Genomic DNA, 90,736 nt, shown 5'->3' on the forward strand with positions numbered 1-90,736 from the left:
ACGACAAAGCCGGCGTTGGCCGTGACCGCGTGCTGATCAAGATCGCCTCCACCTGGGAAGGCATCCGCGCCGCCGAGAAACTGGAAAAAGAAGGCATCCAGACCAACCTGACGCTGCTGTTCTCGTTTGCCCAGGCCGTGGCCTGTGCCGAAGCGGGTGTGTTTCTGATTTCGCCGTTCGTGGGCCGTATCTACGATTGGTACAAGAAGGCCAACGGCACCGACTACACCGGCTCCGAAGACCCGGGCGTGCAGTCGGTGACGCGCATCTACAACTACTACAAGGCTAACGGCTACAAGACCGTGGTGATGGGTGCGAGCTTCCGTAACCTCAGCCAGATCGAAGAGCTGGCCGGGTGTGACCGCCTGACCATCAGCCCGGACCTGCTGGAGAAGCTGGCAGCCGATGAAGGCAAGCTGGAGCGCAAGTTGGCGCCAGGCCACGCCGGTGAGGCGCGGGTGCATATGACTGAAGCGCAGTTCCGTTGGGAGTCCAACGAGGACGCGATGGCGACTGAGAAGCTGGCGGAGGGGATTCGTCAGTTTGCTCGGGACCAGGAGAAGCTGGAAGCGTTGTTGTCGGCCAAGCTGTAACGGCAGCTAGCGGCAAAAAGGGCGGCACCTGTGAGGGTGTCGCCCTTTTTTGTCTTTCGACCCTCTTGAGCCAGCCTCAGATCAACCTGTGGGAGCGGGCTTGCTCGCCAATGCGGTCTGCCAATGAATACATCTTTGGCTGAACCACCGCATTCGCGAGCAAGCCCGCTCCCACATTGGAATGTTATTGCAACTGGAGATCAGTGCCGCTCGAGGGCGTTGACGAGGTCGTGGAAGGCTTCGCGGTTGGACTCATTCAAGCCCATCAGGATCTTGTGCGCTTCCAGCACCTTGACCCGCACGACTTCCTCGGACTGGTCCTGGGACGGCAGGTCGGTGAGGCATTCCGGGCAGGGGATTGGGCGGTCAACGATGTTGAACACCTGGTCAAAGCCCATGGACTGCAACAGACGGGTGATATCTTCGTGGGTGGTGACCACGGTCGGCAACAGGCCGACCTTCTGCCGCGACAGAATGGACAACTTGGCCAACAGGCCCAGGGTGGTGCTATCGATGCTGCGCGTTTCGGTCAGGTCGATCACGATCGCCGAAAAGTTCAGCGCTGTGAAGATCCGCTCGATCGTCGCATCCAGGGCCGAACACAAGGTCAGGCGCACTTCACCGACAAATTTCAGGACGAAGGTCCCGTCTTGCTCGGCGAATTGGATTCTTCCGGTACTCATCAAAGATTCCTGCTCAACACCAATAGGGCGATATCATCCGGCATCTCCCCTAGCGTGGCCAATCCAAAAACCTGCCGCAGGCCATCCAGGCTGCCGCCCGCCGACTTGACCTTTTGGGGCAAGGCGGCTTCTTTCTCTTTGAGTGTAGGCTCTGGAAGAAGGTCCAGAATACCGTCGGACATCAGCGTCAGGCTGAAGGTCGGCGGCAGTTCCAGGATGTGGTCTTCGTAGGTGGCTTCGTTAAACAAGCCTACGGGCAGGCCACGCCCTTCCAGGTAGCGCACACTGTCAGGAGTGTACAAAACAGGCATCGGCAGGTGACCGCCAATACTGTAGGTCAAAAGACCGGTTTCTTCGTCGATCACGCCGCCGACCATCGTCACGTGCTTACCCAGCTTGCAGCTGATCAGGCCTCGGTTGATGTGGCCCAGCACCTCGGAGGGGGTGAACTCCGGCAAGGTGCCATTGCGCTTGGACTCAAACAACAGCCGTGTGGTCATGAACTTCAACAACACGGTGACAAACGCCGAAGACGCGCCGTGGCCGGATACGTCGGCCAGGTAGAACGCCACGCGGCGCTCATCGACGCGGAAATAGTCGACAAAATCACCCGAGAGGTACAACGACGGGATGATCTGGTGGGCAAACTTGAATTCGTCAATCGTCCAGGGGCTTACCGGCAGCATGTTCATCTGCACCTGGCGACCGGCGTTCTGGTCTTCCTGTAGCAGGTTCAGGCTGGCTTCGAGTTCGCGGTTGGCGGTCTCGAGCTTTTCGCGGTAGCGCTGGTTTTCCAGGAGCAGGCGTGCACGGTCCAGGGCGCGGCGCACCGAGTGCTCCAGCACGGCCAGGTCTTCCAGGGGCTTGATCAGGTAATCGGCGGCGCCCAGGCGCAAGGCTTCAACGGCATCGTTCATGACACCGGCACCGGACACGACAATCACTGGCGTTTGCGGGGCAAGGTCGGTCACCTGGCGAATCAGCTCCAGGCCGCCCATCTGAGGCATGCGCAGGTCGCAGATCACAAGGTCGGGCTTGTCGCGCTCGAATACCTGGAGACCCTGTTGGCCATTACTGGCCTGCAGGACGCTGAAGCCACTGTCTTCCAAGTAGGCCGCGAGGCTCGCGCGCACTACTTCGTCGTCATCGATTATCAGCAGCGTGGCACTGGTTTTTTGCATGTGGGCAAACGGCGCCAGAATTAGGTTGGCGTAGGCGGCTCGGCAATGGCCGGGCTCACGTACTGGATTCGCTTTCTAGCCTCTCTGTCCTACAAAGCATTGGGATTTGGCCCATGCACAACGGTAAAGCAGAGGTGCCCTTCTAAGGCGCAGACGGTACTCCCATCCGTGAGGGGTTTCAAGCTCATGCCGATGGTCGCCGGGCGTCTTTACACCACAAATCACCGGGAGTTATAAGAACCCTCACAACCACAACGCAAAGTAAGGATGGATGCTGTGAGCGAACACGAGCGCGACTACGCCGAAAAACGCGATTTCATCCGCATGCGAATAGATGCCGATGTGTCTTTGATCCATGCCGGGCAGGAGATTGCCGGTACCTGCGTGGACCTCTCCAGTTCCGGCATGCAGGTGCAGGCACCCCGCCAGTTCACTGTGGGCGACCTGCTGACCGTGCGCGTCGACTCAGAACACGCTGCCCTCAAAGGCCTTGAGGCCGATACAGAGGTGGTGTGGGCCAAGGCGGCCGGGGACGAGCAGCAACTAGGCTTGAAGATTTTGAAAATGCGCTGAAAAGCGCGCACAAAAAAGGCGACCCTATAAAGGTCGCCTTTTTCATTTCAAAACGTCACAGCTTAAAAGTCGTCGACGACCTTGCCGTCCTTGACCTTGAACTCGCGGTTCTGCAGGTAAGCGTTACGAATGAAGGTGTACTTGTCGCCGCTGATCAGCTTTTCGCTGTCGAGCAGGCTGGCGCGCACGTCGACGACGTTGAGGCCGAAGGTGCTGTTACGCCAGCCGATGTCGTTCATGTAGCGGTACGGTTGGGTGTAGCTGTCGACGTATTTGGACGGCGCATCACGCAAGGTGCTTGGGCCCAGCAACGGGATCATCACGTACGGGCCGCTGCCCACGCCCCAGTAACCCAGGGTCTGGCCGAAATCTTCATCGCTGCGCTGCAGCCCCATTTTGGTGCCGACGTCGATAAAGCCCAGTACGCCAAACGTGGTGTTGACCAACAGGCGGGCGGTGTCGACGCCTGCATTGTGCGGCTTGAGTTGCAGCACGTTGTTGGCCAGGTTGCCGACATCACCGATGTTGCGGAAGAAGTTGTGAACGCCGTCCTGCACAAATTGCGGGGTGACGAACTGATAGCCCTGGGCGAGGGGCTTGAGGGCGTAGGTGTCAACGGTGTCGTTGAAGGTGAAGATGGGGCGGTTGACGCTTTCCCATGGGTCATCTTCCGAGGCCGCTTGGGCTGCGAAAGGCGCTAACAGGATGGTGGCACACACCGATAGCTGAGCGAAGTACTGGCTCCAGCGCATAGCTTTTGCTCCTTGAATGGTCTGTCATGGGCGCTATGCCCTGAATAAGGCTGTCAGTATATGACGGAAGTGTCGATTTAGGCAGCTACCTGGAATCGTCTTACGGAAAATGCACAAAATTCCTACAAATATCGACAGTGTCATCCCCTTGTCATGCCGCCCCGATAGCGTTTCAGCTATTTCAGGGACGTTCAGATGCCACACGCCGAGATTGCCGTCGCCGCCGCCCCCTCGTTGACCGCCGTGTTATTTGGCCTGAGTGGCTGCCTGGTGGATTTTGGTTCCCTGGCGCGCACCGACTCACCTTGCGCCGGCGCCGAGGCCACACCGGGGGCGTTGAAAAGCCTGCGCAGCCTCAAAGAACAAGGCGTGCCCTGCGCCTGGCTGGATGAACTGCCGCCCTCGGTAACCACGCCACTGTGCGCCGGCCTGCCTGGCTGGCTCAAGGCCGCCTCGCCCTCCTCCATTCGCTGGCCCGCGCCCCACGCCTGCTGGCAAGCCTTGATGGAGTTGAACATCGAACGCCTGGAAGGCTGCGTACTGGTCAGCGGCGAGCCGCGCCTGCTGCAATCGGGCTTGAATGCCGGCTTGTGGACCATCGGCCTGGCCTCCTGCGGTTCGCTCTGCGGCCTGTCGCCCCAGCAATGGCAGGCGCTCACCGAGCAGCAACGCGAACACAAGCGTGGCAAGGCCACGGTGGCACTCTATGGCCTGGGCGTGCACTCGGTGATCGACCACCTCGGCGAACTCGGCACCTGCCTGGCCGACATCCGCCTGCGCCAGCTCAAGGGCGAGAAGCCCTGATCGAGATCATGCACAGTTGGCCCCAGTGGATTAATCTACAGGTCAGCCCGTAGACCTTTCACGGCGCGCCGCGGTCTATGCCAGTGCCTATCGATAAAAGGAAAGAACGTCATGCCTGATCGCAAAAAACTGGAAGAACAGGTCGAGATCCTGCGCGGGCAGTTGGAACAGGACCCGCCGCTGCCAGTGGAGAAACGCAAAGCACTGGAGGCGCTGATTGCCAAGTTCGAAATGCAACTTGAATTGGAACCGGCGACTCAGACACCCAGTATTTCCGACGATGTGAATCAAGCGGCCATAGAGTTTGATGCTGAACATCCAGTCATCTCTGGGACCTTGCGCAATATCATGACCACCCTGGCCAATATCGGCATCTAACCCAAACCCAAGCCAAACACAAAACCAAATGTGGGAGCGGGCTTGCTCGCGAATGCGGTGTATCAGTCAGTTCATGTGTAACTGACCCACCGCATTCGCGAGCAAGCCCGCTCCCACACAAGCCCCCGTCCACATTGGGATCTGGGTAAGGCTTACTGACGCGCCAGGCGCACGTTCAGGAACTGGGTATTTTCAGTGCTGCGGTACGGGTTGATATCCAACCCACCCCGGCGCACATACCGCGCATACACGGTCAACTTCTCCGGCTTGAGCAAGCGCTGCAAGTCCAGGAAGATCCGCTCCACACACTGCTCATGGAAGTCCGAGTGCTGGCGAAAGCTGACGATATATTCCAGCAGGCTGGCATGATCCAGCGCCGCACCGCGATATTCCACCACCACACTGCCCCAGTCAGGCTGGCTGGTCACCGGGCAGTTGGATTTGAGCAGGTGGCTGTGCACGCTCTCCTCCACCACGCGCGAGTCATCGCAACGCAGCAGTTCCGGGCGCGGGTGTTCGTAGCTGCTGACGTTGATATCCAGGTCGTCAATGCACACCCCCGGCAATGCCATCACGCCTTCGGCCTCGATATCGGCCAGGCTGCGAATGCGCACGTTCACGGGCTTGCCGGCCGCAAAGCTGAGGTCGGTGCGCAGGGTGGCTTCAAGGCTTTGCGTGTCGGCAAACGCGGTCTGGTTCAGCGAGTTGAGGTACAACTTGAACGACTTGGACTCGATGATGTTCGGCGAGTCGGCGGGAATGCTGAACTCACCGATGGCCACCACCGGCTTGCCGGAAGGCAACAACCAGGACAGTTCGAAGCAGTTCCAGAAATCCACGCCCTTGTACGGCAGGGTCTCGGCGCTCAGGCCCAGCTCGGCCCACTTGGCGGCGCGTGGAATCGGAAACAGCAACGAAGGCGTGTAGGTGGAGATGTATTCACTGGACTTGCCCAGCGGCGAATGTTCGGCTGCGGGATGCATGGCGGAAACCTGGCTAAATAAACCGCGCCAGTCTACCAGCCTTTGCCCCCGCCCTTAACAAACGCCTCACTCAACGGTCAGTTTGCCGACCATGCCCGCCTGATAATGCCCAGGCAGGTTGCAGGCGAACTCAAGGCCTGTGGCCTGCTTGAACGTCCAGGTCAGCTCGGCCGTCTTGCCCGGCTCCACCAGCACGCTGTTGGGATCGTCGTGCTTCATACCGCCCATGTCGCCATGGCCCATGGCGCTGTGGTCCATCTTGCCCATGCCAGTGGCGGTCAGCATGCCGCTGGCCTGCATCTGCATCATCTCTTTCTGGTGGGCGGCATGCATGGCCGCGTCGCCCAGGTTGAACTCATGCAGCAACTGGCCTTTGTTGACCAGCACGAAGCGCACGGTTTCACCGGCTTTGACGTCCAGGGACTTGGGCTCAAAGGCAATGTCCCGCAGCGTGACTTCAACGGTGCGCGTGGCTTTATCCGCCGGGGCCGGCTGGCCGAACGCGTAGGTGTGAGTCGCATCCGCCAGTGCATTGAAACTCAACGCCAGCAGGCAGCCCGCCAATAACAGGGGTGTACGCAACGCCATCTTTCACTCTCCACAATAGGTATCCAGCTTGGGCAACACTTTAAGATGGCCTCGCTGCCAGCCAGCTGACTGCTAGATTACAACTTTGTCAGCTTGCGCCCATACCCTGACGAGCACGGTATAAAGCCCAATGTTTTTTTGTAGGAGCGAGCTTGCTCGCGAAGGACTTAAGCACAACGCGTCAAGCCTGACAGCCCGCGTTACCGTTGGCGTTTTTCGCGAGCAAGCTCGCTCCTACATAGCCCCTATCAAGAGCCCGATATGAAACTGCTGATCGTCGAAGACCAACCCAAAACCGGTCATTACCTGCGCCAGGGCCTGACCGAGGCGGGTTTTACCACCGAGCTGGTGGCGGACGGCACCAGTGGCCAGCACTTGGCGCTGACGGGCGACTATGACTTGTTGATCCTCGATGTGATGCTGCCCGGCCGCGACGGCTGGCAAATCCTGCAGGCGGTGCGCAGTGCCGGCCTGGACATCCCGGTGCTGTTCCTCACCGCTCGCGATGCCGTCGAAGACCGAGTACATGGCCTGGAGCTGGGCGCCGACGATTACCTGGTCAAACCCTTCGCCTTTTCCGAACTGCTGGCGCGGGTGCGCACCTTGTTGCGCCGGGGCAGCAGCACGCCGCAGGACACCCTGTTGCAACTGGCCGACCTGAGCCTGGACTTGATCCGCCGCCGCGTCGAGCGCAGCGGTCAGCGCATTGACCTCACCGCCAAGGAGTTCGCCCTGCTGGAGCTGCTGCTACGCCGCCAGGGTGAAGTGCTGCCCAAGACGCTGATCGCCTCCCAGGTGTGGGACATGAATTTCGACAGCGACACCAACATCATCGAAGTCGCCATTCGCCGCCTGCGCCTGAAGGTCGACGACAATTTCCCCAACAAACTGATCCACACCGTGCGCGGCATGGGTTACGTGCTGGAGGAGCGGTTCACGTGATCAAGCGCCTGTCCCTGACCAGCCGCCTGGCGCTGCTGTTTGCCGCCTGCACGGCGGTGGTCTCGTTGATCGCCGGGGTGTTGTTCAACCGGGCCAGCGAGGCGCACTTCATGGAGCTGGACCAGCAACAGCTCGAAAGCAAACTGGTGGCCCTGCGCAGCACCTTGCAGGGTGTCGCCTCACCGGAAGACCTCGCCCAGCGCACCCCTCAACTGCGTGCCGAACTCGATCACCAGCCCGACCTCACCTTGCGCATCACCGGGGCGGGTCAACGTTGGCTGGACGGCGCGCCCAACCTTAGCTTGCCCCAGGCGCCCGGCCTGCATAGCCTGCAGCAGGCGGGCACCGACTACCGCGTCTTCATCGCGCCCTTGACGCCAAGCCAACTGGATTCGCCCCAGTTGACCCTGATCCTCGACATCACCCACCACCAGCACTTTCTGCAACGCATGCAACGCTTGATCTGGCTGACCGTCGGCCTCTCGGCGCTGGCCACTGCCCTGCTCGGCGCCTGGGCTGCGCGCAGTGGCTTGCGACCGCTGCGGCGCATGGGCGAAGTGGCCGCCAGCGTCTCCGCCCACTCCCTCACGCAACGCTTACCCCAAGAGCAAATGCCGGTGGAACTCGCGGAACTGGCCCAAGCCGTCAACGCTATGCTGGCGCGCCTGGACGACGCCTTTCAGCGCCTGTCCGCCTTCAGCGCGGATATCGCCCACGAACTGCGCACACCGCTGTCCAACCTGCTGACCCAGACCCAAGTCATCCTCACCCAACCGCGCCCGCTGGAGGATTACCGCGAGGCGCTGCACAGCAACCTCGAAGAGCTGCAATGGATGGCGCAACTGGTCAACGACATGCTGTACCTGGCCAAAGCTGACCACGGTTTGCTGATGCCCAGCCGAGAAGCGCTGGATTTGGGTGATGAGGTCGACGCACTGTTGGAATTTTTTACCCTGCTGGCGGAGGACGCGCAGGTGACGCTGGTGCGCGAAGGCACCGCCCAGACGATGGGCGATCGCGGCATGTTGCGCCGGGCCCTGTCGAACTTGCTGGATAACGCGCTGCGCTTTACCCCACCGGGCGGTGAAGTGCGGGTGCGGATCGAGAGTGGCGTGACACTGACGGTGGAGAACAGCGGGGAAGGCATTCCTGCGCCGTTATTGCCGCGGCTGTTTGACCGTTTCTACCGAGCCGATCCGTCCAGGCGTGCGGGCAGCAGTGAACATGCGGGGCTGGGGTTGGCGATTACCCAGTCGATTGTGCGGGCGCATGGCGGGAGGATTTATTGTGAGTCGCAGGCGGGCTGGACAAGGTTTGTGATTGAGTTGCCCAAGGGGGATTGATGCAAGCTGGGCCGGCCTCTTCGCGAGCAAGCCCGCTCCCACATTTAACCGCATTCCAAAGGGTGTACGCGGACAAATGTGGGAGCGGGCTTGCTCGCGAAAGCGGTTTTAAAGGTTACGAATACCTGAGCGCATGCGCCGGCTCAATCTTAGCCGCCCGATACGCCGGGTAAATCGTCGCCAAGAAACTCAACACAAACCCCGCCGAGCAAATCAGCAACACATCCCCACCTTGCAGCTCCGACGGCAGGTTGCTGACAAAGTACACATCCGAACTGAAGATATGCTGCCCGCTCACCCGCTCCAGCCAGCCCACCAGCTCACTCACGTTCAGCGCCGCAATCACCCCCAGCACGCCGCCGATCAAGGTGCCGACCACGCCAATCACGGTGCCCTGCACCATGAAGATCGCCATGATCTGCCGAGGTGTAGCGCCGATGGTACGCAGGATGGCGATGTCCGCGCCCTTGTCGTTTACCACCATGATCAAGGTGGCGATGATGTTGAACGCGGCCACGGCGACGATCATCAGCAACAGCAGGCCGATCATGGTCTTTTCCATTTTCATCGCGCTGAACAGACTGCCCTGGGTGTGGGTCCAGTCATCCGGCTTGTAAGCCGCGCCCAGGCTGGCGGCGATGTCCGCCGAGACTTTGGGCGCTGCATACAGGTCCTTCACCGCCAGGCGCACGCTTTGCACCTGATTGGGCTGCCAATGCTGGATTTCAGCGGCGTCGGCCATGTGGATCAGGGCCATGGAGCCATCCAGCTCGGCGCCAACCTTGAAAATGCCCACCACGTTCAGGCGCTGCATGCGCGGGGTGATACCGCCTGGGGCGCTGCTGAGTTCCGGCACGATCAGGGTCAGCTTGTCGCCCACGCTCAGGCGAAAGCGGCGTGCAGTGATATCACCGACCACCACCCCGAACTCACCAGGTTTGAGGTCGTCGAGTTTACCGCGCACGATGTGCTGGGCCACGATCGACACCTTGCCTTCCTGGGCCGGGTCGACGCCGCTGATTTCGATCGGCTGCATCGCGCCCTTATAGGAAAACATGCCATCCATCTGGGTGAAGGGCACGGCGGCGGTGACTTGCGGATTCTTCATCGCAGCGGCGGCCACCGGCTGCCAATCGTCAATCGGCTTTACGCCGACGATAGTGGCGTGGGGCACCATGCCGAGGATGCGCGAGCTCATTTCTCGCTGAAAGCCGTTCATCACCGAAAGCACCACGATCATCGCCAGTACGCCCAGGGCGAGGCCGATCATCGAGGTCATCGAGATAAACGAGACAAAACGGTTGCGGCGCTTGGCGCGGGTATAGCGCGTGCCGATAAAAATCGATAACGGTCTGAACATTCGCGGGCACCGTTGGAAAAATGAAAAAGCCCGGCCTCAAAAAACCGGGCTTGCAACAGGTCAGATAGCGACCAGATGACCTTCCTGCAAATGCAGTACGCGGTCCATCTGCCGGGCCATGCTCATATCATGGGTGACCACCAGGAACGCGGTGCGCATCTGGGTGCTCAACTCCAGCATCAAGTCCTTGATGCCCTGGGCGGTGTGGGAGTCGAGGTTGCCGGTCGGCTCGTCGAGCATCACCAGGCCGGGGTTGTTCACCAGGGCACGGGCAATCGCCACACGCTGGCGCTCACCGCCGGACAACTCCGCTGGCTTGTGCTCCAGGCGATGGCCCAGGCCGACGCGTTCGAGCAAGGCCGTGGCACGCTGGCGCGCTTCGGGAATTGCGGTTTTGCCGATCAACAGCGGCATGCACACGTTTTCCAGGGCGGTGAATTCCGGCAGCAAGTGGTGGAACTGGTACACAAAGCCCAACGAGCGGTTGCGCAGTTGGCCACGAGCCTTTTCATTCAAGGCCGACAGTTCTTCACCGGCCAGCCATACGCTGCCCTGGGACGGCGTATCGAGGCCGCCCAACAGGTTGAGCAAGGTACTTTTGCCGGAACCGGAACTGCCGACGATCGCCACGCGCTCGCCAGGGTGCAGTTCAAGCTGCAGGTTGGACAGCACCACCACCGACTCCGGGCCCTCCTCGTAGGATTTGCCCAGGTTGCGGCAGCTCAGGATTGCTTTTTCACTCATGCCCGATTCACTCATAACGTAATGCCTGTGCTGGCTGGGTACGTGCCGCGCGCCAGGCTGGATACAGGGTGGCAAGGAAGCTCAGGACCAACGCGGCGCCGCCCACCATCAGCACGTCCTGGGTTTGCACCTGGGACGGCAAGTAATCGATGAAGTAGACGTCGGCGTTGAGAAACTTGTGGCCGATCACCTTTTCAAGCAGGGCGATGGCGGCGCTGACGTTCAGCGCGGCCAGAATGCCCACCGCCGTGCCGATCAAGGTGCCGACCACGCCGATCACGGTGCCCTGCACCATGAAGATCGCCATGATCTGCCCCGGCGTGGCGCCCAACGTACGCAGGATGGCGATGTCGCCCTTCTTGTCGTTCACCACCATCACCAGCGTAGAGATGATGTTGAAGGCCGCCACGGCGACGATCAGCAACAACAACAGGCCGATCATGGCTTTTTCCATGCGGATGGCCTGATACAGGTTGCCGTGGGTGCGGGTCCAGTCGCGGGCGTAATACTCGGTCTCCCCCAGGTGCTGGGCAATTTCCCAGGCGCCGCGCGGGGCTTCGAACAGGTCGTTGAACTTCAGGCGCAGGCCCTGCACCTGGTCGGGCTGCCAGCGATGCAGGCGAGCCAGGTCGGTGAGGTTGGTCAGGCCGATGTAGCCGTCGATCTCGCCAGCGCCAACGTGAAAGGTGCCCACCACGGTAAAGCGCTTCATGCGCGGGAACATGCCGGCCGGGGTCACGGTGACTTCCGGGGCGACGAAGGTCAGCTTGTCGCCAACCCCCACGCCCAGCTTGGCCGCGGCCTTGTCACCGATGACAATGCCAAAGCTGCCAGGCGCCAGCGCGTCGAGCTTACCTTGCAGCATGAACTTATCGATGATCGAGACGTTGTGTTCCTGGGCCGGGTCGATGCCATTGAGCAGGATCTTCTGCACTTTGCCGTCGTTGGTCAGCAGCCCCTGCATCTGGGTAAACGGCGCGACCGCCACCACCTTGGGGTTCTGCTGGACCTTGGCGGCCAGGCTTTGCCAGTCATTGATCGGCGCATCGCCTTCAATGGTCGCGTGGGGCACCATGCCCAGCACGCGGGTGCGCATCTCATGATCGAAGCCATTCATCACCGACAGCACCACGATCATCACGACCACGCCCAGGGCGAGACCGATCATCGAGGTCAAGGAAATGAACGACACAAAATGATTGCGACGCTTTGCACGGGTATAACGCGTGCCGATAAATACGAAGAGAGGTCTGAACATGTCGGGGCTTGTTCGGAGGAAAAGAAGACGTCCCGGTGGCGGGGTCTGGTCAGCAGCTTTACACTCAGACCATTACCGTTACCTGGGGTTCGCCATGTCGACATTAGATGAAGAAGAGCGCCGCGAATACTACCGTATCGATGACATGATCGCACTTCAAATCAAACCCCTGTCTGGCCCCGACGCGGCGAGCAAGGAAGTGTTGCTGGATGATTCGCCGCTGTTCAATCTGCTCAGCGAACTGCACCTGAGCGAATTCGAAGCCCAGCACCTGCTGCGCCAGATCAACGAGAAAGACCGCAGCCTCGCGGCGTTCCTCAAAGTGCAGAACAAACGCCTGGACCTGCTCAGCCAGGTCATGGCCCGCGGTTTGCTGAACGAGGTAGGTGCGCCGCAACCGGTGATCCTCTCCGAAGGCGGCATCGACTTCCAGCACCCCACGCCGCTGGCCGCCGACACTCACCTGGCAGTCAAGCTGGTGCTGATGCCCCAGGCGCTCGGCCTGTTGCTGCGCGCGCGGGTGACCCATTGCGACCCCAAGGGCGACGGCTTTGATGTGGGCACGGAATTCGAGTCCATGACCGATGCCCAACGCCAACTGCTGGCGCGCTATATCCTGCAGAAACAGGCCCAGGAACGCCGCCTGGCGCGAGAACAAAGCGAAGACCTCTGAATGCGTATTCACGACGCCAGCCATCCTGGCGCAAAGGAGCAACTGTGACCCTGATTTACGGCCACCGCGGTGCCAAAGGCGAAGCACCGGAAAACACCCTGACCAGCTTTCAGGAGTGCCTCAAGCACGGCGTACGCCGCTGCGAGCTGGACTTGCACCTGTCCATGGACGGCGAGTTGATGGTCATCCACGACCCGACGCTCAAGCGCACCACCGACCGGCGCGGCAAAGTCGTCGAGTATTCGGCGGCTGACCTGGTGAAGATGGACGCGCGCAAAGGCGGCCCAGGCTGGGTAAGCCCCTGCCCGATCCCACGCCTGGAGGCGTTGTTCGAACAGTGCGACTTCGATCACTGGCAACTGGAAGTCAAAAGTGCCTCGCGTACCCGAGCCGCCACCACCGTGCTGGCGATTCGCGAAATGGCTGTGCGCTTTGGCTTGATGGACAAGGTTACGGTGACGTCAAGCTCGCGGGAAGTGCTCAAGGCCGCCGTGGAACTCACCCCAGACCTGTCACGCGGCCTGGTCGCTGAATACGCCTGGCTCGACCCGCTGAAGGTCGCGCAGAACTACGGCTGTGAGTACTTGGCATTGAACTGGACGCTGTGCACCCCCGAGCGGCTGGAAAAAGCCCAGCGCCAGGGCTTGCATGTGTCCGTGTGGACAGTCAACGAACCTGCGCTGATGCGCAGGCTCGCCGACTTCGGCGTAGATAGCCTGATTACAGACTTTCCCGGTTTGGCCACTGCCACCCTCGAGAATTACTGAAATCGGTCTCCCCGGCCGGCTCAGGCCACCGGCCGGAGCCGCTCAAAAAAGCCGGTTGAGGCCGTCGTAGGCCGCTACCCGATAGGCTTCGGCCATGGTCGGGTAGTTGAAGGTGGTGTTGACGAAATACTTGAGGGTATTTTGCTCACCCGGCTGGTTCATGATCGCCTGGCCAATGTGCACGATCTCCGAGGCCTGGTAGCCGAAGCAATGCACGCCGAGCACTTCCAGGGTTTCGCGATGGAACAGGATTTTCAGCATGCCTTGCGGCTCGCCGGCGATCTGCGCACGCGCCATGCTCTTGAAGAACGCCTTGCCCACTTCGTAAGGCACCTTGGCCTTGGTCAGTTCGTGCTCGTTCTTGCCGATGGAGCTGATCTCGGGAATCGTGTAGATCCCGGTCGGCACGTCGTTCACGTAGCGCCAGCTGCCATTGTCGACAATGCTGCCAGCGGCCGAGCGGCCCTGGTCATGGGCAGCACTGGCCAGGCTTGGCCAGCCGATCACGTCACCGGCGCCGTAGATGTTCGGCACGCAGGTGCGGTAGTTCTCATCCACTTCGATCTGGCCACGGCTGTTGACCTTGACCCCGATGTTTTCCATGCCCAACTTGTCGGTGTTGCCGGTACGGCCGTTGCACCACAACAAGGCGTCGGCCTTGATCTTCTTGCCGGACTTGAGGTGCAGGATCACCCCGTTGTCCAGGCCTTCGACCCGCTCGTACTCTTCGTTGTGGCGCACGGTGATGTTGTTGTTGCTGAAGTGGTAGCTCAACGCCTGGGAAATTTCCGAGTCGAGGAAGCTGAGCAACTGGTCACGGTTGTCCACCAGCTCCACCAGTACACCCAGGCCGCTGAAGATCGAGGCGTATTCACAGCCGATCACACCGGCGCCGTAGATGATCAGTTTGCGCGGGGTATGGCCCAGGCTAAGGATGGTGTCGCTATCGTAGATACGCGGGTGGTGGAAATCGATGTCCGCCGGGCGATACGGGCGCGAACCGGTGGCGATGATGATGTGCTTGGCCACCAGCTTCTCGACCACGCCATTGGCGCAGACCACTTCGACGGTTTGCTCGTCGGCGAAGCTGCCGGTGCCGAAAAACAGGTCGACGCGGTTACGGGCGTAGTAGCCGGTACGCGAGGCGACTTGCTTGGAGATGACTTTTTCAGCGCTTTTCAATACGTCCGGGAACGAGAACCAGCGCGGCTCACCAATGGCCCGGAACATCGGGTTGGTGTTGAACTGCATGATCTGCCGTACCGAGTGACGCAACGCCTTGGACGGGATGGTACCCAGGTGGGTGCAGTTACCGCCGACCTGGCGACGGCTATCGACCATCGCCACCTTGCGCCCTGCTTTGGCAGCGTTCATCGCCGCACCTTCTCCAGCTGGGCCGGAACCCAGTACCACCACGTCGTAGTTGTAGACAGCCATGCGTACTCCTCAGAACAGGCCAGGCGTACGGTTGGACGCCGGGCTAAATCATGCCGCGGCCAGCGTGCATGAAGGACAATTTGGCTCAAGTGTGTGAACCGGGGCACAGTCTATAGAAGGCCGAGCGCCGCGAACATTAACCCTTGGTCGCGTCGTAGGCCAGTGTTGCCATACTACAGGACGCAAACCAGCGCCGAATTCAGGATGAGCCATTATGCGACAACTATTTTTTTGTTTAATGCTGATGGTGTCGCTCACGGCGCACGCCAACGATGCGCAGCGGCTCAAGCAGGCGAGCTTCCCGGCACAGGTCGAGGGGCTGGCCTTGAAAAGCCAGGCGGTGTTCAACTATCTCTGGGCGGATGTGTATGCGGCGGCGCTGTATGCACCAGCTGACCTGCCGGCAAAGCAGGCCTGGGACCAGCAGAAGGCTGTGCGCCTGGCGCTGTATTACTTTCGCGACATCGACCGCAACGATGTGATCAAGGCGGCCACCGTCACCCTGGAACGCCAGCAGGCCAATGCCGGGTTGAACTCGGAGATAGCCAAGCTGCATGCGCGCTTTCGGGATATTCGCAGCGGCGATCGCTATACCCTGGATTTTCGTCCGGGGCGCGGGTTGAATCTGGAGATTAATGGGCAGGTGGTGTTCAGCAGCCCGGACGCTGAATTAGCGAAGGCCTACCTGGGTATCTGGCTGGGTCCCAAAGGGCTGTCGGACAGTTTGCGCAATACGCTACTCAAGTGAGGGCGGCGTTGACGGTTCCATCGTCATCGCGGGCAAGCCCGCTCCCACAGGTAAATGCATTTCAACTGTGGGAGCTGGCTTGCCTGCGATAAGGCCCTCCCAGACACCACAAAACCCACAGGCATAAAAAAGCCCCGAACCAGTCGGGGCTTCTTCATTCAGCGCAAAGGCTTAGCGCGGAAACGCAGGCGGGTTGACCCCAGCCATGTCTTCCATCACGCGAACCACCTGGCAGCTGTAGCCGAACTCGTTGTCGTACCACACGTACAGCACAACACGGTTGTCCTGGGTGATGGTCGCTTCGGCGTCCACCACACCGGCGTGGCGCGAGCCCACGAAGTCGGTGGAGACCACTTCCTGGGAATTGACGAAGTCGATCTGCTTGTGCAGGTCGGAGTGCAGCGCCATGTAGCGCAGGTACTCGTTCATCTCTTCGCGGGTGGCGGCTTTCTCAAGGTTGAGATTGAGAATGGCCATCGACACGTTCGGTGTTGGTACACGGATGGCGTTACCGGTCAGCTTGCCAGCCAGCTCAGGCAGGGCCTTGGCAGCAGCGGTAGCAGCACCGGTCTCGGTGATCACCATGTTCAACGCGGCGCTACGGCCACGGCGATCGCCCTTGTGGAAGTTGTCGATCAGGTTCTGGTCGTTGGTGTACGAGTGAACGGTTTCAACGTGGCCGTTAACGATGCCGAACTTGTCGTTCACAGCTTTGAGCACCGGCACGATGGCGTTGGTGGTGCAGGAAGCGGCGGACACGATCTTGTCGTCAGCGGTGATTTCAGCGTGGTTGATGCCGTGCACGATGTTCTTGAGCTTGCCCTTGCCAGGCGCGGTCAGCACAACGCGGTCAACACCCGGGCACGCCAGGTGCTGGCCCAGGCCCTCGGCATCACGCCATACGCCGGTGTTGTCCACCAGCAGGGCGTTCTGGATGCCGTACTGGGTGTAATCCACCTCAGTCGGGTTCTTCGCGTAGATCACCTGGATCAGGTTACCGTTGGCGGTGATGGTGTTGTTTTCTTCGTCAATGGTGATGGTGCCATTGAACGAACCGTGTACCGAGTCGCGACGCAGCAGGCTGGCGCGCTTGGTCAGGTCGTTCTCGGCGCCTTTGCGCACCACGATGGCACGCAGGCGCAGGCCGTCGCCGCCACCGGTTTTTTCGATCAGGATGCGCGCCAGCAGGCGGCCAATACGACCGAAGCCGTACAACACCACGTCGGTGCCTTTACGGGCGGCAGCGTTTTGCTGGCCAACCACATCGGCCATTTCTTCACGCACGAACTGCTCGGCGGTGCGGCCAGCGCCTTCTTTGCGGAATTTGTACGCCAACTTGCCCAGGTCTACCGAAGCCGCGCCGAGCTTGAGCTCGCTCATGGCTTTGAGCAGTGGGAATGTTTCGTGGACGGAGAGTTCGCTGTCGTCGGCGGAGCGATGGCGCGCAAAGCGGTGGGCTTTGAGAATCGCGATGACAGACTGGTTGATCAGGCTGCGGCCATAGATCGAGCTCACCACATTGTTATTGCGGTACAGCTGACCGATAAGCGGAATCATCGCTTCAGCGAGTGCTTCACGGTCGATCCATTCACCAAGACACTGGTCGGGCTTCTGAGTCACGGGAACCTTCCACATGTAGGGGCAGAAAAAAGGGGCTACATTATGTCGCCCGACTGGCCGTTGAGCAATGCGCGAGGGGCAACAAAAAGCCCTTGCAAAAAAATACCGCCGCGCTACAGCCCAGTAAATACGCGGGTTCCAGAAGGCCACTAGTCGAGCGACGGTGCCGACTTGTCCGTAACCCTCCTAAACATTCGCGCTTTTTGGCACTACATATTGAGTCAAAACCGGCCATTGTTTGTCTTAGCCACTACATTTCCTACAAACCGTAATAGGCACAGTCAGCAACTGACAGGCGGCACCTGGGGCCGTTACAATTACCGACTTTGTCGCAACGCTTGGAGCTCAACCTTCCGTGCCCGTTCTGCGTCTACCGCTTCTCCCTGCCGCGGCAGGTAAACAGCATTGGGGCAACCTGCCCGGTGCCGCCCTGAGCCTGGCCATTGCCGAGGCTGCCAGCGCAGCCAAGCGCTTTACCCTGCTGCTCACCGCCGACAGCCAAAGTGCCGAACGGTTGGAGCAGGAGCTGAGCTTCTTCGCCCCGGATTTGCCGGTGCTGCATTTTCCCGACTGGGAAACCCTGCCCTACGATCTGTTCTCGCCGCACCAGGACATCATCTCCCAGCGTATCGCCAGCCTGTACCGCTTGCCGGAACTGGCCCATGGCGTGCTGGTGGTTCCGATCACCACTGCCCTGCATCGCCTGGCGCCAACCAAGTTCCTGCTCGGCAGCAGCCTGGTGCTGGACGTCGGCCAGAAGCTCGATGTGGAGCAGATGCGCACGCGCCTGGAAGCCAGCGGCTACCGCTGCGTCGACACGGTGTACGAGCACGGTGAGTTCGCGGTGCGCGGCGCCTTGATCGACCTGTTCCCGATGGGCAGCAAGTTGCCGTACCGCATCGACCTGTTCGATGACGAGATCGAGACGCTGCGCACCTTCGATCCAGAGAACCAGCGCTCAATCGACAAGGTCGATTCGATCAAGCTGCTGCCGGCGCGGGAGTTCCCGCTGCAAAAAGACGCGGTCACCCGCTTCAAGGCGCGCTTTCGTGAACGCTTCGACGTGGATTTCCGTCGCTGCCCGATCTTCCAGGACTTGAGCAGCGGCATCACGCCCGCCGGTATCGAGTACTACCTGCCGTTGTTCTTCGACGAAACTTCCACCCTCTTCGACTATCTGCCCCAGGACACCCAGGTGTTCTCGCTGCCGGGTATCGAACAGGCGGCGGAAAACTTCTGGAACGACGTGCGCAACCGCTATGAAGAGCGCCGCGTGGATCCGTCCCGGCCTTTATTGCCGCCTGCTGAACTTTTTCTGCCGGTGGAAGACTGCTTCGCGCGCCTGAAAAACTGGCCGCGGGTGGTCGCCAGCCAGCAGGACGTGGACGCCGGCAGTGGCCGCGAGCGTTTCCCGGCGAGCGTGCTGCCCGACCTGGCGATCCAGGCCAAAGCCACGCAACCGCTGGAGGCGCTGTCGAATTTCCTCGGCGGCTTCCCTGGCCGCGTGCTGTTTACCGCCGAATCCGCCGGTCGTCGCGAAGTGCTGCTGGAGTTGTTGGAACGCCTGAAGCTGCGACCGAAAACTGTCGACAGCTGGCCGGATTTTGTCGCCAGCAAAGAGCGCCTGGCGATCACCATCGCTCCGCTGGACGAAGGGTTGCTGCTGGATGACCCAGCGCTGGCGTTGATCGCCGAGAGCCCGCTGTTCGGCCAGCGCGTGATGCAACGCCGTCGCCGGGAAAAACGCGCAGACGCCAACAATGACGCAGTCATCAAGAACCTCACTGAGCTGCGCGAAGGCGCGCCGGTGGTGCATATCGACCACGGTGTAGGCCGCTACCTGGGCCTGCAGACCCTGGAGATCGACAACCAGGCCGCCGAATTCCTCACCATGGAATACGCAGAGGGCGCCAAGCTTTACGTGCCGGTGGCCAACCTGCACCTGATCGCCCGCTACACCGGCAGCGACGACGCCTTGGCGCCGTTGCACCGCCTGGGCTCCGAGACCTGGCAGAAAGCCAAGCGCAAGGCCGCCGAACAGGTACGCGACGTGGCCGCCGAACTGCTCGATATCTATGCCCGTCGCGCCGCCCGCGAAGGTTATGCGTTCGCCGACCCGAAAGCCGACTACGCCACTTTCAGCGCCGGCTTTGCCTTCGAAGAAACCCCCGACCAGCAAACCACCATCGAAGCGGTGCGCGCCGACATGCTCGCGCCCAAGCCGATGGACCGCCTGGTGTGTGGCGACGTGGGCTTTGGCAAGACCGAAGTGGCCATGCGCGCTGCCTTTATTGCGGTACACGGCGGTCGCCAGGTGGCGATCCTGGTGCCGACCACGCTGCTCGCCCAGCAGCACTACAACAGTTTCCGCGACCGCTTTGCCGACTGGCCGGTGACCGTGGAGGTGATGAGCCGCTTCAAGTCCGCCAAGGAAGTGAATGCCGCCGTCGCCGATCTGGCCGAAGGCAAGATCGACATCGTGATCGGCACCCACAAGTTGCTGTCGGACGATGTGAAGATCAAGAACCTGGGCCTGGTGATCATCGACGAAGAACACCGCTTTGGCGTGCGCCAGAAAGAACAGCTCAAGGCCCTGCGCAGCGAAGTCGACATCCTCACCCTCACCGCCACGCCGATTCCGCGCACGCTGAACATGGCGGTGTCGGGCATGCGCGACCTGTCGATCATCGCCACGCCACCGGCGCGTCGTTTGTCGGTGCGCACCTTCGTGATGGAACAGAACAAGAGCACGGTCAAGGAAGCCCTGCTGCGCGAACTGCTGCGTGGCGGCCAGGTGTACTACCTGCACAACGACGTAAAGACCATCGAGAAATGCGCCGCCGATCTCGCCGAACTGGTGCCGGAGGCCCGCATCGCCATCGGCCATGGGCAAATGCGTGAGCGCGAACTCGAACAAGTGATGAGCGACTTCTACCACAAGCGCTTCAACGTGCTGATCGCCTCGACCATCATCGAGACCGGCATCGACGTGCCGAGCGCCAACACCATCATCATCGAGCGCGCTGACAAGTTCGGCCTGGCGCAGTTGCACCAATTGCGCGGCCGCGTCGGGCGCAGTCACCACCAGGCCTATGCCTACCTGCTGACACCACCGCGCCAGCAGATCACTTCCGATGCGGAAAAACGCCTGGAAGCGATCGCCAATACCCAGGACCTCGGCGCCGGCTTTGTATTGGCCACCAACGACCTGGAAATCCGGGGTGCCGGTGAATTGCTCGGCGATGGCCAGAGCGGGCAGATCCAGGCGGTGGGTTTCACGCTGTATATGGAGATGCTCGAACGCGCGGTAAAAGCCATCCGCAAAGGCGAACAACCGAACCTCGACCAACCTTTGGGCGGTGGGCCGGAGATCAACCTGCGCTTGCCGGCGTTGATTCCCGAAGACTACCTGCCGGATGTGCATGCACGGTTGATCCTGTACAAGCGCATTGCCTCGGCGGCCGACGAAGAAGGCCTCAAGGACTTGCAGGTAGAGATGATCGACCGCTTCGGCCTGCTGCCGGAGCCGACCAAGAACCTGGTGCGCCTGACCCTGCTCAAGTTGCAGGCCGAGCAGTTGGGCATCAAGAAAGTCGACGCCGGGCCGCAAGGCGGGCGTATCGAGTTCGAAGCGCAGACGCCGGTCGACCCGTTGGTGCTGATCAAGCTGATCCAGGGCCAGCCCAACCGCTACAAGTTCGAAGGGGCTACGCTGTTCAAGTTCATGGTGCCGATGGAACGTGCCGAAGAACGCTTCAACACCTTGGAGGCGCTGTTTGAACGCCTCATTCCGAAATCCGTTTAAGGACGCCCCCATGCGCGTGTTCCGCATTTTGAGCCTGTTGTTGGTGGTACTCGCACCATCGGCCTTTGCCGACAGCCTGTATCAGGTGGAAATGATCCTGGTGCGCCAGAATGCGGAACCTGTGATCAACAGCCGCGCCGCCCCGGAAAACTGGGATGCGGGCGCGCCGCGCCTGGGTGAGCGAATGAGCCCGCCGCGCCTGGGTAATATCGTCGACAAGCTGCGCGCCGACGCCAACTACACGGTGCTCGCCCACAAAGCCTGGGAACAGAACCTGGGCGAGCAACCGGTGAAGGTGGCGATCACCGATGGCCAGGAGCAATTCGGCCAGTTCCCTATCGAAGGCGTGTTGAGCCTGCAACTGGGGCGCTTTACCGATATCGACGCGGATTTCTGGATCAACCAGTTCGACGGCAACGGCAGCGTGATTGCCAGCCAACACTTAAGCCAGAAAGACGTGCGCACCAAGAACAACCAGCTCAACTACCTGGACGGCGGCCACCTGGCGCTGCTGATCAAGATCACCTCGCTGACCGCCAAGCCACCCAGCGCACCACCGCCCGACCTTCAGGACTGATTGCGCGCCATGCCCCTGACGTCGTCGTTGACCAAACCCCTGGCCCCTTCGTGGGCCAACCGCTTCAAAGAGCAAAGCCTTGAGCGCGGGCGGCGCTACGCCCTGGAAAACCGCGTGCGCATCGTCGAGTGCGGCGACAGCACCATCACCGCCAGTTGCGAAGGCTCGGGCGGCAATGTTTACCGCCAGACCATCTCACTGCGCGAATCGGCCAAGGGCCTGCTGATCCTGGTGGACAGCCGCTGCACGTGCCCGGTACACACCAACTGCAAACACATTGCGGCGGTGCTGCTCAAGGTTCAGGAAACCCTGGCCTACCCGGCAGCGGCCCAGGATGCGCAACTGCTGGAAAAGCTCCAGGCGGTGCTGGATAACCGCGTGGTCCTGCCCCAGGTGGTGATGGACGACGTGCAACCGGTGCCCCGCCTGTGGCTGGCCAGCGTGGAGTTCAGCGCGTTCGAGCCGCGCAACGGCAAGATGCAGCGCTATATCCAGCACCGTGCGGCGCTGTCGTTCAACTACCTGGGCAACTATGTCAGCGGGCAAAAAAATGCCGACATCATTGTGCGCCAGGAGACCCAGAGCCTGCGGATCAAGCGCCAACCCGAGCAAGAACAAGCCTATCGCGAACACCTGCGCCTGCTTGGCTTCAAGATCGCCACGCGCCAGAGCAAGGCCCTACCGGAAAGTGCCGGCGAGCTGTTCGAGATGGTCAATGACAGCGCCTGGCTGAACTTCACCCTCAATGTGTCGCCGACCTTGCGTACCGAGGGCTGGGAACTGCAGATCGATGAAGACTTCGGCTTTGACCTCAGCCCCGTCGATGACTGGTATGCAACAGTCGATGAAGGGCCGGAACGTGACTGGTTCGACCTGGAGCTGGGCATCATCGTCAACGGCGAACGCCTGAGCCTGCTGCCGATCCTGCTGAACCTGATGCGCTCCCATACCGAGATTCTCAACCCGGAGAAGCTCGCGCGGCGCCGCGATGAAGAGCTGATCCTGGTCAACATCCCCGGCCTGCCCAACGGCCACGGCCCGCTGCAAGTGGCGCTGCCCTACGGCCGCTTGAAGCCGGTGCTGGCGACCCTCGGCGAGTTTTACCTGCAGGAAGCCGGCACCACCGCGCTGCGCCTGGCCAAGGCCGACGCGATTCGCCTCAACCCGCTGGAAGACCTGCCACTGCAATGGGAAGGCGGCGAGAAGATCCGCAACTTCGCCCAGCGCCTGCGCGATATCAAGGACTTCACCTGCGCGGCGCCTGAAGGCTTGAATGCGACCTTGCGCCCCTATCAACTGGAAGGCTTGAGCTGGATGCAGTCACTGCGCCAACTGGAGGTGGGTGGGATACTCGCGGATGACATGGGCCTGGGTAAAACCCTGCAAACCCTGGCGCATATTCTTACCGAGAAAATCGCCGGGCGCCTTGATCGGCCGTGCATGGTCGTGATGCCTACCAGCCTGATCCCGAATTGGCTCGATGAGGCTGCGCACTTCACCCCGCAGCTGAGAGTGCAGGCACTTTATGGCGCGGGGCGTAAGAAACATTTCGCCAACCTGCAGGACTACGACCTGCTGCTGACCACCTACGCCCTGCTGCCCAAGGACATCGAACAGCTCGCCGCCCTGCCCTTGCACGTCTTGATCCTGGATGAAGCGCAGTACATCAAGAACCCGTCCAGCAAGGCGGCCCAGGCCGCGCGCGAGCTGAATGCCCGCCAGCGCCTGTGCCTGAGCGGCACGCCCTTGGAAAACCACTTGGGCGAGCTGTGGTCGCTGTTCCACTTCCTGCTGCCGGGTTGGCTGGGCGACGTGAAGAGTTTCAACCGTGATTACCGCGTGCCGATTGAAAAACGCGCCAGCGAGGTGCGATTGCAGCACCTCAACGGCAGGATCAAACCCTTCCTGCTGCGCCGTACCAAGGAGCAAGTGGCAACCGAACTGCCGCCCAAGACCGAGATTATCCACTGGGTCGACCTCAACGAGGCCCAGCGCGACGTGTACGAAACCATGCGCCTGGCCATGGATAAAAAGGTCCGCGACGAAATCACCCGCAAGGGCGTGGCCCGCAGCCAGATCATCATCCTTGAAGCCCTGCTGAAACTGCGCCAGGTGTGCTGCGACCTGCGCCTGGTCAACGACGCTACCCTGCCCGCCCGTGGCAGCAGCTCGGGCAAGCTCGACAGCCTGATGGACATGCTTGACGAGCTGTTTGCCGAGGGCCGCCGGATCCTGCTGTTCTCACAGTTCACCTCAATGCTGAGCCTGATCGAGGCCGAACTGAAAAAACGCGGGATTGCCTACGCCCTGTTGACCGGCCAGACGCGGGATCGACGTACACCGGTGAAAGACTTCCAGAGCGGCAAGCTACAGATCTTTTTGATCAGCCTGAAAGCAGGCGGCGTGGGTTTGAACCTGACCGAAGCCGACACGGTTATCCACTATGACCCCTGGTGGAACCCGGCCACGGAAAACCAGGCCACCGACCGTGCGTACCGCATCGGGCAGGAAAAGCCGGTGTTCGTGTACAAGATGATTGCCCGGGGCACGGTGGAAGAGAAAATTCAGCACTTGCAGAAGGAGAAGTCCGATCTGGCGGCGGGCGTGCTGGATGGACGAACCACGGGGGATTGGCAGTTGGGCAATGAAGAGATTGAGGCGTTGTTTGCGCCGTTGCCCAACAAGCAAGAGAAGCGCTGACTGTTAGGCCGCCTTCGCGAGCAAGCCCGCACTTGAATGTATTCACAAATCAAAATGTGGGAGCGGGCTTGCTCGCGAAGGCCGCACCGCGGTCTTCAGCCTGGCAAAGGCGCAAACAGCGCCTCAATATCCCGCTGCTCCAGCTTCCAACCCGCACTGGCGCCACCTTCCAGCACCCCATCGGCCAACGCAGCCTTCTCCAGTTGCAACGCCTGGATCTTTTCCTCCACCGTACCCCGGGCAATCATCTTGTACACAAACACCGGTTTGTCCTGCCCGATGCGGTACGCACGGTCGGTCGCCTGATTTTCCACCGCCGGGTTCCACCACGGGTCGTAATGAATCACCGTATCCGCCGCCGTCAGGTTCAAGCCCGTCCCGCCTGCCTTCAGGCTGATCAGGAATAGGGGTGTCTTGCCGCCCTGGAAGTTCTCAACGGGCGTACGTCGGTCAACGGTGTCTCCCGTCAGGATCGAATACTCAACCCCACGCAGCTTGAGCTCTTCTTCGATCAACGCCAGCATCGAGGTGAATTGCGAGAACAGCAAAATCCGCCGCCCCTCGCTGAGCAACTCTTCCAACATGTCCATCAAACTGCCCAGCTTGCCAGTGTCGGCCTTGGCCGCTTTAGTCATCGGCACAGACTTGACCAGACGCAAGTCACAGCACACCTGGCGCAGTTTGAGCAGGGCTTCGAGGATGATGATCTGGCTGCGGGCCACGCCATGACGACTGATCTCGTCGCGCACCTTTTTATCCATGGCCACACGCACTGTTTCGTAGACATCCCTCTGTGCATCGCTGAGCTCTACCCAGTGCACGATTTCCGACTTGGGCGGTAACTCCGTGGCAACCTGTTCCTTTCTGCGCCGCAACAGGAACGGCTTGATACGTGCCGTGAGGTGCTGCATACGCTGCGCATTACCGTGTTTTTCGATGGGCGTGCGGTAATCGCGATTAAAGCTCTTGCTATCGCCCAACCAGCCCGGCAACAAGAAATGAAACAGTGACCACAGCTCACCCAAGTGGTTTTCCAACGGCGTACCGCTCAAACATAAACGCTGGCCGGCCTCCAACTCACGAGCCGCCTGGGCTGCCTTGCTGTTGGGATTCTTGATGTTTTGCGCTTCGTCGAGGATCAGCACACTCCAACATTGAGGCTGCAGCACTTCAAGGTCTCGCGACAGCAGCGCGTAAGTGGTGAGTACCAGGTCGTAATCGGCCAGGCGCGCGAAGTCAGCCTGGCGCTGCGAGCCGTGCAGCGCCAGGACCTTGAGTTGAGGGGTAAAACGCGCGGCTTCATCCATCCAGTTGGGGACCAGGCTGGTGGGCATCACCGCCAGAGCAGGCGCCTGCAAGCGGCCGGCCTGTTTCTCACAGAGCAAATGGGCAAGGGCCTGCAGGGTTTTCCCCAGGCCCATGTCATCCCCAAGAATCCCGCCGACGTCCAGCTCGCGCAGGGCTTGCATCCAGTTAAGGCCTTCGAGCTGGTAGCCACGTAGTTCGGCGTTCAGGCCCTGAGGAGCAGGTACATTGACGTGCGTGGCCTCCTTGAGACGCTTGGCGAAATCACGCAGCCGCTCGCCGCCCTGCCAGACCAAGGGTATTGCATCCAGGGTGCTGAGCCGTGCCGCGTCGGGCGCGCTCAACCGCAGTGCATCGCCTTCAGGTGCGCGCAGGTAGAGTTCGCCGAGGGTCGCCATCAGGGGTTTGATACGGCCGTAAGGCAGCGCGACTTTGGTGTGAGTGCCAGCGCCCAAACTGACCAATACCCGCTCATCATCGTCGCGTTCAGCCATGTAAGTGGCATCAAGCAGCTTGGGTTGACGACGCATCAACTCGAGCATGATTGGCAACAGGCTGTGCCGCTCGCCATTGACCTCGACGCCCAGTTCAAGGTTGAACCATTCATGACCCGGCGTCTCTTCGATATCCGCGTACCAGTGATCCACCGCCTCCACGTCGTAATAAAAGCCCGGATGGATGACCACCTCCCACCCGGCCTCACGCAAAACCGCCAAATCGCGTTCAACAAAACGCAGCCAGGCTTCATCAGTGGGTAGATCGAACATCTCTCCCGCACTGGCAGGCAACGCACGGGTTTTGCGAGTGACCGTTTTAAGGCCGATCTTTGTGAGGGTCTTGCGCAGGGCTTTTTCAGCCACCGGCTTGCGTTGGATATGTTGGGTTTCGGTGCCGTTGAGAAACAGGATGTCCTCAGTGCCCTTGCCGCTGACCAGGCAGGCGTCGTATCGGTAAGCCAAGGCGGCGCGGTGTTCAAAAGTGAGCATTTGCCGATGGTGCGCCTGGCTGTAGACGTAGGACTCATCGCTTCCCAGCGTGAGACATCCTTGAGGCTCTAACGTATCCACCACACGCTCGGTCAGCTCCCGCGGCGGAGGAATCACCTTGGATATCGAACTGATGCGATGGCTGAATAACGCGACCTGATCAGCTGGAATCGTCGGCAAGGCGCAAAGATGCATGGCCAGATTATCGTCCAGCCCGTGCTCGACCACCCCGATAGCCAGGTTATCGCGGTCAAGATAATGAAGCGGTTTAAGGGGCAATACCTCGCCCAACTCGCGCCCGTTGCTGATCCACTTGGGAATGTGATTGCCATCGGACAACATGGCCCAATCAAAACGCGCGGGCCGGGCCGGGCCGGGCTTAAGCGCCAGGCCAGAGCCCTGCTCAATAAACAGACGTTGGGTTTTCAGCGCCAATTGGAGAATTTCGGCCCCTGGTTCGCCGGCCAGCTGATAACGGGTGTTATAGGAACTATAAGACCGGCTCAACAACAGCAATCGACAAATGCGTGTATCCAGCTCATGCATATAGGCGGGAGCACGTCGCAATGTCTCATCGATCGAGTACAGCGGCTTGATATCGCTGTACTCACCTTTTTTCGTCACACGCGCTCGATATAGCTCTAATGACCACCTCATCGAATAGGGATCGGGGGAGAGCTGGTACAGCAAAGAGGTGCCCGTATTCCTGGGTTGTTCCTCATCCACAGGCGTGGGTTCAGGGATGCTTTCAAGCCACTTTTCGAGCTGGGGGCTGAGGCGCTCAACCGGTGTCTTTTGCTGCTTTACAGGCGGGTTCAGGTCTTCGTGCAGGACAGTCAACATAAACAGCGCCGCGGCCGCGTGCTTGCAATTGATCGCTACCGGGCAAGAACACACACACTCGACAGTCGCCCAATTTGATGTGACAACATGGGTGATCACCTGGTTGTAGACGTTGCGGCCGGAGCCCTTGCAACGCGCGATCAACCGGTGTTTTCCCACTTCGACAATTTCGAGACGACTTTCGCCAGCGTACTCGAAACCACGCTCCAGTGAACGAGGGTCAAAGCGCTCTTGCCAATCCAACTCGACGATACGTGCGATCAGGTCATTCATGGGGCAGCACTCTACAACGGTCGGCAACGCGATTTAAAGCAGGCCGACTCCCACAAAGCGGTAAGAGATAGCTACAGCAACAGCCAGACGCTTCCTACACCAAGCCTCTTTCTTTAACAGCGCAGGCGACGTTTATTCAATCAGTTGAGCGTCTCGCAACGCTGTGAGCGCCGCCAACCAGCGTGGATCCTGTTTGTAATCCGTCGACGCAACCGCCTGCCCACGCATACGCGCAATCCGCGCCGAGGGCGTGACCTTCATCCGCTGCGCTGCACTGAGCGCCAACTCGGCGGCCGCACGGTCATTGCACACCAAGCCCATGTCACAGCCGGCGGTCAGGGCCGCTTCGATCCGACTGGCCGCATCGCCGACCACATGGGCGCCGGCCATGGACAGGTCATCGCTGAAGATCACCCCGTCGAACTGCAACTCACCGCGCAGGATGTCCTGCAACCAGCGGCGTGAGAAGCCGGCAGGCTGGGCATCGACCTGCGGGTAGATGACGTGCGCCGGCATCACGGCGGCCAGTTGCTTGCTCAGGCGTGCGAAAGGCACCAGGTCATTGGCGCGAATCTGTTCCAGGCTGCGCTCGTCGTTGGGAATGGCGACGTGGGAATCGGCCTCGGCCCAACCGTGGCCAGGGAAGTGCTTGCCGGTGGCGGCCATGCCGGCGCTGTTCATGCCGCGGATAAAGGCACCGGCGAGCACGGCAGCGCGCTCGGGGTCGCCTTCAAAGGAGCGGGTGCCGACCACGGCGCTGCGTTGGTAATCCAGGTCCAGCACGGGGGCAAAACTCAGGTCCAGGCCCACCGCCAGCACCTCGGTGGCCATGATCCAACCGCATTGTTCGGCCAGGTATTCGGCGTTGGGGTTATCCGCCAGCGCACGCATGGCCGGCAGGCGTACAAAGCCTTGGCGCAGACGCTGCACGCGGCCGCCTTCCTGGTCCACGGCCAGCAGCAGGTCGGGGCGCACTGCACGAATGGCTGCGCTCAACTCGCGAACCTGGCGTGGGTGCTCGATATTGCGCGCAAAAATGATCAGGCCGCCCACTTCCGGTTGGCGCAACAGATGACGATCCTCGGCCGTGAGCCAGGTACCGGCGACGTCGACCATCAAAGAACCTTGCAGGGCAGCAGTCATAAACCTTCCTTAAATAACGCACACAACCCGTCGTCCTTGCCAGGCACGGCAAGGACGACGGGTTGCGAATAAATAGCTGAAATCGGCATGGCGGCTAGCTTAGCGGATGCAAGCGGCCGCGCCCACCCGCAGCGATCAAACCTTGGCGGCGACCGGTACGGTTTTGCTGCGTGGGCGTAACTGGGCGGCGGCCATGGCCGGATCGCTGACGCCGGTTTCGGCACGCATGCCAGCGGCGAGGAACGGCACCATCAGGCGCATGACTTGCTCGATGGAAGTGTTCACGCCGAAATCGGTCTCGGCAATCGCCCTCAACGCTTTGATACCGGACATGCTGAAGGCGGCGGCACCGAGCATGAAATGCACGCGCCAGAACAGTTCGATAGGCGGAATACGCGGGGCCGCTTCGTTGACCAGCAGCATATAGCGGCGGAACACCTTGCCGTACATGTCTTCCAGGTAACGGCGCAAGTGGCCTTGGCTCTGGCTGAACGCCAAGCCCAGCAGGCGCATGAAGATCGACAGGTCGTTGCCGCTACGAGGCTGCACGACCAACGCTTGCTCCACGAGGATTTCCAGCAGCTCTTCCAGGCTAGGCTTGTGATCGGCCTTGGCCTGGCGGCGTTCCAGCTCACGGTCGAGGCTTGCGCAGAACGGGCCCAGAAAGCGCGAGAACACTGCCTGGATCAGGGCCTTTTTCGAGCCGAAATGATAGTTCACGGCGGCGAGGTTGACCCCAGCCTTGCTGGTGATCAGCCGCAATGAAGTTTCAGCAAATCCTTTTTCCGCGAACAATTGCTCGGCAGCATCGAGAATGCGTTCAACGGTTTCCGACTGGGCCATGGCTACTCCGCCTGACAAACAAACACTTGTTTGAAACATACGTTTCAGAGTGTGTTTTGTCAAGCCTGGGGGTCCGCTTTGCGGCTGGTCGGCCATCTGTTTCATCGCTATTTAATCACATCCTCGCAGCTCTGTAGGCAGCGCCGTTTCTGCTGTGTACGACGGCTGACGGATGACCGTCCAGCGGAGCCGCTAAAAAGGATGATTGCCAAGCGCAGTTCACTGTATATAATCCCAGTCACTGTATAAAAAGACAGAGCGATCAACATGCTAAAACTGACGCCACGCCAAGCTGAGATTCTGGCTTTTATCAAGCGCTGCCTTGATGACAATGGTTACCCGCCTACCCGTGCGGAGATTGCCCTGGAACTGGGGTTCAAGTCCCCGAACGCCGCCGAGGAACACCTCAAGGCCCTCGCTCGCAAAGGTGCGATCGAGATGACCCCGGGCGCTTCGCGGGGTATTCGTATCCCTGGCTTCGAAGCCAAGGCCGACGAGTCGACATTGCCGATCATCGGTCGCGTCGCCGCAGGTGCGCCGATCCTGGCGCAACAGCACGTCGAGGAATCCTGCAACATCAACCCGACCTTCTTCCATCCTCGCGCCGACTACCTGTTGCGTGTGCACGGCATGAGCATGAAGGACGTGGGTATCTTTGACGGCGACCTGCTGGCCGTCCATACCACCCGCGAAGCCCGCAATGGCCAGATCGTCGTGGCCCGTATCGGCGACGAGGTCACGGTCAAACGCTTCAAGCGCGAAGGCAGCAAGGTCTGGCTCCTGGCCGAAAACCCTGAGTTTGCCCCGATCGAAGTCAACCTGAAAGACCAGGACCTGGTGATCGAAGGCTTGAGTGTCGGCGTCATTCGCCGCTAAAGGAGGCATCATGCAGCTCGTGCACACCCCACAACACACACAACTGTCGCTGTTCGAGGCCTTCATGGCCCAACCCCTTGCGCCAATCCTCAAGGACACGGTCGAAGCCCCCTGGGGCGGCGAACCCGAGGCGTTCAGTGAATTGTCGTTGCGCGGTGCGGCTGAGAGCTGCCTGAACCTGCTGGCACCTATCCTGCGCGAATTAAGCGAAGATCAGGACGCCCGCTGGCTGACACTGATCGCCCCGCCCGCCAGCCTTACCCAGGCCTGGCTGCGGGACGCCGGGCTCAACCGTGAGCGCATCCTGTTGCTGCAACCACGCGGCGCGCAAAGTGCCCAGCAGCTAACCTGCGAAGCCTTGCGCCTGGGCCGCAGCCATACAGTGGTGAGCTGGTTGAACCCGCTGAATGCCAGCGCCAGGCAGCAACTGATCAGCGCTGCGCGCACGGGTGATGCGCAGAGTTTGAATATTCGATTGGGGTAATGACGGGCGCGCCACAGAAACAGCCTTCACCAAGGACTCAGTGAAGAACGCGCGGCCCTTCTTCTTTCTCCGGCTCACCTTCGGCAAGGCGACCTGCCATCTGCACGCCCACGCTCAACATGGCTTTAGCCACTTCGACGTGCTGGCCTTGCAGGAAGACCTTGGCGTCTTCGGAGAAATCCAGAATAACCAGAGAACCCTCGTCCTCCGCCCGGCGCAGTTCGATTCGGCCGTCAGGCAGTTCAACAATTTCCAGAAAGGACGTTGGCATAAAAGTCTGTTCTCCACGAAAGGCCTGGGATTATATCAGTCATCCACCCAGCCTCGCAGGGGATATGGGCAGGTTTGTTGACGGCGTGATGAATGGTGCCCAGAGCAACACGCCAATCAATGTGGGAGCTGGCTTGCCTGCGATGGCGGAGTATCAGCGAATAATCAGCAAACTGAGCCACCGCTATCGCAGCATAAGTGTCTATACAACTTTGTAAGCTCTAATAGCCAACGGTAACCACGATGCGAAGCGAGTAGCTCTTGCTCTTGATCTGCTTGTGATCTTGATCTGGCTTTTGATCTTAGGCGCCCCGTTAAACCACGCTGGCCGAACGCAGGCTTGAATTCGTGGGTAACCCGGCAGGACGCCGGGTTAGCCGCCCCGCGCCATGGATGGCGCGTGGCGGCGGCCCACGGATTCAAGCCTGCGTTCGGGCACACCGAGCCCAAGCGAGGTGCCGAGTGGTGGGGCAAGAGCCTTTTGCTTACTTTTGGGCTCTTTTCAAAAGTGAGCCGCTATCAGAGCGGAACCCTAGGTGGCAGTTACCTAAATAACGGATATGTACCCGGTCCAACTGTGTTGACTGTCAGGTCGCATTCGCGAGCAAGCCCGCTCCCACAGTTTGATTGCGGGGCCTCAGGTAGATAGGTGTCGGCTGTCAGGCCGCCATCGCAGGCAAGCCAGCTCCCACAGTTTGATCGCGGGGCGTCAGGTAGATAGGTGTCGGCTGGCAGGCCGTCATCGCAGGCAAGCCAGCCCCCACATTTGCTTAGTGCAACCCCTTCAGCACTCGTTCAGCCCTTCACGAAAACGCAACGCCATCTTTTTCAACTCCTGGCGCCAGCCTTCCAACTCCCCACGGCTCAAAGGCTTGGGCTCATCCTGCTCCAACGCCACAGCGACGATCAGCGGCTGGGTGACATCCCCCTTGGGCACATGGGGAATACGCGGCGGCTGGAACATATCCGCATGGGCCTTGAGCAGCCGCGCCACCCAACTGTCAGGGCTTTGGGCCATTTCCACCAACTCGGCCAACTCGGGGATGGCCATGAAATCCAGCACTTCACGATTCATGATCATTTCCGCCCGCGGTGCGCCCGCCTGGGGCAAGCGGTAGAACCCGGCGATCTCATGGCACAGCCCCAGCAAGGCACCGTACAGGTGGAACAACGCCGCTTCGCGCCCCGCCTGTACCAGCGCGATGGCATTCATCTCTTTCCCTTCCTTGGCGCGACCAAGGGCCTCCAGGGACAAACCCGCGAAGTAAATTTTCTGATTGGTACGGGTATAGAGTTCGTTGGCCATGACGGCAATCTCCACAACGAATAGGCGTGATGCTGGCTGTGTAGGAGCGAGCTCGCTCGCGAAAAACTTCCAGGCACCGCTGGGTGCCAGGCTTCCCGCGTTTTCGTTAACGATCTTCGCGAGCAAGCTCGCTCCTACAGTAAGCAAAAGCCGTCTATACAGACGGCTTTTGGCGTTAACAGACTAGCGGATCAAGCGCCTTGGCGCTTGTCCTCGACCTTCCACTTGCCGCCGTCGTAGAACGCTTTCCAGCCAGTCGGCTTGCCGTCCACTTCGGTCTGCACGTACTGCTCCTTGGTCTTGCGGCTATAGCGGATCACGGCTGGGCGACCATCCGGGTCCTTCTTCGGCGCTTCACACAGGAAGTGGTACTTCGGATCGATCTCGTCCTTGTGCGGCACGATCTCCATCACCAACGGCGCACGGGTCTCGCGGTTTTTCGGGAACTGGCTGGCGGCCAGGAACAGCCCCGAAGCGCCGTCACGCAGGATATAGGTGTCGTTGACCTTCTCGCACTTGAGCTCAGGCATCTTCACCGGGTCCATCTTCGGCGGCGCCGCATCCCCGCTTTTCAGCAGTTTGCGGGTGTTTTTGCACGTCGGGTTGGTGCAACCGAAGAACTTGCCGAAACGGCCGGTCTTGAGCTGCATCTCATTGCCGCACTTGTCGCATTCCAGGCTCGGGCCTTCATAGCCCTTGATGCGGTAGGTGCCCTCTTCAATCTCGTAGCCATTGCAATCGGGGTTGTTACCGCAGATGTGCAGCTTGTGCTTCTCGTCCAGCAGGTAGGCGTCCATCGCCGTGCTGCAGATCGGGCAGCGGTGTTTGCCGCGCAGCACCAGCGACTCGGATTCACCCTCATCGTCAGCCGCAATTTCGTCGCCCGGCACCAGGTTGACGGTCGCCTTGCAGCGCTCTTTGGGCGGCAGGCTGTAGCCCGAGCAACCGAGGAACACGCCGGTGGAGGCAGTACGAATCTGCATCGGCCGACCGCAGGTGGTGCACGGAATATCCGTCATCACCGGCTGGTTGGCGCGCATCCCGTTCTCAGGGTTCTCGGCCACTTCGAGCTTTTTCTTGAAGTCGCCATAGAACTCGTCGAGCACGTTTTTCCAGTCGCGCTCGCCCTGAGCCACGTCATCGAGGTTCTCTTCCATGCCGGCAGTGAAGCCGTAGTCCATCAGGTTGGAGAAGCTCTCCGACAGACGCTCGGTCACGATGTCACCCATCTTTTCCGAATAGAAACGACGGTTGTGCAACGCAACGTAGCCACGGTCCTGGATGGTGGAGATGATCGCCGCGTAGGTCGATGGACGACCGATACCGCGCTTCTCCATCTCTTTGACCAGGCTGGCTTCGGAATAACGCGCCGGCGGCTTGGTGAAGTGCTGGGACGGGTCGAGCTTGATCAGCTTCAGCGTGTCGCCCTGGGCCATGTCCGGTAGCACGTCATCATCGCCAGGCTTGGCAATCTGCGGCATCACACGGGTATAGCCGTCGAACTTGAGGATACGGCCCTTGGCACGCAGCTCGAAATCGCCCGCGCCCACGCTGACGGTTGTAGACAGGTATTGCGCCGGCAGCATCTGGCATGCCAGGAATTGGCGCCAGATCAGCTCGTAGAGGCGCTCAGCGTCGCGCTCCATGCCGCTCAGCTTGGCAGGCGTGGTGTTGGCGTCAGAAGGACGAATCGCTTCGTGAGCCTCTTGTGCGCCTTCCTTGCTGCTGTAGACGTTCGGCTTCTCCGGCAGGTAGGTCTTGCCGAATTCGCTTTCAATATAGGTACGCGCCATCGCCACCGCGTCTTGCGACAGGTTGGTGGAGTCCGTACGCATATACGTGATGTAGCCCGCTTCATACAGACGCTGGGCCATCATCATGGTCTTCTTCACCCCGAAGCCCAGGCGGTTGCTCGCGGCCTGTTGCAGGGTGGAGGTGATGAACGGTGCCGACGGCTTGCTGCTGGTCGGTTTGTCTTCACGCTTGACGATGCTGTAGCTGGAGGCCTTGAGCTTCTCCAGCGCGGCCATGGCCTGGGCTTCGTTCAGCGGCTTGAAGGCCTCGCCTTTCTCACGGGCCACTTCAAAGCGCACGTTGGCGCCCTTGGCAGTGCCGAGGTCGGCGTGGACTTCCCAGTATTCTTCGGGGATGAACGCACGGATCTCGCGCTCACGCTCCACCACCAGCTTGACCGCCACCGATTGCACACGGCCGGCGGACAGGCCACGGGCGATCTTCGCCCACAGCAGTGGCGAGACCATGTAGCCCACGACGCGGTCGAGGAAGCGACGGGCCTGCTGGGCGTTGACACGATCAATGTCCAGCTCGCCCGGCTTGGAGAACGCTTCCTGAATGGCTTTCTTGGTGATTTCGTTGAACACCACGCGCTTATAGCGGCTGTCATCACCGCCGATGGCTTCGCGCAGGTGCCAGGCAATGGCTTCCCCTTCGCGGTCCAAGTCCGTCGCGAGATAGATGGTGTCAGCATCTTTGGCGAGCCGGCGCAGCTCTTCGATGACCTTTTCCTTGCCCGGAAGGATTTCATACTTGGCCTTCCAGCCATGGTCCGGGTCCACACCCATGCGCGAAACCAGTTGCTTGCGCGCTTTTTCTTTAGGCGTGAGTACCGGACCTTCGCCCGCGGCGGCCTTGCCGCGCTTGGCGGCAGGCTCCTTGCTGGCGCTAGCCGAACCGCTGGTGGGCAGGTCTCGGATATGGCCGATACTCGACTTCACCACGTACTCGTTGCCCAAGTACTTGTTGATGGTCTTGGCCTTAGCCGGGGATTCCACAATGACCAGCGATTTGCCCATGGATCGGAAAATTCCTGAATTCGAGAAGTGAAAGGCAGTTGGCGCCTGACGCGGCAACGCTATATATAGTGGCAACCGGATGAGGTCAAGCGCAGCATTCTGCGCGACCTGCCGTTATTGCCCTGTAAAAAGACTGGGTTCGGCCGTGACCAAAGCAAAGCGCGGGACCTGCTCGCCGTCAACTTCGACGGTCTCCAGGAACATGCTCAAAGGGCGCACCCAAAAGCCGTATTCACCATACAGCGCTTGGTAAAACACCACTTCTTCTTCAGTTTCAGAGTGGCGCGCCACGCTGAAAACACGGTACTGCGGCCCCTTGTAATGCTGGTAGAGCCCGGGTTCGACTTTCATGCTCTGGCCCTCATGCAAAATTTGTTGAAAAAAAATATTTAAAAGTTCCAAAAAACAAAAACCGGGGCACTGGGCCCCGGCTTCCGTCAACCGAACGTTTAGACGCGTTCGAAGACGGTGGAGATGCCTTGGCCGAGACCAATGCACATGGTAGCAACCCCAAGGTTGCCGCCATTTTGCTTCATCACGTTAAGCAAAGTGCCGGAGATACGCGCACCGGAGCAACCGAATGGGTGGCCCAGGGCAATCGCACCGCCGTGCAGGTTAACCTTCTCGTTCATCTTGTCGAGTACTTTCAAATCTTTCAGCACGGGCAGGGCCTGTGCGGCGAAAGCTTCGTTGAGCTCGAAGAAGTCGATATCGGAGATGGAAAGGCCCGCGCGCTTCAAGGCTTTTTGTGTGGCCGGTACTGGACCATAGCCCATGATCGCAGGATCCACACCCGCTACTGCCATCGAACGAATCACCGCCAGCGGCTGGATACCCAGGTCCTGGGCACGCTGCGCCGACATCACGATCATGCACGAAGCACCGTCGGTGATCTGCGAGGAAGTACCGGCTGTCACGGTGCCGCCCTTTGGATTGAAGGCTGGCTTGAGGGCCGCCAGGCTTTCCAGGGTGGTGTCCGGACGAATGGTTTCGTCGTAGTCGAACAGTTTCAGGAAACCATTCTCGTCGTAGCCGTTCATCGGGATGATTTCATCCTTGAACTTGCCTTCCACAGTCGCCTTGTGAGCGAGCTGGTGGGAGCGCAGGCCGAACGCGTCCTGGGCTTCACGGGTGATGCCGTGCATTTTGCCGAGCATTTCCGCGGTAAGACCCATCATGCCCGAGGCTTTCGCCGCGTAGAGGGACATGTGCGGGTTAGGATCGACGCCGTGCATCATGCTGACGTGGCCCATGTGCTCCACGCCGCCGACTACGAACACATCGCCGTTGCCGGTCATGATCGCTTGGGCAGCGGTGTGCAGCGCGCTCATCGACGAGCCACACAGGCGGCTGACGGTCTGGCCGGCCGCGGTGTGCGGGATCTGGGTCATCAGCGACGCCATGCGCGCGATGTTCCAGCCCTGCTCCAGGGTCTGGTTGACGCAGCCCCCGATCACGTCCTCGACTTCGTTCGGGTCGACCTTGGTGTTGCGCTCCAGCACTTTGCTGATCAGGTGCGCCGACATGTCTTCGGCGCGGGTGTTGCGGTGCATGCCGCCCTTGGAGCGGCCCATCGGCGTACGACCGAAGTCGACGATCACGACGTCTCTTGGATTCAAGCTCATAAATATTCTCGCTCTAGTCGTCTGGGCACTTAACCGAAGAAGCTCTGGCCGTTCTTGGCCATTTCACGCAGCTTCGCGGTCGGGTGGTACAGCGGGCCCAGATCAGCGTACTGATCAGCCAGGGCAACGAACTGGGCCACACCGATGGAGTCGATGTAACGCAGCGCACCACCACGGAATGGAGGGAAACCAATACCGTACACCAGGCCCATATCGGCTTCGGCGGCGGTTTCAACGATGCCGTCTTCCAGGCAACGCACGGTTTCCAGGCACAGGGCGATCATCATCCAGTTGATGATGTCCTCGTCAGACACCTCACGCTGTTCGTAGATGACCGGAGCGAGTACTTCGTGCACCGATGGGTCGGCCACTTTCTTCTGCTTGCCCTTCTTGTCGGTCTCGTAGGCGTAGAAGCCCTTGCCGTTCTTCTGGCCCAGGCGCTTGGCTTCGTAGAGTGCGTCCACAGCCGAACGACGGTCGTCTTTCATGCGGTCCGGGAAGCCTTCAGCCATGACGTCGCGACCGTGGTGGCCGGTGTCGATACCGACCACGTCCATCAGGTACGCCGGGCCCATTGGCCAGCCGAATTTTTCCATGACCTTGTCGATGCGCACAAAATCCACACCGGCGCTGACCAACTTGGCGAAACCGCCGAAGTACGGGAACAGCACGCGGTTGACCAAGAAGCCCGGGCAGTCATTGACCACGATCGGGTTCTTGCCCATTTTCTTGGCGTAGGCAACGGTAGTGGCCACGGCCAGCTCGCTGGACTTCTCGCCACGGATCACTTCTACCAGCGGCATCATGTGCACCGGGTTGAAGAAGTGCATGCCGACGAAGTTTTCCGGACGCTTGAGGGCCTTGGCCAGCAGCGAGATGGAAATGGTCGAAGTGTTGGAGGCCAGGATGGTGTCATCTTTGACCTGGGCTTCCACTTCAGCCAGCACGGCTTGCTTGACCTTCGGGTTTTCGACAACCGCTTCGACCACCAGGTCGACGTGGCCGAAATCGCCGTAGGACAGCGTAGGACGAATGCCGTTAAGCACTTCAGCCATTTTTGCAGCGGTCATGCGGCCTTTATCAACGCGGCCCACCAGCAGCTTGGCGGCTTCGGCCAGGCCCTGCTCGATCCCGTGTTCGTTGATGTCTTTCATCAGGATCGGCGTGCCTTTGGAGGCCGACTGATAGGCGATACCGCCACCCATGATACCGGCGCCGAGTACGGCAGCCTGTTTCACGTCCTTGGCAATTTCGTCGTAGGCCTTGGCCTTTTTCTTCAATTCCTGATCGTTCAGGAACAGGCCGATCAGGCTTTGCGCAGCCGAGGTTTTCGCCAGTTTGACGAAGCCTGCCGCTTCCACTTCCAGGGCTTTGTCGCGACCGAAGCTCGCGGCCTTCTGGATGGTCTTGATCGCTTCAACCGGCGCCGGGTAGTTCGGGCCGGCCTGGCCGGCCACGAAACCTTTGGCGGTTTCGAACGACATCATCTGTTCGATGGCGTTGAGCTTGAGTTTTTCCAGCTTCGGCTGACGCTTGGCCTTGTAGTCAAATTCGCCGCTGATGGCGCCCTTGATCAGGTTCAGCGCGGCTTCGGCCAGTTTGTCCGGAGCCACTACCGCGTCGACGGCACCGACTTTCAGTGCGTCTTCAGCCTTGTTTTCCTTACCCGCGGCGATCCATTCGATCGCGTTGTCAGCACCGATCAGGCGCGGCAGGCGCACGGTACCGCCAAAGCCTGGGTAGATGCCCAGCTTGACTTCCGGCAGGCCGATCTTGGCCGTCGCGGACATGACGCGGAAATCTGCCGCCAGGCACATTTCCAGGCCGCCGCCCAACGCGATGCCATTGATGGCAGCAACGGTCGGCACGTTGAGGTCTTCGAAATCGCTGAAGATCTTGTTGGCTTCGAGGTTGCCAGCCACCAGCTCGGCATCGGGCAGCTTGAAGTTGTCGACGAATTCGGTGATGTCAGCGCCGACAATAAACACGTCCTTGCCGCTGGAGACGATCACGCCCTTGACCGAAGCATCTGCTTTGATGGTGTCTACGGCCTGACGCAGTTCGTTCAGGGTTAGACGGTTGAACTTGTTGACGGACTCACCCTTGAGGTCGAATTTGAGTTCGACGATGCCACTTTCAAGAGCCTTAACCGTGATGGCTTTACCTTCGTAAATCATCAACTGATCTCCACGATATGGAAGCTGAACAGTACACACTGGACGCTGGTCTCTGGTTTGACATTGACAGTTGAGTCAATGCTCACGCCAATCCGCCAGGCACACCCGCCAGTGCGATAGTCGGGTTTTGTATGAGTCGTCTGACAGGCAAACGCTCAATTCATACGCCCGTTTGATTTGGGTACGCCACCTTCATCCAATTCCGAGCAATTGTCAATCGCTCCAAAGGCTAGTAAAAACGCGACTTTCCAGTCATTTCAGAACCCGGCCCACAGGCAGGCCACCCGTCAATATTCAAATATTCACAGGATCAATAATAGAAAAGATGTGGGAAAAGGCTGTACAGAAAGCAATACACGGCTAGGCTAGCGGCAACCTACAGATTTACCGGCCTGCCTGGCCACCTCCAGCCCGATGATGATGTCGGGCTTTTTATTGCCCGGCTTTCCTGGCTTTTTATTTGCTCGGCTTTTCTGTAGGAGCGAGCTTGCTCGCGAAAACCTGGAGAGCGCCGCGTGTAGCCTGATTATCCGCGTTAGCGTTGGCGATTTTCGCGAGCAAGCTCGCGCCTACAAGGTTTGGGTCAGGCCAGGGCCTTGAGCAGCGTATCGATGTCTTTGAGTACGCTTGCGTCGCCCTTCTCACCCCAATACAAAGCAATCATCTGTTTGTCAGCCTCGACCTTGTAGACGTTCGCCGGCAGCGTTGCAAAATGCGGCAACAACTTCTCATCCACACAAGGTTCACGCCACTGATTGACCCATAGCCCCGGCTCCAGTTGCCAGTAACTCCAGGTTGCGGGCGTGCTACCGCGCCGTGGTCGGCAGTACTGCGCACAGGGGCTCGGCGGCTCCTGCTTGAGCCAGTGCGGCCACTCCTGAGGCGCCAACTGCATGGCCAACCCGATGCGGCGTGCCTCCATGCGCAGGGCCATGCGCCCGCTCTGCTGGCGCGAAGGACGCAGCCATACCAGGGGGCTTAAAACCACCGCAAGGATTGACACCACTATCCAGACCGTCATATGTGTACTCCCGAATTTCTAGATGAGCGGATTTGATCTGCGGCAACCCCATCCGCTTGAAAGCAGCCATACTGAACTTATTGCAGTCCCCTGGAGGAACGCCTCATGCCCTACGAACATATTCTGGTCGCTGTCGACCTGACCGAAGAGTGCGACCCAGTGATCAAGCGCGCACAGGAATCCGCGATTGCCAATGGCGCCAAACTGTCGTTGGTACACATCGTCGAGCCCATGGCCATGGCCTTTGGTGGTGACGTGCCGATGGACCTTTCCCAGCTGCAGCAGCAACAATTTGACCAGGCCAAGGAGCGCCTGGACCGTTTGATTCTCAAATACCCGCACCTGAAAAAGGAAGACTGCCACCTGACATACGGCCAACCGCGCCAGGAAATTCACCACTTGGCCAAGGAACAGGGTTGTGACCTGATCGTAGTGGGTAGCCATGGGCGCCACGGCTTGGCCTTGCTGCTGGGCTCGACCGCCAATGATGTATTGCACGGCGCGCCGTGCGATGTGCTGGCCGTCAAACTGGTAAAGAGTTCGTAAGACCGATGAAGGTCTAATGTGGGAGCTGGCTTGCCTGCGATAGCAGCCTGTCAGTTGATGCATCAAGTGGCTGATACACCGCTATCGCAGGCAAGCCAGCTCCCACAGTTGGATCGCATTTCATATTAAAAAGCCCGGCGCTCATAGAAGAGCGCCGGGCTTTTTTATTGCGGTGCGATCACTCAAGCATCCAACTCGGCCCAACGCTCAACCAACGCTTCCAGCTCCTGGTTCAACGTCTCCAAAGAGGCGATGACCTTGGCAGTTTCTGCCGCAGGGCGCAGGTAGAAACCAGCGTCAGCCATTTCCGCTTCGACCGCAGCAATCTGCTGTTCCTTGGCGTCGATCTCACCCGGCAAGGCTTCCAGCTCGCGCTGCAACTTATAGCTCAGCTTTTTCTTGGCCGGCGCAGCGTCAGCCGCCGGTGCAGGCGCTTGGGCAGCGACCGGAGCCACCACCGCCGTGTTCAAGTCTGCTTTGCCCGACTTGCTCTCGGTCACGCCCAGCAGGCGCGGTGAGCCGCCCTGGCGCAGCCAGTCCTGATAGCCGCCCACGTATTCACGCACCTTGCCTTCACCTTCGAAGACCAGGGTGCTGGTGACCACGTTGTCGAGGAATTCCCGGTCGTGGCTGACCATCAGTACGGTGCCGTTGAAGGTCAGCAGGACCTCTTCCAGCAGTTCCAGGGTTTCCACGTCGAGGTCGTTGGTCGGTTCGTCGAGTACCAGCAGGTTGGCCGGCTTGCTGAACAGCTTGGCCAGCAGCAGGCGCGCACGCTCACCACCCGACAGCGCCTTGACCGGCGTGCGCGCACGTTGCGGGCTGAACAGGAAGTCACCCAGGTAGCTGAGTACGTGGCGGCTCTGGCCGTCGATGTCGATAAAGTCACGGCCTTCGGCGACGTTGTCGATCACGGTCTTTTCCAGGTCCAACTGGTGGCGCAACTGGTCAAAGTAGGCCACGTCGATGCGAGTGCCCTCTTCCACCTTGCCGCTGGTCGGTTGCAGACCGCTGAGCATCAGCTTGAGCAACGTAGTCTTGCCGGTACCGTTGGCGCCCAGCAGGCCGATACGGTCGCCGCGCTGCAGGACCATGGAGAAGTCCTTGATCAGGAACGGGCCGTCCGGGTGATGGAAGCTGACGTTCTCCAGCACCATCACTTGCTTGCCCGACTTGTCGGCAGTATCGAGCTGGATATTGGCCTTGCCGGTGCGCTCGCGGCGCTCACTGCGCTCGACGCGCAAGGCTTTCAAGGCACGTACGCGGCCTTCGTTACGGGTGCGACGGGCCTTGATGCCCTGGCGGATCCAGACTTCTTCCTGGGCCAGCTTCTTGTCGAACAGCGCGTTGGCAGTTTCTTCGGCCGCCAGGGCGGCTTCCTTGTGCACCAGGAAGCTGGCGTAGTCGCCGTTCCAGTCGATCAGGCCGCCACGGTCCAGTTCGAGGATGCGCGTGGCCAGGCTCTGCAGAAATGCACGGTCGTGCGTGATAAACAGCACGGCGCCCTGGAAGTCCTTGATGGCTTCTTCAAGCCAGGCAATGGCGCCGATGTCCAGGTGGTTGGTCGGTTCGTCGAGCAGCAGCAGGTCCGGCTCGGACACCAGGGCCTGGGCCAGCAGCACGCGACGACGCCAGCCGCCGGACAATTCGGCGAGGGTCTTGTCGGCCGGCAGTTGCAGGCGGCTCAGGGTGCTGTCCACCAGTTGCTGCAAGCGCCAGCCGTCACGGGCTTCGAGGTCTTGCTGGACGTGCATCAGTTTGTCGAGGTCTTCCTCGGTGACGCAGTTCTGCGCCAGGTGATGGTATTGCGCGAGCAACTCGCCAACGCCGTCCAGGCCTTCGGCAACCACGTCGAACACTGTCCGTCCGTCGGCCACCGGCAATTCTTGCGGCAATTCGCCGATCTTGAGGCCCGGGGCACGCCAGACAGAGCCGTCATCGGGCTTCTGGTCGCCTTTTACCAGCTTCATCATGCTGGACTTGCCGGTGCCGTTGCGGCCGATGATGCACACCCGCTCACCACGGGCGATCTGCCAGGACACCTTGTCCAACAACGGCATGGCGCCGAAAGCAAGGGACACATCGCTGAATTTGAGCAGGGTCATACGCTTCTCCAAAAACTGGGCGCGCATTCTACCTGATGTGAGGGTGGGATGCGGTCGGCATTTTCTCTATTGACACGTTCTGTAGGACATTTCCGGCGAACTTGAACGAACCAGCCGGCAAAGCTTTCGCGGGCCGCTGGCAAAAGGCTAAGCTAGGGGCAATCAGTGTCGGCAGTGCCGGTGCTAATCGTGATTTCTCTGCACGGACGTCTCATGCGCAGTCGCCTTTTCAACTTTTTATCTTGTCTGCTTCTTTCCGCCACTGCCGTTCAATCCGCCCAGGCGGTGGACCTCACCACTCAACGCCAGTATTACGATCAAGCCAAACGTGCCCTGGCCAAGGGTGACAGCGGCCCCTACATGCAATACAGCCAGGCCCTGGCCGATTACCCGCTCACGCCCTACCTGGCCTATGACGAGTTGACCGCGCGCCTGAAAACCGCGAGCAACGAGGAAATCGAACAATTTCTCGCCAAACACGGCGACCTGCCCCAGGCCAACTGGATGAAACTGCGTTGGCTGCGCTGGCTGGCCGAACGCGGCGATTGGCAGACCTTTGAAAAGTACTACGACACCAAGCTCAATTTCGTCGAACTTGACTGCCTGCATGGCCAATATCAGCTCAGCCACAACCTGAAGGCCGAAGGCTACAAGACCGCCGAAAAGCTGTGGATGACCGGCAAATCCCAACCAGCCGCCTGTGACGCCACGTTTGGCCAATGGGCCGCTGCCGGCCAACTCACCGAGCAGAAGATCTGGGAGCGCACCAAGCTCGCCGCCGAAGCGCGTAACTACGCGCTGGCCAATAGCCTGGTGAAAACCCTGCCCACCCTCGGTGTCCAAGGCCGCTTGATGGTGGATGTGGCGCAAAAGCCCGACATGCTCAGTGACCCGTCACGCTTCCAGCCGGCCACCGAGGCCATGGCTGACGCCGTGGGCCTGGGCCTGCGCCGCCTGGCACGCCAGGATCCGGACAAGGCCATGTCCCTGCTCGACGGTTACGCCAGCAGCATGCACTTCTCCCGTGACGAAAAAGTGTCGATTGCCCGCGAGATCGGCTTGACCCTGGCCAAGCGCTTCGACCCGCGCGCGCTGGAGGTCATGACCAAGTATGACCCCGAGCTGCGCGACAATACGGTCTCCGAGTGGCGCCTGCGCCTGCTGCTGCGCCTGGCGCGCTGGGAAGACGCCTACCAGTTGACCCGCAAACTCCCACAAGACCTGGCCACCACCAACCGCTGGCGCTACTGGCAGGCGCGCAGCCTGGAACTGGCCGAGCCGAAAAACCCGCAAGCCTTGGTGCTGTATAAAAACGTCGCCAAGGAGCGCGATTTCTACGGTTTCCTCGCCGCTGACCGCTCCAAATCGCCTTACCAGTTGAACAACAAGCCGCTGGTGATGAGCCAGGCTCTGGTCAACAAGGTCCGCAACACCCCAGGCGTGCGCCGTGCCCTGGAGTTCTACGCCCGCGGCCAGATCGTCGACGGCCGCCGTGAGTGGTACCACGTCAGCCGTCATTTCAACCGTGACGAGATGGTCGCCCAGGCCAAACTGGCCTACGACATGAAGTGGTACTTCCCGGCGATCCGCACCATCAGCCAGGCCCAGTACTGGGACGACCTGGACATCCGCTTCCCGATGGCCCACCGCGACACCCTGGTGCGCGAAGCCAAGGTACGTGGCCTGCACTCCAGCTGGATCTTTGCCATCACGCGCCAGGAAAGCGCGTTCATGGATGACGCCCGCTCCGGCGTTGGCGCCAGCGGCCTGATGCAACTGATGCCCGGCACCGCCAAGGAAACCGCGCGCAAGTTCAGTATCCCCCTGGCCTCCCCGGCCCAGGTGCTGGACCCGGATAAAAACATCCAGCTCGGCGCTGCTTACCTGAGCCAGGTGCACAGCCAGTTCAACGGCAACCGCGTGCTCGCCTCCGCTGCCTACAACGCCGGCCCAGGCCGCGTGCGCCAATGGCTGCGCGGCGCAGACCACTTGAGTTTCGACGTATGGGTGGAAAGCATCCCCTTCGACGAAACCCGCCAGTATGTGCAGAACGTGCTGTCTTATTCGGTGATCTACGGGCAGAAGCTCAACTCACCGCAGCCGTTGGTGGATTGGCATGAGCGCTACTTCGACGACCAGTAGGAGCGAGCTTGCTCGCGAAGAACGTCAACGCTAACGCGTGCTTTCTGGATAAACACGGCGCCTGTGAGGTCTTCGCGAGCAAGCTCGCTCCTACAGAGGGTCCAGTGCCCGCATCGAGAGATGCGGGCATTTTTTATTTCACCTGTTCAGCTCCATCACTGAACTGCAACGCCGCCAACCGCGCATACAGCGGGTTGCTCGCAATCAACTGCTGATGCGTGCCCACCGCCACCAGCTTGCCCTGGTCCATCACCGCAATGCGGTCGGCATTCTTCACCGTGGCCAAACGGTGTGCGATCACCAGCGTGGTGCGCCCCTGCATGAGTTGCGGCAGCGCTTGCTGGATCAGGTGTTCGCTCTGAGCGTCGAGGGCGCTGGTGGCTTCGTCCAGCAGCAGGATCGGTGCGTCGACCAACAGGGCGCGGGCGATGGCCAGGCGTTGACGTTGGCCGCCGGAGAGGCCCTGGCCACTTTCGCCGAGGTGGGTTTGGTAGCCGTCGGGCATTTGCAGGATGAAGTCGTGGGCGTGGGCAATACGCGCGGCAGCTTCAACCTGGGCGGTGGTGGCGGACGGGTTGCCGTAGCGGATGTTGTCCTCGACGCTGCCAAAGAACAACGCCGGGCTCTGGGACACCAGGGCGAAATGGCGCCGCAGGTCTAATGGGTCAAGCTCGGTCAGCGGCTGGCCTTCAAGCAGGATGCGGCCTTGCTGGGGGTCGTAGAAGCGCAGCAGCAGGTCGAAGATCGTCGACTTGCCCGCACCGGACGGCCCTACCAACGCCAGGGTTTCGCCCGGGTTGATGGTGAGGTTCAAGCCGTCGATGGCGTAGCTGTCCGGTCGCGAGGGGTAGGAAAAACGCAGGTCTTGCAGTTCCATGCGGCCGCTGACCCGTTCTGGCAAACGTACCCCGCCTGTGGCCGGCGCCTGGATGTCGTTGCCTGACTGCAACAGTTCACCGATCCGCTCGGCCGCCCCGGCGGCACGCTGCAACTCGCCGAGCACTTCGCTCAGGGTGCCGACAGCGCTGCCGACAATCAGGCTGTAGAACACGAACGCCGCCAGCTCACCGCCGGAAATGCGCCCGCTGATCACGTCCATGCCGCCCACCCACAGCATCACGCCCACCGCGCCGAGCACCAGCATGATCACCAGGGTAATCAGCCAGGAGCGCTGCAAGATGCGCTTACGTGCGGTGATGAAGGCGTCCTCGACGGTGACGGCAAAGCGCTGTTCGTCCTGCACCTGATGGTTATAGGCCTGCACGGTCTTGATCTGGCCCAAGGTCTCGGCGACATAGCTGCCAACGTCCGCGATACGGTCCTGGCTCAAACGCGACAGGCTGCGCACCCGACGCCCGAAGATCAGGATCGGCGCCAGCACCAACGGCAACGCCACCACCACGATACTGGTGAGCTTGGGGTTCGTGATAAACAGCAACACGATGCCGCCGATCACCATCAGCGCATTGCGCAAAAACAGCGACAGCGATGAGCCGATCACCGATTGCAGCAAGGTGGTGTCGGTGGTCAGCCGCGACTGGATTTCCGAGCTGCGGTTGTTCTCGTAGAAGCCTGGGTGCAGGTAGATCAGGTGGTTGAACACTTGCCGGCGAATATCGGCCACTACCCGCTCGCCAATCCACGACACCAGGTAAAACCGCGTGAAGGTGCCCACGGCCAGGCCGAGCACCAACAGCATGAACAGGCCGATGGACTGGTTGAGCAGGTGCGGCGACTGGGTCATGAAGCCCTGGTCCACCAGCAGGCGTATGCCCTGCCCCATGGACAAGGTGATGCCAGCGGTGACGATCAGCGCCAGCAGTGCGCCAAGCGCCTGCCAGCGATAGGGTGCGATAAAGCGGCTGGCCAGGCGAATCGCACGGCGTTGACGGATGGAGAACATGGGAGGTATCACCAATGAGGAATCTGTACCCTCCAACATTGGGGGAACTTGCGCGAATAACAATGAGTCAGGTTAATTATGCCCACCGATGCAGGCCGCTAGAGGCTATCGGTCTAAGCCTCATCTGGAAATATGTACCGGTTTCTGGTGGACTGGGTGTTCAAACCGATGAGCGTGTAAGGAGTTGTAACGGCGCGTTCATGCGGGGGAATTAAAGTAGGTACACAACCTGATGAGGAGACAGGCCATGACCTTGCAAAATAGCAGCGACGCCAAGATTGAAGTGATCCGCCAGCCGCAACAGTTGCCTTGCTCGTATATCGATGCCAAAGGCCAGGAAGTGCAGATTACCGAAGAAATGATCCAGCAAGCCTGCAGCGAACTGGAACAGCGACTGGTCAAGCCTGCCCAGCAAGGCTGAAGCGCCCACGCTCTTTCAAACCCGGCCCCGGTGGCCGGGTTTTTTATGCCCCCTGTAGGAGCGAGCTTGCTCGCGAAAAACCTGAGGGCGCCGCGTTAAATCAGAAACGCTGCGTTATCGTTGACGTTTTTCGCGAGCAAGCTCGCTCCTACAGTTATAGGTGTACGGCACCCAGAGCAGTGACGATCTGTGACAGCACCGCCGACTCCCCCTTGATGCGCACCTTCAAGCCATCGATCTCGCGACGTTCCGGGTAATGCTTGCGCAGCAGGTCAAAGGCCTGGCGCTGTTCCTGCACGGTACCTACCAGGCTGCGACGGAAATCCGCATCGTCACGGCGTGGGTCGTACACACTGCGGCACAAGGTCGCCAGTGCCCAGGCCGGGTCAGTCGTAGCGTTAAGGTGCATCTCGGCCAGCCAGGGGGCCGGCAGCAAATCACTCAGCTGGATACTCGGCTCATGGCCCAGGTGCGCACACAGCGCCTGGTAAATCTGCGCGGTGCCGCGCTGCTTGCCATCGAGGCTGTAGCCGGCGATATGGGGCGTGGCCAGCACGCACAGGTCTGCCAGCTCGACATCCACCTCGGGCTCGCCTTCCCACACGTCCAGCACCGCTTGCAGGTCTTCGCGCGCCAGCAACACCTCGCGCAGGGCGGCGTTATCCACCACCGGGCCCCGGCTGGCGTTGATCAGCCAGGTGCCCGGCTTGAGCTGTTCCAGGCGCTGGTGATCAAACAGGTGCCAGGTTGAACCGTTGCCGGACTTGATCAGCGGCGTATGCAAGCTGATCACGTCACAGTGCTCGATGATCTGCTGCAGGCTGACGTAATCACCGTCTTCGGTGACCTGGCGCGGTGGGTCGCACACCAACACATTCCAGCCCAGGCCCTTGAGCACCTTGACCAAGCGCCCGCCGACTTCACCGGCGCCGACGATGCCGTAGGTACGCTGCTTGAGGTCGGCGCCTTCGATTTCAGCCAGGGTCTGCAAGCTGCCGAGCACGTAGTCCACCACCCCACGCGCATTGCAGCCGGGCGCGCTGGACCACTGGATACCCGCTTGCTTGAAGTAGTCGAGGTCCAGGTGGTCGGTGCCGATGGTGCACGTGCCGACAAAGCGCACGTTACTGCCCTCGAGCAGGGCGCGGTTGACGTTGGTCACCGAGCGCACCAGCAGTACATCGGCCTGCTCGACCGTGGCGCGGTCGATGGAACGGCCAGGCACACGGCGAATCTCGCCAAACCCTTCGAAGAATGCATCGAGCAGCGGGATATTTTCGTCGGCAACAATCAGCATGGCAGGCTCCTTTGGCGGATTGGCAGTGTACAGAAGATCCTGTGTAGGAGCTGGCTTGCCTGCGATTGCATCGACCCGGTTTGCCTGATGTACCGAGGTGCCCGCATCGCAGGCAAGCCAGCTCCCACAGGGATCAGCGCAGGCCTGGGAGCATTGCTTACAAATCCCTAACACAGGTTTTTTCCTGACCACTGCGTCAACGCGTAGAATCCGCCGTCCTTGCGACTGCCTTTTTATTGGACACCTGTACGTGAACACTGCCACCGCTACCCTCTCCCGCCCCGCCCGCATCAGCCGGGAAGTGCGCGGCCTGCTGACGCTGGCCTTGCCGATCATGATTGGCCAACTGGCAACCACCGCGATGAGCTTCGTCGATGCGGTGATGGCCGGGCGCGTGAGCCCGCAGGACTTGGCGGCGGTGGGCCTGGGTAATTCGATCTGGATCCCGGTGTACCTGTTGATGACCGGTACTCTGCTGGCCACCACGCCGAAAGTTGCCGAGCGTTATGGCGCGGGCAAACTCACCGAGATCGGGCCTCTGGTGCGCCAATCGTTGTGGTTGGCCGTGGTGGTCGGCCTCTGCGGCGCGCTGCTGTTGCTGTGCGCCGAGCCGATCCTGCATGCCATGAAGGTCGAGCCCGACCTGATCGAGCCGTCCATGGGCTACCTGCACGGCATCGCCGCCGGTATGCCGGCGGTTGCGTTGTACTACGTGTTTCGCTGTTTCAGTGACGGCCTGGGCCGCACACGGCCGAGCATGGTCATGGGCTTGTGCGGGTTGGCGCTGAATATTCCGCTGAACTACATCTTCATCTACGGCCACTTTGGCGTACCGGCCATGGGCGGCGTGGGCTGTGGCTGGGCTACCGCCATTGCGATGTGGGTGATGATGATCGGCCTGGCCATCTGGACGCGCTGGGGCGCGGCCTATCAAAGCAGCGAATTGTTCAAGCGCTTCGACTGGCCGCAATGGACGGTGATCAAGCGCATATTGGGCATAGGCCTGCCGATTGGTGTGGCGATCTTCGCCGAGTCGAGCATTTTCGCGGTGATTGCCCTGTTGCTTGGCAGCCTGGGCGCTACCGTGGTGTCCGGCCATCAGATCGCCCTGAACGTCAGCTCCCTGGTGTTCATGATCCCCTATTCCCTGAGCATGGCCGTCACCGTGCGGGTCGGCCAGGCGTTGGGGCGCGGCGAACCCCGGGAAGCTCGCTTCGCCGCCGGCGTCGGCATGGGCACCGCCCTGGCGTACGCGTGCTTTTCCTGCAGCTTGATGCTGCTGTTTCGCGAGCAGATTGCAGCGATCTACACCCCTGACCCGGTGGTGATCCACTTGGCGTCGATGCTGATTGTGTTCTCGGCGTTGTTCCAGTTCTCCGACTCGATCCAGGTCACCGCCGCGGGCGCACTGCGCGGCTATCAGGACACCCGGGTGACCATGGTACTGACCCTGTTCGCCTATTGGGGCGTGGGCCTGCCGGTGGGCTACGCCCTGGGCCTGACCAACTGGCTCGGTGAGCCCAGCGGCCCGAGCGGTTTATGGCAAGGCCTGATCGTGGGCTTGAGCTGTGCGGCGGGGATGTTGGTGGTGCGCCTGGCGCGCAGTGCACGCCGACGCATTCGGGCCCAGTAGGAGCGAGCTTGCTCGCGAAAAACGTTAACGATTACGCGGGCTTTCTGAGTGAACGCGGCGCTCTCTGGTTTTTCGCGAGCAAGCTCGCTCCTACAGAGGGTTCGGGGTCACTCGGCTTTCTTGCGGATCCAGTACAGGTAGGTACCAGCATCTTCCTGCTGACCCACCAGTTCGTGGTCGAGAAACACGCAGAACTTGGGGATATCGCGACGGGTCGACGGGTCGGTGGCGATCACCTTGAGCAGGCCGCCCGCCGGCAGGTCGCGGATGTGCTGGTGCAACATCATCACCGGCTCTGGGCAATTGAGGCCGGTGGCGTCGAGGGTGCCGTCAACCGGCAGTTCAAGACTCATACTTCACTCCTAAAACTAACCCGGACTCCTGTGGGAGCGGGCTTGCTCGCGAAGACGCGGGCACATTCAACATAAATTTTGACTGTTATACCGCTTTCGCGAGCAAGCCCGCTCCCACATTTTGGATCTCAGCGGCTTTTGGTTTTCTTTACGTCTACCAGGCGGCGCAGGTGACATGTCACTTCTTCGCGGTCGTGGTAGAGCTGCTTGCAGCCGATCTCCACACGGATTCCACGCGCCTTGAAGCCCTCTTCGATGCGTTCCAGCAAACGCTTCACTTCGGCGTAACGCTGTTTCATCGGTAACTTCAGGTTCACCACCGCCTCGCGGCAATGCCCTTCGCCAATCCAGGTTTCCAACAGTGCCGCGTTGCGCGCAGGTTTCTCGACGATGTCGCAGACCATCCAGTCTACCGGCTGCTTGGGCACGAAGGTGAAGCCGTCGGCCATCAGGTGCTGCACCAGGCCAGTGTCCATCAGGCTTTCGGCCATGGGGCCGTTGTCGATGGCGGTCACCAGCATGCCACGGTTGACCAATTGCCAGGTCCAGCCGCCTGGCGCTGCGCCAAGGTCGACGCCGGTCATGTCGCCGTGCAGGCGTTCGTCCCACTGGTCACGGGGGATAAAGTGGTGCCAGGCCTCCTCCAGCTTGAGGGTCGAGCGGCTAGGCGCGTCACGCGGGAACTTGAGGCGCGGAATGCCCATGGGCCACATCGCCGAGTTGTTCGACTCGGCCAGGCCCATGAACACTTCGCGACCGCTCTTGAAGGTCAGCAGCAGGCGCGGCTTGCTCGGGTCGTCCACCAGCTTGCCGGCGTTAAGCAGGGCTTTGCGCAGGTGCACTTCGAATTTCTTGCAGAAGTTGGACAGTTCCTTGCCGTCGTTGGTGTCGACCATCTCCAGCCACAGGCTGCCGCACACAGGGAATTCGCGCAGGTGGGCGAGGATCACGCTGATGCGGTCGGTTTCCGGCAGGTCGATAAACACCCCGCGCGCCCACTGCCTCGGGAAGATCAGCTCGGCAAAGCGCTGGCCGTGCATCAGGCGCTGGGCGCCGTCTTCTTCGGTGCAGACAAATTCGGCGCAGGCGCTGCCGGTCTTGGCCTTGGCGTAGCCGGAAACGTTCAGGCGCGCGGCGTGCTCCGCGATCTCGGAACAGACTTCGCCTTCAAAACCCGGGCGGCAGTGCATAAAAAGGGTGTTCATTGAATCTCCTGGTGAATCAACCGGCGTTGCGCTATCGCAATACCTGTCATGAAAACGCGCGCATGATAGCCGAGTTCGGAACCTTGGACTCAGCGATAGAGTCCAGTTATTAGCCTGCTAATGAAAACAGCGCTAACGTGATAGCTCTGTTCGTCCCGTCAGGTCCGTAGCCGTGCGGACCATAAGGAGTCATGTAATGTCATCCCTTGATAGCCTGAGAACCCTTAAGACACTGCACATAGACAGCAAAACCTACCACTACTTCAGCCTGCCCGAAGCCGCCAAGAGCCTGGGTGATCTGGACAAGCTGCCGATGTCCCTCAAGGTGCTGCTGGAAAACCTGCTGCGCTGGGAAGACGCCAAGACCGTCACCGGCACCGACCTCAAGGCCATCGCCGCCTGGCTCAAGGCGCGCCAGTCTGACCGCGAGATCCAGTATCGCCCCGCCCGCGTGCTGATGCAGGACTTTACCGGCGTACCCGCCGTGGTCGACCTGGCCGCCATGCGCGCTGCCGTGGCCAAGGCCGGTGGTGACCCGCAGCGCATCAACCCGCTGTCCCCGGTGGACCTGGTGATTGACCACTCGGTGATGGTCGACAAGTTTGGCAGCACCAGCGCCTTCGAGCAGAACGTCGATATCGAAATGCAGCGCAACGGCGAACGCTACGCCTTCCTGCGCTGGGGCCAGAGCGCCTTCGACAACTTCAGCGTGGTACCGCCGGGCACCGGCATCTGCCACCAGGTCAACCTCGAATACCTGGGCCGCACCGTGTGGACCAAAGAGGAAGACGGCCGCACCTACGCCTTCCCCGACACCCTGGTCGGCACCGACTCCCACACCACCATGATCAACGGCCTCGGCGTACTCGGCTGGGGCGTGGGCGGCATCGAAGCCGAAGCGGCCATGCTCGGCCAGCCGGTGTCGATGCTGATCCCGGAAGTGATCGGTTTCAAGCTCACCGGCAAGCTCAAGGAAGGCATCACCGCCACCGACCTGGTGCTGACCGTGACACAAATGCTGCGCAAGAAAGGCGTGGTGGGCAAGTTCGTCGAGTTCTACGGCGACGGCCTGGCCGACTTGCCCCTGGCCGACCGCGCGACCATCGCCAACATGGCACCGGAATATGGCGCGACCTGTGGCTTTTTCCCGGTGGATGAGGTGACGCTGGATTACCTGCGCCTGTCCGGCCGCCCGGCTGAGACGGTCAAGCTGGTGGAAGCCTATACCAAGGCCCAGGGCCTGTGGCGCAACGCCGGCCAAGAGCCGATCTTCACCGACACCCTGGCCCTGGACATGGGCACTGTCGAGGCCAGCCTTGCCGGGCCCAAACGCCCACAGGATCGCGTTGCCCTGCCGAATGTAGGCCAAGCATTCAGCGATTTTCTCGACCTGCAATTCAAGCCCACCAGCAAAGAAGAAGGCCGCCTGGAAAGCGAAGGCGGGGGCGGCGTTGCCGTGGGCAATGCCGACCTGGTCGGCGAGGCGGATTATGAATACGAAGGCAACACCTATCGCCTGAAAAACGGCGCGGTGGTGATTGCCGCGATTACCTCCTGCACTAACACCTCCAACCCCAGCGTGATGATGGCCGCCGGGCTGGTGGCAAAGAAAGCCGTGGAAAAAGGCCTGGCCCGCAAGCCCTGGGTGAAAAGCTCCCTGGCGCCGGGCTCCAAAGTGGTCACCGACTACTACAAGGCGGCGGGCCTCACCCAATACCTGGACAAGCTTGGCTTCGACCTGGTGGGCTACGGCTGCACCACCTGTATCGGCAACTCCGGGCCGCTGCCCGAGCCGATCGAAAAAGCTATCCAGAAGGCCGACCTCACCGTGGCCTCGGTGCTGTCCGGTAACCGTAACTTCGAAGGCCGCGTGCACCCACTGGTGAAAACCAACTGGCTGGCCTCCCCGCCCCTGGTCGTCGCCTACGCGTTGGCCGGCACCGTGCGCATCGACATCAGCAGCGAGCCGCTGGGCAATGACCAGCAGGGCAACCCGGTGTACCTGAAGGACATCTGGCCCAGCAGCCAGGAAATTGCCGAGGCAGTGGCCCAGGTCAGCACCAGCATGTTCCACAAGGAATATGCCGAAGTGTTTGCCGGCGACGAGCAGTGGCAAGCCATTGAAGTGCCGCAGGCAGCCACCTACGTGTGGCAACCGGATTCCACCTACATCCAGCACCCGCCGTTCTTCGACGACATTGCTGGCCCGCTGCCGGTGATCGAGGACGTCAAGGGCGCCAATGTGCTGGCCCTGCTGGGGGATTCGGTGACCACCGACCACATCTCCCCTGCCGGCAATATCAAGGCCGACAGCCCGGCCGGGCGCTACCTGCGCGAACAGGGCGTTGAGCCGCGTGACTTCAACTCCTACGGCTCACGCCGGGGCAACCATGAAGTGATGATGCGCGGCACCTTCGCCAATATCCGTATCCGCAATGAAATGCTCGGCGGCGAGGAAGGCGGTAACACGCTATATATCCCCACTGGCGAGAAAATGGCGATCTACGATGCCGCCATGCAGTACCAGGCCTCGGGCACACCGCTGGTGGTGATCGCCGGCCAGGAATACGGCACCGGCTCCAGCCGCGACTGGGCGGCCAAGGGCACTAACCTGCTGGGCGTCAAGGCGGTGATCGCCGAGAGCTTCGAGCGTATCCACCGCTCCAACTTGGTGGGCATGGGCGTGTTGCCGTTGCAGTTCAAGCTGGATCAGAACCGCAAGACACTCAAGCTCACCGGCAAGGAGAAGATCGATATCCTCGGGCTGACCGATGCCGAGATCGAGCCGCGGATGAACCTGACGCTGGTGATCACGCGGGAGGATGGCAGCAGCGAGAAAGTTGAGGTCCTGTGCCGGATTGATACCTTGAATGAGGTGGAGTACTTCAAGGCCGGTGGGATTCTGCACTATGTGCTGCGCCAGTTGATCGCGTCCTGACCAACGCCGCAAAACTAATGTGGGAGCGGGCTTGCTCGCGAAGGCGGTGAGTCAGTCAAGAATGTATCGACTGACACTCAGTATTCGCGAGCAAGCCCGCTCCCACAGTTTTGACCGTATTTCAGATCAGCCGAACAGCCACTTCCACAACAGCACCAGCACCACTACCGCCAGCACCGGCCGCGCAATGCGGTAGGCCTTGGGATGCTTGCGTTTCCACTGCTTGACCTGGCCGCTGAACTTGTCGCTGAAGGTCTTGCTCCAGGCGTACGCCTGGTTGATGCCGCCCACGCGCTCGTCATCGAGGTTCTGCGGCGCCGTGGCACGGCCAAGCTGCTTGCTGACCCAGCGGTTGATGCGGGTCATCACGCGGTTGCTCAAGGGGCGCTCAATGTCGCAGAACAGGATCACACGGGTCTGTTCGGTTTCGTTTTTCACCCAGTGCACGTAGGTTTCGTCGAACATCACGTCTTCACCGTCGCGCCAAGCGTAGACCTGGCCGTCGACGAAGATACGGCAGTCGTCGGAGTTCGGCGTGGACAGCCCCAGGTGATAACGCAGGGAACCGGCGAACGGGTCGCGGTGCGGGTTGAGGTGGCTGCCGCCCGGCAACAGCGCGAACATCGCGCCCTTGACGTTAGGGATGCTGCTCACCAACGCCACGGTCTTGGGGCACAGTGCCTCGGCCGATGGCAGCGGTTTGTCGTACCACTTGAGGTAAAAACGCTTCCAGCCCTTCTTGAAGAACGAACCGAAACCGGCGTCGTTGTTCTTTTCGGCGGCGCGGATGTAGCCCTCGTCGAACAGGTGCATGGCCTCTTCGCGGATCACTTCCCAGTTGTCCTTGAGCACATCCAGTTCCGGGAACTTGCTGCGGTCCAGGTACGGTTTGGACGGCACCGCGGAAAACAGGTACATCAGGGCGTTATACGGGGCGAACAGCGCCGAATGGTTGACGAACTGACGCAACATCGGCAAACGGGCCTTGCCACGCAGGTGCACATACAGCGTGCTGCCGATGAACAGCAGCAACACCGACAATTTGGCGGCCAAAGAAAAGGTCATGCAGCAACTCCTGGAAATAAGCGCCTGGCCAGCCAATTTCCATCAATGGGAAACCAGACGTAACAGCCGGCCATGATAAACACTTGAGCCATTATGCAGAAGGCCCAGGAAAACAGACTGACCTGTATCAACCCCCCGCACCCCTTGTAGGAGCGAGCTTGCTCGCGAAGAACGTCAACGATAATGCGGGCTTACTGGTTCAATGTGGTGCTCTCAGGTTTTTCGCGAGCAAGAACTAGGCGTCCCCCTCGCTCCTACAGTATTCAGGCCTGGTTTTCCTGCTCGGTAAACAAATCACTGAACAACATACTCGACAGGTAGCGCTCACCGGAGTCCGGCAAGATCACCACGATCGTCTTGCCCTGCATTTCCGGCTTCTCGGCCAGGCGCACGGCCACGGCCATGGCGGCACCACACGAGATCCCGCACAGAATGCCCTCTTCCAGCATCAAGCGCCGGGCCATGGCCTTGGACTCTTCGTCAGTCGCCAGTTCCACGCGGTCGACCATCGACAGGTCGAGGTTTTTCGGCACAAAACCGGCGCCGATGCCCTGGATCTTGTGCGGGCTGGGCTTGATCTCTTCACCCGCCAATGCCTGGGTGATCACCGGGGAAACCATGGGCTCCACGGCCACCGACAGAATCGGCTTGCCCGCCGTGTTTTTGATATAGCGTGATACCCCGGTGATCGTGCCGCCGGTCCCCACGCCTGCCACCAGCACATCCACGGCGCCATCGGTGTCGTTCCAGATTTCCGGGCCGGTGGTTTTCTCGTGAATGGCAGGGTTTGCCGGGTTGTCGAACTGGGCCGGCATAAAGTAGGTGGCCGGGTCGCTGGCGACGATCTCGGCGGCCTTGTCGATAGCACCCTTCATGCCCTTGGCCGGCTCGGTCAGCACCAGTTCGGCGCCCAGAGCCTTGAGCACTTTACGGCGCTCAAGGCTCATGGACGACGGCATGGTCAGCAGCAGTTTGTAGCCACGGGCAGCGGCGACAAAGGCCAGGCCGATACCGGTGTTGCCTGAAGTCGGCTCGACAATGGTCATGCCCGGCTTGAGCTTACCGCTACTTTCCGCATCCCAGACCATGCTGGCGCCAATGCGGCACTTCACCGAATAGCCCGGGTTACGTCCTTCGATCTTGGCCAGGATCGTCACGCCCCGCGGCGCGATGCGGTTGATCTGAATCAGGGGCGTGTTACCGATGGAGTGCGCGTTGTCTGCAAAGATGCGGCTCATGGCGGTTCCTATTATCGAGGCGTTGGGAAAGGCCCCAAGGGTATGCCTCGTGCTCCCAAGCGTCCAGACGGAGGAACGTTGCGCCAATCAGAACAGTCAATCTCCTACAAGCAAGGAGAACTGCCCTATGAAACGTCGCTACAGTTGGCCGTTAGGGACCATCGCCGCTCTGGTGCTGGTGTTGATTGCCATCCACCTTGCGCTGCCCTACCTGGTGCGCAACTACCTGAACGACAAACTCGCCAACATGGGCGATTACCGTGGCGAGATTGCCGATGTGGACCTGGCGCTATGGCGCGGCGCCTACCGGATCAATGGCCTGCAAATCGTCAAGGTGGACGGCAAGGTCCCGGTGCCGTTCGTCAAGGCGCCGCTGATCGAGTTCGCGGTGAGCTGGCATTCGCTGTGGTACGACCATGCCGTCGTGGCCGAGGGGCATTTTGTGCGCCCGCAGATCAACTTTGTCGATGGCGGTGCCAACAAGCAGGCGTCACAGACCGGTAAAGGCACCGACTGGCAGGAGCAACTGCGCAAACTGTTGCCGATCACCCTCAACGAAGTGCGCATCGAAGACGGTGAGATCGCCTTCCATAACTTCAGCTCCAAGCCCCAGGTGAATATCAACGCCACCGGGGTCAACGCCAGCTTCTATAACCTGACCAATGTGGTGGATGTCAAAGGCAAGCGCGACGCCCGCTTCGAAGGCAAGGCACTGCTGCAAGGCCAGGCGCCTCTGGAGGCCAACGCCACCTTTGATCCGCTGAGCGATTTCGAAGAGTTCGAGTTCCGCTTCCGCGCCCGCGACCTGCAACTCAAGCGCATGAATGACTTCGCATCGGCCTATGGCAAGTTTGACTTCAAGGCCGGCACGGGTGACGTGGTGATCGAAGCCCAGGCTGAAAATGGCCGGCTCACCGGCTACATCAAGCCGCTATTGCGGGATGTAGAGGTGTTTGACTGGCAACAAGACGTTGAAAACCAGGACAAGAATATCTTCCGCTCGATCTGGGAAGCCGTGGTGGGCGCCAGCGAAACCGTGCTGAAAAACCAGCGTAAAAACCAGTTCGCCACCCGTGTAGAGCTGAGCGGTAGCGTGCATCAGCAAAATGTCAGTGCGTTTTCGGCGGTGATCGCGATTCTGCGCAATGGGTTTATCCAGGCGTTCAATGCTCGTTACGAACAGCCCAAGCCCAGCGCTGATTAACCCTGTGGGAACTGGCTTGCCTGCGATGGCGGTGGGTCAGTTAACTAATCTGTCGCTGATACACCGCTATCGCAGGCAAGGCAGCTCCCACACGTCCTGTATGGGCCTAGGCTGATGTGACCCGCCATTCAGAGACTGAATGCCCCGTCTGCGTTCACAGTCGCCGGGGCTGCGCGGTATAGTCAGGCCATTGATGAATTCGAGGAATGACCGATGAAGTTCGAAGGCACCCAGGCCTATGTGGCTACCGATGACCTGAAACTGGCCGTCAACGCCGCCATCACCCTGGAGCGGCCGCTGCTGGTCAAGGGCGAACCGGGCACCGGCAAGACCATGCTCGCCGAGCAACTGGCCGAATCCTTCGGTGCCAAGTTGATCACCTGGCACATCAAGTCCACCACCAAGGCCCATCAAGGCCTGTACGAGTACGACGCGGTCAGCCGCCTGCGTGACTCGCAACTGGGCGTGGACAAGGTGCACGACGTGCGCAATTACCTGAAGAAGGGCAAGCTGTGGGAAGCCTTCGAGTCCGAAGAGCGGGTGATCCTGCTGATCGATGAAATCGACAAGGCCGACATCGAGTTCCCCAATGACCTGCTGCAAGAGCTCGACAAGATGGAGTTCTACGTCTACGAAATCGACGAGACCATCAAGGCCAAGAAGCGCCCGATCATCATCATTACCTCCAACAACGAAAAAGAGCTGCCGGACGCGTTCCTGCGCCGCTGCTTCTTCCACTACATCGCCTTCCCCGACCGCACCACCTTGCAAAAGATCGTGGATGTGCACTACCCGGACATCAAGAAAGACTTGGTCAGCGAAGCGCTGGACGTGTTCTTCGATGTGCGCAAGGTGCCGGGCCTGAAGAAAAAACCTTCCACCTCCGAGCTGGTCGACTGGCTCAAGCTGCTGATGGCCGACAATATTGGCGAAGCGGTGCTGCGCGAGCGCGACCCGACCAAGGCCATCCCGCCCCTGGCAGGCGCTTTGGTTAAGAACGAGCAAGACGTGCAGTTGCTGGAGCGTCTGGCGTTCATGAGCCGTCGCGGTAATCGCTGATGCTGCTCAACCTGTTCAACGAAATGCGTGCCGCCAAGGTACCGGTGTCGGTGCGCGAGCTGCTCGACTTGATCAACGCGCTCAAACAGCGCGTGACCTTCGCCGACATGGACGAGTTCTACTACTTGGCCCGGGCGATCCTGGTCAAGGATGAGCGGCATTTCGACAAGTTCGACCGGGCCTTCGGCGCCTATTTCAACGGCCTGGAAAAGCTCGACGACCACCTGCAGGCGCTGATCCCCGAGGAGTGGCTGCGCAAGGAGTTCGAACGCTCGTTGAGCGATGAGGAACGTGCGCAGATCCAGTCCCTCGGTGGCCTCGACAAGCTCATCGAAGAATTCAAGAAACGCCTGGAAGAACAGAAAGAACGCCATGCCGGTGGCAACAAGTGGATCGGCACCGGCGGCACCAGCCCGTTTGGTTCCGGCGGCTACAACCCCGAAGGCATTCGCGTGGGTGACGCCGGCAAGCGCCAGGGCAAGGCGGTGAAAGTCTGGGACCAGCGCGAGTACAAGAACCTCGACGACCAAGTGGAACTGGGCACGCGTAACATCAAGATCGCCCTGCGCCGCCTGCGCAAATTTGCCCGCCAGGGCGCAGCCGAAGAGCTGGACATCGATGGCACCATCGACCACACCGCCCGCGATGCCGGCTTGCTGAACATCCAGATGCGCCCCGAGCGGCGTAACACCATCAAGCTGTTGCTGCTGTTCGACATCGGCGGCTCGATGGATGCCCACGTGAAGATCTGCGAAGAGCTGTTCTCCGCGTGCAAGACCGAGTTCAAGCATCTGGAGTACTTCTACTTCCATAACTTCGTGTACGAGTCGGTGTGGAAGAACAACCAGCGCCGCACTTCCGAACGCACCTCCACCCAGGACCTGCTGCACAAATACGGCGCCGATTACAAAGTGATCTTTATCGGTGATGCGGCCATGGCACCTTATGAAATCACCCAGGCCGGCGGCAGTGTCGAGCATTGGAACGAGGAGCCGGGGTATGTGTGGATGCAGCGCTTCATGGCCAAGTACAAGAAGCTGATCTGGATTAACCCCTACCCGAAAGATACCTGGGGCTATACGGCATCGACGGGGATTGTGCGGGAGTTGGTGGAGGATCAGATGTATCCGCTGACGCTGCGTGGGTTGGAAGAGGGTATGCGCTTTCTCTCAAAATAAACGCAGATCCAAATGTGGGAGCGGGCTTGCTCGCGAATGCGGTGAGCCAGTCGCCGAAGTTGCTGACTGATACACCGCATTCGCGAGCAATCCCGCTCCCACATTTGGTTTGTGGTGTTATTTGAAACGCTGCAAAAACTTGATGTGCTGCCGATGCGCCGCCTCCTGCACCACCGGTGCCAGCCGCACCTTCTGCCCCGGCAGGCACTGCGCCAGCCGCGCCAAGGATAAAGGCGTCAACGCGCCCAACCGCGGATAACCACCGATGGTCTGCCGGTCATTGAGCAACACAATCGGCTGCCCATCCGGTGGCACTTGGATTGCGCCCAATGGAATCCCTTCGGAAATCAACGACGGCCCCTGGTACTGCAACGGCGTGCCCAGCAAACGCATGCCCATGCGGTCGGCGCGGCTGTCCAGGGCCCATTCGCTGTTGAAGGCATCGAACAGGCTCTGCCCGCTGAACTGGCCTATCTGCGCGCCGATGATCACGTCCAGTGATGCAGCGGATTGCACATCCGGGTTAGCCAGCACCTTCATTGCGCCGCCCGTACCGGAATAAGCCAACCGCCCACCTTCGGCCAACGCCTTGCCAAAACCGTCCACCCCGCCCAACGCTTCGCGCACGACCGTGGCACAACTGCCCAGTACAACCTGCGCATCAAAGCCACCGGGCGCGGCCAGATAAGCGCGTGCCCCGTTGAACGGCTGGGTGAAACGCAGGCGTTGGCCCTTTTGCAGGATAAAACTGCGACCGGGGCTTATCGCACGCTCATCGACATAGGCGCCCAGATCCGCACCGGCCAAGGCCAGCAGGCAATAGTCCTCGGCCTGCAGGGTAAAGCCGCCCAGGGTGATTTCCACCACGGGCGCATCCAGGGCATTGTCCAGCAGCCAGTTGGCCCAGGACATCGACACCCAATCCAGCGCGCCGCCCTGGGTCACGCCCAGATGACGCACGCCAAACCGCCCGGCGTCCTGCAACAGGCACAGCGGGGTACTGGCCTCGATGATCAAGCGGCTCATGCCTGCGCCTCCAGCGGCGTGTCATCGCCACCCAGATTGACGAATTCGGCGTGGCTGACCGGGGCGAAGCGCACCGTGTCACCGGGCTGCATCAGGCTGTAGCCGTCGCGCTCACGGTCGAACAGTTTGGCCGGGGTGCGGCCGATCAGGTTCCAGCCGCCTGGGGACACCACCGGGTACGCGGCAGTTTGTCGTTCAGCGATACCGACACTGCCGGCGGCCACGCGTTTGCGCGGCGTGTTGAGGCGCGGTGTGGCAAGTATTTCATCCACCAGCCCCATAAAGGCAAACCCAGGGGCAAAGCCGAGGGCGAACACCTGGTACTCATGGGCGCTGTGGCGGCGGATCACCTCCTCGACAGTCAGCCCGCTACGCTGGGACAGCAAAGTCAGTTCCGGGCCGACACTCAGGTCGTACCACACCGGCAGCACATGGCACTGGCCACTGCCCTGGGCCTGGGGTTGCAGATCGGTGAGGGCCTGGTCGATCAGCGCCCGGGCCTGGACCGGGGTGAGCGCCGTGAGATCGTAATGCACCATCAAGGTGGTGTAGGACGGCACCAGGTCCACCAAGGCCGGGCCAAAACCGTTGCGCAGGCGCTCGGTAGCCGCGAGCATCCACGGCATGTTGGCTTCGGCGATCACGTCAAACAGGCGCACCATCAGGCAGTCGATCGCCACCACTTCAATGCGTGGGTTCATGCTGTTTTCAACGCTTCGCGGATACGCTGCACGGCGGCGACCGAACTGGCATTGTCGCCATGCACGCACAGGGTATTGGCCTGGAGTACCAATGGGCTGCCGTCGCTGGCAATCAGCGCTTCGCCACGGGAAAAGGTCAGCGCCTGCTGCACGATGGTGTCGGCATCGTGATGCACCGCGCCCGGCAACTGCCGGGACACCAAGTGGCCGTTACTGTCATAGGCACGGTCGGCAAAGGCTTCGAACCACAGGGTCACGCCGTATTCGTCGCCCAAGGCTTGGGCTGCGCGGTTGTCACGGGTGGCCAGCAGCATCAGCGGCAGGTCGCCGTAGGCCGCCACGGCCTGGATCACCGCACGCAACTGCGCGGGGTTGGCCATCATGTCGTTGTACATCGCACCATGGGGTTTCACATAGCTGACGCGCCCGCCCTGGGCCCGGCAGATGCCGTCCAGCGCGCCGATCTGGTAGTGCAACAGGTCCTGGATTTCCTGCGGCGTGTAGTTCATGGAGCGCCGGCCGAAGCCTTGCAGGTCTTGGTAGGCCGGGTGGGCGCCCACTTGCACGCCATGCTTGAACGCCAGGCTGACGGTCTTGCGCATGATGCTCGGGTCGCCGGCATGGAAACCGCACGCCACGTTGGCGCAATCAATGAACGGCATGACCTCGGCGTCCAGACCCATGGTCCAGTTGCCAAAGCTTTCGCCGATGTCGCAGTTCAGTAGCAGGCGGCTCACGGGGGTCGCTCCTGTAGGCTTTGTTTTCTTGTAGTGTGGGATTTTTTACGCAGAACTCGCAACTTGTCCTGACACCCCGACGACGCTTATCGTGGAATAGCTCGATTTTTGGCGTTTGCCCGGTGCGACGTCCAACTAATAAAAACCGATCCATGCATAAGAAAAAGTTGATCCCATGAATTTGAAGTTCCTCGAAACCTTCGTCTGGGTGGCCAAGCTCAAGAGCTTCCGGCTCACGGCCGAGAAGCTGTTCACCACTCAAGCCTCGATCTCCAGCCGCATCGCCGTGCTGGAAAGCGAGTTGGGGGTGAAGCTGTTCCTGCGTGACTCGCGTGGCGTGAGCCTGACCCCGGAAGGCTTGAAAGTGCTCGACTATGCCGAGCAGATGATGGTGACCATGCAGGGCCTGAAACAGTCCCTGGAGACCACCAGCAGCAAGGTCGGGCGCATTCGGATCGGCGCGATGGACACGGTGATCCACACCTGGCTGAGCCCGCTGGTTGCTGAGCTGATGAAGCTGTACCCGCTGGTAGAGATCGAGTTGATCGCCGATACCGCGCTGAACCTCAGCGATCAGCTGCAAAAAGGTTTCCTCGACCTGATCCTGCAAACCGACCTGCTGCGCCTGGAAACCGTGCGCAGCCTGGAGCTGGCCAGCCACCCCATGGCCTGGATCGTGGCCAGCCAGTCGATCTACAACCGCGACTACGCGTCCCTCGCCGAACTGGCCCAGGAACGCATCATCACCTACTCGAAAAATTCACACCCGCATCAGGACGTGTTGAGTTTGATGCAGGCCAATGGCGTGGCCGCACCGCGCATGAACTGTGTGAACTCGGTGTCGGCGATCACCCGGTTGCTGCGCGATGGCTTCGGCATTGGCGCGCTGCCACCGGTGCTGGTCAGCGAAGAGCTGGAGCGAGGGGAATTGGTGATGCTGCCCATGGCCCAGCGCCTGCCGAACTTGCAGGTGGTAGTGTCGTGGCGCGTGGGGGTGGAATTGGTGGAGGAGATTGTGGGGTTGTGCCAGAAGGTGGTGGCGCGCTATGCCGAGGAAGTCGGTGCAGAACGCATGCAACTGAATAAAACCGATTAACACTGTGGGAGCTGGCTTGCGATAGCGCTGGGTCATCCTGAACATCTGTGACTGGACCACCGCTATCGCAGCATAGGTATCTACACAACTTTGGTGCGACGCTGGACCTGTGGCGAGGGAGCTTGCTCCCGTGACGACCGGACAGCTGGCGCCTATCTCCCTGAGGCACCGCGATCCAAATGTGGGAGCTGGCTTGCCTGCGAAGACGGCCTAACAGTCAACACAGTTGGACAGGGTACATATCCGTTATTTAGGTAACGGCCACTTAGGGTTCCGCCCTGACGGCGGCTCATTTTGCAAAAGCGGCAAAGTAAGCAAAACGCTCTTGCCCCACCACTCGGCACCTCGCCTGGGCTCGGTGTGCCCGTAATCCGCCAGCGTGGTTTAACGGGGCGCCTAAGATCAAAATCAAGATCAAGAGCGACTCGCTGCGCATCGTGGTTAGCGTTTGCTGCGATGGCGGTATACCAGCGCCCGATGGGTAGACTGACCCGACGCCTTCGCAGGCAAGCCAGCTCCCACATTGGACCGAGTCGGCCCTGACTTAGAGGCCCTTGAGGTCGCGCTCTTCGATGGGCCGGCTCTGGCGCAGGCGCCGGCCACCCAGCACCACCCAGTCGATCAAGCGATACAGGCATTCAATGCCGAATGACAAAAGCATCGCCCCGCCCAGGCCCCAGCCCATGGCTTCGGGCGTCAGCAGAATCTGGTAGCTGTAGCCATTCCAGGTCTCCAGACGGATATCCGGGTCGGCGGCCACCGCCACCTGCAGGGCGCGGATGTACCACGGGCCTTGCATGGCCTGGAATTGCTTGTCCAACTCGAGTTGGCGATCGAGCATGGCGCCCAGGCTGCTGGCGTCGCTCTGGAATACCGGGTCATCGCTGGCGCGGTAATGCGCCACCAAGGCTTGCATATCACCGTTGAAGAACTGCTGCGCCGTGGACTCGAAACCGCGCAAGCCGGTCTGGGCCTCGATCAGGTGGGCCTCGACGCGCTTGGCGTAGTCATTGATAAACCCCGGCACCTGCACGCCGACCAACAAGCCAACGGCAAACAATACCAACCGCAGATAGCTCAGCAACATGCTTGATTCCTTACTCGGTAACGCCCTGGCTGACACATTCACCGCGTCGCCACAGGCTCCATTGGCCCGGTTCGTAGCGGGTCCAGTTTTCGTTGTCGGTCAAGGGCTCGGTGGCGATCACCGTTACCACGTCATTGGGGGTGGTTTCGGCCTGAAAATCGACGATCACGTCGACATCTTTCAAGCGCGCCGGGCCAAAAGGCGCACGCCGGGTGATCTGTGCCAGCTTGGTCGAGCAATAGCAGAACAGCCAGTCGCCGTCGCTGAGCAGGCAGTTGAACACGCCCTTGCTGCGGTACTCGGCGCAGGCGGCGATCAGGTCGGGCAGCACCTGTTCGATGTCCACCGGCTCGGGGAAGGCCTCGCGCACGCGGTTAAGCAAGTCGCAGAACGCCGCTTCGCTGTCGGTATCGCCCACCGGGCGGTAGAAGGTGGCGCGGGGGTTGAAGTCCGCCAGTTGGCCGTTATGGGCAAAGCACCAGTTACGCCCCCACAGCTCACGCACGAACGGATGGGTATTGGCCAGGCTGACCTTGCCCACGTTGGCCTGGCGGATATGGCCGATCACCACTTCGCTCTTGATGGGGTAACGCTGCACCAGCAACGCGACTTCTGACTCGCTGCTGGCGGCCGGGTCCTGGAACAGGCGCAGGCCACGGCCCTCATAGAAGGCAATGCCCCAACCGTCGCGGTGCGGGCCGGTACGCCCACCGCGCTGCATCAGCCCGGTAAAGCTGAACACGATATCGGTGGGGACGTTGGCACTCATGCCCAATAATTCACACATGCCAGGGCTCTCGCTGCAGGGCAAACAACGTTAAAGGCGCGGCTCGACCCGCATACCACCGGCAGGCGCCGGGCGACGGAACGGTTCGTCGTCTTCCGGCTCGGCGGCCAAAGCGGCATCCGCAGCCGCCTTGCGCTCACGACGAGCGTTGGCGGCGCGTTCGATGGGCCAGCGGATCAGCACGAACACGATGTACAGGGCAAACACGATCATCGTGTACATGAACAGGTCGGAAATGGCGCGCCAGGCGTTGTTGCCGACCTTGAGCACCAGGTCCAGGGCGGTAATGGCCACGGCCGGCGCAAACTGGGTCTTGACCGGGTCGACGATGGTCGGGCTGAGCAGCAGCACCGCCATCAGCAATTGCAGGGGCTCGCGCAGCCAGCGCCAGATCCAGCGGGTCATGCGCCACCACACCAACAGGCAGCCCAAAGCGGCGAAGGCGTAAAGGCCCCAAGCGGTCAGATAGTCGTTCTCGGTCATGGTGTCCATGGCAAGGTTGGCAAACAGGCGGCTATGATAACGGCTTTTGCGTGTCGCGGCTGCAATGCCTGCCACCGTCTGCCAGATAGGGAATTATCCATGCCTATTTCCACCGCACCGATTGCCCGCAAGGCCCCAGGCCCAGACCCGTACGCCTGGCTGCAAGAACGCGACAACCCTGAGGTGCTCGACTACCTCAAGGCCGAAAACGCCTGGCAGGAAGCCCAACTGGCCGATCAGCAGGCGTTGCGCGAGACCCTGTTCGACGAGATCAAGGGCCGCATTCTGGAAACCGACCTGTCCCTGCCCTCCCCTTGGGGTCCATATCTGTATTACACCCGCACCACCGCCGGTGACGAGTACGCCCGCCATTACCGCTGCCGCCGCCCGGCCGATGACAGCAACCAGGTGGACGCCAGCAGCGAAGAACTGTTGCTGGACCCGAACGTGCTGGCCAATGGCGGCTTTTTCTCCCTGGGCGCGTTCAGCATCAGCCCCGACCACCAACGCCTGGCCTACAGCCTCGACACCAGTGGCGAAGAGATTTACACCCTGTTCGTGAAGGAATTGGCGACCGACAAGGTCAGCGAACTGGCGTTCGACAACTGCGACGGCAGCATGACCTGGGCCAATGACAGCCTGACCCTGTTTTTCGGTGAGCTGGACGACACCCATCGTCCGCACAAACTGTATCGCTATCGCCTGGACGGCACCGCAGCGCAGGAAGTGTTCCACGAGCCCGACGGCCGTTTCTTCCTGCATTGCTACCGCTCAAGCTCTGAGCGCCAACTGTTGCTGGCCCTGGGCAGCAAGACCACCAGCGAAGTCTGGGCGCTGGACGCCGAGCAACCGCACCTGGCCTTCACCTGCCTGGCGCCGCGGGTCGAAGACCACGAATACGATGTTGACCACGGCAAGCGCAATGGCCAGTGGACCTGGTTTATCCGCAGTAACCGCGACGGCATCAACCATGCGCTGTACGTGGCCGCCGACATCGGCACGCCGCCCACCGAAGCCGACTGGCAGAACCTGATCCCCCACAGCGATGAGGTCATGCTCGACGGCGTGAGCCTGAACGCCAACGCCATGACCTTGAGCCTGCGCATTGGTGGCCTGCCGGTTATCGAAGTGCACCCTGAGAACGTGCCGGCCTATCGGGTGCAATTGCCTGACGCCGCCTACAGCCTTTATGTGCAGAACAGCCTGGAGTTTCCCAGCGACAAGATCCGCCTGCGCTATGAGGCCTTGAACCGTCCGGCCCAAGTGCGCCAACTCGACCTGGCGACAGGCGCGCAGGTCGTGCTCAAGGAAACCCCGGTGCTGGGCGTCTTCAACGCCGACGATTACGTCAGCCAACGCCTGTGGGCCACGTCCGCCGACGGCACCCAGGTGCCCATCAGCCTGGTGGTCAAGCGTGACCAGCTCGGCAAGCCGACGCCGCTGTACCTCTATGGCTACGGTGCCTACGGCTCAAGCCTGGACCCGTGGTTCTCCCATGCGCGCCTGAGCTTGCTCGACCGTGGCGTGGCGTTTGCCATCGCCCATGTGCGCGGCGGCGGTGAGCTGGGTGAGGCCTGGTATCGCAACGGCAAGCAGGAACACAAGCAGAACACCTTCAGCGACTTTATCGCCTGCGCCGAGCATTTGATCGCCCAGGGCCTGACCACCTCCCGGCAACTGGCGATCAGCGGCGGCAGTGCCGGCGGCCTGTTGATCGGCGCGGTGCTCAACCAGCGCCCGGAGTTATTCCAGGCGGCGATTGCCGAAGTGCCGTTCGTCGATGTGCTCAATACCATGCTCGACCCGGAACTGCCGCTGACCATCACCGAGTACGACGAATGGGGCAACCCCGAGGACCCCGAGGTGTATGCGCGCATCAAGGCCTACGCGCCGTACGAGAACGTGCGCGCCCAGGCTTACCCGGCCACGCTGGTGATCGCCGGCTATAACGACAGCCGCGTGCAGTACTGGGAAGCCGCCAAGTGGGTGGCCAAGCTGCGCGATACCAAGACGGACGACAACCTGCTGCTGCTCAAGACCGAACTGGGTGCCGGCCATGGCGGCATGAGCGGGCGCTATCAGGGGCTACGTGACGTCGCCCTCGAATATGCCTTTGTGTTCAAGGCCCTCGGCCTGGTCTAACCGCCTGGCGTCTTTGGCTTGCTGTCGTTCTGCTGCAGGCCAGGGACCGTCTGGTCCTTGGGCGGTGCCGGCAGCACGATGGGCGCCAGCGGTGGCGCGCCATTATGAGTCGTGGGCGCTACGGGCGGCGTGACTTGCGGGTACAACGTGGGCGTTGGCGTGCCCGGCGCGCCTGGGGTTGGCGTGGGCGCGACCGGTACGGTTTGTAACTCCTGAGCCTGCGCGTTACCCAATGCGAGCGCGCTCAACACAATGACCGTTAGAATGCTGCACTTCATCGATGGCTCCATGGCCTGACCGGAATGCCTTAAGGCTACTCCCAACCGCGCAAGAATGCCCTTCCCAATGAGATTTCCATGAAACGTTTCGTTCTGCTGGACACCACCCCAATCCCCGACAACGGCGGCGCCTTGTGCCTGTTCGAATACGGCGAAGACTTTGTCATCAAGATCCAGGGCGGTGACGGTGGCCAGTTGATGAACACGCGCATGCACGGCTCCGAAGATGCCCTGGCGGAGATTCCCTGCCGCAAAGTGGCCGGGCGCCCGGGTTCACGGGTGCTGATCGGCGGCCTGGGCATGGGCTTTACCTTGGCCGCGGCGCTCAAGCATTTGGGCAAGAGCGCCGAAGTGGTGGTGGCCGAACTGGTGCCCGGCGTCGTGGAATGGAACCGTGGGCCGCTGGGGGAAAAGTCCGGACGCCCGCTGCTGGACCCGCGCACCGTGGTCCGCCAGGAAGACGTGGCCAAGGTACTGCAGGCCGAACCCCAAGGCTTTGACGCGATCATGCTCGACGTCGACAACGGCCCCGAGGGGCTCACGCAAAAGGCCAACAGTTGGCTGTACTCAGCCAGTGGCCTGGCCGCTTGTGCCAAGGCCCTGCGGCCCAAGGGTGTGCTGGCGGTGTGGTCGGCCAGCGCCGACAAGCTGTTCAGTGACAAACTGCGCAAGGCCGGCTTCAAGGCCGAGGAAGTGCAAGTATTTGCCCATGGCAACAAGGGCACCCGGCATACCATCTGGATTGCAGAGAAGCTCAAGGGCTGATCGCGGTTGATTCAATCGCGCCAATCCCCTGTGGGAGCGGCTAGAATCAACCTTGTCCGTGAACCACCCAATAATAGCCAGGAGCCATGATGAGCTCGAACAACCCGCCCTCCCACACCGCCAAGCTGGACCGCATCCTCGCCGATGCCCAGCGCGACCGCGAAATGGGCTACCGCGATAAAGCCTTGAAGATGTACCCCCACGTGTGTGGCCGCTGCGCCCGTGAGTTTTCCGGCAAGCGCTTGAGTGAACTGACCGTCCACCACCGTAACCACAACCATGATGACAACCCCCAGGACGGTTCCAACTGGGAGTTGCTGTGCCTGTACTGCCACGATAACGAACACTCGCGCTACACCGACCAGCAGTACTTCGGCGAAGGCTCCACCAGCAGCCCGAGCATTGCCAAGGCAACGCACAACCCGTTTGCGGCGTTGGCGGGGTTGATGAAGAAGGACGACTGAAGCCCTGGCTGACTGTCCTGGCCCTTTCGCGAGCAAGCCCGCTCCCACATTTTGATTTGTGAACACATTCAAATGTGGGAGCGGGCTTGCTCGCGAAGGCGGCGGCTGCCACAACACACAACTTGTTCCCGACCGCAGTCCCACATTCCCCGTATAATCGCCGTTTTTCTCAAGGCACCCTTCCCCGTGGGCAATAAACGCTACAGCTGCATCGGTCTGTATAACCCCAAATCCCCCGAAAACGTCGGCTCGGTGATGCGTGCCGCCGGCTGCTACGGCGTGGCCTCGGTGTTCTACACCGGCGTGCGTTACGAGCGCGCCCGGGATTTCATTACCGACACCAAGAAGGTGCACCACGACATCCCGCTGATCGGCATCGACGACCTGAAAAAGATCCTGCCCCTTGGCTGCATCCCGGTCGCCGTGGAACTGGTCGAAGGCGCCCGCCCGTTGCCTGAATACACCCACCCCGACCGCGCGCTGTATATCTTCGGCCCCGAAGACGGCTCCCTGGACAAAGAGATCCGCGACTGGTGCGAGGACGTGGTGTACATCCCCACCACCGGCTGCATGAACCTGGCGGCCACCGTCAACGTGGTGCTCTATGACCGCCTGGCCAAGGGCAACAACACCCGTTCGGGCCCCAAGTACTGAGATTGCGGGAACATCCGGCACGTGCGCGCAGTCAGCTAGTAACACTTGCCCTTATTGGAGACTGATCATGAGCGACAGCAAAACCTTGCGACCTGTCATCGAAGCCACACCGTTGAAGCCTCAACCTACCCAGAACGTGCATGGCTGGGAGCGCATCGGCTCGGTGGCCGGCGGTGCGATGATGGTGGGTAAAGGCCTGCGCCGCGGCGGGATTTTCGGCTTGATCCAGGTGGCGATTGGTGGCGTGGCACTGGCCCGTGGCTTTACCGGGCACAGTTCGCTCAAGGACAAACTGGAACAGGGCCGTCAGGAAATGAACAGCGTGCGCACGAAAATCGAGCGCGCTGGGGAAGAGTTGAAGAACCTCAAGACCAAGGCCGAAGTGGCGGCGGAAAAGGCTGTGAAACCTAAAGCCTGATCCCTGCCTTCAAGACTGTGAAGATCTAAATTGTGGGAGCGGGCTTGCTCGCGAAGGCGGTGTGTCAGTCACGGATAGGCCTACTGAACCACCGCCTTCGCGAGCAAGCCCGCTCCCACAGTTTTGTTGCTCAGCGCAGTAATTTGGAATCCAGCACCACCGACGACTCACCGATCACGCTCTCGGCCAACTGCACGAACTCAGGGGTGTTGATGCTGTTCACCCGCATCACCGCCTGGGCCAGATCGTCCAGGGAGCGCTTATTGTGGGTCTTCACGCGAATCTCACGGTCCAGCTCCTGCAACACCACCACCGAACGCGCCAGCGTCGCGCCGTTGACGTGCTCGCCTTTGAGGGTGGTGACGTCTTTGCCTTCCTTGGTCAGCCGCGCCTGGATTGCCGCATAGCGTTCATCGGTGATGCCGCCGGCACGTCGCATCAGTTCAATCGCGTAGTACTCGCCCAAGCCCTCGCTGATCCAGTCACTGCTGTCGTGGTCATTAAAGCGCCCGATGGCCTGCACCACTTCGCGCAGCAACGGGCTGCTGCCATTTTCGCCAACGAGCGGCGTGCGGCTGTTGAGGTAGATCGAATCGCGTAACGAATAAGCCCCTCGCCGCATCGGGTCACTGGCACCGACGATCAACAGTTTGCCGGGATGGCGCGGGAAGGCGGCTTCCACCTGGGGCCAGACAAACGTCAGCAACGTCAGCACGTCCATGCGACGCATGCCCTGACCCTTGGGCGAGGCCACGGTGACGTCGGTTTCACCCAGGCGCAGGCGACGGCTGCCGAGGTTGCCCGCCAGCATCCAGCCGGTGGGGCGGTCGAACAGGCGGGAGACGTTATCGATGCGAAATTTGTTTTGGCCAATGCGTGGCCATGCGGTTTCGACGCTCTTCCACCCCGTCGGCAGTTCGAACAGCAGGCGTGAGACCAGCTCGATGCCGTCTTGCTGGTCGAGACGTGCGGCCGGCACCAGGTCTTCGCCGCGCAGTAACGCCCAGGCGGGCGTGATCCGTGTGTCATAAACGCCAGGCTTGCGGGCATGGGCCAGGCGCACCCGGTAGGTCAGGCTGGCCTTGTCGGCGCTGGGTTGCCACAGGCCACGGTTGCCGGTGACCTGCCACTGGCCATCGGCCTTGAAGTCGCTGTAGTCACCGTCGCGGCCCAGGTCGAAGTTCAGGCTGCGCACCGCCGCGCCCTGGGACAGGCTGACGCGCACCTCGGCCTGCTGGCTTTGGGGCAACAGCTTGATGTGGTAATCCAGGTCGACTTTCTTCGCGCACCAGCCCGGCCCGCTCAGCGCCAGCACGACCAGGCCCGCTGCCCACTTGGCGGCCACCTTCATACACACTCCTCGTTCAGCCTGCGCGGAAAATCAGGTAATCCTCCCAGTCATCCTCGGGCACGCTGCCTTCGCTGAGCATGCGCCCGGACTGGGAAATGCGTTCGTGGTGCACCGCGTCACGGTCGCCGCAGACCAGGTGATGCCACAGCGGCAAGTCCTTGCGCTCGCTGACCAGGCGGTAACCGCAGGTCGGCGGCAACCATTTGAATTGGTCGGCCTGGCCCGGCGTGAGCTGGATGCAGTCGGGCACCGAGGCGCGGCGGTTGGGGTAATCGGTGCACTGGCAGGTTTTCAGGTCGAGCAGTTTGCAGGCAATACGCGTGTAATAGACGCTGTTGTCGTCTTCATCCTCAAGCTTTTGCAGGCAGCACAGGCCACAGCCGTCGCACAATGACTCCCACTCCTCTTGGTCGAGGTGCTCAAGGGTTTTGCGTATCCAGAAAGGTTCGACTTTGGCGGCCATGGCTCTGCATCAGTATCGGAAGGTGAAAAGGCCGCCAGTCTAGTGCCCAAGCCCGTTGGGGCCAAGCGCTTACGACTGACGGTGTTGCAAGGCTTGTCAGGCCTGGGTGGGCGCAGTAGCTTTGAATCCCGGTTTTTTCATCAGGATCTGTCCATGAGCAATAACCCCCGCGTTGCCGATTATCCGATCCACACCCAGTTCACCGAACGCTGGTCGCCCCGCGCCTTTACCGGCGAGAGCATCCCGCAGGAAACGCTGCTGAGTTTCTTCGAAGCCGCACGCTGGGCGCCTTCGGCCTACAACTCGCAGCCGTGGCGGTTTCTGTACGCGCGCCGTGACACGCCGGATTGGGAGCGTTTTCTGGGCTTGCTGAATGAATTCAACCGCAATTGGGCGCAGCATGCGTCGGCCCTGGTGATCATCGCGTCGAAAACCGACTTCATCGCCCCGGGTGCTACCGAAGAAACCCCGGCGCTGTGGCACACCTTCGACACCGGCTCGGCCTGGGGCCACCTGGCGCTGCAAGCCAGCCTCAGTGGCTGGCACACCCACGGCATGGCCGGTTTCGACCAGGAACTGACCCGCAAGGAGCTGAAGATTCCCCAGGGTTATGCGCTGCATGCAGCCGTGGCGGTGGGCAAGTTGGGAGACAAGTCGAGTTTGCCGGAGTACCTGCAAGGGCGCGAAATGCCGAGCCCGCGCAAGCCGTTGAGCGAGCTGGTGTCCGAGGGTGACTTCAGCCTCTAAGCATCGCACTCTGACCCTCTGTAGGAGCGAGCTTGCTCGCGAAAAACTCACAGGCGCCGCGTTTATTCAGAAAGTACGCGTCATCGTTGAGGTTCTTCGCGAGCAAGCTCGCTCCTACAGGAGGCCATTGGGGCAAGCTGCTCAGTAACCGCGCTCGAAATCCACTTCCCCGCGCAGCGCTTGCTTGGCCTGATACGCCCGCAGGTTCTGCACAAACAACTCCACCATCATCGGCGGCGAAGTCGGGGCCGAGCTGTGCCCGGTCAACAGCAAACCCCACGCCGTCCAGAACGGGTGGCGTTGCGGCAAAGGCTCCTGGCGGCACACGTCGATCACCGCGCCGGCCAGGTGCCCTTCTTTGAGCGCCTCGACCAGGTCGGCGTCCACCACCGCCACGCCGCGCCCGACGTTGATAAACAACCCGGTGGGCTTGAATTGCTTGAACAGCGCCGCGTCGTACAAATCATGGGTATCAGGCGTGTTGGGTAGCAGGTTGATCACGTAATCCACCTCCCCCACCAGCCGGCCCAATTGGTCCAGCCCCGCCACTTCGATAAACGGTGCCTGCTCGCGGGCCTGGCTGGCGATGCCATACAGTTGCACGCCAAACGGCAGCAAAAACTCGGCCACGCTCTGGCCAATGTCACCGGTGCCAACGATCAGCGCCTTGCGCCCCGCCAGGCTCTGGCCCATGCGGTTATCCCACTTGCGCTCCACCTGGCTGACCAGCCGCGCCAGCACTTCGCGCTCGTGGCCCAGCATGTAGGTGAGGACAAACTCGGCCATGACCTGGCCAAAAATGCCTACCGCGCGGGTCAGACGATAGTCGCGGGGCAAGCCATCGGCCAACAGTGGCGTGATGCCCGCCCAGGTCGATTGCAGCCATTGCGGGTGATGGCCCTGGCGCAGCAGGGTCGCCAACAGATCGGGCTGGCCCAGCCACACCGGGCAGTCGGCGGCCAGGCGCGAAAGCTCGGCCGAGTCGCCGCTGGTCAGCACTTCAAGGTCTGGGGCGGCATCCCTGAGCAATTGGGCGTAGAGCGGATGATCCTGTTCAGCAATCAGAACACGCATGGTTCAAACCTTTGAAAAAACAGTGCAGACGGCCGCCCGCATCCTTACGGCCACCGTCCTCTAATACGATTCCATTGAAGCTGTGCCCTGAGGCGGGCACTGGTCGATCACATCGGGTCGTTGCGGCGCAGCAGCTCTTCGGGCAAGTGCTCGATGTACTCGTCCTCGGCCGGTGGCATCTGCAGGTGGTAGCCCTGCTTGTCGAGGTTTTCCAGCACCACGGTGATGTCTTCGCGCGACAGCTTGCGCTCCGGCGTCAGCACCATGTCAAAGGCGTGATGCGCCTTGCCGAAGGCTTCCATCAACGGCTCGGGCACGCGCTCCAGGGCATCGCTTTTGAGCACGTAGAGGTACATGCCGTCTTTTTTCTTGCTGCGGTAGATGGAGCAAATACGTTTCAAGGCTGTTCTCCGGCATTGGCCAGGCTGTCGAGCAACGCCTGGCCCATCAACTCGCGGCGCCAGCCACGCAGCGAGTCTGGCAATTGGTAAGGCCCATCGGGGTAGCCGCTTTTAACCAGGGCTTCGAGGGTTTTCTTGCGCAGCATCAGTTCCGGCGCCATGTCCAGGCGCTCGGCGAAGGTTTGGCCCAGGGCCCGCAGTTGCTTGATCAGCGCGGCGGCGTCCACGGGCAAAGGCTCAGCCACGGCAGGCGGCCATTGGTCCATGGGCACGCTACCGGCGCGCTTGATCAGGTCCAGCAGGAACTGGCCGTCCTGGCGCACGGTGCGCGGGTGCATGTCTTCGATCTTGCCCAGGGCGGCGAGGTTATCCGGCTGGGATTTGGCCAAGGGCCACAACGAGTGTTCGCGAACGATGCGGTTGCGCGGCAAGTCGCGGGCACGGGCCTGCTGCTCGCGCCAGGCGCACAGTTCACGCAGCACCGCCAGTTGGGCACGGGACAATTTCCAGGCCAGCTTGGCGTCGCGGTACAGCTCGTAGGGGTCGATCTCGCGGCGCAGGTTGGCCACCAGTTCGGCGCCATCGTCCAATACCCAGGCGTATTTGTCGTCCGACAGTTGCGGGCGCAGGCGGGTGTAAACCTCGGCCAGGTGCACCGCGTCTTCGGCGGCGTAGCTGACCTGCGTCTCCGACAACGGCCGCTGCAGCCAGTCGGAGCGGGTTTCACCCTTGGGCAGCTCGATATCCAACACCGCCTGCACCAGGCGCGAGTAGCCCATGGAGAAACCGAGGTTGAGGTACGCCGCCGCCAATTGGGTGTCGAACAACGGCACCGGCAAGCTGCCGGTCAGGCGCAACAGCACTTCCAGGTCTTCGCTGCAGGCGTGCACCACCTTGATCACCGCTGGGTTTTCCAGCAAGGCGGCCAAAGGTTGCCAATTGTCGATGGTCAGGGGGTCGATCAGGTAAGCGCGCACGCCATCACCGATCTGGATCAGCCCGGCAATAGGGTAAAAGGTGTCGACCCGCATGAATTCGGTGTCGAGGGCGACGAATGGCAACTGCTGCCATTGGGCGCAATGCTGGCCGAGGCTATCGTTGTCGCAGATCCAGTGAATATCGATGGCCACACGGCTCTCCCTTGAAGAATGGCGCGCAGTATATATCGCGAAAGGGGCTTGCGAGCATCCGCAGTGCACACGCCATCATGAAAACTCCGACAGGAGATGAAGAATAGTCCGACAAAGGGACGTTATCCTCTCTTACGCAAAACGTAGACGCACCATAGTCGCGAGCCCGGCAGGAACTCTTGGTAGTTGAGGATTTTGAAGCCGGCTTGGCGAAACTCGCTCTCTACCGGCGTGCCCACGTTCACGGCCACAATCACGGTGTCGCGGCTGACGCGGTGAAACTCATGCAACAACATGAGTCGCGCATCGCTGTCGGGCACATGGCGAAACAAATCCAGGCAGAAAATGCAGTCCACCGCATTTGCCGAAAGGCCAATGGAAAACGCCGAGCCCTGGAATGTTTTGACACGCTTGAGCAACGCGCCCGGGTGATGGGTGCGCGCGTGATCGAGCATCGCCTGGGAGTTGTCCGAGGCCAGGATCACGCGGTTGACGTGTTCGGCCAGCACCGGCCAGAAGCGCCCGGAACCGCACGCCAGGTCGAGGATAAGCCCAGGCTCGCCCGCCACCTTCAGGGCTTGGCGCACCAGCCGCGCATCGCGCCACGCCGACAGGCGCTGCAAGAGCCTGGGCGGACGCGGGTCGCCACAGCCCCTGGCATGCTCACGGTCATAGCGCTCGGTGAATTCGGTCTCGATGGAGGATGGAGGTTGTGGCGACATCGCGGGCTCATGTGAATGAAACGGTAGTAAACGACCTTGATTCGCAGCTTAACCGCCGCAACGTGAAAAAAAGGTCGAAAGCCCCACCCCGCGAAAATCGATCATGCCTGGTGCAAATACCAGCGCCAATCCTGCTCCCCCACCTCGCCCATGAACTGGCGGTATTCGGCACGTTTGACCGCCAGGTAAACGCCGAGGAATTCACGCCCGAACGCGTCCGGTGCCCAGTGGGACGTTTCCAGCGCACGCAAGGTGGTCAGCCAGTCGGTGGGCAGCAGTTCGTTGGCCTGGGCATAACCGTTGCCTTCCACCGGGGCACCAGGGTCGAGCTGTTCGCGGATGCCTCGATGAATGCCGGCCAGGATCGCGGCGGCCGCCAGGTAGGGGTTGACGTCGGCGCCGCAGATACGGTGTTCGATATGCCGGGACTGGGCCGGGCCACCGGGCACGCGCAGGCTGACGGTGCGGTTGTCCACACCCCAGGTGGCGGCGAGCGGCGCATAGCTGTTGGTTTGGAAGCGCCGATAAGAGTTGGCGTTGGGGCAGAACATCAACAGTGAATCGAGCAAGGTACTGAGCATGCCGCCCACGGCCTGGCGCAGCAGCGGCGTGCCGTCGACCGCTTCACTGGCAAACAGGTTATTGCCCTGGGCATCGGCCAGGCTGACGTGCATGTGCATGCCGGTGCCGGCCAGGTCGTCGAACGGCTTGGCCATGAAACAGGCGGTCATTCCATGCTTGTGCGCCACGCCCTTGACCAGGCGCTTGTAGCGCACGGCTTCGTCCATCGCCTGCAGCGCATCGGTGCGGTGTTCGAGGGTGATTTCCACTTGGCCCGGCGCGTACTCGGAGATGGCCGTGCGCGCCGGAATCCCTTGCAGCTTGCAGGCGCTGTAGAGGTCAGCAAGAAACGGCTCGATCTGCTCCAGCTCGCGCAGGCCGTAGACTTGCGTCGAGCGCGGGCGATTGCCATCCACATCCCGCGCCGGTTGCGGGCGGCCGTTGCTGTCGGGCTTCTGGTCGAGCAGGTAGAACTCCAGCTCGGCCGCCATTACCGGGTAATAACCGTCGGCCTTGAGCGCCTCGATAACATTGGCCAGCAGGTGCCTGGGGTCGGCCACGGTGGCGGGCAGACCTTCGGTGGGGTGCATGCTGACTTGCACCGCCGCGGTGGGGATCAAGCGCCACGGCATGCGTTGCAAGCTGCCGCTGATCGGGTAGGCGCGGCAGTCGATATCCCCCACCTCCCAGACCAGCCCGGAGTTTTCTACGTCATCGCCATTGATGGTCAGGCCGAGGATGGTGCTGGGCAATGGCCGGCCACTTTCGTACACCGCCAGCAGTTCGTCGCGGTGCAGCAGCTTGCCGCGCGGTACGCCGTTGTTATCAAGGATAAACAGCTCGAACATCTCAATGTCGGGGTTCTGTTCAAGGAACGCCTGGGCTTCGTGCAGGCTGGCAAAAACACTCATGGGAATTCTCATACGTTTGCGTCAGGCAAGCGCGCAGGCGCCGCCAGGCAGATGCGCACAGGTGCGCGTCATCCATGTGGGTAGATCAACGTAGGAGAGAGGTATCTGGCGGGCGCGCGTGCCGGCAATGGAACAAGGCCCAGAACGCAAGCGCAGACGGCAATGTCGCGGTGTGGTTGTCGGGGCGAACGTGCATGCGCAAGTCACAGTGATAGAGATACCGGAGCGTCACACGCCGGGATATGCGGGTCAATTCAGGCTTGACGGAGTTTGGTTGCAGTTTGGCTAAACATTCTGCCTGTAGGAGCGAGCTTGCTCGCGAAGATCGTCAACGATAACGCGGGGTGCCTGATTCAAAGCGGCGCACTCAGGTTTTTCGCGAGCAAGCTCGCTCCTACAAAAAACGGGCATTATGGCGGCTTCGACCGTGCCCTAAGGATTCGACTCCATGAAAGCGCCTCTGGCCCTCTGTGTACTGGCAAGCCTGGCCAATGTCGCCCAGGCCGACACCGCCGCGTCACGCCTTGACGAAGTGATTGCACGCGGCACCCTCACCGTATGCACCACCGGCGACTACAAGCCTTACACCTCACTGCGCAGCGACGGCAGCTATGAAGGCATCGACATTGCCATGGCCGAGTCCCTGGCCAAGAGCCTCAACGCCAAAATCAACTGGGTGCCCACCACCTGGAAAACCCTGATGCCAGACTTTCTGGCCCAACGCTGCGACATCGCCGTGGGCGGTATTTCCGTGTCGTTGGAACGTCAGAAAAAAGCCTTCTTCAGCCAGTCGCTCGGGGTCGATGGCAAGATCCCACTGGTACGCTGCGCCGACGTGCAGCGCTACCAGACGGTGGAACAGATCAACCAGCCCCAGGTGCGAGTGATCGAACCGGCCGGTGGTACCAACGAAGTATTTGCCCGCGCGCACCTGGGCCAGACGCAGATTCGCCTGCATGACAATGTGACGATTTTTGATGAACTGCTGGCGAGCAAGGCCGATGTGATGATTACCGACGCCAGCGAGGCGCGCTATCAACAGAAGCTCAAGCCTGGGTTGTGTGCGGTCAACCCGGAGCAACCCATGCAGTACAGTGAAAAAGCCTTTTTGCTGCCGCGCGATGATGTGGCCTGGAAGAGTTATGTGGATCAGTGGTTGCATTTGAATGTGGCGACCGGGGCGTATGCGGGGATTGTGGGGCAGTGGTTGGCTGCGCCATAAATGTGGCCCCACAATCCAAATGTGGGAGCTGGCTTGCCTGCGATTTGGCCATAAGTACCTACACAAAAAGCTGCTGCAGCCCAAGCTAACCACGATGCGAAGCGAGCCGCTCTTGATCTTGATCTGCTTTTGATCTTAGGCGCCCCGTTAAACCACGCTGGCCGGAATTCGACAGTGATTTGGGGGGTAAACCGGCAGGGATGCCGGTTTAGCCGCCCCGCGCCATGGATGGCGCGTGGCGGCGGCCCCCCAAATCACTGGCGAATTCCGGGCACACCGAGCCTAAGCGAGGTGCCGAGTGGTGGGGCAAGAGCGCTTTGCTTACTTTCGCGCTTTTCGAAAGTGAGCCGCCGTCAGGGCGGAACCCTAAGTGGCCGTTACCTAAATAACGGATATGTACCCGTGTTGAATGTTAGGCCGCCTTCGCGAGCAAGCCCGCTCCCACAGTTTGACCGCGGGGTGCCAGGTAGATAAGCGCAGGCTGCCAGGTCTTACCCCTTGATCAACGCCACAAACGCCGCACACGCAGCACTGCGATACCCCCCCTTGCGGCTCAACAAGGCCGCAGTGCGCTGCGGCAACGCAGGCTCGATCGCCACGGCACGCAGGCCCGCCTGAGCCTCGGCCAATGCCCGGGGCAAAATAGTTGCCAGGGGCGTGCTGCGTACGATCTCGATAATCGCACTGATGGAATTGGCCTCCATGGCAATCTGCGGTTTAACCCCTTGCCGGTGGCAGTAATCGTCGATATAGCGGCGGGTGGCAAAGCCAGTGTTCAGCAGCACCAGAGGCTGTTCGAGCCAGGCCGGTTGTGTGCGTTCGGGATGACTGGCACTGACGACCAGGCTCAGCTCTTCGACAAACAGCGCCTCACAGTCGATCTCCACCCCATGCTCGCCAGTAAACCCGATGCCGATATCCAGCAGGTCCTCCCCCAGCGCGGCTTCGATACGGTCTTGGGTCAGTTCCTCGATGCTCAGGGTGATGCCGGGGTACAACGCATAGAACCGTGCCAGCAGAGGACCGATCAGGTAGGCGGTAAAGGTTGGCGTCATGGCCAGGCGCAAGTGCCCTCGGCGCAGGTCCTGCACGTCGTGTATCGCACGGGTGCCGGCCTGCAGATCCTGCAAGGCCAAGCGCGCATAGCGTACGTACGCCTGCCCCGCATCGGTCAGGCTGATGCGGCGCCCGGTGCGGTCCAGCAGTGGCGCGCCCAGGTTTTCTTCCAGTTGCTTGATCTGCTGCGACAAGGTCGGTTGCGACACGTGCAGCGCCTCGGCAGCCCGCGTGAAGTTGCGATGCTCGGCAACGGCCAGCAAGTAACGGATATGACGCAACAGCATGGGCAGCGCTCCAACTATAGGCATAGCTTATAGACAGCATCATAAACCGGTCTTGGACGCTATAGCCGAAAACTTCCATCCTTGCCCCATCAGCGACGCAAGGAGAACCACCATGCAACATCTCATCGACGGCTTTCGCAAATTCCAACGTGAAGCCTTTACCCCTCGCAGTGACTTGTTCAAACACCTGGCGACCACGCAAAACCCCGGCACCTTGTTCGTGTCCTGCTCTGACAGCCGCGTAGTCCCCGAGCTGTTGACCCAGCAGGAACCCGGTGACCTGTTCGTCATCCGTAACGCCGGCAACATAGTGCCGTCCTACGGCCCGGAGCCAGGCGGTGTGTCGGCCACGGTCGAATATGCCGTGGCGGTGCTGGGCGTCAGCGACATTGTGATTTGCGGGCACTCGGACTGCGGCGCGATGACTGCGATTTCCACCTGCAAATGCCTGGACCACCTGCCCGCCGTGGCCAACTGGTTGCGCCATGCCGAGTCGGCCAAGGTGATCAATGCAGCCCGCACGCATGCCTCAGACGCTGCCCGCCTGGATGCCTTGGTGCGTGAAAACGTGGTCGCCCAACTGGCTAATCTCAAAACCCACCCTTCGGTCGCCCTGGCGCTGGAACAAGGCCGGATGAACCTGCATGGCTGGGTGTACGACATCGAAACCGGCGGCATTGACGCTTTGGACGGGCACACCGGGCGCTTCGTCTCCCTGCTCGACCACCCCAGCACCCGCGCCCACGCCGCCTGAACCTTATTCAACCCAAGAGGACCTCATCATGTTGCAATCCCAATTCGCCCAAACCCCACGCCTGGCCCTGGCCGATACCGTTATCGACCTCAAGGCACGCAAAAACCTGTCGTGGCAGGACCTCACCGACGGCACCGGGCTGAGCCTGGCGTTCGTCACCGCCGCGCTGCTCGGCCAGCACCCGCTGCCCAAGGAGGCGGCCGACATCGTGTGCGGTAAGCTCGGCCTCGACGAGGACGCCAGCCGCCTGCTGCAAAGCGTGCCCCTGCGCGGCAGTTTCCCAAGCGGTGTGCCGACCGACCCGACCATGTACCGTTTCTACGAAATGCTGCAGGTCTATGGCTCCACCCTCAAGGCCCTGGTGCATGAGCAGTTTGGCGACGGCATCATCAGCGCCATCAACTTCAAGCTCGATCTCAAGAAAGTCGAAGACCCGGACGGCGGCTCCCGTGCGGTCATCACCCTGGACGGTAAATACCTGCCAACTAAACCCTTCTGATTTGCCGCCAACCGTCTACGCTCTTGGCACACCAACAAGAACGAGGGACGGGTCAATGAAGAGACTGCTCCGATTCACCTGGCTGCTGCTGTTGTGTTGCAGCCAGGTGCATGCCGCAACGGCACAGGAAGCGGATGCCCAAGCCGCCAAGGCCCTGCTGGAAAAGGCCTTGGCGTACTACCACAAGCAAGGTGACAAGGCCTTCGCCGCCTTCAGCCGTCAGGGCGAGTTCATCGACCAGGACCGCTATGTGTTTGTGGTCGATACAAAAGGCGTGCTGCTGGCCAGTGGCGGGCCGTCCTCCGCGCTGATTGGTCGCGACGTGTCCGAGGTGCTCGGGGCCGACCTGCAAGCCTCATTCAAACAAGCCTTGAGCGTGCCGGAAGGCCAGGGTATCCAGCAGGCTGACTATCGCTGGCAGAACTGGAATGACGGCAAGGTCGAACACAAGCATGTGTTTTATCAGCGGGTGGGTGAACGCATCCTGGCGGTCGGTTATTACTTGCCGCGCGCCACCCCGGAACAGGCACGGGCGCTGCGTAACAAAGCGGTGGAGGCGTTAGTCAAGGACGAAACCGGCACGCTCAAGGCGATCAACTCTTTGCAGGGCGGCTTCCTGCAAGATGATCTCTACGTATTCGTGGTGGACCTGAACACCCGGCGCTACGTCGCCCACGGCACCAACCTGCGCCTGATCAACACCGATTTCGCCAAGATCAAGGACCCGGATGGCAAACCGGTGGGTGTGCCGATCCTCAAGATGATGGCCGAACAGGACCAGGGCGAATACAAATACCGCTGGAAAAACCCGGTGACGGGCAAGGTCGAGAACAAGCATGCGTATGTGCGCAAGAGCGGGCATTTCATGGTAGCGGTGGGTTACTACAGCCCCTGACCCAAGATTTGAACTGCAATAAAACGGTGGGCGGGGGCAGCGCTTTTTTGTAGGCGCGAGCTTGCTCGCGAAAAACTCAAAGGCGCCGCGTTCACTCAGAAAGCCCGCGTTATCGTTGACGTTTTTCGCGAGCAAGCTCGCTCCTACAGAGGGCGATCGTTATTGGGCCTTGTCTTCACGGCCACGCAGTACCCGATTGGGCATCGCTATCGCAGCCGCCAACCCCAGCAGCGACACCGCCGCACTCACCATCAGCAAATGCCGGAACGTCACCGCCAACTCGCCGCGCAACGCATCCTGCGCCGGGCCGGGTGCGGCGTTGAGGCCGTCGAGCAGTGCATTGCCAGAACGGCCTTCAGCGGCCAGCGCACCGCTGGCCAGGTGAGCGAAATTGGAATCCTGGAGCAGCGCCAGCAGCAACGCCGACATGCAAGCCACCCCCACTGCCCCGCCCAGGGAGCGAAACAGGTTGGTGGTGCTGGTGGCCACACCGATATCCCGTTGCTCCACCGAATTCTGTGTGCCCACCAGCGAGGTGGGAAATTGCATGCCTGAGGCGATGCCGCTCAACAGCATGAAGATCGCGGTAAACGTCACCGCCTGGGGCGCGCTGTAGGCCATGCCGAGAATCGCCAGGGGGCTCAACAACGCACCACTGAGGATCATCGGTTTGTAGCGGCCGGTCACCGAGGTCATGCGCCCGGCGAAATACGCGCCCATCGGCAGGCCCATCGCCAAGGGCAGCAAGTGCAGGGCCGCGCTGTCGGCACCGGCACCGGTCACGGTCTGGTAACGCAGGGGCATCAGCACGGTCAGGGAAATCGCCTGGAAACTGGTGACGAAAATCGTGCACCAGCACAACACCGCACTACGATTGGCAAACAAGTGCATCGGCAGCAGCGGTTCGCGCGCGCGGCGTTCGTGCCACACAAACGCGCTCAAGGCCAACAGGGCGCAGGCCAGCAGCCCCAGCACTTGATCGTCACGCCATGAATGGCCCTGGCCGATTTCGGTGATGCCCAGCAACAAGGCGGTCAGGCCGATGATCATCAGCACCGTGCCGAGGTAATCGATGATGGGCTTGCGCTGCGGCACCGGCAGCCCCACCAGGGTGCGATGGGCCACGTACCAGGCGCCGGCGCCCAGTGGCAGGTTGATCAAAAACACCCAGCGCCACGACAGGTACTCGGTCATATAGCCACCCAACACCGGCCCGGCCACGCTGGCTACCGCGTACATGCTGCTGAAATAGCCCTGATAACGCCCACGCTCGCGGGGAGCAATGATGTCGCCAATGATCGCCTGGCTCACCGAGACCATCCCACCCGCGCCGATGCCCTGCAGCACCCGCGCCAGCACCAGTTGCTCCATGCTTTGCGCCAGGCCACAGAACAGCGACGCCAGGGTGAACACACCCATGCCGATCAGCATCATGGGCCGGCGCCCATACAAATCACCCAGCTTGCCGTAGATCGGTACCGCCACGGTCATCGCCACCATGTAGCCGGAGATCACCCAGGCCAGCAGGTTGACGTCATGGAACTGCGCGGAAATGGCCGGCATGGACACGGCAACAATGGTCTGGTCCAAGGCACCCAGGAAGATCGCCATCATCAGCGCAACCAGGATACTGCGCACGGCGGGGACGGTTGGAGCGGGCTGATTGAGGTGTGTCACGGCAGAACCTTCGAGCAGGGCCCACAGGCAACGGTCACCGGTGGGAATGCTCGATACGATAGCAGGCTATTCGATAGGCTCGTAAGGAAGGCCGACGTAATTTTCTGCGATGGTTTTGCGCCCGGCCTGGGAGTGAATGAAATAGTCCAACTCGCTTTCAGCAATGCGTTGGCTGAAGGCGTCCGCCTGTGGGAATTGATGCAGCATCGAGGTCATCCACCAGGAAAACCGCTCGGCTTTCCACACCCGGCGCAGGCAGATTGCCGAGTACTTTTCCAGCAGGTCCAGGCGCCCTTCGCGGTACACCTTGAGCAAGATGCGGAACAAGGTACTCACATCACTGGCCGCCAGGTTCAAGCCCTTGGCGCCGGTGGGCGGCACAATGTGCGCGGCATCGCCGAGCAGGAACAGGCGGCCGTACTGCATGGGTTCCACGACAAAGCTGCGCAGCGGCGCGATGCTTTTTTCGATCGAGGGGCCGGTCACCAATTGTTCGGCCAATGAGTTGGGCAGGCGGCTTTTGAGTTCATCCCAGAAACGCTCATCCGCCCAGTCTTCCAGCCTCTCTTCGACCGGCACTTGCAGGTAGTAACGGCTGCGGGTCGGCGACCGCATGCTGCACAGCGCAAAACCCCGCGTATGTTTGGCGTACACCAATTCGGCGTGTACCGGCGGCGTGTCAGCCAACACGCCCAGCCAGCCGAAGGGATAGACCCGCTCGAACACCTTCAGCGCTTGCGCCGGTATCGACTGGCGGGCCACACCATGGAAACCGTCGCAGCCGGCGATGTAGTCGCACTCCAGGCGATAGGCTTGGCCTTCATGCTCGAAGGTCAGCCACGGCTGTTCACTCTTCAGGTCATGGGGCTGAACATTGGAGGCTTCGTACAGGGTGATAGCACCGGCGGCTGCGCGGACGGCCATCAGGTCGCGGGTGACCTCGGTCTGGCCGTAGATCATCACCGACTGGCCGCCGGTCAAGGCCTTGAGGTCGATGGACGTGAGTTGGCCATTGAGGGCAATGTCAAACCCGTCATGCACCAAACCCTCGGCGTCCATGCGTTGGCTGACCCCGGCTTCGCGCAGCAGGTCGACCATACCCTGCTCCAACACACCGGCGCGGATACGGCCTTGCACGTAATCGGCGCTCTGGCGCTCTAGAACAAGGGTTTGGATGCCAGCGTTGTGCAACAGTTGGCCGAGCAGCAATCCGGAAGGACCGGCGCCAATAATGGCGACTTGAGTTTTAAGGGTTTTCATTATTTTTATGGCCTTCAAGCTTCATGCGAACGTATGGAGTGAAAGAGTTGTCATTGCTCTTATGGCTGACATTTTTCACTTGAGCGAGCCGCATAAGAAGGTGAAAACTGCGTCAAAACCTGTGCTTTTCGCCAATCGGGGCGATTACCGAACCCTTATCCTGAGTATCGGATTGAAACCATGACCAAAACCGCGATTCCGGTCTTCAAGCTTTACGGGGAAAGCCAGCAGTGGCCGACTCCCGATTTGTTGCACTGCGAAACCATTTCCCGGCGCAGTCGGGAATACCAGTGGGAAATCCAGCCCCACCGGCACGCGGACCTGTGCCAGCTGCTGTATGTGCACAAAGGCCAGGCACAACTGGAAATCGAAGGCCAGCGCACCACGCTCAACGAGTCGAGCCTGCAAGTGCTGCCAGCGCTGTGCGTGCATGGTTTTCGTTTTTCTGAGGATGTGGAGGGGTTCGTGGTGACGCTTTCGGCGCCGCTGGTCAGCCACTTGCAGGCGCAACTGGGCTCAACCGTCGATGGCCTGCACACCCTGGGCAGTTACCCGGCGGGCAAGGACAGCGATTACTTGAACAGCCTGTTCATGCGTTTGCAGGACGAATACGCCGATGACCAACCGGCACGGGACATGATGCTGCACGCCTTGGTCAGTGTGTTGTTGGTGTGGGTCAGCCGCCAGGCGATCCAACGCCGCCATCCACGCGCACCGCGGGGGCGTGAGTACTTTCGGCGGTTTACGCAACTGGTCGAACAGCATTACCGCGAACACCCCAAGATTGAAGACCTGGCCCACAAGCTGGGTATCTCGGTCTCACACTTGAACGGGACGTGTCGGGAGTTGGGTGGGCAGCCGGCGTTGCAGATCATGCATGACCGCCAGTTGCTGGAAGCCAAGCGCCTGCTGACCTACACCAGCATGACCATCAACGAGATGTCCGAGGTGCTGGGGTTTTCCGACCCGACCAACTTCTCACGGCTGTTTCGCCGCAGGGTCGGGTTTTCACCCAAGGCGTTTCGTGAACAACTGAAGGCCGAGCAGCCTACCTGAGTGCACTGAAACTGCCGGTGCGCGGAACGCATTGGTCCTGATGACAACTGATGGCGAACGCCGCCGGCTGCATGCGTGTTTGCTCGACGCGATAGGCGGCAGTCCCATACAGCGCTGTCGCCAATGCGCAGAGGGTGAAAATTGTCAGGTACTTTCTGGTTTTGATGCTCATGGCACAGACCTCTGAACGGATCTACAGGGTGCTGTTTAAAGCATAGGTCAACTTGCCATGATGCGATGCCATTCAGCGCGCTTATTTCAGCTCACAGCCCGACGTCCCAGACAGGCTCCTCGGGGAAGCGCAGCACCAGGAAATCCAGGAGGCTGCGCAGCGCCGAGGGCATGTGTTTGCGTGAGGCGTACACCGCGTAAATATTCATTTGCCGTGGCTCGGCGTGCGGCAGCAAGCGTACCAATTCTCCACTGCGGATCAGTTCACCGGCCTGATAACTGGGCAGCATCGCCACCCCTGCCCCGGCCAGCGTCACGCGCATTAACGTGCTGGCCTCGTTGGCGGTGATATTGCCGTGGACCGGCACCGACACGTGTTCGCCATTTTCTTCGAAATGCCACAGGCTCTTGCCGAAGTAAGAGTGGGTCAGGCAGTTGTGCCGGGCCAGGTCTTCGACTTTCTGCGGCGCCGGATGCTCGCGCAGATAAGCCGGTGTGGCGCACACCACCGAACGGCATACGGTCAGGCGCCGGGCGATCAGGTTGGGGTCCAGGTCGTTGCTGGTGCGGATCGCCAGGTCAATGCGCTCGTCCACCAGGTTCACCGTGCGATCGAGCATCTGCAAATCCACCGTCACCAACGGGTAGCGCTTGACGTACTCGGCAATCGCCGCGCCCAGTTGTGCCTGGCCGAACGAGGTGCTGACGCTCAGGCGCAACAGGCCTCGGGGCGCGTCGTCGGGCTCGCTGACGGCGGCCTGCATGTCCCCGCACAAATCCAACAATTGCCGGCAACGCGGTAGCGTTTCCCCCCCGGCTGCGGTGAGGCTGAGCTTGCGCGTGGTGCGGTGCAGCAGGCGTGCGCCCACCCAGTCTTCCAGCTCGGCCAGGTAGCGCGAGACCACCGGGCGCGACAGGTCCAGGTGGTCGGCAGCGGCGGATTGGCTGCCCAGGTCCACCACGGTGACAAACACGCGCATTGCTTGAAGACGATCCATGATTTGCCCGCTTTTAGAAACAAACTATGTCCCAGCATCGCATTTTTTGTCGTGTTTTATGCAACTAAGCTCTGTGCATCCCTTACCGATGGCAGGAGCTGCCCCGATGTTCTCGACCTTCAAACGTTTGACCCTGGCCACCGCCGCCCTGGCCTTCGCTGCCCACGCAGCGGCGGCAGAGCTGAAACTGGACGTGTACAACCCAGGCGAAGCCGCGATCTTCCCGGTCAGCTCGGTGCTGGTGAGCGGCGAGAAAGACGCGATCCTGGTGGATGCGCAATTCGGCAAAGGCCAAGCCGAGCAGCTGGTGCAGAAGATTCGCGCCAGCGGCAAGCACCTGACCACCATCTACATCAGCCATGGCGACCCGGACTACTACTTCGGCTTCGACACCCTGACCGCCGCTTTCCCCGATGCCAAGGTGCTGGCGCCACAGCCAGTGGTGGACCATATCAACGCCACCGTCGCCGACAAGCTGGCCTTCTGGGGCCCGAAAATGGGCGCCGACAAACCGGCCAAGACCCTTGTGCCGCAAGTGCTTAAAGGCCACAGCCTGACCCTGGAAGGGCAACAGCTTGAAGTGGTGGGCCTTGACGGCCCGCAACCGGATCGCAGCTTTGTGTGGATCCCGTCGATCAAGGCCGTGGTCGGTGGCGTGGTCGTCGCTGAAAATATCCACGTGTGGATGGCCGATACCCAGAGCGCGCAATCCCATAAAGACTGGTTGGCCACCCTCAAGCGCATTGAAGACCTGAAGCCGAACACCGTGGTGCCGGGCCATTACCTGGGCAAGCCGTCGCTGGCCTCGGTCACCTTCACCGCCGATTACATCAAGGCCTTCGACCTCGAAACCGCCAAGGCCAAGGATTCTGCCGCCCTGATTGCGGCCATGAAAAAACGTTACCCCACCCTCGCCGACGAAAGCTCGCTGGAACTGAGCGCTAAAGTCGCCAAGGGCGAAATGAAGTGGTGATTGGTTTTAAACCCTAACCCTGTTGGAGAACATCATGAGCAAGATCGCAATCATCGGTGCCACCGGCCGCGCCGGTAGCCAACTGCTGGAAGAAGCGCTGCGTCGCGGGCATACCGTGACCGCCATCGCCCGCAATACCGACAAGCTGGCTGTGCGCCCTGGCGTTACGGTCAAACAGGCCGATGCCCTGGATGCCGAGGCCTTGCAACAGGCCATCAGCGGCAGCGACGTGGTGATCAGCGCCGCGCACTTCTCCACCCTCCCCGCCAGCGCCGTGATCGGCCCGGTGAAAAAGGCTGGTGTGAAACGTTTGTTGGTGGTCGGCGGCGCAGGTTCGCTGCTGTTACCCGGTGGCGGGCGCGTGATCGACAGCGAAGGCTTCCCGGCTGAATATAAAGCTGAAGCCAGTGCAGGGGCTGACTTCCTGGAAACGCTGCGCCACGAAAAAGAATTGGACTGGACCTTCCTGTCGCCCTCGGCCCTGTTCGACGGCACCGAGCGCACCGGCAAATTCCGCCTGGGCAAGGACGATCTGCTGGTGAGCAGTGACGGCACTAGCTCGATCAGTTTTGCCGACTTCGCCATCGCCATGCTGGATGAAGTAGAAAACCCGAAGCACTCGCGCCAGCGCTTCACCGTCGGCTACTGACCCAACGCCGTCAACGCTAACCACGATGCGAAGCGAGTAGCTCTTGATCTTGATCTGCTTTTGATCTTAGGCGCCCCGTCAAACCACGCTGGCCGGAATTCGACAGGGATTTGGGGGGTAAACCGGCAGGGATGCCGGTTTAGCCGCCCCGCGCCATGGATGGCGCGTGGCGGCGGCCCCCCAAATCACTGGCGGATTACGGGCACACCGAGCCTAGGCGAGGTGCCGAGTGGTGGGGCAAGAGCGTTTTGCTTACTTTTGCGCTTTTCAAAAGTGAGCCGCTGTCAGAGCGGAACCCTAAGTGGCCGTTACCTAAATAACGGATATGTACCCCGTCCAACTGTGTTGACTGCCAGGCCGCCTTCGCGAGCAAGCCCGCTTGTATGCTAGGACTTGAAGGGAGGAGAAGGGACAAAGCCCGATTCTGACTGTTGACGCAGTACAGACCGTGGGAGATTTCGCCCCTCCTCCTTTCACCCA

At 60.9% G+C, this 90,736-nt stretch carries 82 protein-coding genes (1 of these 82 only partly in view); 36 read left to right on the forward strand and 46 right to left on the reverse strand.

Going from position 1 to position 90,736, the window contains the following annotated elements; all coding sequences use genetic code 11:
- Window positions 1-593, forward strand: partial view of a transaldolase gene (tal, locus tag MF6394_RS10130; RefSeq protein ID WP_044272927.1) — the 3' portion only. The gene continues 334 nt to the left of window position 1, outside the view; 593 of the gene's 927 nt are visible here — the last part of the coding sequence; its start codon lies off the left edge, out of view; the stop codon is at window positions 591-593.
- Between the two features lie 200 nt (window positions 594-793).
- Here the strand turns inward: tal and rssC are convergent, their stop codons facing one another.
- Entirely contained in the window at window positions 794-1,276 is a 483-nt protein-coding gene (rssC, locus tag MF6394_RS10135; RefSeq protein ID WP_003172602.1) for an anti-sigma factor antagonist RssC, read from the reverse strand.
- Window positions 1,276-2,457 (reverse strand): two-component system response regulator RssB, encoded by a 1,182-nt coding sequence (gene rssB, locus MF6394_RS10140; RefSeq protein ID WP_014717527.1) that lies wholly within the window; start codon window positions 2,455-2,457, stop codon window positions 1,276-1,278. The genes rssC and rssB overlap by 1 nt, the downstream gene beginning before the upstream one ends.
- A gap of 276 nt (window positions 2,458-2,733) precedes the next feature.
- Between rssB and MF6394_RS10150 the strand changes: the two genes are divergently transcribed.
- Complete coding sequence (locus MF6394_RS10150) at window positions 2,734-3,030, forward strand: PilZ domain-containing protein (protein ID WP_078466620.1); 297 nt, start codon at window positions 2,734-2,736, stop codon at window positions 3,028-3,030.
- Between the two features lie 62 nt (window positions 3,031-3,092).
- Here MF6394_RS10150 and MF6394_RS10155 read toward each other — a convergent pair whose 3' ends face one another.
- Window positions 3,093-3,782, reverse strand: a complete 690-nt coding sequence (locus MF6394_RS10155; RefSeq protein WP_032892828.1) for an MlaA family lipoprotein — start codon at window positions 3,780-3,782, stop codon at window positions 3,093-3,095.
- Window positions 3,783-3,977: 195 nt separating this feature from the next.
- Between MF6394_RS10155 and MF6394_RS10160 the strand changes: the two genes are divergently transcribed.
- Both MF6394_RS10160 and MF6394_RS10165 read left to right on the forward strand, forming a co-directional pair.
- Window positions 3,978-4,586 (forward strand): phosphatase, encoded by a 609-nt coding sequence (locus MF6394_RS10160; protein ID WP_069557147.1) that lies wholly within the window; start codon window positions 3,978-3,980, stop codon window positions 4,584-4,586.
- Between the two features lie 111 nt (window positions 4,587-4,697).
- On the forward strand, window positions 4,698-4,964 hold the full coding sequence (locus tag MF6394_RS10165; protein ID WP_047710338.1) for a DUF4404 family protein: 267 nt from the start codon (window positions 4,698-4,700) through the stop codon (window positions 4,962-4,964).
- Between the two features lie 152 nt (window positions 4,965-5,116).
- Here the strand turns inward: MF6394_RS10165 and queF are convergent, their stop codons facing one another.
- Both queF and copI read right to left on the reverse strand, forming a co-directional pair.
- Window positions 5,117-5,947 (reverse strand): NADPH-dependent 7-cyano-7-deazaguanine reductase QueF, encoded by an 831-nt coding sequence (queF, locus tag MF6394_RS10170; protein WP_044272922.1) that lies wholly within the window; start codon window positions 5,945-5,947, stop codon window positions 5,117-5,119.
- A 66-nt stretch (window positions 5,948-6,013) separates the two neighbouring features.
- A complete protein-coding gene (gene copI, locus MF6394_RS10175; RefSeq protein ID WP_044272920.1) occupies window positions 6,014-6,535 on the reverse strand; it encodes a copper-resistant cuproprotein CopI in 522 nt (173 codons plus the stop codon).
- Between the two features lie 261 nt (window positions 6,536-6,796).
- Here copI and MF6394_RS10180 point away from each other — a divergent pair, with 261 nt between their 5' ends.
- Window positions 6,797-7,477 carry a heavy metal response regulator transcription factor gene (locus MF6394_RS10180; protein WP_047710336.1) on the forward strand — a complete coding sequence of 227 codons (681 nt, stop codon included), beginning with the start codon at window positions 6,797-6,799 and terminating at the stop codon, window positions 7,475-7,477.
- Window positions 7,474-8,820 carry a heavy metal sensor histidine kinase gene (locus MF6394_RS10185; RefSeq protein WP_044272916.1) on the forward strand — a complete coding sequence of 449 codons (1,347 nt, stop codon included), beginning with the start codon at window positions 7,474-7,476 and terminating at the stop codon, window positions 8,818-8,820. The genes MF6394_RS10180 and MF6394_RS10185 overlap by 4 nt, the downstream gene beginning before the upstream one ends.
- Before the next feature lie 115 nt (window positions 8,821-8,935).
- Here the strand turns inward: MF6394_RS10185 and MF6394_RS10190 are convergent, their stop codons facing one another.
- Genes MF6394_RS10190 through MF6394_RS10200 form a run of 3 tightly spaced genes read right to left on the reverse strand, consistent with a single transcriptional unit; the run spans window position 8,936 to window position 12,182 of the window.
- The gene (locus MF6394_RS10190) at window positions 8,936-10,180 is read right to left on the reverse strand and encodes a lipoprotein-releasing ABC transporter permease subunit (protein ID WP_032892838.1); all 1,245 of its coding nucleotides are present in this window, start codon (window positions 10,178-10,180) and stop codon (window positions 8,936-8,938) included.
- A 60-nt stretch (window positions 10,181-10,240) separates the two neighbouring features.
- On the reverse strand, window positions 10,241-10,924 hold the full coding sequence (gene lolD, locus MF6394_RS10195) for a lipoprotein-releasing ABC transporter ATP-binding protein LolD (protein WP_019818240.1): 684 nt from the start codon (window positions 10,922-10,924) through the stop codon (window positions 10,241-10,243).
- A gap of 7 nt (window positions 10,925-10,931) precedes the next feature.
- Window positions 10,932-12,182, reverse strand: a complete 1,251-nt coding sequence (locus MF6394_RS10200; protein ID WP_069557145.1) for a lipoprotein-releasing ABC transporter permease subunit — start codon at window positions 12,180-12,182, stop codon at window positions 10,932-10,934.
- 94 nt (window positions 12,183-12,276) lie between these two features.
- Between MF6394_RS10200 and MF6394_RS10205 the strand changes: the two genes are divergently transcribed.
- Window positions 12,277-12,855 carry a PilZ domain-containing protein gene (locus MF6394_RS10205; RefSeq protein WP_003189673.1) on the forward strand — a complete coding sequence of 193 codons (579 nt, stop codon included), beginning with the start codon at window positions 12,277-12,279 and terminating at the stop codon, window positions 12,853-12,855.
- Between the two features lie 44 nt (window positions 12,856-12,899).
- Window positions 12,900-13,622: a glycerophosphodiester phosphodiesterase gene (locus MF6394_RS10210; protein WP_003189671.1), complete on the forward strand. Its 723-nt coding sequence runs from the start codon at window positions 12,900-12,902 to the stop codon at window positions 13,620-13,622.
- Between the two features lie 42 nt (window positions 13,623-13,664).
- Here MF6394_RS10210 and sthA read toward each other — a convergent pair whose 3' ends face one another.
- A complete protein-coding gene (gene sthA, locus MF6394_RS10215) occupies window positions 13,665-15,059 on the reverse strand; it encodes a Si-specific NAD(P)(+) transhydrogenase (protein ID WP_003189670.1) in 1,395 nt (464 codons plus the stop codon).
- 214 nt (window positions 15,060-15,273) lie between these two features.
- On the opposite strand from sthA, the gene MF6394_RS10220 reads away from it, so the two are divergent.
- Complete coding sequence (locus MF6394_RS10220) at window positions 15,274-15,807, forward strand: chalcone isomerase family protein (RefSeq protein ID WP_078466621.1); 534 nt, start codon at window positions 15,274-15,276, stop codon at window positions 15,805-15,807.
- A 171-nt stretch (window positions 15,808-15,978) separates the two neighbouring features.
- Here the strand turns inward: MF6394_RS10220 and MF6394_RS10225 are convergent, their stop codons facing one another.
- Window positions 15,979-17,442, reverse strand: a complete 1,464-nt coding sequence (locus MF6394_RS10225) for a glyceraldehyde-3-phosphate dehydrogenase (RefSeq protein WP_032873405.1) — start codon at window positions 17,440-17,442, stop codon at window positions 15,979-15,981.
- A 340-nt stretch (window positions 17,443-17,782) separates the two neighbouring features.
- Here MF6394_RS10225 and mfd point away from each other — a divergent pair, with 340 nt between their 5' ends.
- From mfd to MF6394_RS10240, 3 genes are read left to right on the forward strand one after another with little or no spacing between them, the layout of a single operon-like run.
- Window positions 17,783-21,232, forward strand: a complete 3,450-nt coding sequence (gene mfd, locus MF6394_RS10230) for a transcription-repair coupling factor (protein ID WP_078466622.1) — start codon at window positions 17,783-17,785, stop codon at window positions 21,230-21,232.
- Window positions 21,233-21,242: 10 nt separating this feature from the next.
- On the forward strand, window positions 21,243-21,809 hold the full coding sequence (locus MF6394_RS10235; protein WP_078466623.1) for a CsiV family protein: 567 nt from the start codon (window positions 21,243-21,245) through the stop codon (window positions 21,807-21,809).
- A 9-nt stretch (window positions 21,810-21,818) separates the two neighbouring features.
- A complete protein-coding gene (locus MF6394_RS10240; RefSeq protein WP_047710334.1) occupies window positions 21,819-24,509 on the forward strand; it encodes a DEAD/DEAH box helicase in 2,691 nt (896 codons plus the stop codon).
- Between the two features lie 95 nt (window positions 24,510-24,604).
- Here MF6394_RS10240 and MF6394_RS10245 read toward each other — a convergent pair whose 3' ends face one another.
- From MF6394_RS10245 to MF6394_RS10255, 3 genes are all read right to left on the reverse strand, one after another.
- Window positions 24,605-27,916, reverse strand: a complete 3,312-nt coding sequence (locus tag MF6394_RS10245; RefSeq protein WP_078466624.1) for a DEAD/DEAH box helicase — start codon at window positions 27,914-27,916, stop codon at window positions 24,605-24,607.
- A gap of 132 nt (window positions 27,917-28,048) precedes the next feature.
- Window positions 28,049-29,059: a beta-N-acetylhexosaminidase gene (gene nagZ, locus MF6394_RS10250; RefSeq protein WP_069557142.1), complete on the reverse strand. Its 1,011-nt coding sequence runs from the start codon at window positions 29,057-29,059 to the stop codon at window positions 28,049-28,051.
- Window positions 29,060-29,194: 135 nt separating this feature from the next.
- Window positions 29,195-29,902: a TetR/AcrR family transcriptional regulator gene (locus MF6394_RS10255; protein WP_003189661.1), complete on the reverse strand. Its 708-nt coding sequence runs from the start codon at window positions 29,900-29,902 to the stop codon at window positions 29,195-29,197.
- A 267-nt stretch (window positions 29,903-30,169) separates the two neighbouring features.
- Between MF6394_RS10255 and lexA the strand changes: the two genes are divergently transcribed.
- Window positions 30,170-30,778, forward strand: a complete 609-nt coding sequence (gene lexA, locus MF6394_RS10260) for a transcriptional repressor LexA (RefSeq protein WP_003172575.1) — start codon at window positions 30,170-30,172, stop codon at window positions 30,776-30,778.
- Between the two features lie 10 nt (window positions 30,779-30,788).
- On the forward strand, window positions 30,789-31,262 hold the full coding sequence (sulA, locus tag MF6394_RS10265) for an SOS-induced cell division inhibitor SulA (protein WP_044272906.1): 474 nt from the start codon (window positions 30,789-30,791) through the stop codon (window positions 31,260-31,262).
- Window positions 31,263-31,299: 37 nt separating this feature from the next.
- On the opposite strand, the gene MF6394_RS10270 is transcribed toward sulA, so the two are convergent.
- The 7 genes from MF6394_RS10270 to MF6394_RS10315 all read right to left on the reverse strand — a co-directional run bounded on the left by MF6394_RS10270 (window position 31,300) and on the right by MF6394_RS10315 (window position 40,474).
- Window positions 31,300-31,533, reverse strand: a complete 234-nt coding sequence (locus tag MF6394_RS10270; RefSeq protein WP_003189656.1) for a hypothetical protein — start codon at window positions 31,531-31,533, stop codon at window positions 31,300-31,302.
- 783 nt (window positions 31,534-32,316) lie between these two features.
- Complete coding sequence (locus MF6394_RS10290) at window positions 32,317-32,838, reverse strand: DUF6586 family protein (RefSeq protein WP_078466626.1); 522 nt, start codon at window positions 32,836-32,838, stop codon at window positions 32,317-32,319.
- Between the two features lie 191 nt (window positions 32,839-33,029).
- A complete protein-coding gene (gene topA, locus MF6394_RS10295; protein ID WP_078466627.1) occupies window positions 33,030-35,651 on the reverse strand; it encodes a type I DNA topoisomerase in 2,622 nt (873 codons plus the stop codon).
- A gap of 114 nt (window positions 35,652-35,765) precedes the next feature.
- Window positions 35,766-36,002 (reverse strand): DUF1653 domain-containing protein, encoded by a 237-nt coding sequence (locus MF6394_RS10300; RefSeq protein WP_003189651.1) that lies wholly within the window; start codon window positions 36,000-36,002, stop codon window positions 35,766-35,768.
- A gap of 98 nt (window positions 36,003-36,100) precedes the next feature.
- Window positions 36,101-37,276 carry an acetyl-CoA C-acyltransferase FadA gene (gene fadA, locus MF6394_RS10305; RefSeq protein WP_078466628.1) on the reverse strand — a complete coding sequence of 392 codons (1,176 nt, stop codon included), beginning with the start codon at window positions 37,274-37,276 and terminating at the stop codon, window positions 36,101-36,103.
- 29 nt (window positions 37,277-37,305) lie between these two features.
- On the reverse strand, window positions 37,306-39,453 hold the full coding sequence (gene fadB / locus MF6394_RS10310; RefSeq protein WP_044272905.1) for a fatty acid oxidation complex subunit alpha FadB: 2,148 nt from the start codon (window positions 39,451-39,453) through the stop codon (window positions 37,306-37,308).
- Between the two features lie 583 nt (window positions 39,454-40,036).
- Window positions 40,037-40,474 (reverse strand): hypothetical protein, encoded by a 438-nt coding sequence (locus tag MF6394_RS10315; protein WP_047710330.1) that lies wholly within the window; start codon window positions 40,472-40,474, stop codon window positions 40,037-40,039.
- A gap of 105 nt (window positions 40,475-40,579) precedes the next feature.
- On the opposite strand from MF6394_RS10315, the gene MF6394_RS10320 reads away from it, so the two are divergent.
- Window positions 40,580-41,020 (forward strand): universal stress protein, encoded by a 441-nt coding sequence (locus MF6394_RS10320; protein ID WP_069558103.1) that lies wholly within the window; start codon window positions 40,580-40,582, stop codon window positions 41,018-41,020.
- A gap of 182 nt (window positions 41,021-41,202) precedes the next feature.
- Here MF6394_RS10320 and MF6394_RS10325 read toward each other — a convergent pair whose 3' ends face one another.
- Window positions 41,203-43,125 (reverse strand): ATP-binding cassette domain-containing protein, encoded by a 1,923-nt coding sequence (locus MF6394_RS10325; protein ID WP_078466629.1) that lies wholly within the window; start codon window positions 43,123-43,125, stop codon window positions 41,203-41,205.
- A gap of 213 nt (window positions 43,126-43,338) precedes the next feature.
- On the opposite strand from MF6394_RS10325, the gene MF6394_RS10330 reads away from it, so the two are divergent.
- On the forward strand, window positions 43,339-45,267 hold the full coding sequence (locus tag MF6394_RS10330) for a transglycosylase SLT domain-containing protein (protein ID WP_069558102.1): 1,929 nt from the start codon (window positions 43,339-43,341) through the stop codon (window positions 45,265-45,267).
- 133 nt (window positions 45,268-45,400) lie between these two features.
- Here MF6394_RS10330 and MF6394_RS10335 read toward each other — a convergent pair whose 3' ends face one another.
- Window positions 45,401-47,170, reverse strand: coding sequence for an ABC transporter ATP-binding protein/permease (locus MF6394_RS10335; protein WP_044272899.1), 1,770 nt, complete (start codon window positions 47,168-47,170; stop codon window positions 45,401-45,403).
- Window positions 47,171-47,417: 247 nt separating this feature from the next.
- Here MF6394_RS10335 and MF6394_RS34265 point away from each other — a divergent pair, with 247 nt between their 5' ends.
- A complete protein-coding gene (locus MF6394_RS34265) occupies window positions 47,418-47,591 on the forward strand; it encodes a PA1571 family protein (RefSeq protein ID WP_003189642.1) in 174 nt (57 codons plus the stop codon).
- Between the two features lie 154 nt (window positions 47,592-47,745).
- Here the strand turns inward: MF6394_RS34265 and pdxB are convergent, their stop codons facing one another.
- Window positions 47,746-48,888, reverse strand: a complete 1,143-nt coding sequence (gene pdxB, locus MF6394_RS10340) for a 4-phosphoerythronate dehydrogenase PdxB (RefSeq protein WP_078466630.1) — start codon at window positions 48,886-48,888, stop codon at window positions 47,746-47,748.
- A gap of 250 nt (window positions 48,889-49,138) precedes the next feature.
- Between pdxB and MF6394_RS10345 the strand changes: the two genes are divergently transcribed.
- On the forward strand, window positions 49,139-50,521 hold the full coding sequence (locus MF6394_RS10345; protein ID WP_078466631.1) for an MATE family efflux transporter: 1,383 nt from the start codon (window positions 49,139-49,141) through the stop codon (window positions 50,519-50,521).
- Window positions 50,522-50,628: 107 nt separating this feature from the next.
- Here the strand turns inward: MF6394_RS10345 and tusA are convergent, their stop codons facing one another.
- The gene (tusA, locus tag MF6394_RS10350; RefSeq protein ID WP_078466632.1) at window positions 50,629-50,874 is read right to left on the reverse strand and encodes a sulfurtransferase TusA; all 246 of its coding nucleotides are present in this window, start codon (window positions 50,872-50,874) and stop codon (window positions 50,629-50,631) included.
- A 128-nt stretch (window positions 50,875-51,002) separates the two neighbouring features.
- On the reverse strand, window positions 51,003-52,079 hold the full coding sequence (gene rlmM / locus MF6394_RS10355; RefSeq protein ID WP_069558100.1) for a 23S rRNA (cytidine(2498)-2'-O)-methyltransferase RlmM: 1,077 nt from the start codon (window positions 52,077-52,079) through the stop codon (window positions 51,003-51,005).
- A gap of 196 nt (window positions 52,080-52,275) precedes the next feature.
- Between rlmM and acnA the strand changes: the two genes are divergently transcribed.
- The gene (acnA, locus tag MF6394_RS10360) at window positions 52,276-55,017 is read left to right on the forward strand and encodes an aconitate hydratase AcnA (protein WP_078466633.1); all 2,742 of its coding nucleotides are present in this window, start codon (window positions 52,276-52,278) and stop codon (window positions 55,015-55,017) included.
- Window positions 55,018-55,143: 126 nt separating this feature from the next.
- On the opposite strand, the gene MF6394_RS10365 is transcribed toward acnA, so the two are convergent.
- Together MF6394_RS10365 and cysK are read right to left on the reverse strand one after the other, a co-directional pair.
- Window positions 55,144-56,082 carry an aspartyl/asparaginyl beta-hydroxylase domain-containing protein gene (locus tag MF6394_RS10365; protein ID WP_005786126.1) on the reverse strand — a complete coding sequence of 313 codons (939 nt, stop codon included), beginning with the start codon at window positions 56,080-56,082 and terminating at the stop codon, window positions 55,144-55,146.
- 263 nt (window positions 56,083-56,345) lie between these two features.
- The gene (gene cysK / locus MF6394_RS10370; RefSeq protein WP_032892862.1) at window positions 56,346-57,320 is read right to left on the reverse strand and encodes a cysteine synthase A; all 975 of its coding nucleotides are present in this window, start codon (window positions 57,318-57,320) and stop codon (window positions 56,346-56,348) included.
- 127 nt (window positions 57,321-57,447) lie between these two features.
- On the opposite strand from cysK, the gene MF6394_RS10375 reads away from it, so the two are divergent.
- The 3 genes from MF6394_RS10375 to MF6394_RS10385 all read left to right on the forward strand — a co-directional run bounded on the left by MF6394_RS10375 (window position 57,448) and on the right by MF6394_RS10385 (window position 60,761).
- Window positions 57,448-58,524: a DUF748 domain-containing protein gene (locus MF6394_RS10375; RefSeq protein WP_003189629.1), complete on the forward strand. Its 1,077-nt coding sequence runs from the start codon at window positions 57,448-57,450 to the stop codon at window positions 58,522-58,524.
- A 213-nt stretch (window positions 58,525-58,737) separates the two neighbouring features.
- On the forward strand, window positions 58,738-59,583 hold the full coding sequence (locus tag MF6394_RS10380; RefSeq protein ID WP_003210690.1) for an AAA family ATPase: 846 nt from the start codon (window positions 58,738-58,740) through the stop codon (window positions 59,581-59,583).
- Window positions 59,583-60,761 carry a vWA domain-containing protein gene (locus MF6394_RS10385; protein WP_003189625.1) on the forward strand — a complete coding sequence of 393 codons (1,179 nt, stop codon included), beginning with the start codon at window positions 59,583-59,585 and terminating at the stop codon, window positions 60,759-60,761. Before MF6394_RS10380 ends, MF6394_RS10385 begins: the two co-directional genes overlap by 1 nt.
- A gap of 117 nt (window positions 60,762-60,878) precedes the next feature.
- On the opposite strand, the gene MF6394_RS10390 is transcribed toward MF6394_RS10385, so the two are convergent.
- From MF6394_RS10390 to MF6394_RS10400, 3 genes are read right to left on the reverse strand one after another with little or no spacing between them, the layout of a single operon-like run.
- Window positions 60,879-61,787 (reverse strand): biotin-dependent carboxyltransferase family protein, encoded by a 909-nt coding sequence (locus MF6394_RS10390; RefSeq protein WP_044272892.1) that lies wholly within the window; start codon window positions 61,785-61,787, stop codon window positions 60,879-60,881.
- Window positions 61,784-62,488 carry a 5-oxoprolinase subunit PxpB gene (gene pxpB, locus MF6394_RS10395; RefSeq protein ID WP_078466634.1) on the reverse strand — a complete coding sequence of 235 codons (705 nt, stop codon included), beginning with the start codon at window positions 62,486-62,488 and terminating at the stop codon, window positions 61,784-61,786. Before pxpB ends, MF6394_RS10390 begins: the two co-directional genes overlap by 4 nt.
- Window positions 62,485-63,225 carry a 5-oxoprolinase subunit PxpA gene (locus MF6394_RS10400; protein ID WP_044272890.1) on the reverse strand — a complete coding sequence of 247 codons (741 nt, stop codon included), beginning with the start codon at window positions 63,223-63,225 and terminating at the stop codon, window positions 62,485-62,487. Before MF6394_RS10400 ends, pxpB begins: the two co-directional genes overlap by 4 nt.
- A 175-nt stretch (window positions 63,226-63,400) precedes the next feature.
- Here MF6394_RS10400 and MF6394_RS10405 point away from each other — a divergent pair, with 175 nt between their 5' ends.
- Window positions 63,401-64,321, forward strand: coding sequence for a LysR family transcriptional regulator (locus MF6394_RS10405; RefSeq protein ID WP_078466635.1), 921 nt, complete (start codon window positions 63,401-63,403; stop codon window positions 64,319-64,321).
- A gap of 544 nt (window positions 64,322-64,865) precedes the next feature.
- On the opposite strand, the gene MF6394_RS10410 is transcribed toward MF6394_RS10405, so the two are convergent.
- Genes MF6394_RS10410 through MF6394_RS10420 form a run of 3 tightly spaced genes read right to left on the reverse strand, consistent with a single transcriptional unit; the run spans window position 64,866 to window position 66,753 of the window.
- On the reverse strand, window positions 64,866-65,408 hold the full coding sequence (locus MF6394_RS10410) for a DUF2937 family protein (protein WP_003189617.1): 543 nt from the start codon (window positions 65,406-65,408) through the stop codon (window positions 64,866-64,868).
- Window positions 65,409-65,418: 10 nt separating this feature from the next.
- A complete protein-coding gene (locus MF6394_RS10415; protein ID WP_003189615.1) occupies window positions 65,419-66,195 on the reverse strand; it encodes a class II glutamine amidotransferase in 777 nt (258 codons plus the stop codon).
- 30 nt (window positions 66,196-66,225) lie between these two features.
- Window positions 66,226-66,753 carry a hypothetical protein gene (locus MF6394_RS10420; RefSeq protein WP_019818257.1) on the reverse strand — a complete coding sequence of 176 codons (528 nt, stop codon included), beginning with the start codon at window positions 66,751-66,753 and terminating at the stop codon, window positions 66,226-66,228.
- Window positions 66,754-66,777: 24 nt separating this feature from the next.
- Between MF6394_RS10420 and MF6394_RS10425 the strand changes: the two genes are divergently transcribed.
- Window positions 66,778-68,820 carry a S9 family peptidase gene (locus MF6394_RS10425; RefSeq protein WP_078466636.1) on the forward strand — a complete coding sequence of 681 codons (2,043 nt, stop codon included), beginning with the start codon at window positions 66,778-66,780 and terminating at the stop codon, window positions 68,818-68,820.
- On the opposite strand, the gene MF6394_RS10430 is transcribed toward MF6394_RS10425, so the two are convergent.
- Complete coding sequence (locus MF6394_RS10430) at window positions 68,817-69,098, reverse strand: hypothetical protein (RefSeq protein WP_078466637.1); 282 nt, start codon at window positions 69,096-69,098, stop codon at window positions 68,817-68,819. The genes MF6394_RS10425 and MF6394_RS10430 overlap by 4 nt on opposite strands.
- Window positions 69,099-69,176: 78 nt before the next feature.
- Here MF6394_RS10430 and MF6394_RS10435 point away from each other — a divergent pair, with 78 nt between their 5' ends.
- The 4 genes from MF6394_RS10435 to MF6394_RS10450 all read left to right on the forward strand — a co-directional run bounded on the left by MF6394_RS10435 (window position 69,177) and on the right by MF6394_RS10450 (window position 71,399).
- Entirely contained in the window at window positions 69,177-69,863 is a 687-nt protein-coding gene (locus tag MF6394_RS10435) for a spermidine synthase (protein WP_003189610.1), read from the forward strand.
- Window positions 69,864-69,952: 89 nt separating this feature from the next.
- Window positions 69,953-70,327 carry a YajD family HNH nuclease gene (locus MF6394_RS10440; RefSeq protein ID WP_003189609.1) on the forward strand — a complete coding sequence of 125 codons (375 nt, stop codon included), beginning with the start codon at window positions 69,953-69,955 and terminating at the stop codon, window positions 70,325-70,327.
- A gap of 186 nt (window positions 70,328-70,513) precedes the next feature.
- Complete coding sequence (locus MF6394_RS10445; RefSeq protein ID WP_003189607.1) at window positions 70,514-70,981, forward strand: RNA methyltransferase; 468 nt, start codon at window positions 70,514-70,516, stop codon at window positions 70,979-70,981.
- A 67-nt stretch (window positions 70,982-71,048) separates the two neighbouring features.
- Window positions 71,049-71,399, forward strand: coding sequence for a YgaP family membrane protein (locus tag MF6394_RS10450; protein ID WP_032892871.1), 351 nt, complete (start codon window positions 71,049-71,051; stop codon window positions 71,397-71,399).
- A 130-nt stretch (window positions 71,400-71,529) separates the two neighbouring features.
- On the opposite strand, the gene MF6394_RS10455 is transcribed toward MF6394_RS10450, so the two are convergent.
- Window positions 71,530-72,750, reverse strand: a complete 1,221-nt coding sequence (locus MF6394_RS10455) for a hypothetical protein (RefSeq protein WP_078466638.1) — start codon at window positions 72,748-72,750, stop codon at window positions 71,530-71,532.
- Between the two features lie 13 nt (window positions 72,751-72,763).
- Entirely contained in the window at window positions 72,764-73,213 is a 450-nt protein-coding gene (locus MF6394_RS10460; RefSeq protein WP_003172524.1) for a YcgN family cysteine cluster protein, read from the reverse strand.
- 153 nt (window positions 73,214-73,366) lie between these two features.
- On the opposite strand from MF6394_RS10460, the gene MF6394_RS10465 reads away from it, so the two are divergent.
- A complete protein-coding gene (locus MF6394_RS10465; RefSeq protein WP_003189601.1) occupies window positions 73,367-73,960 on the forward strand; it encodes a nitroreductase family protein in 594 nt (197 codons plus the stop codon).
- Between the two features lie 141 nt (window positions 73,961-74,101).
- Here the strand turns inward: MF6394_RS10465 and MF6394_RS10470 are convergent, their stop codons facing one another.
- The 5 genes from MF6394_RS10470 to MF6394_RS10490 form a co-directional block, all read right to left on the reverse strand.
- Window positions 74,102-75,034, reverse strand: a complete 933-nt coding sequence (locus MF6394_RS10470; RefSeq protein ID WP_003189599.1) for a D-2-hydroxyacid dehydrogenase — start codon at window positions 75,032-75,034, stop codon at window positions 74,102-74,104.
- 107 nt (window positions 75,035-75,141) lie between these two features.
- Window positions 75,142-75,435: a YcgL domain-containing protein gene (locus tag MF6394_RS10475; protein WP_014717482.1), complete on the reverse strand. Its 294-nt coding sequence runs from the start codon at window positions 75,433-75,435 to the stop codon at window positions 75,142-75,144.
- Window positions 75,432-76,565 (reverse strand): ribonuclease D, encoded by a 1,134-nt coding sequence (rnd, locus tag MF6394_RS10480; protein WP_078466639.1) that lies wholly within the window; start codon window positions 76,563-76,565, stop codon window positions 75,432-75,434. Before rnd ends, MF6394_RS10475 begins: the two co-directional genes overlap by 4 nt.
- A gap of 122 nt (window positions 76,566-76,687) precedes the next feature.
- Window positions 76,688-77,287 carry a class I SAM-dependent methyltransferase gene (locus MF6394_RS10485; RefSeq protein WP_003189592.1) on the reverse strand — a complete coding sequence of 200 codons (600 nt, stop codon included), beginning with the start codon at window positions 77,285-77,287 and terminating at the stop codon, window positions 76,688-76,690.
- A gap of 101 nt (window positions 77,288-77,388) precedes the next feature.
- On the reverse strand, window positions 77,389-78,759 hold the full coding sequence (locus MF6394_RS10490) for a glutamine synthetase family protein (protein WP_078466640.1): 1,371 nt from the start codon (window positions 78,757-78,759) through the stop codon (window positions 77,389-77,391).
- A gap of 448 nt (window positions 78,760-79,207) precedes the next feature.
- Between MF6394_RS10490 and MF6394_RS10500 the strand changes: the two genes are divergently transcribed.
- Window positions 79,208-79,981 (forward strand): transporter substrate-binding domain-containing protein, encoded by a 774-nt coding sequence (locus tag MF6394_RS10500; RefSeq protein ID WP_047710316.1) that lies wholly within the window; start codon window positions 79,208-79,210, stop codon window positions 79,979-79,981.
- Window positions 79,982-80,472: 491 nt separating this feature from the next.
- Here MF6394_RS10500 and cynR read toward each other — a convergent pair whose 3' ends face one another.
- The gene (gene cynR, locus MF6394_RS10505) at window positions 80,473-81,324 is read right to left on the reverse strand and encodes a transcriptional regulator CynR (protein ID WP_047710315.1); all 852 of its coding nucleotides are present in this window, start codon (window positions 81,322-81,324) and stop codon (window positions 80,473-80,475) included.
- A gap of 112 nt (window positions 81,325-81,436) precedes the next feature.
- Between cynR and MF6394_RS10510 the strand changes: the two genes are divergently transcribed.
- The 3 genes from MF6394_RS10510 to MF6394_RS10520 are packed head-to-tail and all read left to right on the forward strand — an operon-like array spanning window position 81,437 to window position 83,472.
- Window positions 81,437-82,078, forward strand: a complete 642-nt coding sequence (locus MF6394_RS10510; RefSeq protein WP_003189587.1) for a carbonic anhydrase — start codon at window positions 81,437-81,439, stop codon at window positions 82,076-82,078.
- 28 nt (window positions 82,079-82,106) lie between these two features.
- Window positions 82,107-82,577 (forward strand): cyanase, encoded by a 471-nt coding sequence (cynS, locus tag MF6394_RS10515; RefSeq protein WP_044273493.1) that lies wholly within the window; start codon window positions 82,107-82,109, stop codon window positions 82,575-82,577.
- A 55-nt stretch (window positions 82,578-82,632) separates the two neighbouring features.
- Entirely contained in the window at window positions 82,633-83,472 is an 840-nt protein-coding gene (locus MF6394_RS10520) for a cache domain-containing protein (protein ID WP_078466642.1), read from the forward strand.
- A gap of 159 nt (window positions 83,473-83,631) precedes the next feature.
- On the opposite strand, the gene MF6394_RS10525 is transcribed toward MF6394_RS10520, so the two are convergent.
- Together MF6394_RS10525 and pobA are read right to left on the reverse strand one after the other, a co-directional pair.
- Entirely contained in the window at window positions 83,632-85,149 is a 1,518-nt protein-coding gene (locus tag MF6394_RS10525; protein WP_177345136.1) for an MDR family MFS transporter, read from the reverse strand.
- 66 nt (window positions 85,150-85,215) lie between these two features.
- Window positions 85,216-86,409, reverse strand: a complete 1,194-nt coding sequence (gene pobA / locus MF6394_RS10530) for a 4-hydroxybenzoate 3-monooxygenase (protein ID WP_078466643.1) — start codon at window positions 86,407-86,409, stop codon at window positions 85,216-85,218.
- 180 nt (window positions 86,410-86,589) lie between these two features.
- Between pobA and MF6394_RS10535 the strand changes: the two genes are divergently transcribed.
- Complete coding sequence (locus MF6394_RS10535; protein ID WP_078466644.1) at window positions 86,590-87,465, forward strand: helix-turn-helix domain-containing protein; 876 nt, start codon at window positions 86,590-86,592, stop codon at window positions 87,463-87,465.
- Here the strand turns inward: MF6394_RS10535 and MF6394_RS10540 are convergent.
- Both MF6394_RS10540 and MF6394_RS10545 read right to left on the reverse strand, forming a co-directional pair.
- The gene (locus tag MF6394_RS10540) at window positions 87,458-87,637 is read right to left on the reverse strand and encodes a hypothetical protein (protein ID WP_003189580.1); all 180 of its coding nucleotides are present in this window, start codon (window positions 87,635-87,637) and stop codon (window positions 87,458-87,460) included. The genes MF6394_RS10535 and MF6394_RS10540 overlap by 8 nt on opposite strands.
- A gap of 91 nt (window positions 87,638-87,728) precedes the next feature.
- Window positions 87,729-88,634 (reverse strand): LysR family transcriptional regulator, encoded by a 906-nt coding sequence (locus MF6394_RS10545; protein WP_044273488.1) that lies wholly within the window; start codon window positions 88,632-88,634, stop codon window positions 87,729-87,731.
- A gap of 106 nt (window positions 88,635-88,740) precedes the next feature.
- Here MF6394_RS10545 and MF6394_RS10550 point away from each other — a divergent pair, with 106 nt between their 5' ends.
- Window positions 88,741-89,607, forward strand: coding sequence for an MBL fold metallo-hydrolase (locus MF6394_RS10550; RefSeq protein WP_102047767.1), 867 nt, complete (start codon window positions 88,741-88,743; stop codon window positions 89,605-89,607).
- Window positions 89,608-89,641: 34 nt separating this feature from the next.
- On the forward strand, window positions 89,642-90,256 hold the full coding sequence (locus MF6394_RS10555) for an NAD(P)-dependent oxidoreductase (protein WP_078466646.1): 615 nt from the start codon (window positions 89,642-89,644) through the stop codon (window positions 90,254-90,256).
- Window positions 90,257-90,736 lie beyond the last annotated feature (480 nt).

Source organism: Pseudomonas sp. MF6394 (assembly GCF_002018845.1).
In the GTDB taxonomy this organism is placed as follows: Bacteria; Pseudomonadota; Gammaproteobacteria; order Pseudomonadales; family Pseudomonadaceae; genus Aquipseudomonas; species Aquipseudomonas lactis.

What these genes read in the sequence shown, in the direction of transcription:
- rssC (WP_003172602.1), bottom strand. Translation starts at nt 1,276, where the DNA reads ATGAGTACCGGAAGAATCCAATTCGCCGAGCAAGACGGGACCTTCGTC.
- rssB (WP_014717527.1), bottom strand. Translation starts at nt 2,457, where the DNA reads ATGCAAAAAACCAGTGCCACGCTGCTGATAATCGATGACGACGAAGTA.
- MF6394_RS10155 (WP_032892828.1), bottom strand. Translation starts at nt 3,782, where the DNA reads ATGCGCTGGAGCCAGTACTTCGCTCAGCTATCGGTGTGTGCCACCATC.
- MF6394_RS10160 (WP_069557147.1), top strand. Translation starts at nt 3,978, where the DNA reads ATGCCACACGCCGAGATTGCCGTCGCCGCCGCCCCCTCGTTGACCGCC.
- MF6394_RS10165 (WP_047710338.1), top strand. Translation starts at nt 4,698, where the DNA reads ATGCCTGATCGCAAAAAACTGGAAGAACAGGTCGAGATCCTGCGCGGG.
- queF (WP_044272922.1), bottom strand. Translation starts at nt 5,947, where the DNA reads ATGCATCCCGCAGCCGAACATTCGCCGCTGGGCAAGTCCAGTGAATAC.
- copI (WP_044272920.1), bottom strand. Translation starts at nt 6,535, where the DNA reads ATGGCGTTGCGTACACCCCTGTTATTGGCGGGCTGCCTGCTGGCGTTG.
- MF6394_RS10180 (WP_047710336.1), top strand. Translation starts at nt 6,797, where the DNA reads ATGAAACTGCTGATCGTCGAAGACCAACCCAAAACCGGTCATTACCTG.
- MF6394_RS10190 (WP_032892838.1), bottom strand. Translation starts at nt 10,180, where the DNA reads ATGTTCAGACCGTTATCGATTTTTATCGGCACGCGCTATACCCGCGCC.
- lolD (WP_019818240.1), bottom strand. Translation starts at nt 10,924, where the DNA reads ATGAGTGAAAAAGCAATCCTGAGCTGCCGCAACCTGGGCAAATCCTAC.
- MF6394_RS10200 (WP_069557145.1), bottom strand. Translation starts at nt 12,182, where the DNA reads ATGTTCAGACCTCTCTTCGTATTTATCGGCACGCGTTATACCCGTGCA.
- MF6394_RS10205 (WP_003189673.1), top strand. Translation starts at nt 12,277, where the DNA reads ATGTCGACATTAGATGAAGAAGAGCGCCGCGAATACTACCGTATCGAT.
- sthA (WP_003189670.1), bottom strand. Translation starts at nt 15,059, where the DNA reads ATGGCTGTCTACAACTACGACGTGGTGGTACTGGGTTCCGGCCCAGCT.
- MF6394_RS10220 (WP_078466621.1), top strand. Translation starts at nt 15,274, where the DNA reads ATGCGACAACTATTTTTTTGTTTAATGCTGATGGTGTCGCTCACGGCG.
- MF6394_RS10225 (WP_032873405.1), bottom strand. Translation starts at nt 17,442, where the DNA reads ATGTGGAAGGTTCCCGTGACTCAGAAGCCCGACCAGTGTCTTGGTGAA.
- MF6394_RS10235 (WP_078466623.1), top strand. Translation starts at nt 21,243, where the DNA reads ATGCGCGTGTTCCGCATTTTGAGCCTGTTGTTGGTGGTACTCGCACCA.
- MF6394_RS10240 (WP_047710334.1), top strand. Translation starts at nt 21,819, where the DNA reads ATGCCCCTGACGTCGTCGTTGACCAAACCCCTGGCCCCTTCGTGGGCC.
- MF6394_RS10245 (WP_078466624.1), bottom strand. Translation starts at nt 27,916, where the DNA reads ATGAATGACCTGATCGCACGTATCGTCGAGTTGGATTGGCAAGAGCGC.
- nagZ (WP_069557142.1), bottom strand. Translation starts at nt 29,059, where the DNA reads ATGACTGCTGCCCTGCAAGGTTCTTTGATGGTCGACGTCGCCGGTACC.
- MF6394_RS10255 (WP_003189661.1), bottom strand. Translation starts at nt 29,902, where the DNA reads ATGGCCCAGTCGGAAACCGTTGAACGCATTCTCGATGCTGCCGAGCAA.
- lexA (WP_003172575.1), top strand. Translation starts at nt 30,170, where the DNA reads ATGCTAAAACTGACGCCACGCCAAGCTGAGATTCTGGCTTTTATCAAG.
- sulA (WP_044272906.1), top strand. Translation starts at nt 30,789, where the DNA reads ATGCAGCTCGTGCACACCCCACAACACACACAACTGTCGCTGTTCGAG.
- MF6394_RS10270 (WP_003189656.1), bottom strand. Translation starts at nt 31,533, where the DNA reads ATGCCAACGTCCTTTCTGGAAATTGTTGAACTGCCTGACGGCCGAATC.
- MF6394_RS10290 (WP_078466626.1), bottom strand. Translation starts at nt 32,838, where the DNA reads ATGGCCAACGAACTCTATACCCGTACCAATCAGAAAATTTACTTCGCG.
- topA (WP_078466627.1), bottom strand. Translation starts at nt 35,651, where the DNA reads ATGGGCAAATCGCTGGTCATTGTGGAATCCCCGGCTAAGGCCAAGACC.
- MF6394_RS10300 (WP_003189651.1), bottom strand. Translation starts at nt 36,002, where the DNA reads ATGAAAGTCGAACCCGGGCTCTACCAGCATTACAAGGGGCCGCAGTAC.
- fadA (WP_078466628.1), bottom strand. Translation starts at nt 37,276, where the DNA reads ATGAGCTTGAATCCAAGAGACGTCGTGATCGTCGACTTCGGTCGTACG.
- fadB (WP_044272905.1), bottom strand. Translation starts at nt 39,453, where the DNA reads ATGATTTACGAAGGTAAAGCCATCACGGTTAAGGCTCTTGAAAGTGGC.
- MF6394_RS10315 (WP_047710330.1), bottom strand. Translation starts at nt 40,474, where the DNA reads ATGACGGTCTGGATAGTGGTGTCAATCCTTGCGGTGGTTTTAAGCCCC.
- MF6394_RS10320 (WP_069558103.1), top strand. Translation starts at nt 40,580, where the DNA reads ATGCCCTACGAACATATTCTGGTCGCTGTCGACCTGACCGAAGAGTGC.
- MF6394_RS10325 (WP_078466629.1), bottom strand. Translation starts at nt 43,125, where the DNA reads ATGACCCTGCTCAAATTCAGCGATGTGTCCCTTGCTTTCGGCGCCATG.
- MF6394_RS10330 (WP_069558102.1), top strand. Translation starts at nt 43,339, where the DNA reads ATGCGCAGTCGCCTTTTCAACTTTTTATCTTGTCTGCTTCTTTCCGCC.
- MF6394_RS10335 (WP_044272899.1), bottom strand. Translation starts at nt 47,170, where the DNA reads ATGTTCTCCATCCGTCAACGCCGTGCGATTCGCCTGGCCAGCCGCTTT.
- MF6394_RS34265 (WP_003189642.1), top strand. Translation starts at nt 47,418, where the DNA reads ATGACCTTGCAAAATAGCAGCGACGCCAAGATTGAAGTGATCCGCCAG.
- pdxB (WP_078466630.1), bottom strand. Translation starts at nt 48,888, where the DNA reads ATGCTGATTGTTGCCGACGAAAATATCCCGCTGCTCGATGCATTCTTC.
- tusA (WP_078466632.1), bottom strand. Translation starts at nt 50,874, where the DNA reads ATGAGTCTTGAACTGCCGGTTGACGGCACCCTCGACGCCACCGGCCTC.
- rlmM (WP_069558100.1), bottom strand. Translation starts at nt 52,079, where the DNA reads ATGAACACCCTTTTTATGCACTGCCGCCCGGGTTTTGAAGGCGAAGTC.
- acnA (WP_078466633.1), top strand. Translation starts at nt 52,276, where the DNA reads ATGTCATCCCTTGATAGCCTGAGAACCCTTAAGACACTGCACATAGAC.
- MF6394_RS10365 (WP_005786126.1), bottom strand. Translation starts at nt 56,082, where the DNA reads ATGACCTTTTCTTTGGCCGCCAAATTGTCGGTGTTGCTGCTGTTCATC.
- cysK (WP_032892862.1), bottom strand. Translation starts at nt 57,320, where the DNA reads ATGAGCCGCATCTTTGCAGACAACGCGCACTCCATCGGTAACACGCCC.
- MF6394_RS10375 (WP_003189629.1), top strand. Translation starts at nt 57,448, where the DNA reads ATGAAACGTCGCTACAGTTGGCCGTTAGGGACCATCGCCGCTCTGGTG.
- MF6394_RS10380 (WP_003210690.1), top strand. Translation starts at nt 58,738, where the DNA reads ATGAAGTTCGAAGGCACCCAGGCCTATGTGGCTACCGATGACCTGAAA.
- MF6394_RS10385 (WP_003189625.1), top strand. Translation starts at nt 59,583, where the DNA reads ATGCTGCTCAACCTGTTCAACGAAATGCGTGCCGCCAAGGTACCGGTG.
- MF6394_RS10390 (WP_044272892.1), bottom strand. Translation starts at nt 61,787, where the DNA reads ATGAGCCGCTTGATCATCGAGGCCAGTACCCCGCTGTGCCTGTTGCAG.
- pxpB (WP_078466634.1), bottom strand. Translation starts at nt 62,488, where the DNA reads ATGAACCCACGCATTGAAGTGGTGGCGATCGACTGCCTGATGGTGCGC.
- MF6394_RS10405 (WP_078466635.1), top strand. Translation starts at nt 63,401, where the DNA reads ATGAATTTGAAGTTCCTCGAAACCTTCGTCTGGGTGGCCAAGCTCAAG.
- MF6394_RS10410 (WP_003189617.1), bottom strand. Translation starts at nt 65,408, where the DNA reads ATGTTGCTGAGCTATCTGCGGTTGGTATTGTTTGCCGTTGGCTTGTTG.
- MF6394_RS10415 (WP_003189615.1), bottom strand. Translation starts at nt 66,195, where the DNA reads ATGTGTGAATTATTGGGCATGAGTGCCAACGTCCCCACCGATATCGTG.
- MF6394_RS10425 (WP_078466636.1), top strand. Translation starts at nt 66,778, where the DNA reads ATGCCTATTTCCACCGCACCGATTGCCCGCAAGGCCCCAGGCCCAGAC.
- MF6394_RS10430 (WP_078466637.1), bottom strand. Translation starts at nt 69,098, where the DNA reads ATGAAGTGCAGCATTCTAACGGTCATTGTGTTGAGCGCGCTCGCATTG.
- MF6394_RS10435 (WP_003189610.1), top strand. Translation starts at nt 69,177, where the DNA reads ATGAAACGTTTCGTTCTGCTGGACACCACCCCAATCCCCGACAACGGC.
- MF6394_RS10440 (WP_003189609.1), top strand. Translation starts at nt 69,953, where the DNA reads ATGAGCTCGAACAACCCGCCCTCCCACACCGCCAAGCTGGACCGCATC.
- MF6394_RS10450 (WP_032892871.1), top strand. Translation starts at nt 71,049, where the DNA reads ATGAGCGACAGCAAAACCTTGCGACCTGTCATCGAAGCCACACCGTTG.
- MF6394_RS10455 (WP_078466638.1), bottom strand. Translation starts at nt 72,750, where the DNA reads ATGAAGGTGGCCGCCAAGTGGGCAGCGGGCCTGGTCGTGCTGGCGCTG.
- MF6394_RS10460 (WP_003172524.1), bottom strand. Translation starts at nt 73,213, where the DNA reads ATGGCCGCCAAAGTCGAACCTTTCTGGATACGCAAAACCCTTGAGCAC.
- MF6394_RS10465 (WP_003189601.1), top strand. Translation starts at nt 73,367, where the DNA reads ATGAGCAATAACCCCCGCGTTGCCGATTATCCGATCCACACCCAGTTC.
- MF6394_RS10470 (WP_003189599.1), bottom strand. Translation starts at nt 75,034, where the DNA reads ATGCGTGTTCTGATTGCTGAACAGGATCATCCGCTCTACGCCCAATTG.
- MF6394_RS10485 (WP_003189592.1), bottom strand. Translation starts at nt 77,287, where the DNA reads ATGTCGCCACAACCTCCATCCTCCATCGAGACCGAATTCACCGAGCGC.
- MF6394_RS10490 (WP_078466640.1), bottom strand. Translation starts at nt 78,759, where the DNA reads ATGAGTGTTTTTGCCAGCCTGCACGAAGCCCAGGCGTTCCTTGAACAG.
- MF6394_RS10500 (WP_047710316.1), top strand. Translation starts at nt 79,208, where the DNA reads ATGAAAGCGCCTCTGGCCCTCTGTGTACTGGCAAGCCTGGCCAATGTC.
- cynR (WP_047710315.1), bottom strand. Translation starts at nt 81,324, where the DNA reads ATGCTGTTGCGTCATATCCGTTACTTGCTGGCCGTTGCCGAGCATCGC.
- MF6394_RS10510 (WP_003189587.1), top strand. Translation starts at nt 81,437, where the DNA reads ATGCAACATCTCATCGACGGCTTTCGCAAATTCCAACGTGAAGCCTTT.
- cynS (WP_044273493.1), top strand. Translation starts at nt 82,107, where the DNA reads ATGTTGCAATCCCAATTCGCCCAAACCCCACGCCTGGCCCTGGCCGAT.
- MF6394_RS10520 (WP_078466642.1), top strand. Translation starts at nt 82,633, where the DNA reads ATGAAGAGACTGCTCCGATTCACCTGGCTGCTGCTGTTGTGTTGCAGC.
- pobA (WP_078466643.1), bottom strand. Translation starts at nt 86,409, where the DNA reads ATGAAAACCCTTAAAACTCAAGTCGCCATTATTGGCGCCGGTCCTTCC.
- MF6394_RS10535 (WP_078466644.1), top strand. Translation starts at nt 86,590, where the DNA reads ATGACCAAAACCGCGATTCCGGTCTTCAAGCTTTACGGGGAAAGCCAG.
- MF6394_RS10540 (WP_003189580.1), bottom strand. Translation starts at nt 87,637, where the DNA reads ATGAGCATCAAAACCAGAAAGTACCTGACAATTTTCACCCTCTGCGCA.
- MF6394_RS10545 (WP_044273488.1), bottom strand. Translation starts at nt 88,634, where the DNA reads ATGGATCGTCTTCAAGCAATGCGCGTGTTTGTCACCGTGGTGGACCTG.
- MF6394_RS10550 (WP_102047767.1), top strand. Translation starts at nt 88,741, where the DNA reads ATGTTCTCGACCTTCAAACGTTTGACCCTGGCCACCGCCGCCCTGGCC.
- MF6394_RS10555 (WP_078466646.1), top strand. Translation starts at nt 89,642, where the DNA reads ATGAGCAAGATCGCAATCATCGGTGCCACCGGCCGCGCCGGTAGCCAA.